This is a genomic window from Billgrantia bachuensis, from assembly GCF_011742165.1.
Classification (GTDB): Bacteria; Pseudomonadota; Gammaproteobacteria; order Pseudomonadales; family Halomonadaceae; genus Halomonas; species Halomonas bachuensis.
The window spans coordinates 162,163-272,598 of the sequence record NZ_JAAQTO010000013.1 but is presented as its reverse complement, the minus strand read 5'-3'; the positions used below and the strand labels follow the sequence as shown (position 1 = coordinate 272,598).

The 110,436-nt window shown below is 64.1% G+C and carries 114 protein-coding genes (2 of these 114 cut by a window edge); 68 read left to right on the top strand and 46 right to left on the bottom strand.

All coding sequences use genetic code 11. From position 1 onward, the window contains the following. Positions 1-311 carry the end of a GlxA family transcriptional regulator gene (locus HBJ55_RS06020; RefSeq protein ID WP_167112043.1) on the top strand. 745 nt of this gene lie to the left of the window's left edge, so the window shows 311 of its 1,056 coding nt (coding positions 746-1,056); its start codon lies off the left edge, out of view; its stop codon occupies positions 309-311. 50 nt (positions 312-361) lie between these two features. On the opposite strand, the gene HBJ55_RS06015 is transcribed toward HBJ55_RS06020, so the two are convergent. The 3 genes from HBJ55_RS06015 to HBJ55_RS06005 all read right to left on the bottom strand — a co-directional run bounded on the left by HBJ55_RS06015 (position 362) and on the right by HBJ55_RS06005 (position 2,642). Next, positions 362-565 carry a cold-shock protein gene (locus HBJ55_RS06015; RefSeq protein WP_167112041.1) on the bottom strand — a complete coding sequence of 68 codons (204 nt, stop codon included), beginning with the start codon at positions 563-565 and terminating at the stop codon, positions 362-364. Positions 566-756: 191 nt separating this feature from the next. Further along, positions 757-1,386, bottom strand: coding sequence for a Vgb family protein (locus tag HBJ55_RS06010; RefSeq protein WP_167112039.1), 630 nt, complete (start codon positions 1,384-1,386; stop codon positions 757-759). Positions 1,387-1,421: 35 nt separating this feature from the next. Beyond that, positions 1,422-2,642: a helix-turn-helix domain-containing protein gene (locus HBJ55_RS06005; protein WP_167112037.1), complete on the bottom strand. Its 1,221-nt coding sequence runs from the start codon at positions 2,640-2,642 to the stop codon at positions 1,422-1,424. 139 nt (positions 2,643-2,781) lie between these two features. Between HBJ55_RS06005 and HBJ55_RS06000 the strand changes: the two genes are divergently transcribed. After that, positions 2,782-3,549 carry a DUF899 domain-containing protein gene (locus HBJ55_RS06000; protein ID WP_240935988.1) on the top strand — a complete coding sequence of 256 codons (768 nt, stop codon included), beginning with the start codon at positions 2,782-2,784 and terminating at the stop codon, positions 3,547-3,549. A 91-nt stretch (positions 3,550-3,640) separates the two neighbouring features. Here HBJ55_RS06000 and HBJ55_RS05995 read toward each other — a convergent pair whose 3' ends face one another. From HBJ55_RS05995 to HBJ55_RS05975, 5 genes are all read right to left on the bottom strand, one after another. Further along, entirely contained in the window at positions 3,641-4,657 is a 1,017-nt protein-coding gene (locus HBJ55_RS05995) for a proline racemase family protein (RefSeq protein WP_167112033.1), read from the bottom strand. 49 nt (positions 4,658-4,706) lie between these two features. Beyond that, positions 4,707-5,987 (bottom strand): TRAP transporter large permease, encoded by a 1,281-nt coding sequence (locus HBJ55_RS05990; protein ID WP_167112031.1) that lies wholly within the window; start codon positions 5,985-5,987, stop codon positions 4,707-4,709. After that, on the bottom strand, positions 5,984-6,481 hold the full coding sequence (locus tag HBJ55_RS05985; RefSeq protein WP_167112029.1) for a TRAP transporter small permease: 498 nt from the start codon (positions 6,479-6,481) through the stop codon (positions 5,984-5,986). Before HBJ55_RS05985 ends, HBJ55_RS05990 begins: the two co-directional genes overlap by 4 nt. 60 nt (positions 6,482-6,541) lie before the next feature. Then, a complete protein-coding gene (locus tag HBJ55_RS05980) occupies positions 6,542-7,525 on the bottom strand; it encodes a TRAP transporter substrate-binding protein (protein WP_167112027.1) in 984 nt (327 codons plus the stop codon). 153 nt (positions 7,526-7,678) lie between these two features. Continuing rightward, positions 7,679-8,686, bottom strand: coding sequence for a GlxA family transcriptional regulator (locus HBJ55_RS05975; protein WP_240935987.1), 1,008 nt, complete (start codon positions 8,684-8,686; stop codon positions 7,679-7,681). A 213-nt stretch (positions 8,687-8,899) separates the two neighbouring features. On the opposite strand from HBJ55_RS05975, the gene HBJ55_RS05970 reads away from it, so the two are divergent. After that, entirely contained in the window at positions 8,900-9,973 is a 1,074-nt protein-coding gene (locus tag HBJ55_RS05970) for a CobW family GTP-binding protein (protein ID WP_167112025.1), read from the top strand. A gap of 102 nt (positions 9,974-10,075) precedes the next feature. After that, positions 10,076-10,978 (top strand): GTP cyclohydrolase FolE2, encoded by a 903-nt coding sequence (gene folE2 / locus HBJ55_RS05965; protein ID WP_167112023.1) that lies wholly within the window; start codon positions 10,076-10,078, stop codon positions 10,976-10,978. A gap of 34 nt (positions 10,979-11,012) precedes the next feature. Here the strand turns inward: folE2 and HBJ55_RS05960 are convergent, their stop codons facing one another. Next, entirely contained in the window at positions 11,013-11,384 is a 372-nt protein-coding gene (locus HBJ55_RS05960) for a winged helix-turn-helix transcriptional regulator (protein ID WP_167112021.1), read from the bottom strand. Positions 11,385-11,532: 148 nt separating this feature from the next. On the opposite strand from HBJ55_RS05960, the gene HBJ55_RS05955 reads away from it, so the two are divergent. Both HBJ55_RS05955 and HBJ55_RS05950 read left to right on the top strand, forming a co-directional pair. Next, complete coding sequence (locus HBJ55_RS05955; protein ID WP_167112019.1) at positions 11,533-12,144, top strand: NAD(P)-dependent oxidoreductase; 612 nt, start codon at positions 11,533-11,535, stop codon at positions 12,142-12,144. Between the two features lie 222 nt (positions 12,145-12,366). Beyond that, a complete protein-coding gene (locus tag HBJ55_RS05950; protein WP_167112017.1) occupies positions 12,367-14,100 on the top strand; it encodes a mechanosensitive ion channel family protein in 1,734 nt (577 codons plus the stop codon). 115 nt (positions 14,101-14,215) lie between these two features. On the opposite strand, the gene HBJ55_RS05945 is transcribed toward HBJ55_RS05950, so the two are convergent. Together HBJ55_RS05945 and HBJ55_RS05940 are read right to left on the bottom strand one after the other, a co-directional pair. Continuing rightward, the gene (locus tag HBJ55_RS05945; protein ID WP_167112015.1) at positions 14,216-14,599 is read right to left on the bottom strand and encodes a hypothetical protein; all 384 of its coding nucleotides are present in this window, start codon (positions 14,597-14,599) and stop codon (positions 14,216-14,218) included. A 247-nt stretch (positions 14,600-14,846) separates the two neighbouring features. Continuing rightward, entirely contained in the window at positions 14,847-15,890 is a 1,044-nt protein-coding gene (locus HBJ55_RS05940; protein ID WP_167112013.1) for an aldo/keto reductase, read from the bottom strand. Between the two features lie 202 nt (positions 15,891-16,092). On the opposite strand from HBJ55_RS05940, the gene HBJ55_RS05935 reads away from it, so the two are divergent. The 4 genes from HBJ55_RS05935 to HBJ55_RS05920 all read left to right on the top strand — a co-directional run bounded on the left by HBJ55_RS05935 (position 16,093) and on the right by HBJ55_RS05920 (position 19,356). Further along, complete coding sequence (locus tag HBJ55_RS05935; protein WP_167112011.1) at positions 16,093-16,956, top strand: MmyB family transcriptional regulator; 864 nt, start codon at positions 16,093-16,095, stop codon at positions 16,954-16,956. A gap of 63 nt (positions 16,957-17,019) precedes the next feature. Beyond that, complete coding sequence (locus HBJ55_RS05930; protein ID WP_167112009.1) at positions 17,020-17,793, top strand: RsiV family protein; 774 nt, start codon at positions 17,020-17,022, stop codon at positions 17,791-17,793. A gap of 24 nt (positions 17,794-17,817) precedes the next feature. Next, complete coding sequence (locus tag HBJ55_RS05925) at positions 17,818-18,303, top strand: 2-thiouracil desulfurase family protein (protein ID WP_167112007.1); 486 nt, start codon at positions 17,818-17,820, stop codon at positions 18,301-18,303. Positions 18,304-18,357: 54 nt separating this feature from the next. Continuing rightward, positions 18,358-19,356, top strand: a complete 999-nt coding sequence (locus HBJ55_RS05920) for a DUF2157 domain-containing protein (RefSeq protein ID WP_167112005.1) — start codon at positions 18,358-18,360, stop codon at positions 19,354-19,356. Here the strand turns inward: HBJ55_RS05920 and HBJ55_RS05915 are convergent. Together HBJ55_RS05915 and HBJ55_RS05910 are read right to left on the bottom strand one after the other, a co-directional pair. Then, positions 19,351-20,031: a DsbA family protein gene (locus tag HBJ55_RS05915; RefSeq protein WP_167112003.1), complete on the bottom strand. Its 681-nt coding sequence runs from the start codon at positions 20,029-20,031 to the stop codon at positions 19,351-19,353. The genes HBJ55_RS05920 and HBJ55_RS05915 overlap by 6 nt on opposite strands. 5 nt (positions 20,032-20,036) lie before the next feature. Continuing rightward, the gene (locus HBJ55_RS05910; RefSeq protein WP_167112001.1) at positions 20,037-20,939 is read right to left on the bottom strand and encodes an MBL fold metallo-hydrolase; all 903 of its coding nucleotides are present in this window, start codon (positions 20,937-20,939) and stop codon (positions 20,037-20,039) included. Positions 20,940-21,056: 117 nt separating this feature from the next. Here HBJ55_RS05910 and HBJ55_RS05905 point away from each other — a divergent pair, with 117 nt between their 5' ends. The 14 genes from HBJ55_RS05905 to HBJ55_RS05840 all read left to right on the top strand — a co-directional run bounded on the left by HBJ55_RS05905 (position 21,057) and on the right by HBJ55_RS05840 (position 32,405). Then, positions 21,057-22,001, top strand: coding sequence for a LysR family transcriptional regulator (locus tag HBJ55_RS05905; RefSeq protein WP_167111999.1), 945 nt, complete (start codon positions 21,057-21,059; stop codon positions 21,999-22,001). After that, entirely contained in the window at positions 21,998-23,074 is a 1,077-nt protein-coding gene (locus HBJ55_RS05900; RefSeq protein WP_167111997.1) for a DUF4401 domain-containing protein, read from the top strand. Before HBJ55_RS05905 ends, HBJ55_RS05900 begins: the two co-directional genes overlap by 4 nt. After that, a complete protein-coding gene (locus HBJ55_RS05895; protein WP_167111995.1) occupies positions 23,071-23,607 on the top strand; it encodes a GDYXXLXY domain-containing protein in 537 nt (178 codons plus the stop codon). Before HBJ55_RS05900 ends, HBJ55_RS05895 begins: the two co-directional genes overlap by 4 nt. Before the next feature lie 40 nt (positions 23,608-23,647). After that, positions 23,648-23,968: an alpha/beta hydrolase family protein gene (locus HBJ55_RS05890; RefSeq protein ID WP_240935985.1), complete on the top strand. Its 321-nt coding sequence runs from the start codon at positions 23,648-23,650 to the stop codon at positions 23,966-23,968. 42 nt (positions 23,969-24,010) lie between these two features. Continuing rightward, positions 24,011-24,451 carry a hypothetical protein gene (locus HBJ55_RS05885; RefSeq protein ID WP_167111992.1) on the top strand — a complete coding sequence of 147 codons (441 nt, stop codon included), beginning with the start codon at positions 24,011-24,013 and terminating at the stop codon, positions 24,449-24,451. 74 nt (positions 24,452-24,525) lie between these two features. After that, on the top strand, positions 24,526-25,158 hold the full coding sequence (locus HBJ55_RS05880) for a LysE family transporter (protein WP_167111990.1): 633 nt from the start codon (positions 24,526-24,528) through the stop codon (positions 25,156-25,158). Positions 25,159-25,296: 138 nt separating this feature from the next. Beyond that, positions 25,297-26,160: a glutathione-dependent disulfide-bond oxidoreductase gene (gene yghU, locus HBJ55_RS05875; protein ID WP_167111988.1), complete on the top strand. Its 864-nt coding sequence runs from the start codon at positions 25,297-25,299 to the stop codon at positions 26,158-26,160. Between the two features lie 23 nt (positions 26,161-26,183). Further along, the gene (locus HBJ55_RS05870) at positions 26,184-26,630 is read left to right on the top strand and encodes a GNAT family N-acetyltransferase (protein ID WP_167111986.1); all 447 of its coding nucleotides are present in this window, start codon (positions 26,184-26,186) and stop codon (positions 26,628-26,630) included. A 71-nt stretch (positions 26,631-26,701) separates the two neighbouring features. Further along, positions 26,702-27,040 (top strand): zinc ribbon domain-containing protein YjdM, encoded by a 339-nt coding sequence (locus HBJ55_RS05865; protein WP_167111984.1) that lies wholly within the window; start codon positions 26,702-26,704, stop codon positions 27,038-27,040. Positions 27,041-27,121: 81 nt separating this feature from the next. Beyond that, positions 27,122-28,108, top strand: coding sequence for an ABC transporter substrate-binding protein (locus tag HBJ55_RS05860; RefSeq protein WP_167111982.1), 987 nt, complete (start codon positions 27,122-27,124; stop codon positions 28,106-28,108). A gap of 2 nt (positions 28,109-28,110) precedes the next feature. Further along, positions 28,111-29,811: an ABC transporter permease gene (locus HBJ55_RS05855; RefSeq protein WP_167111980.1), complete on the top strand. Its 1,701-nt coding sequence runs from the start codon at positions 28,111-28,113 to the stop codon at positions 29,809-29,811. Next, on the top strand, positions 29,799-30,845 hold the full coding sequence (locus tag HBJ55_RS05850) for an ABC transporter ATP-binding protein (protein WP_167111978.1): 1,047 nt from the start codon (positions 29,799-29,801) through the stop codon (positions 30,843-30,845). The genes HBJ55_RS05855 and HBJ55_RS05850 overlap by 13 nt, the downstream gene beginning before the upstream one ends. Then, positions 30,842-31,885: an MBL fold metallo-hydrolase gene (locus tag HBJ55_RS05845; protein ID WP_167111976.1), complete on the top strand. Its 1,044-nt coding sequence runs from the start codon at positions 30,842-30,844 to the stop codon at positions 31,883-31,885. The genes HBJ55_RS05850 and HBJ55_RS05845 overlap by 4 nt, the downstream gene beginning before the upstream one ends. Beyond that, on the top strand, positions 31,872-32,405 hold the full coding sequence (locus HBJ55_RS05840; protein ID WP_167111974.1) for a histidine phosphatase family protein: 534 nt from the start codon (positions 31,872-31,874) through the stop codon (positions 32,403-32,405). The genes HBJ55_RS05845 and HBJ55_RS05840 overlap by 14 nt, the downstream gene beginning before the upstream one ends. Before the next feature lie 58 nt (positions 32,406-32,463). Here the strand turns inward: HBJ55_RS05840 and HBJ55_RS05835 are convergent, their stop codons facing one another. After that, positions 32,464-33,801: a tetratricopeptide repeat protein gene (locus HBJ55_RS05835; RefSeq protein ID WP_167111972.1), complete on the bottom strand. Its 1,338-nt coding sequence runs from the start codon at positions 33,799-33,801 to the stop codon at positions 32,464-32,466. Between the two features lie 156 nt (positions 33,802-33,957). Between HBJ55_RS05835 and HBJ55_RS05830 the strand changes: the two genes are divergently transcribed. Both HBJ55_RS05830 and HBJ55_RS05825 read left to right on the top strand, forming a co-directional pair. Beyond that, a complete protein-coding gene (locus HBJ55_RS05830) occupies positions 33,958-34,968 on the top strand; it encodes an AraC family transcriptional regulator (RefSeq protein ID WP_167111971.1) in 1,011 nt (336 codons plus the stop codon). A gap of 56 nt (positions 34,969-35,024) precedes the next feature. Then, entirely contained in the window at positions 35,025-35,774 is a 750-nt protein-coding gene (locus tag HBJ55_RS05825; protein WP_167111968.1) for a DUF72 domain-containing protein, read from the top strand. 106 nt (positions 35,775-35,880) lie between these two features. On the opposite strand, the gene HBJ55_RS05820 is transcribed toward HBJ55_RS05825, so the two are convergent. The 3 genes from HBJ55_RS05820 to HBJ55_RS05810 all read right to left on the bottom strand — a co-directional run bounded on the left by HBJ55_RS05820 (position 35,881) and on the right by HBJ55_RS05810 (position 37,814). Continuing rightward, on the bottom strand, positions 35,881-36,120 hold the full coding sequence (locus HBJ55_RS05820; RefSeq protein WP_167111966.1) for a hypothetical protein: 240 nt from the start codon (positions 36,118-36,120) through the stop codon (positions 35,881-35,883). Positions 36,121-36,285: 165 nt separating this feature from the next. Then, positions 36,286-36,660 (bottom strand): septal ring lytic transglycosylase RlpA family protein, encoded by a 375-nt coding sequence (locus HBJ55_RS05815; RefSeq protein ID WP_167111964.1) that lies wholly within the window; start codon positions 36,658-36,660, stop codon positions 36,286-36,288. Positions 36,661-36,920: 260 nt separating this feature from the next. Further along, positions 36,921-37,814, bottom strand: coding sequence for a diguanylate cyclase (locus HBJ55_RS05810; RefSeq protein WP_167111962.1), 894 nt, complete (start codon positions 37,812-37,814; stop codon positions 36,921-36,923). Positions 37,815-38,486: 672 nt separating this feature from the next. Between HBJ55_RS05810 and HBJ55_RS05805 the strand changes: the two genes are divergently transcribed. After that, on the top strand, positions 38,487-38,876 hold the full coding sequence (locus HBJ55_RS05805) for an HIT family protein (protein WP_167111960.1): 390 nt from the start codon (positions 38,487-38,489) through the stop codon (positions 38,874-38,876). A gap of 179 nt (positions 38,877-39,055) precedes the next feature. Beyond that, positions 39,056-39,448: a DUF4440 domain-containing protein gene (locus HBJ55_RS05800; RefSeq protein WP_167111937.1), complete on the top strand. Its 393-nt coding sequence runs from the start codon at positions 39,056-39,058 to the stop codon at positions 39,446-39,448. 45 nt (positions 39,449-39,493) lie between these two features. On the opposite strand, the gene HBJ55_RS05795 is transcribed toward HBJ55_RS05800, so the two are convergent. The 7 genes from HBJ55_RS05795 to HBJ55_RS05765 all read right to left on the bottom strand — a co-directional run bounded on the left by HBJ55_RS05795 (position 39,494) and on the right by HBJ55_RS05765 (position 45,466). After that, positions 39,494-40,810, bottom strand: a complete 1,317-nt coding sequence (locus tag HBJ55_RS05795) for a glycerophosphodiester phosphodiesterase family protein (RefSeq protein ID WP_167111934.1) — start codon at positions 40,808-40,810, stop codon at positions 39,494-39,496. 87 nt (positions 40,811-40,897) lie between these two features. Next, positions 40,898-41,506 carry a LysE family translocator gene (locus HBJ55_RS05790; protein WP_167111932.1) on the bottom strand — a complete coding sequence of 203 codons (609 nt, stop codon included), beginning with the start codon at positions 41,504-41,506 and terminating at the stop codon, positions 40,898-40,900. Between the two features lie 37 nt (positions 41,507-41,543). Continuing rightward, complete coding sequence (locus HBJ55_RS05785; protein ID WP_240935984.1) at positions 41,544-42,392, bottom strand: AraC family transcriptional regulator; 849 nt, start codon at positions 42,390-42,392, stop codon at positions 41,544-41,546. Between the two features lie 475 nt (positions 42,393-42,867). Then, positions 42,868-43,179: a hypothetical protein gene (locus tag HBJ55_RS05780; RefSeq protein ID WP_167111930.1), complete on the bottom strand. Its 312-nt coding sequence runs from the start codon at positions 43,177-43,179 to the stop codon at positions 42,868-42,870. 352 nt (positions 43,180-43,531) lie between these two features. Further along, a complete protein-coding gene (locus tag HBJ55_RS05775; RefSeq protein ID WP_167111928.1) occupies positions 43,532-43,957 on the bottom strand; it encodes a DUF2267 domain-containing protein in 426 nt (141 codons plus the stop codon). Positions 43,958-44,118: 161 nt separating this feature from the next. Then, positions 44,119-45,117 carry an NADP-dependent oxidoreductase gene (locus HBJ55_RS05770; RefSeq protein WP_167111926.1) on the bottom strand — a complete coding sequence of 333 codons (999 nt, stop codon included), beginning with the start codon at positions 45,115-45,117 and terminating at the stop codon, positions 44,119-44,121. 37 nt (positions 45,118-45,154) lie between these two features. Beyond that, positions 45,155-45,466, bottom strand: coding sequence for a hypothetical protein (locus tag HBJ55_RS05765; protein ID WP_167111924.1), 312 nt, complete (start codon positions 45,464-45,466; stop codon positions 45,155-45,157). A 302-nt stretch (positions 45,467-45,768) separates the two neighbouring features. On the opposite strand from HBJ55_RS05765, the gene HBJ55_RS05760 reads away from it, so the two are divergent. Continuing rightward, complete coding sequence (locus HBJ55_RS05760) at positions 45,769-49,062, top strand: AsmA family protein (RefSeq protein ID WP_167111922.1); 3,294 nt, start codon at positions 45,769-45,771, stop codon at positions 49,060-49,062. Positions 49,063-49,201: 139 nt separating this feature from the next. Then, a complete protein-coding gene (locus tag HBJ55_RS05755; RefSeq protein WP_167111920.1) occupies positions 49,202-50,389 on the top strand; it encodes a GGDEF domain-containing protein in 1,188 nt (395 codons plus the stop codon). A gap of 19 nt (positions 50,390-50,408) precedes the next feature. Here the strand turns inward: HBJ55_RS05755 and HBJ55_RS05750 are convergent, their stop codons facing one another. Continuing rightward, positions 50,409-51,878, bottom strand: a complete 1,470-nt coding sequence (locus tag HBJ55_RS05750) for a dihydrolipoyl dehydrogenase (RefSeq protein WP_167111917.1) — start codon at positions 51,876-51,878, stop codon at positions 50,409-50,411. Between the two features lie 96 nt (positions 51,879-51,974). Continuing rightward, on the bottom strand, positions 51,975-52,163 hold the full coding sequence (locus HBJ55_RS05745; protein ID WP_159549396.1) for a DUF3008 family protein: 189 nt from the start codon (positions 52,161-52,163) through the stop codon (positions 51,975-51,977). 70 nt (positions 52,164-52,233) lie between these two features. Between HBJ55_RS05745 and HBJ55_RS05740 the strand changes: the two genes are divergently transcribed. The 8 genes from HBJ55_RS05740 (at position 52,234) to HBJ55_RS05705 (ending at position 59,231) form a co-directional block, all read left to right on the top strand. Beyond that, entirely contained in the window at positions 52,234-52,440 is a 207-nt protein-coding gene (locus HBJ55_RS05740) for a hypothetical protein (RefSeq protein ID WP_167111915.1), read from the top strand. A 76-nt stretch (positions 52,441-52,516) separates the two neighbouring features. Further along, entirely contained in the window at positions 52,517-53,824 is a 1,308-nt protein-coding gene (locus tag HBJ55_RS05735) for a putative bifunctional diguanylate cyclase/phosphodiesterase (RefSeq protein ID WP_167111913.1), read from the top strand. Between the two features lie 103 nt (positions 53,825-53,927). Further along, positions 53,928-54,125: a tautomerase family protein gene (locus HBJ55_RS05730; protein WP_167111911.1), complete on the top strand. Its 198-nt coding sequence runs from the start codon at positions 53,928-53,930 to the stop codon at positions 54,123-54,125. Positions 54,126-54,140: 15 nt separating this feature from the next. Continuing rightward, positions 54,141-54,893 (top strand): creatininase family protein, encoded by a 753-nt coding sequence (locus HBJ55_RS05725; RefSeq protein ID WP_167111909.1) that lies wholly within the window; start codon positions 54,141-54,143, stop codon positions 54,891-54,893. Positions 54,894-54,968: 75 nt separating this feature from the next. Beyond that, the gene (gene ftsH, locus HBJ55_RS05720) at positions 54,969-56,903 is read left to right on the top strand and encodes an ATP-dependent zinc metalloprotease FtsH (RefSeq protein WP_167111907.1); all 1,935 of its coding nucleotides are present in this window, start codon (positions 54,969-54,971) and stop codon (positions 56,901-56,903) included. A 227-nt stretch (positions 56,904-57,130) separates the two neighbouring features. After that, positions 57,131-57,595, top strand: coding sequence for a hypothetical protein (locus HBJ55_RS05715; protein ID WP_167111905.1), 465 nt, complete (start codon positions 57,131-57,133; stop codon positions 57,593-57,595). A 62-nt stretch (positions 57,596-57,657) separates the two neighbouring features. After that, on the top strand, positions 57,658-58,095 hold the full coding sequence (locus HBJ55_RS05710; protein ID WP_167111903.1) for a phage holin family protein: 438 nt from the start codon (positions 57,658-57,660) through the stop codon (positions 58,093-58,095). Continuing rightward, positions 58,092-59,231, top strand: coding sequence for a DUF3618 domain-containing protein (locus HBJ55_RS05705; protein ID WP_167111900.1), 1,140 nt, complete (start codon positions 58,092-58,094; stop codon positions 59,229-59,231). Before HBJ55_RS05710 ends, HBJ55_RS05705 begins: the two co-directional genes overlap by 4 nt. A 63-nt stretch (positions 59,232-59,294) precedes the next feature. Here HBJ55_RS05705 and HBJ55_RS05700 read toward each other — a convergent pair whose 3' ends face one another. Further along, complete coding sequence (locus HBJ55_RS05700; RefSeq protein ID WP_167111898.1) at positions 59,295-60,017, bottom strand: YebC/PmpR family DNA-binding transcriptional regulator; 723 nt, start codon at positions 60,015-60,017, stop codon at positions 59,295-59,297. Positions 60,018-60,165: 148 nt separating this feature from the next. Here HBJ55_RS05700 and HBJ55_RS05695 point away from each other — a divergent pair, with 148 nt between their 5' ends. Both HBJ55_RS05695 and HBJ55_RS05690 read left to right on the top strand, forming a co-directional pair. After that, on the top strand, positions 60,166-61,359 hold the full coding sequence (locus HBJ55_RS05695) for a M24 family metallopeptidase (RefSeq protein WP_167111896.1): 1,194 nt from the start codon (positions 60,166-60,168) through the stop codon (positions 61,357-61,359). Between the two features lie 136 nt (positions 61,360-61,495). Then, the gene (locus tag HBJ55_RS05690) at positions 61,496-61,714 is read left to right on the top strand and encodes a hypothetical protein (protein ID WP_167111894.1); all 219 of its coding nucleotides are present in this window, start codon (positions 61,496-61,498) and stop codon (positions 61,712-61,714) included. Positions 61,715-61,762: 48 nt separating this feature from the next. Here the strand turns inward: HBJ55_RS05690 and HBJ55_RS05685 are convergent, their stop codons facing one another. Together HBJ55_RS05685 and soxR are read right to left on the bottom strand one after the other, a co-directional pair. After that, a complete protein-coding gene (locus HBJ55_RS05685; RefSeq protein ID WP_167111892.1) occupies positions 61,763-62,377 on the bottom strand; it encodes a glutathione S-transferase family protein in 615 nt (204 codons plus the stop codon). Between the two features lie 110 nt (positions 62,378-62,487). Then, complete coding sequence (soxR, locus tag HBJ55_RS05680; RefSeq protein WP_167111890.1) at positions 62,488-62,937, bottom strand: redox-sensitive transcriptional activator SoxR; 450 nt, start codon at positions 62,935-62,937, stop codon at positions 62,488-62,490. A 312-nt stretch (positions 62,938-63,249) separates the two neighbouring features. Here soxR and HBJ55_RS05675 point away from each other — a divergent pair, with 312 nt between their 5' ends. Both HBJ55_RS05675 and HBJ55_RS05670 read left to right on the top strand, forming a co-directional pair. Continuing rightward, positions 63,250-65,139, top strand: a complete 1,890-nt coding sequence (locus HBJ55_RS05675) for an ABC transporter ATP-binding protein (protein ID WP_167111888.1) — start codon at positions 63,250-63,252, stop codon at positions 65,137-65,139. Positions 65,140-65,170: 31 nt separating this feature from the next. Then, on the top strand, positions 65,171-65,587 hold the full coding sequence (locus HBJ55_RS05670) for a RidA family protein (protein ID WP_206022248.1): 417 nt from the start codon (positions 65,171-65,173) through the stop codon (positions 65,585-65,587). Positions 65,588-65,621: 34 nt separating this feature from the next. On the opposite strand, the gene HBJ55_RS05665 is transcribed toward HBJ55_RS05670, so the two are convergent. Continuing rightward, entirely contained in the window at positions 65,622-66,599 is a 978-nt protein-coding gene (locus HBJ55_RS05665; protein ID WP_167111886.1) for a LysR family transcriptional regulator, read from the bottom strand. Positions 66,600-66,921: 322 nt separating this feature from the next. On the opposite strand from HBJ55_RS05665, the gene HBJ55_RS05660 reads away from it, so the two are divergent. The 6 genes from HBJ55_RS05660 to aroQ all read left to right on the top strand — a co-directional run bounded on the left by HBJ55_RS05660 (position 66,922) and on the right by aroQ (position 76,133). Next, on the top strand, positions 66,922-68,139 hold the full coding sequence (locus HBJ55_RS05660) for an efflux RND transporter periplasmic adaptor subunit (RefSeq protein ID WP_167111885.1): 1,218 nt from the start codon (positions 66,922-66,924) through the stop codon (positions 68,137-68,139). Positions 68,140-68,240: 101 nt separating this feature from the next. Further along, on the top strand, positions 68,241-71,417 hold the full coding sequence (locus HBJ55_RS05655) for an efflux RND transporter permease subunit (protein WP_167111884.1): 3,177 nt from the start codon (positions 68,241-68,243) through the stop codon (positions 71,415-71,417). After that, complete coding sequence (locus tag HBJ55_RS05650) at positions 71,410-72,903, top strand: efflux transporter outer membrane subunit (RefSeq protein WP_240935983.1); 1,494 nt, start codon at positions 71,410-71,412, stop codon at positions 72,901-72,903. The genes HBJ55_RS05655 and HBJ55_RS05650 overlap by 8 nt, the downstream gene beginning before the upstream one ends. Positions 72,904-73,165: 262 nt before the next feature. Then, positions 73,166-74,566 carry an ATP-dependent RNA helicase DbpA gene (gene dbpA / locus HBJ55_RS05645; RefSeq protein ID WP_167111883.1) on the top strand — a complete coding sequence of 467 codons (1,401 nt, stop codon included), beginning with the start codon at positions 73,166-73,168 and terminating at the stop codon, positions 74,564-74,566. 17 nt (positions 74,567-74,583) lie between these two features. Further along, a complete protein-coding gene (locus tag HBJ55_RS05640; protein ID WP_167111882.1) occupies positions 74,584-75,486 on the top strand; it encodes a PA4780 family RIO1-like protein kinase in 903 nt (300 codons plus the stop codon). A 53-nt stretch (positions 75,487-75,539) separates the two neighbouring features. After that, entirely contained in the window at positions 75,540-76,133 is a 594-nt protein-coding gene (gene aroQ, locus HBJ55_RS05635; protein ID WP_167111881.1) for a gamma subclass chorismate mutase AroQ, read from the top strand. Between the two features lie 51 nt (positions 76,134-76,184). Here aroQ and HBJ55_RS05630 read toward each other — a convergent pair whose 3' ends face one another. Then, positions 76,185-76,979: a helix-turn-helix transcriptional regulator gene (locus tag HBJ55_RS05630; RefSeq protein ID WP_167111880.1), complete on the bottom strand. Its 795-nt coding sequence runs from the start codon at positions 76,977-76,979 to the stop codon at positions 76,185-76,187. Between the two features lie 122 nt (positions 76,980-77,101). Between HBJ55_RS05630 and lhpI the strand changes: the two genes are divergently transcribed. The 4 genes from lhpI (at position 77,102) to putA (ending at position 84,745) form a co-directional block, all read left to right on the top strand. Then, positions 77,102-78,061, top strand: a complete 960-nt coding sequence (lhpI, locus tag HBJ55_RS05625; RefSeq protein ID WP_167111879.1) for a bifunctional Delta(1)-pyrroline-2-carboxylate/Delta(1)-piperideine-2-carboxylate reductase — start codon at positions 77,102-77,104, stop codon at positions 78,059-78,061. Between the two features lie 114 nt (positions 78,062-78,175). Then, positions 78,176-79,642: a Na+/H+ antiporter NhaC gene (gene nhaC / locus HBJ55_RS05620; RefSeq protein ID WP_167111878.1), complete on the top strand. Its 1,467-nt coding sequence runs from the start codon at positions 78,176-78,178 to the stop codon at positions 79,640-79,642. After that, a complete protein-coding gene (locus HBJ55_RS05615) occupies positions 79,639-80,934 on the top strand; it encodes an NAD(P)/FAD-dependent oxidoreductase (RefSeq protein WP_167111877.1) in 1,296 nt (431 codons plus the stop codon). The genes nhaC and HBJ55_RS05615 overlap by 4 nt, the downstream gene beginning before the upstream one ends. Positions 80,935-81,079: 145 nt before the next feature. After that, entirely contained in the window at positions 81,080-84,745 is a 3,666-nt protein-coding gene (gene putA, locus HBJ55_RS05610; RefSeq protein ID WP_167111875.1) for a bifunctional proline dehydrogenase/L-glutamate gamma-semialdehyde dehydrogenase PutA, read from the top strand. Positions 84,746-84,841: 96 nt separating this feature from the next. On the opposite strand, the gene HBJ55_RS05605 is transcribed toward putA, so the two are convergent. Continuing rightward, a complete protein-coding gene (locus tag HBJ55_RS05605) occupies positions 84,842-85,591 on the bottom strand; it encodes an NAD(P)H-dependent oxidoreductase (RefSeq protein WP_167111873.1) in 750 nt (249 codons plus the stop codon). A 130-nt stretch (positions 85,592-85,721) separates the two neighbouring features. Between HBJ55_RS05605 and HBJ55_RS05600 the strand changes: the two genes are divergently transcribed. From HBJ55_RS05600 to HBJ55_RS05585, 4 genes are read left to right on the top strand one after another with little or no spacing between them, the layout of a single operon-like run. Beyond that, entirely contained in the window at positions 85,722-86,762 is a 1,041-nt protein-coding gene (locus HBJ55_RS05600) for a zinc-dependent alcohol dehydrogenase family protein (RefSeq protein ID WP_167111872.1), read from the top strand. 45 nt (positions 86,763-86,807) lie between these two features. Then, a complete protein-coding gene (locus tag HBJ55_RS05595) occupies positions 86,808-87,662 on the top strand; it encodes a LysR substrate-binding domain-containing protein (RefSeq protein ID WP_167111871.1) in 855 nt (284 codons plus the stop codon). A 30-nt stretch (positions 87,663-87,692) separates the two neighbouring features. Then, positions 87,693-88,526: an aminoglycoside adenylyltransferase family protein gene (locus HBJ55_RS05590; RefSeq protein WP_206022246.1), complete on the top strand. Its 834-nt coding sequence runs from the start codon at positions 87,693-87,695 to the stop codon at positions 88,524-88,526. Between the two features lie 55 nt (positions 88,527-88,581). Further along, complete coding sequence (locus HBJ55_RS05585) at positions 88,582-89,589, top strand: zinc-dependent alcohol dehydrogenase family protein (RefSeq protein WP_167111869.1); 1,008 nt, start codon at positions 88,582-88,584, stop codon at positions 89,587-89,589. Here HBJ55_RS05585 and HBJ55_RS05580 read toward each other — a convergent pair. Then, positions 89,586-90,401: a helix-turn-helix domain-containing protein gene (locus tag HBJ55_RS05580; protein ID WP_167111868.1), complete on the bottom strand. Its 816-nt coding sequence runs from the start codon at positions 90,399-90,401 to the stop codon at positions 89,586-89,588. The two genes, HBJ55_RS05585 and HBJ55_RS05580, sit on opposite strands and share 4 nt — an antisense overlap. A 110-nt stretch (positions 90,402-90,511) precedes the next feature. On the opposite strand from HBJ55_RS05580, the gene HBJ55_RS05575 reads away from it, so the two are divergent. Next, entirely contained in the window at positions 90,512-90,832 is a 321-nt protein-coding gene (locus HBJ55_RS05575; RefSeq protein ID WP_167111867.1) for a DUF1330 domain-containing protein, read from the top strand. Positions 90,833-90,997: 165 nt separating this feature from the next. Then, the gene (locus tag HBJ55_RS05570) at positions 90,998-91,432 is read left to right on the top strand and encodes an META domain-containing protein (protein WP_167111866.1); all 435 of its coding nucleotides are present in this window, start codon (positions 90,998-91,000) and stop codon (positions 91,430-91,432) included. A gap of 14 nt (positions 91,433-91,446) precedes the next feature. Here the strand turns inward: HBJ55_RS05570 and HBJ55_RS05565 are convergent, their stop codons facing one another. Continuing rightward, the gene (locus HBJ55_RS05565) at positions 91,447-91,989 is read right to left on the bottom strand and encodes a GrpB family protein (protein ID WP_167111864.1); all 543 of its coding nucleotides are present in this window, start codon (positions 91,987-91,989) and stop codon (positions 91,447-91,449) included. Beyond that, complete coding sequence (locus HBJ55_RS05560) at positions 91,955-92,983, bottom strand: AraC family transcriptional regulator (protein ID WP_167111862.1); 1,029 nt, start codon at positions 92,981-92,983, stop codon at positions 91,955-91,957. The genes HBJ55_RS05565 and HBJ55_RS05560 overlap by 35 nt, the downstream gene beginning before the upstream one ends. A gap of 142 nt (positions 92,984-93,125) precedes the next feature. Between HBJ55_RS05560 and HBJ55_RS05555 the strand changes: the two genes are divergently transcribed. The 8 genes from HBJ55_RS05555 (at position 93,126) to HBJ55_RS05520 (ending at position 102,132) form a co-directional block, all read left to right on the top strand. Beyond that, positions 93,126-94,310, top strand: coding sequence for an MFS transporter (locus HBJ55_RS05555; RefSeq protein WP_167111860.1), 1,185 nt, complete (start codon positions 93,126-93,128; stop codon positions 94,308-94,310). 272 nt (positions 94,311-94,582) lie between these two features. Beyond that, entirely contained in the window at positions 94,583-96,532 is a 1,950-nt protein-coding gene (locus HBJ55_RS05550; RefSeq protein ID WP_167111858.1) for a type VI secretion system Vgr family protein, read from the top strand. A gap of 3 nt (positions 96,533-96,535) precedes the next feature. Beyond that, complete coding sequence (locus HBJ55_RS05545; RefSeq protein ID WP_167111856.1) at positions 96,536-97,906, top strand: DUF4123 domain-containing protein; 1,371 nt, start codon at positions 96,536-96,538, stop codon at positions 97,904-97,906. Next, the gene (locus HBJ55_RS05540) at positions 97,903-99,789 is read left to right on the top strand and encodes a hypothetical protein (protein ID WP_167111854.1); all 1,887 of its coding nucleotides are present in this window, start codon (positions 97,903-97,905) and stop codon (positions 99,787-99,789) included. The genes HBJ55_RS05545 and HBJ55_RS05540 overlap by 4 nt, the downstream gene beginning before the upstream one ends. Before the next feature lie 53 nt (positions 99,790-99,842). Next, on the top strand, positions 99,843-100,691 hold the full coding sequence (locus HBJ55_RS05535; protein ID WP_167111852.1) for a hypothetical protein: 849 nt from the start codon (positions 99,843-99,845) through the stop codon (positions 100,689-100,691). Then, entirely contained in the window at positions 100,688-100,951 is a 264-nt protein-coding gene (locus tag HBJ55_RS05530) for a PAAR domain-containing protein (RefSeq protein ID WP_167111850.1), read from the top strand. The genes HBJ55_RS05535 and HBJ55_RS05530 overlap by 4 nt, the downstream gene beginning before the upstream one ends. A 69-nt stretch (positions 100,952-101,020) precedes the next feature. Continuing rightward, a complete protein-coding gene (locus HBJ55_RS05525; RefSeq protein ID WP_167111848.1) occupies positions 101,021-101,806 on the top strand; it encodes a hypothetical protein in 786 nt (261 codons plus the stop codon). 122 nt (positions 101,807-101,928) lie between these two features. Then, positions 101,929-102,132, top strand: coding sequence for a putative motility protein (locus HBJ55_RS05520; protein WP_167111846.1), 204 nt, complete (start codon positions 101,929-101,931; stop codon positions 102,130-102,132). 30 nt (positions 102,133-102,162) lie between these two features. On the opposite strand, the gene HBJ55_RS05515 is transcribed toward HBJ55_RS05520, so the two are convergent. From HBJ55_RS05515 to HBJ55_RS05495, 5 genes are read right to left on the bottom strand one after another with little or no spacing between them, the layout of a single operon-like run. Further along, complete coding sequence (locus tag HBJ55_RS05515) at positions 102,163-102,855, bottom strand: aspartate/glutamate racemase family protein (protein ID WP_167112206.1); 693 nt, start codon at positions 102,853-102,855, stop codon at positions 102,163-102,165. Between the two features lie 51 nt (positions 102,856-102,906). Further along, on the bottom strand, positions 102,907-103,611 hold the full coding sequence (locus HBJ55_RS05510) for a DUF899 domain-containing protein (RefSeq protein WP_167111843.1): 705 nt from the start codon (positions 103,609-103,611) through the stop codon (positions 102,907-102,909). Further along, positions 103,608-104,036, bottom strand: coding sequence for a VOC family protein (locus HBJ55_RS05505; RefSeq protein WP_167111841.1), 429 nt, complete (start codon positions 104,034-104,036; stop codon positions 103,608-103,610). The genes HBJ55_RS05510 and HBJ55_RS05505 overlap by 4 nt, the downstream gene beginning before the upstream one ends. After that, on the bottom strand, positions 104,009-104,560 hold the full coding sequence (locus HBJ55_RS05500) for an SRPBCC family protein (RefSeq protein WP_167111839.1): 552 nt from the start codon (positions 104,558-104,560) through the stop codon (positions 104,009-104,011). Before HBJ55_RS05500 ends, HBJ55_RS05505 begins: the two co-directional genes overlap by 28 nt. Next, entirely contained in the window at positions 104,547-104,918 is a 372-nt protein-coding gene (locus HBJ55_RS05495) for an ArsR/SmtB family transcription factor (RefSeq protein ID WP_167111837.1), read from the bottom strand. The genes HBJ55_RS05500 and HBJ55_RS05495 overlap by 14 nt, the downstream gene beginning before the upstream one ends. 174 nt (positions 104,919-105,092) lie before the next feature. Between HBJ55_RS05495 and HBJ55_RS05490 the strand changes: the two genes are divergently transcribed. Further along, positions 105,093-105,992 (top strand): arylamine N-acetyltransferase family protein, encoded by a 900-nt coding sequence (locus HBJ55_RS05490; protein ID WP_167111835.1) that lies wholly within the window; start codon positions 105,093-105,095, stop codon positions 105,990-105,992. A gap of 7 nt (positions 105,993-105,999) precedes the next feature. On the opposite strand, the gene HBJ55_RS05485 is transcribed toward HBJ55_RS05490, so the two are convergent. Next, positions 106,000-106,329, bottom strand: a complete 330-nt coding sequence (locus HBJ55_RS05485; protein ID WP_167111833.1) for a hypothetical protein — start codon at positions 106,327-106,329, stop codon at positions 106,000-106,002. A 159-nt stretch (positions 106,330-106,488) separates the two neighbouring features. On the opposite strand from HBJ55_RS05485, the gene HBJ55_RS05480 reads away from it, so the two are divergent. Continuing rightward, positions 106,489-107,403, top strand: coding sequence for a LysR family transcriptional regulator (locus tag HBJ55_RS05480; protein ID WP_167111831.1), 915 nt, complete (start codon positions 106,489-106,491; stop codon positions 107,401-107,403). 55 nt (positions 107,404-107,458) lie between these two features. Here HBJ55_RS05480 and HBJ55_RS05475 read toward each other — a convergent pair whose 3' ends face one another. The 5 genes from HBJ55_RS05475 to HBJ55_RS05455 form a co-directional block, all read right to left on the bottom strand. After that, complete coding sequence (locus tag HBJ55_RS05475) at positions 107,459-107,656, bottom strand: hypothetical protein (RefSeq protein WP_167111829.1); 198 nt, start codon at positions 107,654-107,656, stop codon at positions 107,459-107,461. A gap of 160 nt (positions 107,657-107,816) precedes the next feature. Beyond that, the gene (locus tag HBJ55_RS05470; RefSeq protein ID WP_167111827.1) at positions 107,817-108,428 is read right to left on the bottom strand and encodes a cell wall hydrolase; all 612 of its coding nucleotides are present in this window, start codon (positions 108,426-108,428) and stop codon (positions 107,817-107,819) included. A gap of 132 nt (positions 108,429-108,560) precedes the next feature. Next, positions 108,561-109,523 carry an arsenic resistance protein gene (locus tag HBJ55_RS05465; RefSeq protein WP_206022244.1) on the bottom strand — a complete coding sequence of 321 codons (963 nt, stop codon included), beginning with the start codon at positions 109,521-109,523 and terminating at the stop codon, positions 108,561-108,563. Positions 109,524-109,535: 12 nt separating this feature from the next. Further along, positions 109,536-110,318: a type I methionyl aminopeptidase gene (gene map / locus HBJ55_RS05460; protein WP_167111826.1), complete on the bottom strand. Its 783-nt coding sequence runs from the start codon at positions 110,316-110,318 to the stop codon at positions 109,536-109,538. Then, positions 110,311-110,436: the 3' portion of a ParD-like family protein gene (locus HBJ55_RS05455; RefSeq protein ID WP_167111824.1), read on the bottom strand. 81 nt of this gene lie beyond the right edge of the window; only the last 126 of its 207 coding nucleotides appear in the window; its start codon lies beyond the right edge, outside the window — the gene reads right to left on this strand; it ends in the stop codon at positions 110,311-110,313. Before HBJ55_RS05455 ends, map begins: the two co-directional genes overlap by 8 nt.

Below are 110,436 nucleotides of genomic sequence, written 5' to 3'. Positions count from 1 at the left end.
CCCACCCGGTGGAGGCAATGATCGAGCGTTCGACGCTGGCCGAGCGTACCTTCAAGCGGCGTTTCGCCGCCGCCACCGGCCTGACGCCGATCGCCTACGTGCAGCGCCTGCGTATCGAGGATGCCAAGCGTCGGCTGGAGCGCTCCGAAGCTTCGGTGGAGGAGATCAGCTGGCGGGTCGGTTACGAGGATTCGGCGTTCTTCCGGCGTCTGTTCAAGCGCACCACAGGCCTCGCTCCGAGTGCCTATCGCCGTCGCTTCCGCATTCCCGATTTCGCTCGCCGGCCCCAGAACGCAACAAGGCCCGCCTAAGCGGGCCCTGATTTCGAACCGGAGAGGTCCGACAACTCGTGACCGTTAGGTCAGGCGAGTTTGATGTTCGAAGCCTGAAGGCCTTTCTTGCCCTGGGTCACGTCGAAAGAGACGGTTTGACCTTCCTGCAGGGACTTGAAGCCTTCCGACTGAATCTCGGAGAAGTGGGCAAAGAGATCATCGCCACCATCGGCCGGAGTAATGAAGCCGAAACCTTTGGAGTCGTTGAACCACTTTACGGTGCCAGTTGCCATGTTCTGAATCCTTTCGCGCAATCGCGCCTTGCAATGTTCCTGGTGTTACCCAGATGTGTAGCGGGTAGGACAGGGGTAAATTACAGGCTGCCGAAAGAATCGAACGCTACTGAAACTATGCCACTTGCTTACCAGCTGAACCCACGGTGCCATGGTTTGGCACCGTGGGTCAAAGGCTTTATTTTTTATTTTCAGGGGTGGCGCACGGCCCTTACCTTGCCGCTGCCGCCACCGCCGCAGAAGAAACGGCCGTTGCCATCGGCTTCGAGTCCCGACACCCCCATCCCCGGCGGCATCTCGAGGCTCTCAAGCACCTCGCCCGTGTCGGGATCGATTCGCCGCAGGTCGCTCGCATCGTCTTCCCAGGTGCCGTGCCACAATTCGCCATCCACCCAGGTGACCCCGGTAACGAAGCGGTTGGTCTCGATGGTGCGCAGGACCGCCCCGGTGTCCGGGTCGAGCTGACGGATCTTCCGCTCCCGATATTGCCCCACCCAGAGCGCGCCTTCGGCCCAGGCAAGCCCGGAATGACCGCCGCCGGGAGGCGCCGGGATCGTGGCCAGTACGCGACCGCTGTCGGGGTCGATTCGCTGGATTCGATCATCGGCGATCTGGAACAAGTGTCGGCCATCGAAGGCCGTGCCCGCCTGGGCAGCGATTTCCAGCTTGCGCGGTGTCTCGCCGCTTGCCGGGTCGAGAGCGTTCAGCGTATCGCCGGTGGCGAACCAGACGTGCTGGCCGTCGAACGTGACACCATGCACGTTCTCGACGCCGGGGAACGGGCCATATTCACGCAGAATTTCAGCGGTGGAACGGGTCATTGCGTAGTCCTCATCACTCGGTAGGTGTTGTCAGACTAATCACCCGGCAGAAAAGCGGGGAGTAACAAGGTTGTCGTGAATCCCGGCAAGGGTGGGGTCAGCCAGCGGCGTGACCGCCCGCGCCCGTACGCCTGCACCTTGCCTTCTTCGGCCAGCGAGTCGAGCGCGCGCTGGACGGTGCGCTGGCTGGTGTCGAGTGCCAGCGCCAGGGCCGAACTCGACCACGGCTCGCCGTCCGCCAACAGGGCGAGCACCGCAGCGTGCTTCTCTTCGAACGGCCGCGCCAGCACCACGACCTCGGGGGCGTGTCGTGGTACCAGCGCATAGCCACGTTTCGTCGCACGCACGTCGGCGAGGGGAGTAAGCGCCGAGCGGAGCCGCCCGATTTCGACGCGCAGCCGTGCGCGATGCGACTCGTCGGCGTACACCGTGCGAAATGCCTGAGCGATGAGCTCCTCCCTCGGCACGTCGTCCGGCCAGGCTTCGCCCAGCAGGCGGGCGAGGGCGAACAGAACCGGGCGACCGGACAGCGAGACCGACCGGTCTGCGCTACGTACGCTGTGGCGGCAGGCATCCACGACGAGGGTCTCCGACGCCAGCAGGGCTTCGACCTCGTCGAGCAACAGGAACCGTTCCTCGCCATGTGCCACCAGACGTGCGGCGGGTGTGTCCAGCACCCGACGGGCACTCTCGACTTCCGCCGTCAGTGCGGGGATGTCGGCACTCCGTGCGGCATGTTCGGCCCGGGCGAGTGCAGCGCGCGCCGCCTGGGTGCGCAGGCGGCGCGTCGCGATCCCCATCACCACGAGTTCGTAGGCGATCTTCAACGCGGGCGGAAAGGGGGCTGGGTCGAGTTCGCCGATCGCGAGCTCCGCCTCGTCGAAGCGCCCCATGAGCAGCAGGCGGCGGGCTTCGAGATGGCGTGCATGCGCGGCGTTGATCCGGTCGCCGTGCGCTTCGAGCGTCGCCCGTGCCGCATCGAGGGCCCTGGCGGAGCCGCTCAGGTCGCGCGAGACGAGAGCGATCTCGGCTTCGGCGACAATGCACCTCGCCCGGGCCATGGCGTCCTTCGGGCCGAAGGCGCGCGCCGCCCGGCGCAGGAGCCGCTTGGCGCTGGCGAAGTCGCCGAGCTGCGCCATCGAAATCCCGCGAAGCGCGAGCGCAGGCGCGTCGTCACACAGGGCGACAAGGTTCAAGGCGCCGAGGGGATCCCCCGCCGCAAGGGCACGTGCCGCGGCCGTGATCAGTGAGTCCATCGGAATCCCGCCACACTTGTTACTCCCACCGTTCGGTTTCTGGCACTAAAGGTATCTCATGACCGCGAAGGAGCGCGTCTTATTGGGATGAAACGAACAGTAGCACTGGCGAAGGGAGGGCAAGACGATGACGACACACATGACCGGAACACGTGACGAGTGGCTGGCAGCGCGGCTCGAACTGCTTCAGGCGGAGAAGGAGTTGACACGGCGTAGCGACGAGCTGGCGCGGCGACGGCAGACACTGCCATGGGTACGGATCGACAAGGAATATCGTTTCGAGACCGACGAAGGCAGTGCTTCGTTGGCGGATCTCTTTCGAGGGCGCTCGCAGCTTCTTATTTACCACTTCATGTTCGGGCCCGATTACGCAGCCGGCTGTCCGTCCTGCTCATCGATCGCCGATGGCTTCAACGGCATTGCCGTCCACCTGGCCAACCATGACGTGATGCTGTGGGCGGTGTCGCGGGCGCCGCTCGAGAAATTACAGGCCTATAAACAGCGACTGGGCTGGACCTTTCCCTGGGCGTCCTCGCATGGCAGCGACTTCAACGCCGACTTCAATGTGTGGTTCCCCGAGCAGCAGCAGCGTGAGGGGGGCATCGAATACAACTATCAGCACGAACCGGTAGTGATTGAGTGGCGCGCGGGCCAGGAAGGCAGCGAAGGAGCGGAGGACAAGATCGCCGCCATGTGTGGAACCGATGCGGCCACGTTCCAGCGTGACAGACCGGGCATGAGCGCATTCGTGCTCGAGGACGGCGTCATCTACCATACCTATTCCACTTATGCGCGTGGTCTGGACGGACTATGGGGCATGTACCAGTGGCTCGATCGCGCGCCCAAGGGGCGCAACGAGACGGCGGGCGTCTGGTGGCGCCGCCATGATGAGTACGAGGTGAGGTGAGTCAGGTGGTGGGTGTCTCGACCAGCAGCGCATGACAACGCCGCCCCTGGCGAGCCAGGGGCGGCGTTTTTCGTCGTTGCGAATCGCTCGGTCAGCGGATCACGAAGCCTCGGCCGACCGGGTCACGTGCGTCGATCAGCCACTTGGCGTAGCCGATCAGTTCGGCGGTGCCCTGCACGCTGGGGCGGATGGCCCGGTAGCCGCCGATTTCCGTCTCGCCAAGGATCTCCCCGGTGAAGCGGCCGCTGCCGAGCAGGCCCTCGGAGTGGATGGGGCGGCCCACTTCCAGTTCGTTGCGGGCATGGAACATGGCCATCATCGCACTGGTGCCGGTGCCGCCGGGCGAGCGGTCGAGCTTGCCGTCGGAGAACACATGCACGTTGCGGTAGAGCGAATCCGGCTGTGAGCCCTCGTGCCAGAAGGTGACGAAGTTCAAACCGTTGATGTGCGGATGGGTCGGGTGACGAATCTCCATTCGGGCATTGAGCTCGGCCTTCACGGCCTGGCCGGCGTGGGAGAAGTAGCTCCCGTTTTCCGGACAGATGGGCTGCTTGTCGGCGGGCACCCGGATGATGGCGAAGAAGTTGCCGCCGAAGACCAGATCAGCCTTGAGGATGCCGAGGCCGGGTACGTTGACGGGGATGTCCTGCTCCATGACGAAGGCGGGCACGTTCTCGAAACGGGTCCAGTGCACCTTGTCGGCGTCGGCCTTCACCTCGGAGACCACGGTGCCGGCGGTGGTTTCGAAGCGGATGCGGGTGAGGCCGTTCTCCTGTGGGGGTGGCGCCAGGCGATGGGCGACCATGGCCATGGAGAGTGCGATGGTGCCGTGGCCGCACATGTCGACGAACTGCTCGCCGTCGATCCACAGCATGCCGGCGTCGTGATCGGCATCGGAGGGCGGAGTGAGAAACACGCCGAACATGTGCTGGTGGCCGCGCGGTTCGCGCATCAGGCTGGTCCGCACATGGTCGTGGTGCTGCTGGAGATAACGACGCTTGTCGAGGATGTCGCCGCCGAAGGGATAGGGGATGCCGCCATGGACGATGCAGGTCGGCTCGCCTTCGGTATGGGTGTAGATCACGTCGAGAAACTGCTGGTTGTTCATTGGAACTTCCTGTGGCTATGGCGTTGGGGGTTGGGTACGCAGTGCACGGCTAGAGGCCGAACCAGCGGGGTACGCTCATGACGATGCCTTCCGGCCAGACGATCACGGCGAGCAGCACGAGCAGCATCACGGCGATGAAGGGCAAGTTGGCGTAGGTGATGCGAATCACATCGACCTTGGAGATCACGCTGGTGATGAATAGCGCGGCGCCGACGGGCGGTGTCTGCTGGCCGATGCCCCAGCACAGGATCACCACCATGGCGAACTGCAGCGGATCGATGCCGAGCAGCTGCACGCTGGGCAGGAAAAGCGGTACCACGATGAACATCATGGCGATGCCATCGAGGAAGGTGCCGGCAATGATCAGTACCAGGCTCAGGATCAGCAGGAAGCCGATCGGACCCATGTCGAGGGCCGCGATGGGGCCGAGAATCAACTGGCCCAGGCTCTGGTAGGTGAAGGTATAGCCCAGGGTATGCGCCGCGGCGGTCACGAACATCACCGCCCCGGTGAGCACGGCGCTCTCCACCAGCGCGAGATAGAGGGCGCGAAGCGAAAGCGAGCGGTAGAGCAGCATGCCGGCCAGCACGCCGTAGGCGACCGCTACCGCGGAGGCTTCGGTGGGCGTGAAGATGCCGCCCAGGATGCCGCCCAGGATGATGATCGGCATCATCAGGGCCGGCAGGGCGCCGACGAAGGTACGGCCCAGCTCGCTCAGCGAGAAGGCGGACTCGATGGGATATTCCCGCTTCACCGAGATCCACCAGGCCACCAGGATCAGGCCGAGGGCGGTGAGCGCACCGGCGATCAGACCGGCGGCGAACAGCGCACCGGTCGAGAGGCCCATGTAGGCGCTGAGCAGGACCATGGGCACGCTGGGCGGAATGATGATGCCGATGGTGGAGGATGAGGCCGTGACCGCAGCGGTAAACGAGGCCGAATAGCCGCGCTTGACCATCTGCGGGATCATCACGCCGCCTACCGCCGCGGTATCGGACATCGAAGTACCGCTCATGCCGGCAAAGAACATCGAGGTCAGGATGTTCACCGCGGCCAGGCCGCCGCGAATGGCGCCGACCAGGGCGCGGGCCAGATCGATCAGGCGTCCCGAAATACCGCTGTGGTTCATGATCTGGCCGGCCAGGATGAACAGCGGGACCGCCAGCAATGGAAATGACTCAGTGCCACGGTAGAGGCGCTGCACCAGGACCAGCATGTCGACACCGGAGAAGGCCAGGACGGCGATCGAGACCAGGGTCAGCGCAAAGGCAATGGGCATGGCCAGGCCGATCAGGGCCAGCAGGGCAAGAAGGATGGCAAGCAGGATCATGAGGCACTCTCCTCCAGCGCGGCTTGCCGGGCGGCTTCATAGGGAGGTGCCTCGGCCTTGACGGCGGCAATGCACTGGCGAATCAGTTCCAGCAGCATGCCCACGCCGGAGATGGGCACGGCGGCGTAGAACAGCCACTGGGGGGCGCCCAGCATCAGGGTGGTACGGTGGGAGAAGGTCAGGGTCTGTTCCAGCCCCCACACCACCATGACCACGCAGACCACGCCGATGAGCGCCTGGTTGAGGAAGAACAGAGTCCATTGGCCGCGGGCGGGCAGACAGGCGGCCACCACGTCGATACGCAGATGTGCCCCTTTGCGCAGCGCCAGGTAACCGCAAAAGAAGGTCACGTAGACCAGCAGGCCTATCAGCACTTCGGCGCTCCAGGACAGCGAGGCGTTGAGTATGTAGCGCGCAGCCACGGCCGCCAGGGCGAGCAGGGTGATGGCAGACAACAGCAGTGCCGCGACCGCTTCGAAAAAACGATCAAGCATGGGAGGCTCCTGCAGGGAAGTGGCGGGCCGGGGCGGCCCGCCGGGCTGACACGGTGAGGCTCAGGGATGCTCGGCGATGCGCTGTACCAGCTCGCGCGCTTCGTCCGACATGTCCTGGGTGAAGCGTTCCCACAGCGGCTGGGACGCTTCGATGAAGGCATCGCGATCGACTTCATTGACTTGCATGCCGTTCTGCTCGACCAGCTCGATGACGCTCTGGTCGGCGCGCTCGCCGAAATCGGCGGTGGCGTCGAAGGCCTTCTGTCCGCCTTCCAGCAACGCTTGCTGCACTTCGTCGGGAAGGTCCTGGAAGCGCGCTTCGTTCATCAGCAGAAAGCCCACGGTATAGACGTGACCCGAAAGCGAGAGGTAATCCTGCACTTCGTAGAAGCGGCTGGCCTCGACCTCGACCAGCGGGTTCTCCTGGCCGTCGAAGACGCCGGTCTGCAGCGCCGAGTAAAGTTCCGGGTAGGGCAGCGGCGAAGCGTTGGCGCCGTAGGCGTTGAACATCTCCACACGCTGGCGGCTGCCCGGGGTGCGGATGCGCAGGCCGCTCAGGTCGTCCGGCGTTTCGATGGCGCGGCGGTTGTTGGTGATGTGCCGGAAGCCGCCCTCGTAGAAGCCGATGACCCGGTAACCCTGCTCCTGCAGCCGCTCCTTCAGCGCATCGCCGATCTCGCCACCGAGCACGCTGGCGACATGGTCGCGATCGCGGAACAGGTAGGGCAGCGAGAGAATGCCCATGTCCTCGTCAATGGTGGTGATCGGCGTTTCGATGGTGGCGATATCGAGCGTGCGGGTGTCCAGGGATTCGATGTTGCTGACCTGGTCGCCCAGGGCGCCGGAGTGGAACAGCCGGACTTCGACGCCTTCTGCGGTGGCTTCGGCCACGTGACTGGCGAGCGCGTTGAGGCCGGCCATCTGGATGCCCTGCTGGCTGCCGATCGTGGCGGCGCGCAGCTCAAGCTCGGCGGCCGTCGCGGAACCGGCAATGCCGAGGCCTACTGCCACGGCGGTCAGGAGACGCGGGAGTTTGCACTTCATGGTGACGCTCCATGGGTTGTTGTTTAGAGGGGAGTCGTGTCACTGGGTGAACGAACACGTGCCTCTAAGGTTAGGGCCGTGCAGTGGCCACTTATAGAAGAAAACGGACAAGAAAGGGGAGATATCGGACATGCGACGCTCGGGCCGCCGTGCTCAGGAGGCCTCGGCGCTCGCTTGGCCTGTCTGGCTAAGCAGCCCCTTGCGGCGCGACTGCCTGGGGCTGTAGCGGTAGTGGGCCTGAAAATCACGTGCCAGGTGGGAGGCATCGGAAAAGCCACACTCGGCGGCGATCTCTGCGATCGAGCCGTCGGTATGTTGCAGCAACCATTCGGCGTAGCGCAGGCGCATGGTCTTGAAGTAACGCATGGGCGTGGTGCCCATTTCCTGATGGAACAACCTGTCGAGCTGGCGCGGACTGAGGTTGATGCGCTCGGCCAGGGCCTGGCTGTCCAGGCGTGTATTGAGTGATTGTTCCATCGTCAACACGGCGACCCTGACCCGCTCGTCGCGTATGTCCTGGATAGCCTCGAAGAAGTGGGTCTGCGGCGAGTTGGAGGTGCGCATTCCGTTGAGAATCATGTGGCGAATGGCCTGCTGGGCCTTGTCCGGCCCGCATTCTCGACGAATCAGGTGTAGCGCCATGTCGGTGGCCCCCGATGAGCCGGCGCAGGTGATGACGCGTACCGATTCGAGAAACAGCCGGTCGGGCGTGGCGTCGGTCTGGGGAAATTGACGGCGGAAGTCGTTTATCACGTTCCAGTGAACGCACACCCGCTGGCCCTTGAGCAGTCCGGCACGGGCTATGGCGAAGGTGCCGGTGCAGACCCCGACCAGCTTGACGCCCTGCTTGCAGGCCTCCCTCAGATACTCGCTGAGCGCCTTGTCCTCATGCGGATCGAGGTAGTTGTTGCCACCGCACACGGCGATATGAGTGAAGTGGCTCGGATCGCGATAGGAGGTCTGCGGCGTCGCCTCCAGGCCGCAACTGGACGTCACCGGCCCGGGCCCCATGATCTGCCAACTGCAGTGAATCTGCCGGCTGCGTCCGCCCTTGTCGGCAGCCAGGCGTAGCGAATCGATGAAGCCGGCGAAGGCATTCAGCGTGAACAGGGGCAGCAGGATGAAGCCGACACGCAGCGGCGGTTGTTGGGACTGGGACATTCAGGCCTCGTCTCGATGGAGCGACGATTCGTGCCCACCAGTATGCTCCGCTGCCCGGCGATCTTCGAGCCTCTCGGTGCCGTTCGGCCATGATTCATCCTTCAACTCCTTGACTTGATTTGTTATGTTATAACATTCGCATTCGGGCAATGTGACGCAATCCCATGCAGGCCGGTCTCATTGGTCCGATCCCACCCCGTTACGGTGTTCAACATGAGTTCAGATACCCACGACCAGATACCCGTTACCGTACTGACCGGCTTTCTCGGTAGCGGCAAGACCACGCTGCTCAATCGCCTGGTGCGCCAGCCCGCCATGAAGGATGCGCTGGTGGTGATCAACGAGTTCGGCGATATCGGTCTGGACCACCGGTTGGTCGCCGAGGGCGACGAACAAACGGTGGTGGAAATGAGCAGTGGTTGCCTGTGCTGCACCATTCGCGGCGACTTGAGCCGCACCGTGCAGAAGACCTTCGATGCAATCGAGCGGGCGGGTGGCGAACCCTTCTCCCGAGTGATCATCGAGACGACCGGGCTTGCCGACCCGGCTCCCATCCTACAGACCTTGATGACCGATTACTGGCTGGCCCATCGCCTGCAACTGGATGGAGTGATCTGCCTGGTGGATGCCGCCAGCGGCGTCTCGACGCTGAACGCCCACCGTGAGTCGCAGCGCCAGGCCGCCATCGCCGATCGGCTGCTGATCACCAAGACGGATCTGGTGGACGAGGCACGACTGTCGCGACTGGCCGAGCATCTGAACAGGATCAACCCGGCCGCCGAACAGTTGCAGGTGCGACACGGTGAGGTATCGGCCGAGCAGTTGACCGGCGGGGCCCAACAGCGCCGTGCCGAGCAATGGCTGAGCGCGGCATCCTATGCTCAGGTTTCGACCGCGGTGGGCATGGCGCCCCCCGCTGCGGGTTCCCTGATCTCGATATTGGCGCCGACGTCCGGCCCGTCGCTTACTCGGCATGGCGAACAGATCCGCTCGTTCTGTTTCACCGTAGAGGAGCCTATCGCGCCGGAGGTGCTGGAGGATTGGCTGGACTTGCTGATGTCGCTGATGGGCGAAAAGATCCTGCGGGTGAAGGCCATCGTGAAGATTGCCGGGCGGGAAGAGCCGCTGGCGCTGCATGGCGTGCAGCACATCTTCCACCCGCCGGAGCCGCTGCCGGCCGAGGCCTGCAGCGACGGTATCTCGCGCTTCGTATTCATCACCAACGGGGTGGCGCCCGCAGCGGTCACGCAGCTATTCGACTATTTCCAGCCGGAGCGGGCGATCTGACCGGGCGGCAACGGGTCTAGTGGCATGCCGGATCTGCATCAACACGGCAACTTAGCCATGTCGTACTACTAAACATCATGCACACAGAAAGAGTCCCTTGCGATGAACAGGTTACCGCTGGAAGACATTGCCCTGGCGCCAGCCTCGTGCCTCGGCACCTTGAGCTGGGTCGGCATGGAGCATATCGCCTTGCCGCTGCAAGTGGCCGGTCAGGGAGTGATCGGCTACGCTTCGGCGGGCGTCAGCCTGGACGACCCCACCGCGCGCGGTATCCACATGTCGCGCCTCTACCTGGCCCTGGCCGAACTCGAGGAGCGTGAGCTCTCGCTCTCCCTCGTGGCAGGGGTGCTGAAGAACTTTCTCGACAGCCATGCGGAGCTTTCCAGCAACGCTTTTCTCGATCTCGGTGGCGAGGTGCTGCTCAAGCGCCCGGCGCTGATCAGCCCGTTGGCGGGCTGGAAGGGCTATCCCTTCACCCTTCATTGCCGCCGCGACGACCAGGGCTTCGAGGCCATTCTCGACCTGACGGTGGGCTACTCCTCCACCTGCCCGTGTTCGGCGGCACTGTCACGCCAACTGATCCAACAGGCCTTTGACGAGGATTTCACTGACATGCCGGTCAGCCGTGAGGCAGTGCGGGCCTGGCTGGGCAGCGAGCAGGGCATCCTGGCCACGCCCCATAGCCAGCGCAGCCAGGCTCACCTCTCGGTGCGGTTGGCTGAAGGGCAGGACGAGTTGCCGCTGCTGAGCCTGGTGGATCGCACCGAGCGAGCACTGGGCACTGCGCTGCAAACGGCGGTAAAGCGGATCGACGAGCAGGCCTTCGCCCTGGCCAACGGCCAGAACCTGATGTTCTGCGAGGATGCCGCACGCCGCCTGCACCAAGCCCTGCGTGAGCAGCCCGGCACCGATGGCTTTCGGCTGCGCGTGGTGCATGCCGAAAGCCTGCATGCTCACGACGCCGTGGCACGCAGCGAGTGGAACTGGGGCGAGGGGCGGCCGTGAACAGCTGGCAGCAGCTGGCGAAAGCCAGCCGTTATCACTCTCCTGCCCGATAACGCCTTCGCGACTCGGCAATGGTGCGGTGATTGGCGTCGGCCCAGGCCACCAGGGCCTGCATCGGTTCGAGGAAGGAGTGGCCGAGTTCGGTGAGGTCGTACTCCACGCGGGGCGGCACTTCCGGATAGACCGTACGGGTGATGAATCCATCCTGCTCCAGATGCTTGAGGGTACGCGAGAGCATCTGCTTGGAGATGTCGCCAATCTCGCGCATCAGCTCGTTGAAGCGCCTGGTGCCGGGCTGCAGGGTCAGCAGGACGAGAACGCTCCATTGATCGCCGATGCGGTCGAGTACGTCGCGGATGGGGCAGGGGTGGTCGAATTCGACAATCTTGGATGGTTGTTGAGTCATGGCGGCTCCCTGGGGGCTCATGAGTCATCCCGGTATGACCGGGTCGCACCGCGGTGACTTCTTGCGGATGGATGAGAAGTACCATAGTTTGCCGTATAGGTCTATTTAGTAGACCTAGTCCTGATTTCAAACCAAGGAGAACTTGATCATGGCAAACGTCGCTCTCATCGGTGCTTCCGGCAACGCCGGCTCTCGTATTCTTGCGGAACTCTCCGAGCGCAGTCATATGGTGACCGCCATCGCCCGTCATCCCGAAAGAATCGCCAAGCTGCCTGGGGTCATGACCCGCCAAGGTGATGTCTACGACCGGGCGGGGCTGGCCGAAATGCTGCGCGGCCATGACGCGGTGATCAGCGCGGTGCATTTTACCGCTAGCGATGCCGATACGCTGATCGGCGCGGTGCGCGACTCGGGAGTGAAGCGCTACCTGGTGGTGGGTGGCGCCGGCAGCCTGCAGGTCGCCCCTGGCCAGCGCCTGATCGACCAGCCGGACTTTCCGGCCGAGTACAAGGATGAAGCGAGCTCAGGCGTGGCCTTTCTGGAGCGTCTGAGAACCGTCGAGGATCTCGACTGGACCTTCCTTTCCCCCTCGGCGATGTTCGTGCCCGGCGAGCGTACCGGCGATTTCCGCCTCGGCAAGGATGCGCTGCTGAGCAACGAGCAGGGCTCCAGCATCTCGTTCGAGGACTACGCTATCGCCCTGGTCGACGAACTCGAACGCCCCGCCCATGTACGCCAGCGCTTCACCGTGGGCTACTGATTCCGTCCCCGGCCTGCTGCGAATAACGCGATGTAAGATGTCATCGACCGCTTCGCCATGAAGACCGAGCGCCTGACCGGACTGGACGAAGCGGTAGCCGGTAAGCTGTACTTCGACCAGCCCCTGATCCGGGTAGCCTGGTACCTGGCTTTGATTTGCCAGGTCCGAACGGCGCTGTCAGAAGGAACCGACAGCGGCTTTGCATCGATAGGAACGAGGTATATGAAAGCAAACGGCTCGTGGCTGCTACCGCTAACGTTGGCGGTGGCGCTGCTCTTTTCCGGCCTGTGCATGGCGCAATCGCAGCAGGAAGATAGCGAGGAGAATCAATGGTTCAGCGTCGATTCGTTGAACGAAGGGCTTGGCGAGGTACCCGAAGAGGTCAAGCGGCAGACGCCGCGAGAGGCGGTCCGGAGCTTTCTCGAGCTCGCCGAACAGGGAGAGTTTGCCGCGGCGGCACATGTGCTCAACCTTTCCGATCTGGATCGTTCGGAGCGGCAGGAGAGGGGAGCCCGGTTGGCCAGCCAGTTGGAGACGGTATTCCGGCGCGGCGAGCAGGTCGATGCTTCCAACCTATCGGGCCGTGAAGACGCCGCTATCGAGGACCCCACCGGACAGCACCCACTGACCGGAGAACCGCGCCGGAATCTCGAGCTGGCATCGCTCAAGGTCGATGGCCAGACCTACGAGATTCGTCTGGCCCGGTACCGCGTGGGGGACGAGGAGCCGGTCTGGCTGATCACGCCGGATAGCGTTTCGTATATTCCTCTCCTTTACGAGGAGTACGGCCCTTCGCTGCTGGAAGAGTACATTCCGGATCGCTTCAAGTCCTCGTTAGGAGTGCTTCAGATCTGGGAGTGGATCGCCATTCCGGCCTTCCTGCTACTGATCGGCCTGGTGGGGTGGGGAGTCTACAGTCTAGTCGGCTTGCTGGCACATTGGTTCCCCTCCGGCTGGCCGAGCATCTTCGCCGGCAGGATCGGTATCCCCATGGCGCTGCTCGTCATGGCATTCGTGGCCCAGATACTGCTGGATTATGTGGTTTCCTTCACCGCCATGGCCACCACGTTCATTCGTGTGCTGCTGATCATCATCGTGGCCTGGGGGGTCGGTACGATCGCGCTTCGCTTGGTCGACACCATCCTGCTCAAGGTGACGCGGCGCATCGTGGGGGAGATCGACGACACCAAGCCCAAGGACGAGCGCAAGCTGCTCACCACGCTCTACGCGCTGCGCCGGGTCATCATCCTGATTATGGTGACGGCGGTTTCCGTCTACGTACTGAGCCAGATCCAGCTGTTCGAGACCCTGGGCATGTCGCTGCTGGCCTCGGCCAGCGTGCTGGCGGTGCTGGTGGGTATCGCGGGCCAGGCGGTGCTGGGCAATATCCTCTCCTCGTTCCAGGTGTCGTTGGCCAAGCCCATACGTATCGGCGACCTGGTGATGTTCGAGGGGCAGTGGTGCTATGTGGAAGGCATCTTCTACACCTTCATTCGGCTGAGAAGCTGGGACGAGCGGCGCCTGATCGTGCCGGTGACCTACTTCGTCTCCAAGCCCTTCGAGAACCTCTCGGTCAAGAGCGCCAAGATGTATCGCTACTTCGAGATGAAGCTGCACGTGAGCGCTGATATCGAGGTCATCCGTGAGAAGTTCCTGGAGTTCGCCAAGGAGGAGGATAGTGTCGTCGAGCATCACAAGCTGTGCTGCTACGTGACCGGACAGACCGAGACGGCACAGACGGTCACCTGCTATCTCATGACTACCGACCCTTTCGCCGGCTGGGTCGCGGAAAAGAGCGTGCTCGAGCGGCTGATGGGCTTCGTTCGCGACGAACATCCCAATTGGTGGCCGCGCGAGGTGGTGGTGCTCAGCCAGTACGACATCGCCAAGGGCGAGCGGCAGGGGGCTCGCCCACCCCATCATGAGGCCGCTTCGGGGGGCGACGGGGAAGGCTGACGCCTACGGGGCTGGTTCAGCGGCCGTGTGTGGCTCTCGTCGATACCATTGATGACAGATATGACAGGGCCCGGCATTGCCGGGCCCCTGGAACTGCTGTGCTGATTCCTTCCTATCAGGTTTCATCCTCTTCTACGTCCTGGGTGCTGTCGGTATCGCTCGGGTCGGGTTCCTCGCCTCCCTGCGTGCCTTCACCACCCTCTACGCCAGGGGCACCCGGGTCACTGCTCACTTCGTCGGAGCGGTCACCGGTGCCTTCCGGCGCCATCTCGCCGTCTTTTTCCTCTTCCCACTGAGGCTTTTTCTCGGCATCGGTTCCAGCGGACCCGGAAGCGTCCATCGTGCCGGAGGCGTCATCCGTCATGGTGGAGGTACCGCTTTGCCCGCCGGCGGCGTCCGCTTCCTTGTCACTACCGGCCGACCAGGCGAAGGGGCTGGCAACCAGGCCCATCGTCACTCCTAGCACACCGATTCGCTTGAGAATGTCACGAGACAACATGGTATGACTCCTTGGACATCGTGTCTCTATGCAAGCGGCCCCTGTCGGGCGGCCGCTCCGCTCCTTGTTATGCCGTGGGCTCTGTATAGCAGCGCCACGGCCACTGCCGTCCCGTTCCTGAACTCACCTCGCTTGCTCACAACTGGCAGCCATCGTCAGGGGCGACGGCATTGGAGCGGACGAGGAAGTGGACGGTCCCTTAAGCATAGTTCGCCGACGGAAGTTTTGTGGGATGACACCTTCAATCTCAACGTCTCTGTGCACGGAGTTGCTCATGGCGGAACTCACCCTGGCGCTCCAGCATCCAGCCCGGGTATTCGGGCGGTAACTGGCTGACGCGATCGAGCACGGCGAGTTCTTCATCGCTGAGCGTTACCTGCGCGGCGGCGATGTTGTCGTCGAGCTGGTCGATGCGCTTGGCCCCGACGATAACGCTGGTGACCGCCGGCTGGTGAAGCAGCCAGGCGAGCGCAATCTGGGCGACGCTGACGCCCTTGGCTTCGGCGATGCCGCGCATCGCGTCGACGCAGTCATGGGCGCGATCTTTTTCCACCGGTGGAAAGTCGAAGTTGGCGCGGCGGCCTTCGCCAATGGCCTGGCCGTCGCGCGCGTACTTGCCGCTGAGCAGGCCGCCGGCGAGCGGGCTCCACACCATCAGGCCGAGGCCCTCGCTCTCCAGCATGGGGACGATTTCACGTTCCAGGTCGCGACCGGCAAGGGTGTAGTAGGCCTGCAGCGACTGGAAGCGGTTCAGCCCCTTGCGTTCGGCGATGCCGAGCGCCTTGACGATCTGCCAGGCCGCCCAGTTGGAGACGCCGACATAGCGTACGTGGCCATGCTGGACCAGGGTGTCCAGCGCGCTCAGGGTCTCCTCGATGGGCGTAGCAGGGTCGAAGCCATGTACCTGGTAGAGGTCGATGTGGTCGAGCTGCAGGCGTTGCAGGCTCGCCTTCACGCCTTCCATGATGTGATAGCGAGACAGCCCCCTGGCGTTGACGCCCCGGCCGGTTTCGCCGAAGACCTTGGTGGCGACGACCACCTCGTCGCGCGGCACGCCAAGATTCTTCAGGGCCTGGCCGGTCATGCGCTCCGAGAGCCCCTCGGAATAGACGTCGGCGGTGTCGATGAAGTTGATACCGGCCTCCAGCGCACGGGCGATCAGCCCCTCGGCGTCGCTCTGCTGCAGGTTGCCGATCTTGCTCCAGAGTTCGCCTTCGCCGCCGAAGGTCATGGTGCCCAGGCAGAACTGGGAGACGAAGAGGCCGGTATTGCCGAGTTTGCGATATTGCATGCGGTGCTCCTTCTTTTCTTGCAGGGGTATAGTGTGGCAGTTATCCAGCGCAATAATGGATCGGTTCATCTCCTGTCGAGGATGGTCGATATCGCTGCCGCTCGCGGCTGGCGGCGGTGTACGATGAGACGATACGTGGGCCATGAGACACCATTCAGGAACGCGCTATTCTGGTATTCGTACTTCCCCCCAAGGAAACGTCGTGCTCAGCAATATTCGTCGCAGCGAAATCGCTACCTTCCTCAGAATTCGGCGGGCTCGGTTGCAGCCCGAGCAGGTTGGCCTGCCGCGCGGCACGCGGCGGCGCACGCCCGGCCTGCGTCGTGAAGAGGTGGCCGAATTGGCCGGGATCAGCACCGAGTGGTATGCCTGGCTGGAGCAGGTGCGCGACGTGCACCCGTCGATGGAGACCCTGCAGCGCATTGCCGGCGCGCTGAAGCTGGAGCCTGCCGAGCAGCAGCACTTGCTCACCCTGGGTGGCTATGGCTTGGAGAACGGTGGTGCCGGGCTGGCACGCGAGGCGGTGGTGGGCGCGCAGCTTCAGCGGCTGATGGATCAGCTGCTGTGCTGCCCGGCCTGGATCATGGGAGCCCGCTCGGACATCCTGGCCTGGAACCGGGCGGCAACCGTCATTCATGGTGACCTTCACGGCATGCGCGGGATCGAGCGGAACGGCGTGCATCAACTCTTCCTGAACCCGCGGATGCGCCGCATGCTGGTTGACTGGGAGAAACATGCCCGGGACTGTGTCGCCAAGTTGCGTCTGACCCAGGCCAACTACCTCGATGACCCCTGGTTCAACGAACTCGTCGAACTGTTGCTGTCACGCAGCCCCATATTTTCCGAGTGGTGGAGCGAACATGACGTCTGCCTGCCCCATGACGGCGTGAAGGTCTACGAGCATCCCGACGCGGGCCGGCTCTCCTTCGACTACGCCATCCTGCAGGTGGCCGGTAGTAATGGCGTGCCGCTGCACTTGATCACCTATGTGCCGACCGGCGATACGGATACCGAGGAAAAAATGAAGGGCCTGGTGGAGCGCCCGGAGGAAGCGCTTCACGCTTGAGCCGCGGCCGGACGAGTGGAGCAACGAGGCGACATGGGGTCGCTTGACAGGGAGAAGTGCAGGATGTCGTGTCGCAAAACTGCCGTGCTGGCCGCGGTGCTGATGGTGCTGGCCGGGTGCCAGGCCGAGGAAATACCGCTTCAGGCGAGCGAGATCGCTTACGAGCCCTTCGAGGCGAGTTTCGTGGAAACCGATTGCCCGGAGGAACGCTGCGCGAAGGTGGAAGTGAGTGCGCTGCACTTCCCCGATTCGCCGGAATTGAGTGACCATGTGCGCACGCGGCTGCTCCTCATGGGGCAGGGCATTACCGGTGGCGAGACCGAGTGGCCGACCGATTCCTGGGAGGCCTTCGCCGAGGCCTTCTTCAAAGAGGCCAAGGAAACACGCCAGTATGCCACGCACTCCTCCAGCCGTGTTGGGCTCGAGGCGAAGGCCTTGGCCCGGCATGACGAGCTGTTGATCATCGAGCTGGATGGCTACGTCTACTACGCGGGGCAGGCCCATGGCATGCCGTTGACCGAGTTCATGGTCATCGATGAGCGTATTGGGCAGGTGGTCACCCTCGAGGACATGCTTCTTGAGGATCAGGAAGCTGCATTCCGGGTGGCTCTGGCCCGCGCTCATGAGCGCTGGCTTCAGGAGCTGGGGCAGGATGATACCTTCGCCGCCAACTGGCCACTGAGCGAGAATCGCAACGTGGCGCCGCTGGAGTCGGCCTGGGCGGTCAGGTACAACGTCTACGAGATCGCCCCCTACGCCGTCGGCCAGCCGGAGCTCCACATTCCCCTCGCTGAACTCGAGGGTATCGCCAAGCCGCGCTATCGCGGTCGAGAATGAGGGCTCGGTTGGAAGAGGAAGGGCATGGAGAAGGTACTGGTCAGCGCTTGCCTGCTGGGCAAGCGGGTTCGCTACGATGGCGGCGCCAAGACGCTGTCATCGGAGATACTTGAAAAGTGGCAAGCCGAGGGCCGAGTGGTGTCGGTGTGCCCCGAGGTCGACGCCGGCCTGCCCACACCGCGCGCGCCGGCCGAGATCATCGCCGGCGACGGAGCCGGCGTTCTGGCCGGTTCGGCGCAGATCGTCGATCGTTGCGGTGAGAATCTCACCGAGGCTTTCCTGAAGGGGGCCTCGCTGGCGCTCCAGCTATGCCGACGGCATGGAATCAAGGTGGCGGTCCTGACCGAACACAGCCCCTCCTGCGGCAGTACGCAGATATACGATGGCAGCTTCTCGGGCACCAAGAGACCCGGTGCCGGTGTTACCGCGACGTTGCTTCGCCGACACGACGTGCGGGTGTACGGTCAGCACGAAATCGCCGAGGCGCAGCGGGTCCTGGAGGGATTGTGATGCGTAATGGGAACCGAAGTATCGCGTTACGAGCCACCACATTAGGGAAACGACATGGCCTCCATTCGCCGTGAGCTGGCGGCATTGATCGAGCGCGGGGCAATTCCGCGAGAGCAGGTGGCGCGGGCGGTCGCGCTTTCCGGGCTCCACCCTTCGCGGCGGGCCTGGGCGGTGTTCCTGGATCGGCTGCTGCTGTGGCTGGGCACGCTGGCGCTGGCCGGCGCGTTGATGTTCCTGATCGCCTTCAACTGGACCGAGATGGGGCGCTGGCTGCGCTTCGGACTGGTGCAGGCGGCGCTGGTGGTGGCCATCGGCGTCTACTGGTGGGCGGCAGGGCGCGGCACAGCGAATGACAGCGTAGTGGAGAACATCGTGGCGCGGGCGGCACTCATGGCGGCCTCGCTGCTGCTGGGCGTGCTGCTGGCGCTGTTCGGCCAGGTGTACCAGACCGGCGCCGATCCGTGGCAGCTGTTCTTCTTCTGGGCGCTGTTGATGCTTCCCTGGGTGGTGGTGGCGCGCTTCGATGCGCTCTGGATCCTGTGGCTGGGGCTGCTCAATCTTGCGCTGGCGCTCTACTTCCGCACCTGGGGCGGGGCGTTCGATCTCTTTTTCGATAGCGACACCGCCGCCCTGTGGGGGATGTTCGCACTCAATACCGTGGCGTTGGCACTGTGGGAGCTGGGCGCGCAGCGCTGGCGCTGGCTGGCGGCCGGATGGGCCACGCGCCTGCTGGCGCTGGGCAGCGGCATTCCCCTGACCCTGCTGTTGATTGTCTTGATCTTCGATGAGCGGGCCGATGTCTCGCCTGCCATGCTGATCTATCCGTTCTGGCTGACGGCGCTCTACGCCATCTACCGTCACTGGCGAGCCGACCTGTTCATGCTGGCGGGCGGCTGCCTGTCGGTCATCACGGTCGTTACGCTATTCCTGGCCCGCCACTTGCTGTGGCAGGCCGAGGCGGGTGGTTTCCTGCTGCTGGCCGTGGTGGTGCTGGGGCTGGGGGCCGCGGCGGCGTTCTGGCTCAAGCGGCTGCATGTCGAGATGTCGTCATGAGCCGCTGCGTGACACCTTGGTGAGATGGCTCCGCCAAGCCGACGGCTGGCCGAGATACCCCATGATGTCCACGACCTCGTGGCGGCCTTCGCGCTCGAGTACCAGTGTCGGAAACCCCGCCCCATTCACGCAGGCCAGCAGCTCCCGGCTGGCGCGAATATGCGCCTGGGTCGGCTCGCCCTGCTGTGCGGCATAGGCTGCGTCGAAGGTGGGCCCGTCGAGTCCGATATCACGTGCCAAGATGCGTAGCACCGCTGGGTCGGCGATGCGCCGGCCCTCGACGTAGTGGGCTGTCTGAATGCGCGCCAACAGATCCAGCCCACGGCCGGCGAGCTCATCGGCCGCCAGAATGGCGGTAATCGGCGGCTCGGAGTCGAAGACGGCGCTTTGGTCGCAGAGCAGGCCGTCGCGATAGGCTTCTCCAAACGGCTGGCCGCTGAGCTGGGCAATCCGCCGGTCGTGCGGTTCTACCATCTGGCGCAGCTGTGGCGTCACGGGACGACGGTTGGGGCCGGCCATCATTCCGCCGGCGTGTAGCTGTATCGGCAGCACTTGATGGGCCGCCTGGACCAGCGGTGCAACGGCGTAGCACCAGCCGCACAGCGGGTCGAGAATGTAGTGCAGGGTTACCGCCCCGGAGGTGCCGGGGCGGGAAGAGGTTGTCTGTTCGCTCATGGGAATTACCACTCCATCTCACCCGTGTTGACCTTGGCACCGATCTCCAGCGCGATGCCCAGGCCCGCTTGCGGATAGGCGTCCTGCATCGCCTCGATCAGTGCTGCGCTGTCCTCGGATTGGGCCAATTCCGCCTCGAAGCGCTGCAAGTAGTCCTTGGTGTAAGCCAACTGCGAAGCATCCTGCGGCAGGCCGGGAAGCGAGTGGCCCGGTATCACGATGGCCGGATTCAGCTCGGCGATGTCATCCAGTTTCCCTACCCAGGCTGCGCGCTCCGCCGCTGTTTGGGCATCGGCGGTCCATGCATGCAGACCGGCGTATACGTTCACGCCACCGGCCACCGCTTCGATCGACGGGATCCACACATAGCTCCGGTGCGGCAGGCTGTCGTCCAGGCCGCGGATTTCCAGTACCTGGTCCTCAAGCATGATCGTGTTGCCGGGCAGCACCTCGGGTAGTGGCACCTGCTGCGGTGCGTTGGCACCCATCCGCGGGCCCCACACCTGCAACTTGGTCGACAGGGTGGCCTCGATCTTCTCCACCGTCGGCTCAGTGGCTATCACCTCCGCGTCGGGGAAAAACTGCTTGAGGACGTCGATGCCGAAGTAATAATCCGGGTCGGCCTGGCTGATGTAGATCGTTTGCAGGTTTTTCCCGCTGTCCAACACCATGGCCGCAATGCGCAGTGCGTCGGCACGGGTAAAGCCGGTATCCAGCAGCACGGCGTCGCTCTCGCCGGACACCAGTACGGCATTGACGTGGAAGCTGCCGGCATCGGCGTTATAGACCTGCAGCGTCAGCGGTGCCGTGGTGGTCTCGTCGGTCTGCGCGGCGGCGTTGGCGGACACGAAGCCCAGCGATGTAATGGCGAGGATGAACCAGCGGCTCGGAGAGAGGGAGTTTTTCATCGCATTATCCTGCAAGGTGAGTAAAACGAGTGGTTGGGTCGGCACAGGATATTGGTTCGTAATGGTGGGATATACGCTATTCTTGACGACAGTTTGTCAACCAGATCGAGCAAATAGATGGATCGTTTCACTGCCATGCAGGTGTTCGTTGCGGTGACCGAGCGCGGCAGCGTGACCGCGGCCGCCGAGGCACTGGATATGTCGCGGGCAATGGCCAGCCGCTATCTCGAGAGCCTGGAGCGCTGGCTGGGCGTGCGGCTGCTGCACCGCACGACGCGCCGCATTGCGCTGACCGACGCCGGCCACGAGGCACTGTCACGCTGTCGCCAGATGCTGGATCTGGCGGATGAAGCGCAGGTCGCCGCCGGTGTGCGCAGCATCGAGCCCCGTGGCCGGCTGCGCATCGCCACCAGCCAGTCGTTCGCCCAGGCCTGGCTCGCGGAGGCAGTGGCGGAATTTCTTGACGGTCACCCGCAAGCGCAGGTCGAACTGCTGGTGCTGGAGCGGGCCGTCAACCTGGTAGAGGAACGGGTGGACCTGGCGGTACGCATTACCAATCAGCTTGACGAGTCGTTGGTGGCGAGAAAGCTGTGTTCCTGCCGCTCGGTACTGTGCGCGTCGCCCGACTATGCGAAGCGGCACGGCATGCCGACAACACCCGAGCAACTGGCCGAACACGCCAATGTGGAACACGCCTATGTGAGCCGCAGCAAGATTACCCTGCGCCGGGAAGGCCGCAGCGTGACCGTACCGGTGGCGGGAAGGCTGTCCAGCAATGAGGCTGGCGTGGTGCGCGTGGCTGCGCTGGCCGGCGCCGGCATCGCGCTGCTGCCGACCTATTTCGTCGCCGACGACTTGCGCCAGAGCCGCCTGGTGCCCGTATTGCCGGCCTGGGAGCCCGAGTTGCTGGGGATTCATGCCGTGTACCTGTCGCGCCACTATCAGCCATTGCTGCTGCGGGCGATGATAGACTTTCTGGCCGAACGGCTCGGCGGCGATGTGGCACCCTGGGATCGCGATATCGATACGACTCGGGCCACTCATAGGGAGACATCTTCATGAGCCGTTCCATCACGCCTCTCAAAGAGCGACTTGGCCGGGCCGGCATTCCGGTAACGGAGGGCGATGGCGAGCCGGCACTCGAGACACCCTGGTTTGTGCGTGCGTTGCAGGCGTTCTCGGGCTGGCTGGCGGCCCTGTTCTTGCTGGGCTTCGTTGCCCTGGGGCTATTCACCGTGATCGAGGACAGCATCGCCGCGGGAGGATTTGGGCTGCTGCTGATCGGAGCCGCCTACGGCCTGCTGCAGACGACGCCCGGCGATTTCCGGGAGCACCTGGCGCTGGCCGCTAGCCTGGCGGGGCAGATGCTGGTGGCCTGGGCGGCGGGTAATGCCCTGGGCGACATGAGCGCCAGCTTCTGGTGGTCGTTGCTGTTGCTCCAGGTCATCCTGGCCCTGGCCATGCCGAGCCTGACCCACCGTGGTTTCTCAGCCTTCGCGGCGAGCCTGGCACTCTATCTGGCATTGGCCGAAGGCGTGTCAGCGCCATCCTTGGCCGGCGGCCTGGTGCTGCTGGCGCTGACTGCCCTCTGGCTCAACGAGTTTCGCTGGCCGGCCCGTCTGCGGGCGGTGCAGGCGCTGGGCTATGGCCTCTTGCTGGGATTGCTGGCCATCCAGGCCATGGAGTACTTCGGCCAATCACTGTTGCTTGGGCGCTACTACATGGGAACCGGGCTGGACTGGCTGGAGCCCTGGGCCGGGGATGCCCTGGGCATGCTGGCGCTGTTGCTGCTGCTTCGGTACGTTTTTCAGCACCATGCCGGCGCAGTCGCGCCGTTCGTACGCTTGGCGGCCTATGGCGCCGTGGCAGTCCTGATGCTGCTCTCGCTCCAGGCCCATGGCCTGAGCCATGGCGCCGTGGTGGTCGTACTGGGCTTTGCCATCGGCAATCGCCTGGTCATGGGGTTTGGGGGACTGTTACTGCTGCTCTCGATTTCGAACTACTACTACTGGCTCGAGGCGACCTTGTTGACTAAAGCAATGACGCTGTTTGCCCTTGGTGTAATGATGCTGGCAATACGCTGGGCCATGCGGCACGGCTGGCGGGCCGGTGAGGCGGAGGGCGCGGACCAATGATGGCGACAGCCAAGCTGAACAGGATCGTAGTGGCGGCGACCCTGGTGCTGATCCTGGTGCTGGTCAACTGGAGCATCTGGGCCAAGGAGCGCCACCTGGCCGAAGGCGATGTGGTGTATCTGGAGCTGGCGCCGGTGGACCCGCGCTCGCTGATGCAGGGCGACTACATGGCGCTGAATTTCGATATCGGCAACCGCATTCAGGATGCGCTGCACGAAAGCCGCTTGGAGAACGGCGAGATAGATGCCACCGATGGGCACGTGGTCGTTCGCCTGGACGCGCAGCGCGTGGCGCATTTCCTGCGTCTGGGCACAGGGGAGGAGGCACTGGGCTCCGACGAAATGCGCCTGCGCTACCGGATGCGTAACGGCCGCGTGCGCTTCGCTACCGACGCCTTCTTCTTCCAGGAAGGCCATGCCGAGCGCTACGAGCCCGCTCGTTTTGGCCAGTTCCGTGTCAACGACCGCGGCGAGCCTCTGCTGGTTTCGCTGCATGATGCCGAGCTGGAGTTACTTGGAGAGATGGAGCGGTAAATCGCTGCTTTCAGATTTTTTCTAACGACAGGGAGTCATCATGGACTCCGGCGATCCCGGCTGGCAGGCCTGGGATGGCAATAAGCGTGCTTGGTCGTGGAAAGGCTCCCAAGAAGGGCTCTTGCCGACGACGCTAATAGAGGTGGAGCGCTACCCGGGGCCGCTATTTCTTTCCCATGGGACGAAGGATCGTATCTGGTCGGTGGAGATGACGAGGCGCCTGGAGCAACGACTCCAGGCGCATGGACACCAACCCGAAGTGCACTACTACGAAGGGGAGGATCACATACCCGGTAGCGCCGGCGAGAACCTTCACCATGAGTATCTAATCGATTTCTTTGCGCGACATCTTTGTGATTGAGTTCGGCACCGTATCCGCATGGCCTAAGAAGCAGGAAAGAACATGAACAGGCAGTTGTGCCACAAGATTTTGATCGTTGCCGAGATGCTCTTGCTGGCACTGCCGGTGAGCCTGTTCTGCCTGTTCTCCGGACTGGCCTTGCTGAGCACGGTAGGATTTCCCTGGGGGCCGGAAGAATTGGCGATCATGCTCTTCGTGCTGGTCGGCATGCTGGGTATCGTTGGGCTGTGGTGTGCCGCAATCACGTACCTGGCACGGCGAACGCAGTCCCTCTGGTGGTGGCGAGCCGCCTGCATGGGCGCCGGGTTGGTGAGCGTCTCCTTGATGCTCTTCTGCCTGATCGCCTTCGGCTGGGAGCTGCCGGAGTGGGGAGTCATCATTGCCTTGGGGGTATTTGCCAGCCCGCTGCTGGTGCCCTTCCTTCACCTTGCCTACCTGCTGCGAACGCCCCGGGAGTCCCTGTCGACTCAGGCGCAGCAATAGCCTTTGCGGTAAGCTCGAACTTTGCCGTTGGCCGTATGCAGCAGGCGACATAGTAATTTACAAGGAGATGGCCCGTGGAGTGGTGGACCTGGATAACCTACGTGGGCGTGATTACGGCCCTGATCATCTTTCCGGGGCCGGTGGCGCTGCTATGCACCACGCATGGACTGCGTTTCGGCCGGCACCGGGCCTTCGCCACGGTGCTGGGTGGCGGTATGGCTTCCCTGGTGTTGATGACGCTTTCCGCACTGGGGCTTGGTGCCGTCCTCGCCACGTCGGAAACGGCCTTCTTCGTGTTGAAGCTGCTGGGGGGCGCCTACCTGATCTATCTGGGCTTGCAGGCCTGGTTGGCCAAGCCCCAGTCGCCGCTGGCTGATGCTCCAGCGGCGGTGAAGGGCCAGTCCGTACCCGCCATGTTCCGCCAGGGGTTCCTGGTGGGTATCGGCAACCCGAAGGATTTGCTGTTCTTCGCTGCCCTGTTTCCCAACTTCATCGCCATCGGCGAACCGCAGTTGATTCAGTTCGTCATCCTGGCGCTGACCTGGCTGGTCATCGACACGACCTTGATGACGCTCTACGCCACCCTGGGGTCGGGGCTGGGCCGCTGGTTCGACAGCCCCGGCAGGATGCGGGCGTTTCATCGTACTACCGGTGGGCTTTTCCTGGGCGCGGGAGGCATCCTGATCGTCTCGAGTGCCAATAGGTGAGCCCACGCGCATGCAACCGCAAGCCATTTAAAGGCCGACTCGAAGCTCGAACGTTAACAGGCTATCTTTGTGGCATTGCATGCCTCCCGTTGCCCAGGATTGGGTCGGGACGCTTCGTCACCAGATATTGGAGCTTTCATGAGTCAAGACAATGAGTACGTTCCGCCGAAGGTCTGGAAGTGGGAAAAGGCGAGCGGTGGCCAGTTCGCCAGCATCAACCGGCCCATCGCCGGCCCCACCCACGACAAGCCGCTGCCGGTTGGCAAGCACCCGCTGCAGCTCTACTCGCTGGCCACGCCCAACGGGGTGAAGGCCACCGTCATGCTCGAGGAGTTGTTGGCGCGGGGCCATGCCGGCGCCGAATACGATGCCTGGCTGATTCGCATCGGCGAGGGGGAGCAGTTCGGCAGCGGCTTCGTCGAGGTCAACCCCAACTCGAAGATTCCGGCGCTGATGGACCACAGCACCACGCCGCCCACCCGGGTGTTCGAGTCGGGCTCGATCCTGCTTTACCTGGCCGAGAAATTCGGCGAGCTGTTGCCCCGCGACCCGGCTGGGCGCACCGAGACGCTGAACTGGCTGTTCTGGCAGATGGGCAGCGCGCCCTATCTCGGCGGCGGCTTCGGCCACTTCTACGCCTACGCGCCGACCAAGATCGAGTATGCCATCGATCGCTTCGCCATGGAGGCCAAGCGTCAGCTCGACGTGCTGGACCGTCGCCTGGCCGAGAGCCGCTACCTCGGCGGCGGTGAATATACCGTCGCCGATATCGCCAACTGGTGCTGGTACGGGCAACTGGCGCTCGGCCGCGTCTACGATGCCGGCGAGTTCCTGCAGGTGCAGGAGTACCAGCACGTACAGCGCTGGGCCAGGGAGATCGACGCCCGCCCGGCGGTGCAGCGTGGGCGCATGGTCAACCGCACCTTCGGCCCGCTGGAGCAGCAGCTGCACGAGCGCCACGACGCCAGCGACTTCGAGACGCAGACGCAGGACAAGCGCTAAGCGCCGGCATGGACGAGCCAACCATGCCGACAAAGCGACTGGAGCAGCGTGACCTGGAAGCCTGCGCGGCACTGTTCGCGCAGGTATTCTCCGCGGAGCCCTGGAGCGAACCCTGGGGTGTCGATGGCGCCCTGGCGCGTCTCGAGCACTTTCACGCGTCGCCCGGCTTCGTGGGGATGCTGTCGACAAGCGACAAAGGTGACGTCACGGGCTTCGTGCTGGGCAACCTCGAGCCCTACCTGGATTGCCAGCTGTTCTACCTGAGGGAGATGTGCGTCGCCTCGCATCGGCAGGGCCAGGGCATCGGCTCGCGGCTCTATCAGGCCCTGGAGCGGGAGCTGGTTGAACGAGACGTTCGCGCGGTGTACCTGGCCACGGGGAGGGATATCCCGGCTGCCGGCTTCTACCAAGGGCTGGGTTTTCGCTGCAGCGAGAGCATGGCGTTCTATGCCAAGGGCTTGAAGGGCTAGGAACCTGGTTGGACACCCCCAGGGCGCTCTGGCATGCTTCGCGCTTCGCGAAATCCGCCCACGAGAAGCCCATGAGCGCCTTGCCGAACTGCCCCGCCTGCCAATCCGAGTACACCTACGAAGTTGCCGACATGTATGCCTGCCCCGAGTGTGGCCATGAGTGGTCGGGCCTGGCGGAAGCCGGCGAGGGTGGCGAGAAGGTGGTGCGCGATGCCAATGGCAACGTTCTCGAGGACGGCGACAGCGTCACCGTGATCAAGGACCTCAAGGTCAAGGGCACCTCATCGGTGGTCAAGGTGGGTACCAAGGTGAAGAGCATTCGCTTGGTGGAAGGCGACCATGACATCGACTGCAAGATCGATGGCTTCGGGCCGATGAAGCTGAAGTCGGAGTTCGTCAAGAAGGCATGAACGGCGGGGAAACCTACTGTCACGGAGCTGTAAGCCAATGGCAGTAATGTCGATGGGGCTCACTCATCGGAGGTTTTCCCTATGTCGAAGCACCCCGTATCAGCGGCCCTTTCCGCCGCCGTGGTTCTTGCCGGCCTGGCCCTCCCGGCTTTCGGCGACGAGAAGCTGGTCCTCTATACCAGCCAGCCCAACAGCGACGCCCAGCAGACCGTCGATGCCTTCCAGGCGGCTCATCCCGAGATCGAGGTGGAGTGGGTGCGTGATGGCACCACGCAGTTGATGACCCGGCTGCGCTCCGAACTCTCCGCCGGCGTCAGCAACCCCGACGTGCTGCTGATTGCCGACAGCATGACCCTGGAGTCGCTCAAGCAGGGAGGGCATCTGCAGCCCTACCTGAGTCCGGAACGCGAAGCCTATGCCGCCGAGCTCTATGACCCCGAAGGCTACTACTACGGCACCAAGCTGATCACTACCGGCATCGTCTACAACACCGGGGCCGAGCGTCAGCCGCAGAGTTGGCAGGAGCTCACCCAGCCCGAATATGCCGGGCAAGTGACCATGCCGAGCCCGCTCTACTCCGGTGCCGCGTTGATCCACATGGCGTCGATCGAGGCGAATCCCGAGCTGGGCGAGGGCTATTACGAGGCACTGCACGCCAACCGTGTCGAGGCCCAGGGCGGCAATGGCGGCGTGTTCAACGCCGTGGCGGCAGGCACCAAGCCCTACGGCATCGTGGTCGACTTCCTGCCGATCCGCGAGGCGGCCAAGGGTTCGCCGGTGGAGTTCGTATTCCCCGAGGAGGGCGTGAGCGCCGTGACCGAGCCGGTGGCGATCATGCAGGGGGCCAGGAACCTCGACGCGGCGCAGAAGTTCGTCGACTTCGTTCTCTCGCGCGAAGGCCAGGAACTGGTCAGCGAACAGGGCTATCTCCCGGCGCATCCCGAGGTCGCCCCGCCGGCCGGCTTCCCCGCCCGCGACGGCATTGCCCTGATGCCGCTCGACGTTGAAGGCGCCCTGGCCAGGGAAGCCGAGCTCAAGCAGCGCTTCGGCGACCTGTTCGGAAGCTGACCATGGCACCGGGGCTCACCGACAGCAGCCAGCAACGCTGGCTGCTTACCCTGCTCATGCTGGTCATCTTGGCGCTGAGTCTCGCGCCCAGCCTGCGCCTGCTGATGGAGGCGCTGGGCGACCTGACCCAGGGCAGCGAGTCGCCGCTATGGCGGGTACTGCAGGCCGAGAGCACCTGGCGGGCGCTCACGCGCAGCCTGTACACCTCGGGGCTGGGCATGCTGATCGCGCTGATACTGGGCAGCCTGTTCGCCTTCGTGATCACCCTCACCGACATTCGCGGCAAGGCCTGTCTGGTGTTCTGCTTCATGTTGCCGATGATGATCCCGCCCCAGGTCACCGCGCTGAGCTGGCTGCAGCTGTTCGGCCCCGCCAGCCCGCTGCTGAAGAGCATCGGCATGGCACCGCCCCTGGGTAGCCCGCAGCCGCTCTATTCCGCCGAAGGCATTGCGCTGCTGCTGGGTATTCAGAGCGCGCCGCTGGTGTTCCTGGCGCTGCGCACTTCGCTGCTTTCTCTTCCTCGCGAGCTGATCGAGGCGGCGCGCATCAGCGGCGCCCGCCAAGTCGAGGTATGGGGGCAGATCATTCTGCCGGTGACCCGCAGCGGCCTGATCGCCGGCGCCGCCATGGCGTTCATCTCAAGCCTGGGTAACTTCGGCATTCCCGCCATGCTGGGCATTCCCGCCGGCTACTACGTATTACCGACCTTGATCTATCAGCGCATGGCCAGTTTCGGCACCGGCGTGCTGGCCGAGATGGCATCGCTGTCGCTGCTGATCGGCGTGCTGGCGCTGGCCGGGGTAGCGCTGCAGCAGGCGTGGATGAAGCGCAGTCGCTTCGGCCTGGTGGGCCACAGTGGTCGCGCCCACGACTTCTCGCTGGAGCGCTGGCGGGGCGGGGTGACCGCGCTGTTGGTGGCACTGTTGCTGGTCATTCTCGTTGCACCACTGGCGGCGCTGGTAGTCAGTTCGCTGGTGCCCGCCATGGGCGTGCCGCTGAGCTGGGAAACCGCCACCCTGAACGCCTATCACGAGGTGATAGGCCGCCAGGGGGCAACCTGGCGCGCAGTGAGTAACAGCCTGTGGCTGGCGGGCTGTGCCGCCGTGGTGCTGATGCTGTGCAGCCTGCCGCTGGCCTACCGCCTGCAGCGCCTGCCCCGGCGTTGGCAGAACCTGGCACTGAGTGCCATCGAGCTGCCCTATGCGCTGCCCGGCGTGGTGCTGGCGGTGGCCTGCATTCTGCTCTTCGTACGCCCCATTCCGCTGGTGAACGTGGCGCTCTACGGCACCTTGGGGTTGATCTTCGTCGCTTACCTGGCGCGTTTTCTGGTGGTGTGCCTCAAGCCGGTGGCCGCCGGCCTTGCCCAGCTCGACCCCTCGCTCGAGGAGGCGGCCCAACTGGCCGGCGCCGGCCCTTGGCGACGCCTGGGCGGAATCGTGCTGCCGCTGGTGGCCCCGGCGCTGTTCGCTGGCGGGCTGCTGGTGTTCCTGCTGGCGGTGAACGAGTTGACCGTCTCGGCGCTGCTGTGGAGTGCAGGCAACGAGACCCTGGGCGTGCTGATCTTCAACCTCGACGAAGGCGGCGAGAGCGTACTGGCCTCGGCGGTTGCCGTACTGGTGGTGCTGATGGTTGCCGCGCTGATGCTGTGCCTGAGCCTGCTGGCGCCGCGCCTGCCCAAGGGGGTCGTGCCATGGCAGGGTTGACGATCGAGCGCGTCACCAAGCGCTTCGGCGAGCAGAGTGCCGTCGACTCCCTCTCCCTGGACATCGCCCCGGGAGAGTTCGTCGCCCTGCTCGGCCCCAGTGGCTGCGGCAAGACCACCATGCTGCGCATGCTGGCCGGCTTCGAGTCGCTCAGCGAAGGGGAGATTCGCCTGGGCGGGCGCACCCTGGCCAGCCGCGAGCATCACATGCCGCCGGAGCAGCGCAACATGGCGATGGTGTTCCAGTCCTACGCCCTGTGGCCGCACATGAGCGTGGCCGACAACGTCGGCTACCCGCTCAAGCTGCGCCGCCTGGATGGCGAGACGTACCGGCGTCGGGTGGCCCAGGCGCTGGCGCTGGTGGGCCTCGCGACATACGCTGAGCGCCCGCCGCAGGAGCTCAGCGGTGGCCAGCGTCAGCGCGTGGCGCTGGCGCGCTGTCTGGTCACCGACCCCGACGTCGTGCTGCTCGACGAGCCGCTGGCCAACCTCGACCGCCACCTGCGCGCAGCCATGGAGGAGAGCTTCCGCGACTTCCACCGCCGCACCCAGGCCACCCTGGTCTACGTCACCCACGATCAGAGCGAGGCCATGGCGCTGGCAGACCGCATCGCGGTCATGCGCGAGGGCAGGCTGGCGCAGTGGGCCACTCCCGAAACGCTCTATCGCCAGCCACGAACTGCCTGGGTGGCCAGCTTCATCGGCCAGGGCAGCCTGTTGGACGTGGCGGCCGGGCGGCCGGGTCAACGGCTGGAGGAGGCCACGCTGATGCATGGGCTTGCCGCCGCTCCTGCCGAGCGTACCCAGCCAGTATTGGTGCGGCCGGAGCACGTAACGGTGCATCCCGATGCTCTTTCCCCGCAGAGCCTGCGTGGACGAGTGGAGAGCGTGACCTTCCGCGGCGAGCGCTACGAGCTGCACCTGCGCCTCGAAAGCGGCGAAGCGCTACTGGCCTACCACCACACGGCACTTGGCGAAGGGCAGCAGGTGGCGCTAATCCTGCGCGAGGGCTGGTGCCTGGAGCCCGAGACATGAGCCTGCGCATCGAGGTGCTCAGCGGTCTGGGGGAGAAGGCGCCCGCCGCCATCCTGGTCGAGGCCGGGGGCAGGCGCCTGCTGCTCGACGCCGGCGGCGCCCTGCATCCGGGCCAGTCGATGGCATGGGCCGAAGGGCTGGACGTCGACGCCGTGCTGATCAGCCACGATCATTTCGATCACATCGGCGGGGTTTCGGCGCTGCCCGCCGAGCTGCCGCTCTACTGCACGCCTTCGGTGGCGGCGGCGCTGCCCAGCGGCCGCGAGTGGCGAGCGCTGCCCGAGCGTGGCCAGTGCCGGATTGCAGGCATCCCGGTCACCACCGGTCAGGCGGGGCACTCGCTGGGTGGCGTATGGCTGCATCTCGGCGTCGATGGCGGCGTGTTCTACAGCGGCGACGCCTGCTTCGAGTCGCTGCTCTTCCCCTTCGACGAGCCGCCGCCGGCGCGTGCCGTGCTGCTGGACGCCTCCTATGGCCGCTACGACACGCCCCAGACGCAGTGTCGCGAGGCCATTGCGCAGCGGCTGAGCGAGCCCCGGGTGCTACCGGTGTCCGTGTCGGGCCGCGCCCTGGAAATGGCGCTGTGGCTCGACGCCGAGGCCGGGCGGCTGGGGGTGAGCTGGAACCTGGATCACGCTTGCCGCGCTGGGCTCGAGGCGCTGCTGCGTTTGCCGCGTACGCTGCGCCGGGAGGGGCATGACGCTGCCATCCGCCGGCTGCTCGACGCTTCCCGTACGGATTCGCCCCTGCTATGGCTGGTGGAGGACCGCGACGACGACCCGCAGGAGTGGCCGGAGCACCGGCTGCTGCATACGGGCTATCTCACGCCCCGGCGGCAGCGCCAGAGGGCCGCCGGTGAGGTCGACTGGTGGCGCTGGAACGTCCATCTGCGGCTTGCCCATATGCGGGCGCTGATGCGGCAACTGGGGGCCGGGCAGGTGATTCCTTTGTTCACCACCGAGGCACGTGAAGTGAGCGAGTCACTGATGGTGGCCACACTGCCAGCCCTGTCGGAGGTGGGCAGCGATGCTGCTGGCTAGGCCTTTCGTCTTCATTCGCCACGGTGAAACGTGGCTCAACCGCGAGCATCGCATCGGTGGGCGCAGCGACGTGCCGCTGACGGCGCTGGGCGAGGCCCAGGCGCGGCAGGCCGCTGCGTGGCTCGATCGGCCATGGAGCCTGGTCGTGACCAGCTCGCTGCAGCGCGCCTGGCGCACCGCGGAGCTGGCGGCTCCCGGTCATGAGGCGAGGCGCCTGAACGGGCTCGATGAGCGCGACTGGGGGCGGTTGGACCAGCTGTCGCTCGTGCAGCAGCCGTGCTATGAGGACACCCCGCCCGGCGGCGAGAGCTGGGCGAGCTTTCAGGCCCGCGTGCTGGCGGCGCTGAACGGCGTGCTGGAAAGCGCGGAGATGCCGCTGGTGGTGGCTCACTCCGGCATCTTTCGTGTCATTCGCACTCAGCTGATCGGCACACCCAACGGTCCCCGGCTGGCCAATGCCACGCCGTACCTGGTTCGCCCCGGGCTGCTGGGCTGGCAGGTGCGGCGCTACGAGGGGTGAACTTGCGGAAGCGGGATGAAACCGATGCATCGCGGTTCCGCGAGGCATCGGTCTTCGTTCAGGCGACCTGCCGCGGTTTGTCGCCAAGGGCAGTCGCTCGGTTCAGGAAGGAGCGGCTCAAGGGGCTGAACGGCTTGGTGGCCAGGCGTTCATGCGCCAAGCCCTCGGCCACGTCGCGATAACCGCCGCGCAGGGCAGCTTCGGTCAGCGTCCAGTCGATGATGTCGCGCTGGGCGTGGCTGCCGCCGAAGCCGTTGGCGATGAAGCGCGCCGGATGCAGGCGCTCGACGGCAGTGCCGTAGTCGCCCCGCCAGAACGCGATGAATCCTTCCACCAGTGGCAGGCCAATCCGCCTGGCCCAGACGCTCGCCTCCCGGCTTGTGTCGTTGTCTCGAAGCGCCGACAGCAGCCGGTCGATACGATCGCTACGGCCGGCGCCCAGATAGGCCATTACGGCATGCCAGTCGTTGAACGGGTAGAGCTTGCCATCGGCATGACTGTCCCAGGCGTGTGCCAGTTCCTGCCAGCGGTCGCCGACGTCGTGGCCGGTGAGGTGTAGCCGCCAGAGCAGGGCGGAGGCATCGACCATGTCGAGTACCACGGGACTGCGCTCCTGGCGGATCGGGCCGTCATACAGCGCCAGTGCCCGCTCGGTCTGGCCCAGGTCGAGGTGGCAGAGGGCCAGGTGCCACCAGTTGTGCACCTTGAACAGGTTGTCCTCGCCCGCCCAGTGGGGTTCACGCACCGTCATCCAGCCGATGCCATCCTCGGCGCGGCCCTGCATCTCCATCACGTGGGCAACGGCATGGTGCGCCCAGCAGTCGAGCGGCTGCCTGTCCAGGGCGTCTCGGCCGGTCGCCTCGGCCCGGGCGTAGGCACCGGTCTCCTCCAGCCCGAAGGCGTAAAGGCCGAGTACGATCGAGTAGCCCGGAATGTCGGGTGTCCACTTGGGCAGCACTCGGGCGATGCGGTCTCTCAAGTCGCGGGCATTGGCGCGGTAGAAGTCGGTCAGGTGACCGGCCTGCAGTGCCAGCAGGTCGTGCGGGTAGCGCATGTTGTGCCGGTCCAGAGCGCAGGCGCCCGCGCTCCACTCCCCGGCCAGCAGATGCTCGAGGGCGACGACGTGGGAGGCTTCGCGGTCATTCAGGCGGTACGTTTTCACGACCGCCACGTCGGCTCTGGCCGCCTCGGCGGCGTCGGGCTCGGTGGCCAGCGCGAACAGATAGGCGCGGAGGATTCGTGCCATGGCGAAGTCGGGGGCGGCCTCGATAGCCTGGTCCAGCGGCGTCACGGGGTCGCCGAGATAGAGGTTGAAGGCCTCGGCAGAGCGAGAATAGAGGTCCAGAGCTTCTGCGGTGGCACCGGACAGGATGTTTCCTTGAAGGTCGGTCAGCATTGTCGTTGTTGCTCCACATTCCATCGTTTCGTCGGGGAAAATGGCGTCGGCCTCGCCTGGCGCCATGCTGCTAAACTACTCGCAGGCGCGGCGGGCAATAATGGGTAAGACGCCGGACTTCTTGTCCGAGCCGCCGCCATCAAGGAGCGATGCTCGATGGAGGCTTCTCTCGATGTGCTGCGCACCATCCGCCTGACCGGAGGCATCTTCCTCGATGCGGAATTTACGGCACCCTGGTGCGTGGCCGCACAGGTCGCTCCGGAGGACTGCCACCCGTTCACCCCACTGCCCAAGGGCATCATTGCCTATCATTACGTCAGCGTGGGTCGGCTGCTGTTGCGCGTAGGCGAGGGTGAGCCGATGGTGGTCCCGGCAGGACACCTCGTGGTACTGCCGCGCAACGATCCACACGTGCTCGGCAGCGATCTGGATTGTCCGCCCGTGAGTGCCGAAGGGCTCATGCAGGCCACCGTCGAGAGCGGTATCGCACGGATCGCTCATGGCGGCAGTGGAGAGGCGACACGGATCTGGTGTGGCTTTCTGCTCAGCGATACGACGACCGATCCGCTGGTTGGCATGCTACCGAGCGTGATGATGCTGGACGTGACACAGGGCGTCGCGGGGCCATGGATCGAAAGCTCCTTTCGTTTGGCAGCCAGCGAGTTCGCGACGGGAGAGGTGCGCTCGCCGGTGCTGCTCTCGCGGCTGGCGGAGCTGCTCTTCATCGAAGCCGTGCAGTACTACTTTGCAGGACTGCCGCCGGAGCAGCGCAACTGGCTGGGCGGACTGCGCAATCCCTTCGTCAGCCGTGCCCTGGCCCTGTTGCATGACCGACCGTCCCGCCACTGGACGACCGAAGCACTGGCGCGGGAAGTAGGGCTCTCACGCTCCGCTTTCGCCGAACGCTTTACCGAGCTGGTGGGTGCACCGCCAATGCGTTACCTCGCGGGGCTGCGCATGCAGGTGGCGGCACGCCGGCTGAGGGAGTCGCGGGCCTCCATTGCACTGATTGCCGAGGAGGTCGGATACGAGTCGGAAGTCTCCTTTACCAAGGCGTTCAAGCGCGCCTTCGGAACGCCCCCGGCAACGTGGCGACGAGAGCAGGAGGCAGCAATGGGCAATACCGATGCAGCTCGGGTAGCAAGCGGCGCTACAAAAGCGGAATGAGTGCAGAACAACTGCCACACTGAAAGGACACTCATCCGCGCCGCATGGAGGGATCCATGAGCGAGGCTACACAGCGCAAGCGCCAGGGACGGCTGCGCATCGGTACGTCCGGTTACCAGTATCGTCACTGGAAGGGACGCTTCTATCCGGACGAGCTGACCCAGAATGAGTGGTTCGGCCATTACGCCGAGCAGTTCGACACGGTGGAGATCAACAACACCTTCTATAGCCTGCCCCAGGCCGATACCTTCGAAAAATGGAAGAAGGCGGCCCCAGCCGGCTTCGAGTACGCATTGAAATTCAGTCGCTACGGCAGCCACATGAAGCGTCTCAAGGATCCCGAACAGAGCCTTGGCGCCTTCCTCGAGGTGGCGCAGCGGCTCGGCGATTGCCTGGGCCCGATCCTGGTGCAGCTGCCCCCAAACTGGAAGGCACGGCCGGAGCGGCTGGATGCCTTTCTCGCCGAGGCACCGAAGCAGTATCGCTGGACCGTCGAGCTGCGCGACCCCGACTGGCTGAACGACGAGGTGTATGACGTGCTGCGCCGCCACGGTGCGGCGCTATGCCTGCATGACATGCTGGAGCGTCACCCTCGAGTGTTTACCGCCGACTGGACCTACCTGCGTTTTCATGGCAAGCAGTATGCCGGTAGCTATTCACGTCAATATCTCGTGGCCGAGGCAAAGCGTATCGCCGAACTGTTGCACGAGGGTCGTGACGTCTATGCCTATTTCAACAACGACCAAAAAGCTCATGCGCCACACAATGCACTCGACTTGAGACGCTTCGTGAACGACAAGCAGTGAGGGGGGCTCCAGCGTGCTGCTGAAGCCTTGCCATCGAGAGGCCACAGGGTGGAGCAAGGCCGGGAGGGGTGCCGCCCGGCCCTGCGTCTCTCTATGGGCTATGGGGTCAGCTGAAGCTACATGCTTCCGAGGCTTCCTGGGCGATCAAGGCATCGGCCAGTGACCGCGAGGCAAGGGCGAATTCTATGCGTGCCGCGCTGAGGGCGCTCAAATCCTTGCAGGAATCGTCACGCTCCAGGCGATCGAGCTGTATCTTGGCCATGACCAGACGCTTGCACAGCGCCTCGTTGGCGCTTGGTGCTTTCACCTCGTCGGGGGAGTCCCCCGGCATACTCAGCATGTTCATCGTCCCGCCCCCCTAGCGTCGTTCGAACCGAAAAAGCGTCGCGATGTCCCTCGCTGAACGCTTAATAGCATTATCGGTCAAGGCGGGAGAAACTGTAGCCCCTGACGCAGGCGAAATGCGTGACCTGTAGCTCGCCACGTCACGAGGCGATGCAAGACGAGCGGCTTAGCGCACGGTGACCATGACCGGTGCCGTGCCACGCCTCAGCATGCCGAGCTCGCGTGCCGCACGCTTGGAGAGATCGATGATGCGACCCTCGACGAAAGGGCCGCGGTCATTGATCAGCACTTCCACTTCCTGACCCGTGTCTGCCCGTGTAACGAGCACCTTGGTGCCGAGGGGAAGGCTGGGATGGGCGGCCGTCAGAGCCTGCTGATCGAAGGAGTCGCCGCTGGCGGTGGTGGCGCCCTGGAATCGGTCGCTGTAGAAGGAGGCGATGCCTTCTTCCTGGTTGGCCTCATGGGCCAGAGCATTGGCGGCGGATACCGCGAACAATCCTGCCAGGCAACAAGCGAGCAATTTTCTGGGTAGAGCTCCCATGGTATTACCTCAGGTTATCGTTTGGCGGTTATCGCTTTCATCGATGAGGTGCCGGTGAGCGTTATGGATAGTACCCGGCATGGCCGCATTGGGCAACCCAGGGCCGATGATTCGAATCGTATTCGCGGAAGAAGCCGGCGCGTTGGGCGCCGTTGGGCGCTGATCATGAAGGAGAGACTACGGCCATGCCATGGGGGCTCAATCCGGTTTCGCGGATTCCAAATTAATGTGGGAATGGCCGAAACGGGGGAATATCGCTGCTACGCTTGGGCGCGATGGGAGCCGAGGCTCGGCTCCTCTTCAGGCGCGATGAGTCGCAGGTTCGGCATGGTCGCCGTACGGTTGCGTCCACTCTCCTTTGCCGTATAGAGGCCTTCGTCGGCTTGTTGTACCAGGACCGAGCGGTTGGCGTTGCGTACCGGCAGCATCGAGGATACGCCAATGCTGACGGTGACGTGCTGCGCCACGGGGGAGGCGGAGAAAGAGAGGGCTCGCTCCGCCAGCATGGCATGGATACGCTCGGCCATGCGCATGGCACCTTCCACGCTGGTATGCGGCATCAGTACTACCATTTCCTCACCGCCATAGCGGGCCACCATGTCGCCCGGACGCGCGGCGGCGGTACGCAGCACGTCGGCCACGCCACGCAGGCAGGTGTCGCCGGCTTGGTGGCCGTAGGTGTCGTTGAAGAGCTTGAAGCAGTCGATGTCGATCATCAGGAGGCTGAGTGGCTGGCGCTCGCGTGCCGCCCGGCGCCACTCCAGTTTCAGCACGCGTTCGAATTCGCGGCGGTTGGCGATGCCCAGCAGGCCGTCGCTGGCGGCTTGGTGAACGAGTCTTGCATTCTGGGCTGCGAGACGCTCGCGCTCTTGCAGCAGCCGAGCTTCGCGGGAGCGATAGACATGATGCATGGGTAGCATGATCACGGTGAGAGCGAGAGCGATCCCACTAACGAAGCCGGCTAGAGCAATACCCGGGGGCAGCACGTCCGATGCCCGGGACTCCAGGGCAGCTACTGCGTTGGGAAAGAGAGCGGCTTGCTCTGGTACCAGGCCGTTGAGGGAGAGTGCGGCGTCGAGCAGCAGAGTAACGGCCAGTACGCAACCGGTAAGAGAGGTCCAACTGCTCAGCGGAGACTTGGGCTTCGTATGCATGGCGTTCGTCTCGTTCCTGGGCCGTTCGACAGTGGCCGTGACAGGGTGCGACTCTGGCCAGCTAGCGCTCGCGGCATCCTTGCGCTTCGCTGTGAAACTTTTGGCTAAAAAAAGGGCCGCAGAGCGGCCCAAGTACGCAGGGAACTAAAGGATAGTGCTAACTCATCGCATGTGCGTGCCTTTGGCCGGTGGAAGCAGCTAAGGCTTGCTTTCCGGGCTACAGCCCGCATTGCGCCAGCCCGTGACGCTACAAGCGCCTGTGACGAGCGGTGGCCTTTCGCAATGCTGGCTCGTCGTACTTTGCCATTGCCTTGGTTAAGCGAGAATGGTGCCATGTTTGCATGATTCATTTAAAAAACAGCGTTTTGGAAGATCTCTCATGCGATGAGCAGTACATAATCCATGCCGACAGCTTAGTTTGACGTGGGAAAGTGTTGCCAAATGGAGACGCTAATCGGGCTGTTTTCATAAAATCTTAAAAAAACAATAAGTTAAATGTCGCCTGGTGGAGACGGATGAGGGCTGGATCACTAGCTTTGGTGCCTGAGCCAGACAGAATCCCTGGGGAGCCCCCCAAGTGAAGCCCCTTGGCAGGAAGGAGAGTGGACCGAAGGCGTCTCTCAGGCGAGACTGCCCCCGTAACCCATCGATAGCCTGACAGGGAGAAGCGAAATGGCGAGTATCTTCAGCCGTATCATCCACGGCGAGCTACCCGGTGAATTCGTCTGGTCCGACGAGCAGTGCGTGGCCATCATGACCCTCAACCCCATGAAGCCCGGCCACCTGTTGGTGATTCCGCGGCAGGAGATCGACCATTGGGATGACATGCCGTTGGAGTTGAGCGCTCATCTCATGGCAGTGTCGCAAAGGCTGGCCAAGGCACTCAAGCAGGCCTTCCCCTGCGAGCGTGTGGGAATGATGATCGTTGGCCTCGAAGTTCCCCATGTGCACCTGCACCTGGTGCCGATCGATGCGATGCAGGACATTCGCCTCGAAGGGTTGCCCCAGGCTCGGCCGGAGGAGCTGGCCGAGAATGCCGATCGTATTCGCGGGGCGCTCTAAGCGGCGATCCGGGCTCTGGCACGACATTCGTCTGCTTTGATGTACGCCATGGCTTACACACTTTAGCGCTGATGTCTGATGGTACTTCCGTGGCGCTGGTCTAGTATGGGTATCTTCCTAAGCCTGCTGAGTTAACGGCGGGCGATACCTGTCCAAGAGCTGGGCTTTGGAGGACACCGGTGCACGAAAAACTGCTGGAGACACGGCGGCAGTGGTACGCCGCCTATATCGATGGAAACGTCGGCCGGTTGGATCATATCGAGTTGGATGAGTTCGTCCTTATCGATGAAACGGGGCTGCAGGGCAAGCTGGATCAGCTCGGCGGCATTGCCGACGCCGTAGCGGCGGACCAATGGTTTGCCCGGGGTAGCCAGGCTGAAGATCTCGTCCTGAAGCTAGTACCACTGGGCGATATCGTCTCGGTCTATGGCCAGGGGCGGATCGTCGATGACGATCGGACTCGTTACAGCCTTAATTTCAGCGAGCTGTGGCAGAAGGAGAGCGGGGAGTGGCGGGTGTTGTCGTTGCACTTCTCGAAGGCCACCACCCCGCCGGATCGACAGCGCAACTGACCGAAAGGCCAGCCGGCAGATTGAGCTGCCTGCTGGCCATGGCGTTCAGCCACGCTGGGCGATGCAATTGGCGTAGAAGCTCACGGTGGCTGGCCAGTCACTGAACACGCCGATGACGCCGACATCCTGCACCAGCGCGTCGAGGGTGATCAGCTTATCGCCTTCGCGTCGAATCACGTCCTCTGTCGTCTGGTGATACCATTGGCCACCTTCGGCCAATGGGCCGGAGCGCTCCAGGGTCCAGGTTATCAGCTCAAGCCCCGCCTCGCTGGCGCGCTTGGCGTACTCGGAAGGCACGATGCGGCTGTCGCCCTCACCGAATTCGGGGTTGGCAGCCAGCAGCATCCAGGTCGGTGGCGCGAGGATTTGCACCCCCCGTTCGGCCAGCTCTTCCATGCTTGGCGACCAGGTGTCGGGATTGGCATGGTCGAAGTTCTCGTCATCGTAGCGCCCATCCAGATAGACTGCCTGCGCGCCGAACTCGGGTTCGTTCTCGATCCAGTAGAGGACGTCATCGAGATTGAACGACTGGGCGAAGACATCGCCCGGCGGCACGTCGGCCTCCTTGTACTCATCGACGAGTTTCTGCGCGTAATCCTCCTGACTCATGCCGTTGAAAGGCATCTCTACCTCGGGCGCCTTGAGCTCGGGCGTCATTTTCACGCCCAGTTCCTTGAACAGGGCGACGGTTTCGGCATGGCTCATCAGGGTCCCGCGCGTGGCGTAGAGGTCGGTGCGCCAGCCGGGCGTTCCGGGCAGGTACTCCTCGATGCTGCGCGCTTCCAGATTGGCGCCTTCCATGGTGCCGCGCAGCGTGCGGAATTCGGCCAGTGAGATATCGCTGGTGCAGCAGCGAATCTCGGCGGCATTGCGCAGCTCGCCGCTCTCGGGGTCGATTTCCGGCGGTACGCTGCACTTCTGGGCCAGTTCGGTCTCCACGATGTTGGTGGTGTAGTGCAGGTCACACTGGGAATGGCGACACACCAGCTCGTTGTCACTGGTAAAGGTCACGTCGCATTCCAAGATCCCTGCGCCCCCCTGAACGCCGGCCAGGTAGGACTCCAGGGTATGTTCGGGGAACTGCAGTGCCGCGCCGCGATGGGCGATGGAGAGCTCCGTTGGCTGCCAGTCGGTATTCTGGGCGGCACATTCAAGTAGTTCGGCCTTCAACTCGCGCTCGCGCTCGGTTTCCTCACTCATGTCGTTGACGAGAAACAGTGGGCGTGGGCCGAGCGTGACCTGGCTTGCCGCTTTCAGCAGGGCATCGTTCCACGCGGGGGTGTTTTCGGTCGCCTCCTGAGCCAATGCCGAGCCGGCGGCCAGCAGGCCCAGGCAGGCCAGGGTGGGGAGTGTCTTGTTCATGGCGTGTCTCGCATTCTTCCTTGTTGGCGTGGGCCGCAGTTGTCGCCTGCGGCCAGACTTGAGCGTAGCCATGCGCAGCGGTACGGGCTAGCGCTCCGTTATTGCCAGGCGCGCCGCCAGGGCGAGGAAACCCGCCGCGAAGGAGCGTCGCAGCCAGGCGAGAACCTGCGGGCGTGCCAGGACTCGCTGGCGTGCGGCCGCCGCGCTGACGCCATACACGATAAACACCGCAAATGTCATCAGCATGAAGGCGAGACTCAATTCGAGCATGGGCATCAGCGGGGGCTCACTGGCATCGACGAACTGCGGCAGGAAGGCAAAAAAGAACAGGGTGAGCTTGGGATTGAGCAGATTGAGCAGCACACCGCTGCCTATCAGTTGCCTGGCCGGCAGGGGAGACTGGTCGGTAGTGGGGAGTGCGGTATCACGCGATCTCAGCACGCTCCAGGCAATGTAGAGCAGGTAGGCGACGCCCAGCAGCTTGAGCAGTTGGAACGCCGTGGCGCTGGCATGCAGGAGGGAGGCTAGCCCGGTGACGGCGGCGAGCATGTGCGGCACAATGCCGAGGGTACAGCCGAAGGCCGCTAGAACACCGGCGCGCATGCCCCGTGCTAGACCGGTGGCAAGCGTGTAGAGCACTCCGGTGCCGGGTGAGGCGACGACAACCAGCGAAGTCAGGAGATATTCGAGGGTCATGGGCAGGCTCCGATAACGAAACCACGCTAGCGTGGCGCTACCGGTCGGCGGAGTCTTGAAGGAAATTGCAGGCCTCAGGGGGGCAGAGCGCGCGGCGATAGCGTCCTGGGGAGAGCCCGAACTGACGGCTAAAGGCCCGGCTCATGTGGCTCTGGTCGGAGAATCCCGCCTCCAGAGCCGCGTGGCTCAGCGAATGACCGCTGGCGATCAGGTGCCTGACCATCAGTACCCGCCGCTGCAGCAGGTAGGCGTGTGGCGTAATGCCCAGCGCTCGCGAGAAGCTGCGCAGCAGCTGATAGCGGCTAAGGCCCGCCATGTCGGCAAGCTCGCCCAGGGTGACGGCCTGCTGCGGGGCGTCGTCGAGGCGCTGACGCACCCTGGCGATATTGCCCGGGAAGCAGGGCGTAAGATCGAGGCGCCTCGAGCCATGGCGAGAGAACGCCGCCCCGAGCAGTTGGCAGCAACGTTCCTCCAGATCGAGGTTATTCCCGGGCGCTGCTGCAAGGCGATGGAACAGTTGGCGCATGAGCCCGAGGAGCAGAGGGTCGTTGAGCGCAGGGCGGGCCATCTCGATAGGCGCATCGGGGCCGTCGATATACTGTCGAACCAGAACCGGGTCGAAGTAGAGCATGTGCCAGGCCCGCCGTGTTCCCCTAAGGGGGGCGCCATCGTGCACTTCACCCGGGTTCACCGTGATGATGTCGCCGGCCACGGCATCCACCTGGCCGATACCGCTCCAGGAGCGCTGCCCACCGGCGGCGATGAGCCCGATGCCGTACTGATCATGAGAGTGACGCGGAAAAGCCCGATCCGAAGCCAGACTCATAGCCACCACGCCACCGATGCCCGTGGTGTGTGTGGCTACCTGATGATGCTCTTCTTGCATGCGCTCATCCCGGATTTACACTGCCCCGCGAACCAGCCAAGGGCACGCCAGAGAAGAAGCCTCCTTGGCAAAGCTTGCGTCCCTGCAGTCGACAGGGTTGTTTTCGTACTTGGATAATCGACTTGAAGGGGGGCGAAGACAAGAAATCGTGATCAGTCCGGCTCGCGCTGACCCCATGGAGAGGAAGTGGAGATCGGATTTTCGAGATAGCTCCAAAGTGCCTCTTGAGCGGCCTGCAGTTGATTGGCTTGGAGTGCCCAGAAGCGGAGCACTTCATCGCTATGGTATGTGGAAGAGGGGTGGGTCTGAGTCATGGAGCGATCCTCCGGTAGGACTACAAACACCAGCGTAGACGCAATTTGCTGCGACGCAGCATGAAAATTGTAACCGAGCGCGCCTTGCCCCTGCTTCCCCTGACGCAAGACACCCCCACCCGGCGATGCCGAATGGGGGCGTTATGGCAGTAACGTAAATTTCAGCGCTGCGGATGCTGCTCGAACAGTTCGGCCTTGGCCTCGCGCATGACATCTTCGCAAGCGGCCTGATGCGCGAGCTGGGTCAGCAAGCTTTGGGTCACGGCGAAGCCCTTGCCGAGACAGGTATCTACATCCTCGCGACTCAAGTGTGGAATCACGTTGTAGTCGATCTTGATCGTTCTGCCACTACCGTCCAGCTTGTCGGCGAAACTACGGATGAACCAGGCGAGGCGCTCGCGCCAGCCGCTTGTCTCCTCCTTGCCTTCGTTCACGCTGAACGTGCATCGCCATTCAGGTTTGTAGACTCGCATGAGGACCTCCTGCACTGGCTAGAGTTATGAATGATCGATCGTGATGTTGGGCTCCGCTTCTTCGACAAAATTACACTTTCAACATAACAAACTTGTACCGAACTTTCACGGATTGTGCAGCTTCGCTACGCTTGCCAGATTGACAGTTTTCATGCCCGCCGCGCAAGAAGTATGAGAGACCTGGCTTGTTGGAAGGGCATTCACCTCTTGTATCGGCGCGAGCGGAGAGAACCTGAGTGGTGGCTCGGGAAAATTCGCCGAATTGTGGTCGAGGAGGGCGCTTGAAGGCTCGATGAGCCCTCGGCTTCTCCGGGCGCCGAGGGCCGTGTAGAGCGTGGGCTCTGCTTGCTGACTAGGCAGCCCAGAGTGAACGAGTCTCTCCCGACAGGGCCTGACGCAGCTTGTCGGTCAGGCCAGGATCGACCTGACGCGACACCACACGCAGCACAGCGGTAACCGCTTCGGCATTGACCTGCTCGGTCATGCCAGGTGTCGATTGTACTTGGTGGAGGAAGTCCTCCTGGCTGCGTAGTGGCAAGGGTTGCCGGGAGGGGTCGTACTGCTCGTAGAAGGCGCCGCGAAGCAACAGCGGCAATTGGGCCGCGAAGTGGGCCGCCAGGTCGGCCGGCAGCTTGTCGCGAAGCGTACGCAGGGTGGCGCTAAGCGTGTGCCAGGCTGCCTGCCTGCTGGTACCCGGGCGTTCCTCCATCAGCTCGTCGAGCCATATGTGAGTTTTTTGCAGCGTCTTGTCGAACACATCGAGGCCGGTATCACTCATCCTTCACCTCCCTATGCGTTGGCTGGTAAACCGGGGTCAGGCTTATGCAGCCTAGAAAGAAGGCAAAGGGAAAGCCAAGCGGGTAAAGGTAACCATTGGCCAGCTTTTGGTAACGGCAGGAGCGCAATGTCGCCGAGCTTTTCCGCCCGCTGCCGCCAACTTCATAGCCGTACCAACATCTTGCCCCGATTGGCTCCCTCGAAGAGCTTGAGGAAGGCGTCGGGAGTGCATTCCAGCCCCTCCTCGATGGTTTCCTCGTAGTCGATCTCACCCTGGGCGACGCGCGGCCCGACCTCTTCGAGAAAGTGAGGGTACTCGGTCCAGTGGTCGAAGATGATGAAGCCCTGCATGCGGGCGCGTTGAACCAACAGGTTCGCCAGGTTGCTCGGACCCTGCGCCGGCGCCTCTTCGTTGTAGCTCGAAATGAATCCACATATGGCGATGCGCGCGCCGACCTTGAGATTGTTCAACGCCGCTTCGAGGCAGTCGCCACCTACGTTCTCGTAGTACACATCGAAGCCTTCGGGGCAGGCCTCCTTGAGGTCGGCGCTCAACTGCCGGGCATCCTTGCCCTTGTAGCTCACGGCGCGAATATCGTGCTGCTCCAACCATTCGAGCTTGTCCGCCGCACCAGCGATGCCGACCACGGTACCGCCCCTGGCCTTGGCCAGTTGCACGGCAAGCGAGCCCACGGCGCCGCTGGCGGCGCTGACCAGCACGTTGTCGCCTTCACGCAGGTTGGCAATACGATTGAGCCCTGTCCAGGCGGTCATGCCCGGCATGCCGAGCACGCCCAGAAAAGCCTGTTCGGGGATCTGCATGTCGGGCAGAGGTTCCAACACATCGCCCTTGAGCTGGGCAATGTCCCGCCAACCCGCCATGTGGCGCACCTTGTCGCCGGCCTTGAAATGGGCATGGCGTGACTCGATCACCTCGCCGATGGCGGCGCCTTCCAGCGGGGCGTCCAGCTCGAACGGTGCGACATAGGTTTTGACCCCGCTCATGCGGCCCCGCATGTAGGGATCGACCGAGAGCCAGGTATTACGTATGCGTACCTCCCCATCGTCCAGCCCCGGCAACTCCAGGCTGCGCAGCTCGAACAGCTCTCTCGACGGCGTACCTTTCGGGTAGTCGCGAAGGGTGAAATAACGTGACTGCATGTCGGCTCCTTGACTTGCTTGCTGCCTGGTTTAAACGTCAGCGTGGCGGTCCCTGTTCGAACAGTTCGGCCTTGGCATCCCGCATTACGTCTTCGCAGGCCGCCTGTTGAGCCAACTGGTTGAGCAGGGAGTGGGTGACCTCGAATCCCTTGACCAGGCAGGTATCGATCTCTTCGGCTGTCACTGTGGGCTCGACGTTGCACTCGATCGTCACCGTGCGGCCCTTGCCATCGAGCCTGTCGGCCCAGTGACGAAGACGCCATGCAAGCCTCGTACGCCAGCTGGCCGCCGCTCCGGCAGCTTCATTCACTGTGAAAGTACAGTGCCATTCCGGCTTGTAGATTTTCATACGAACCTCCCGTTCCGGCTGGGAACATCCCGCTGCCTCTCCTTGTTTACCGTGGGTAACGGTCGAGACGTCCATAATTCCAGCATAGAAGCTTTATCGGCTTGGGGCAGGTTAGCGAATGTGAAGCCTTGCTAAGGAAACGCTGCGCAGATGCGCGGCGGGCCGAATCGTTGCCGCAAGCCCTCGAAGCGGATTCGCTGCCAGGCGGGGAGCACATACGTCGCAAGTGGAGGCGGTATTGGACCGATTCCACGTCTCTGTCCATGGTTAGGGTATTGGTCAATTCACAACCCATGGATGGCATGTTGAACAAGGTCGCTCGTCGAATCGCCATGACGCTGGGGGCTGTGCTGCTGGTACTGGTGGCGGCGGCGCTGTTCCTGGAATCCTCCTGGTTTCGTGGCTGGCTGGAAGATCAGGCCAGCGAACAGCTGGGGCGCGAAGTGGCGATCGCTGATCACGGTATCGATTGGGGTTTGCCGTTGACCCTGCGGCTCAACGAGGTGCGTGTCGCCAATGCGAGCTGGGCCGATGATCCCATGGCCCGTCTCGATGAGCTGTCGGTGACCCTGGACGTCGGCGCCCTGCTTCAGGGCAAGATCGAGCTGGAGCGGGTCGAGATTAACCGGCCGGAGATGCTCCTGCTGCGCCGGGAGGATGGCACCACCAATATCGATGACCTGCTGAAGGACGAGGAACCGACCGAGGAGCAGGATATTCCCCTCTGGCCCCAAGAGTTCAACATCGACCGCGGACGGCTGGTTGTTCGCGATGCGGGCCGGGATGTCGAACTCGACATGGCGTTCTCCACTCCCGGCGAGAGTGTCGAAGAGCTGAGCGTGGACATCCGCGGGGAAGGCCACGCTCAGGGCGATGCCGTGGCGTTCCAGGGCCTGCTGCATCTGGAGATCGAGGAGCGCCGTGGTGCCATCGAGGCGTTCCAGGGACGCCTCGGGGAGAGTCGTCTCTACGGCAGTCTCGCACTGGATCTCGGACGTGACGTAGCGCGAATTCAGGCCGACCTCGAAGCCGACGTGCTCGATCTGGACCGCTGGAGCGAACTCTTTGCGCAGGACGAACGCCAGACTTCCACGCAGGAGCGCCCCCTCATGGAGAGGCTGGAGGTGCTGCGCTCCTTCGAGGCCGAAGTCGACCTGTCCATCGGCCTGCTGCGTGCCGCCGAGCGGACCTTGCATGACGTCGTGGTGCAAGGAGCGCTGCGAGAAGGCGAGCTAGCGCTCGAGCGGCTGCAGGCCAGGGAACCGTTGGGCGAGGGCGAGGAGCGGTCGCTCCAGTTGCAGGGGCGGCTGGACGCGTCGCCTTCGGAGAGCGAGGCCGCCAGCGTCGAGCAGGGGCGCTTGAGCTACCGTGACACGGCCCGCAAGATCGAGATCGAGGCGAGCTTCGAGGCGCCCGGCGCCGGTGCCAACGGGGCCGCTGGGGGCCAGCGCCTGGCTGTGCAGGGCGAGGGCCGGCTACAGGATGACAGCGTGGCGTTCGAGGGGTTGTTGCGCCTCGACGTGAATGCGTGGCGAGGCGGTATCGATGGACTCGAGGCGAGCATCGGCGAAAGCCGCCTGGAAGGTAGCCTGGAATTCGACCTGGGGCGCGATTCCCCTTGGCTCGCCGCCGAACTCGAGGGAGATGTGCTCGATCTCGACCGCTGGGGGCTGTTCGAGGAAGAGCAGGCGCGCGCCGCGCCGCGGCAGGAAGAAGCGCAGCAGGAATGGGCGTGGGATCGGCACGTGGTCCAGGTGCTGCAGGGCTTGGAGGCGTTCGAAGGCGAGTTCGACCTGGCGCTCGGGCAGTTGCATTATGCCGGCCAGACCCTGCATGACCTGGCCCTCGAGGCGACCCTCGAAGAGGGGCGGCTCTCCATTGCCCGCTTGCAGACGCACCAGCAGCTCGACGAAGAGTCGCCACGCTCGTTGAGCCTTCAGGGCTGGCTCGAGGTCGACGAAGAGCGCCTGGTGGCCGACCTGCAGGCGCAACTTGACCGCATCGACCTGACCGCGGCGCTCTCACCGCTCGGGTTCGGTCCGTTGGGCACGCTTAACGGCAACCTCAACACTCGCGTGGTCGACGGTGGGCTGTTGTTCGAGAACACCGCGCTGGACTATCGCGCCCCGCACTGGGGCTTGGCGCTTTCGTTTACCGCCGACACCCGCACCGAGGGCGTGGAAGGGCAGCGGGTGCACCTGGTCGGTGAGGGTAGCTACGAGCAGGAACCGTTTGCCTTCGATCTGCTGGTAGGACCGTTGCTGGACCTCACCGCTCTTGATAAGCCCTATCCGGTCACCGGCGAACTGGCCAGTGGCGATACCCGGCTATGGATCGATGGTAGCGCTGTGCAGCCCTTCGCCCTCGAATCGCTGGAGGGTAGTGCCCGCCTCGAGGGGCCCAGCCCGGCCGAACTCACCGACCTGACCGGCATCGGCCTGCCCGAGCTGCCGCCTTATCGGGTCAGCGGCTACCTGCGCTACCGGAAGGACCAGCTCGAGATCGACGGCCTCGAAGGTAGTTTCGGCGACAGCGACGTGGCCGGCGACGTGCGCATTCGCTTCGGCGAGCGGCCGACGCTATGGGCGACTCTCAAATCGCAACAGCTCGAGGCGGACGATCTGCTGCCGATGCTGGGCATGTCGCCTGAGACGGGGGCGGGCGAGACGGCTTCGCCCGAGCAACAGCAGTGGGAAACGGAGGAACGGCGTGCAGAGGTATTGTTCCCCGATCGTGAATGGAACTTGGAAGCGCTGCGCAATACCGACATCGTGCTGGACTACGAGGCGGCCGACGTGCAGGCAAAGCACGTGCCGTTCGAGAGCCTGGCACTCTCGCTGGATCTGGAACAGGGCGTGATGACGGTCGATCCGCTGCAGGTGGGGCTCGGCGGCGGCGAGGTACGTGCCAGTTGGCGGCTGGATGCCCGGCAGGCGGCCATCGAAGGCGTCTTGCAGCTGGCCCTCAACCAGATCAATCTCAAGGCACTACTCGACGAGGCCGAGCTACCCGACGTAGCGCGGGATACACTGGGCGTATTCGGCGGCCACGGCGACTTCCGTTATCACGGGAGCTCCATGCACGAGGTCATGGCTGGGCTCGATGGGGAGTTGGAGCTGGCGATGTCCCAGGGTTGGCTGGACATCATCGCCGCCGAGTTGCTGCCGCTCAACGTGGCCAATGCGCTGGTGGCGGCACTCGCTGGGGAGGAACAGGTACAGCTGGAGTGCACCTATGTGCGCTTCGTGGCCGAGGATGGCCTGGCCGACCTGGAGAACTTCTTCATGGCCACCGAGATCGCCCACTTCGAAGGGGCCGGAGCCATCAATCTGGAAACAGAGAAGATGGATATGGCTTTTCAGGGTCACAACCTCGATCCCACCCTGTTCACCGGCAATTCGCCGGTGGAGCTGAAGGGCTCGCTGCGCGATCCGGAAGTGAACGTCGTCACCGAGGAATTGATCGCGCGTGGTGCCCTTTCGTTACTGGGCGCCATCGTGGCACCACCCTTGGCGATTCTGCCGTGGGTCGACCCGGGCGGTGGCGAGCAGGTCGGCATGGGCTGCGAGCGGGCGCTCTCGGCGTTCGAGGAGTGAGCCGGGGTTTCCCTGCTCATGCGATGCCTTGTCAGTCTCATGTTAATTAACCTGTAAACGCTTCATTACGTTACGCTGTGCCTGGCCTCGTCCGTTGGAGCGCAGGCCGGTATGGCAAAACGTGATGGGCGAGGTGTGAATGAACGAGCCAGAGCGGATCCTGGTGGAGAAGCATCTTTCCCCAGCCGATGACGGCCCGCCGAAGGGAGTAAGTGGGCTTCTCAAGCGCATCTGGCGCGACCTGATGACCTCGGGTGGGCGCACTGCCGAAAGCTGTCCCGATTACCTGCGCATCACCTTGCTCAACCTGGTGCAGAGCGCGAGCGTCCTGATCTGGTCGTTGTTTCTGATATTGATCATGCTGGGCGTGCTGGAGTCCTCACCTGGCCGCTTGATCATCGACATCACGGGGTTATTGATAGCGCTCGGCGTCATCGTCGGGCTGCGCATGGGGTTATCGGTCTCCCGGGCGGCGCACGTCACCCATGCATTTCTCTTCGCTTGCCTGATGGGACTCTCGATCGTCAGGGCCGAGAACCCACTAACGATGACGTTGCCCTTGATCTATCCTGCGCTGGCCTTTCTGCTGCTCGACGACATCCGCCGTGGGCTGGCCGGTACGCTCTTGATGACGGCAGGGCTGAACCTCCTGCTGTCCTCGGGCTTCGGTCCCGACCTGGGCGATAACGCCATGCTGCTCGACGGGGCCTTGACCATCACCGTAGTGATGCTGTTCCAGGCGGCGGTCATGGCGCTCTACGTGCACCATCGCAAGCAGGCGATCTCCATGCTGCGTGCCGTCAGCGTGCAGCTCAACGAACTGGCCAGTCACGATCCGCTGACGGGGCTGTACAACCGCCGTACCTTTATCGAGGTGCTCGAGCGCGAACTGTCCCGGCGCGATGACGATAATCGTCCGCTGGCCTTCCTGCTGTTCGACGTCGACCGCTTCAAGGCCTACAACGACCGCTACGGCCATCCCCAGGGGGACGAACTGCTGAAGCGTCTCGCCGACGTCACCATTCAGGTCTTTTCCCGCGGAGAGGATGTGGTGTTCCGTCTCGGAGGCGAGGAGTTCGGCGTGGTGTATCGCACCGATACTTTCGAGCAGGCTGCAGAAATGGCCGACCAATTGCTGGCTGCCATCGAAGCCATGGGCGAGCCGGCGCCCGCCGGGCCTCACGCAAACGTCTCCGTCTCTGCCGGTCTCTGCCTCGTGGACAAGCGGCGTGCAGCCAGCGCCAACCAGATCTACAGCCGCACGGATCAGGCGCTCTACCGTGCCAAGGAGGCAGGGCGAGCCCGCTGGATTTATGCTTCCGGGTGATCCGGAGCAAGAGAGGCGTTCATCCGCCGGGGCCGTATTCCAAGCACCGCTCGGTCATGGCCGGGCCCTGCAGCAGCGCGCTGTTGAGGTCGCGCAGGGCGCTGCGCAGGCCCTCCTCCAGCACCGGGTGGTAGAAAGGCATCTCCAGCATGCGCTCGACCCCCATCTTCTGCTCCAGCGACCAGGCCAGCAGGTGAGCGATATGCTCCACGCGAGGGCCGAACAGTTCGGCACCGAGGAATTGGCCGGAACCGTGCTCGGCATACAGGCGCATCAGGCCGCGGTTTTGACGCATCACCACGGCACGGCCCTGATCCTCGAAGGTGGCCTCCCCCTCGGCGACGCCATCGCAGCCGAAACGCTGTGCCGCTTCGTCGCGACTAAGCCCCACCGTGGCCATCTGCGGGTCGGTGAAGGCAATCGACAACCGCGTGCTGCGATGGCCAGCGCGGCGCTCGGGGTAGCGGCCGGCGTTGTGTCCGGCGATGCGGCCCTGCTGGTTCGCTTCGTGCAGCAGCGGCAACTCCTGGCTGGCGTCTCCGGCGATGAAGATATGGCTGCCTGCGCCTGCATCATCGGCCTGGCGGCACTGCATGGTGAAGCGGTTGTAGTCGGGAACGCCCTTGTCGTCCAGCCGCAGGCCGGCATTCTGTAGATCGAGATGGTCGAGGTTGGGACGGCGCCCGGTAGCAGCCAGCAGGTAGTCGAAGCGCTCGGTCAGGGGCCGGCCGCTGTCGCGCTCGAGGAAACGGACCGCCACCTGGTTTCCGTCGCGCTCGATGGCCTCGACCTGAGCCGCTGGGTCGAGGTAGAACTCGCCATTGAAGGTACGCTCGGCGTAGTCGCGCAGCGACGGGTCCTGGAAGGGGCCGAGTGAACCGCTCTTGCCGAACATGCGCAGGCGCACGCCCAGGCGGGCGAGTGCCTGGCCGAGTTCCAGGCCGACGATACCGGGGCCGAACACGGCCACCGATTCGGGCAGGTCTTCCCATTCGAAGAGGGCGTCGCTGTCGACCAGACGATCACCGGCCGGAGCGAAGGCTTTGGGGGAGTGGGGGCGTGAGCCGGTCGCGAGGACGATAGCCCGGGCGCGCAGGCGCAGATCGTCGCCGACGCGTAGCGTATGGGGATCCTCGAAGCGGGCGTGGCCCAGGATGCGATTGTCGGGCTCGATGCGCTGCATGGAGTCGAGCACGCTCGCGACGAAGGCATCCCGCTGACGCCTGACGCGGGCCATGACGTCCTGCCCGTTTACCTCGATGCTTCCGATCTCGATGCCGAAGCCAGCGGCCTCGTGGGCCTGATGGGCCGATTCGGCAGCAGCGATCAGCAGCTTGGAGGGCATGCAGCCTACCCGGGCACAGGTGGTTCCGGGCTCGCCGCCCTCGATGAGCACTACCTGATCATGGTACTGCCTGGCCGATTGCCAGGCACTCAGGCCGGCCGTGCCGGCCCCGATCACGGCAACATCCACGTCGCGTTCCTGCATCGCAAGTCTCCCTGGCACACTGGCATAGGCTGAATGGCCTGAAACAACTAAAGCCTAGACGCCATTTGCCGGGAGCGGTCAATACAGGCGACGGGCTCACGACTTGCGATTATGGGTAGGCTTGTCCTTCTGGCTGGTGGAAGCCATCTTCTCGAGTTCCTTTTCATCCATCGACTCGTACATCTGCTTCGACGCGCCTTCGAGTTCACTGACCTTTTTCTCTCCGCGCTTGGCGGCAAGGGCGGCTCCGGCTGCCATCTGCTGGGCTTCTGATTTGGCTGGCATGATCTGTCTCCTTCCTTAGACACTGAGCGGTTTCAGCAATATTCAAAACTCCTGTTATTGAAACTAGCCTGTGGAAAAGAAATTCGCCGTTTCAGTATGTTACAGGGCGGCATGGTTGAGTAATGAAGGGAACGCCGTTCTTGAATTACGAATGGCCGATGGCACTGCAGAAATAACTAAAATACGTTCTAAAGAACTTACAAAATCCCTTTTGACTGAAAGCGTTCCGCATGATATCTGGACAGAGCAAGATGATAACGACAACGACCTGGCGTGAGTTCAGAGAGTTAATCGGTATTAGTTGATTCAACCTTTACGAATAAAAGTGTTGCATCCGCGGGGAAGGGAGTCTCATGCGCCAGCTTGCCATCCAGAGCCGATCCCAGGATCCGGTCAGCCAGTCTTGTCATGATGAAGTCACCGGCCTGGCGACACGCCGCCACGCCGAGCAGCTACTGGCGTCTTTGCTCGCACGTGCTGCCGAGCAAGGCACCAAAGTCGCCGTTGTGCACATCGATATCGATCGCTTGAAGGAGATCAACCATTCGCTGGGCAGGTCCATGGGCGATGCTTGCCTGCGCCTGGTGGCGCAACGCGTCATCGGTGTCATCGACCATAAGGGCAGCGTCAGCCGGCTCGACAGCGATGAGGTAATGGCGGTACTGGCCGACGTGACGACCCTGGAGACAGTCATCCCCATCATCGAACGGCTGCTGGAGCGCACCCGCCAGCCCATCGAGCTTTCCGGGAGAACCCTCTTCGCCAGCTGTTGCATCGGGCTTGCGCTGTATCCCGACCATGGCGGCACGGTTACCGAGCTGATGCGTCACGCCAACCTGGCTCGGCGCCGGGCACAGGCCAGGGGGAGCATGCAGTATTGCGTCTTCTCGCAGGACCTGCTCGATGATGGCCCCGACCGCATCGCGCTGCGCTGTGAGCTGAGCGGTGCCCTGGCACGCGGTGAAATGGAGCTTCGCTATCGCCCCTTGCTATGCGCACGCAGTGGGCAGGTCGTGGCGGTGTCGGCCCAGCCCCGCTGGTGCTCGCCTCGCTTCGGTGTGCTGGAGGCAGCGCAGTGGCTGCCTGCTGCCCGCGAGAACGACCAGCTGTGTGAAATCTGCCCTTGGGTGCTGGCCAGCGCATGCCGGCATGCGCGGTCATGGTACGAGGCCGGTTCCGGATTGCGGGTGGTGGTCGGCGTGCCGGCGGAGGGGCTGGTGGGCAACGTGCTGGTCGAAAGTGTTCGCGCCGCGCTCGAGGAGAGCAGCCTGCCGGCGGGGCTGCTCGAGATCGAGCTGACCGAAGGCGGGCTGATGCAGGACCCCGATCACGCCTGTAAGGTGCTCGAACGGCTAAAGGCGATCGGCGTGCGGCTCTCCATCGACGGCTTCGGCAGAGGTCACTCCATCCTTGGCCACCTGAGTCTGTTCCCTATCGATACACTGAAGCTCGATGCGCTGTTCATCGACGATTGTCTCGATAACCCTCGCCGACAGGCCATCATCCGCTCTGTCATCAGCATGGCACACGAGCTGGGCGTGCATGTGGCGGCCAGCGGGGTCTGCTCGCGCCAGCAGGTCGACTTCCTGCGCGAACAAGGCTGCGACCTGCTGCAGGGCAGCCTGTGGTCGCGCATGGAGTACAGCGATCCGTCCACCTAGGTGTAGCGGTGCCGTCGGGCGTGCAGGCGGTCATGTGGTTGCGGGAAAGTCCCGTTGGGTCGACCATGGAGGCTTTCCATGACCCGCCATGACAGGAGCCGACATGCCCATCGTGACCATCCAGCAGTTCCCGCGTGAACTGGCGCAGAAGCGCGAGTTGGCACGCCGTATCACCGAAGCCTTCGTCGAGACCTACGGCGTCTCCGAGCAGAGCGTGCAGGTGTTCTTCAGCGAAGTGGACGGCGAGAGCTGGGCCAAGGCGGGCGTGATGGGCTGCGATCGCAGCGGTGCACAAGGCTGATCTCGAGGAGGCGATATGCGACTGCAGCACGCTACCTGGCAGGAGGTCGAGACCTACCTGCAGCGCGAAACCGGCATCATCGTGCCGATCGGCTCCACCGAGCAGCATGGCCCCAACGGCCTGGTGGGTACCGACGCCATCTGCCCCGAGACGGTCGCCTGGGAAATAGGCGAGCGTCACGGGGTGCTGGTGGCGCCGACCCAGAACCTGGGCATGGCCCAGCACCACCTGGCGTTTCCCGGCACCATCAGCCTGCGCCCCAGCACGCTGATTGCCGTGCTGCGGGATACCGTAACGTCGCTCGCTCGCCACGGTTTCACCCATGTGTTCTTCCTCAACGGTCATGGCGGTAACATCGGTAGCTTGAGCGCGGCTTTCGCCGAGATCTACACCGAGCGCAGCATGCGCTTCGGCCCCCAGCCTGCCGGTGAGCTGCACCTCACCACCAACAACTGGTTCGCTGGCCCAAGGGTGCGCGAGCTGGCCGAATCGCTCTACGGCGATGCCGAGGGTACTCATGCCACCGCCTCGGAGGTGGCGCTCTCCTGGTTCGCCCGCCCCGAGGCGATCAAGCAGGTCGCCATGTCGCCGCGTATCGCTCCTCGCGGCAGCGCCCGGTGCGACGCCGACGAGTTCCGCCGCCGCTTCCCCGACGGCCGCATGGGCTCGGACCCGAGCCTGGCCAGCGTGGAACACGGCGAGCGCCTCTTCGAGGCAAGCGTGGCCGACGTATGGGAGGCCTACCGGGCTTTCACCCGGCCCGACTAGCCCGTCCGCCTGCCCCTTCGGTCGTTTCTGCAGGGGCGACTTGCAGAGTCAGCTCTGGCTTACCATGGTGTGGCTATGACTTCTGACCCACAGAAACCATCGAAGGCCTCGACCGGGGGGCGTTCGCCGCTGGACATGCAGCCCAACCACTCCCCGTCTCACCGGCAACGGCCCCAGTGGCTGTTGTTCCTATGGTTCGCCATCGCCATTTTCCTGGTCTTCAACTATCTGGAGAATACTGAGCAGCGCGCCCAGGTCGAGCTGACCTACAGTGAATTTCTCGAAGCCGTGCAGGAGGGCCACGTCGAGGCGGTCACGCTGCGCGGCCAAGCGGTTGAGGGGCGCTTCAGCGAGGCTGGGCAAGAGGCGCGCGATGACGAGCCGGTCGAAAGCTTCGAGACCACCCGGCCCGACGTCGAGGACTCCCGGCTGCTCGAGCGATTGGAAGCCAACGGTGTACATGTTGCCGCCGAGCCTGTCGATCCGCCTTGGTGGCAGCGCGTGCTGCTGGGGGCGCTGCCGTGGATCCTCATTCTCGGCCTGCTGTTCTGGTTCTGGGGTCGCATGCAGCAGCGCGCCATGTCGGGAGGCGGCGGCCTGTTCAGCATGGGCAAGTCCGGTGCGCGCCAGATCCGCAGCGAGGAGAGCCGGGTACGGCTGACCGACGTGGCGGGCTCCGAAAATGCCAAGCAGGAGATCACCGAGGTGATCGACTTTCTCAAGGAGCCCGACCGCTTTCACGCCCTGGGCGCCCAAATCCCTCGAGGAATACTGATGATGGGCCCGCCGGGCACGGGCAAGACGCTGTTGGCGCGTGCCGTGGCAGGCGAGGCCGAGGTGCCGTTCTTCAGCATCAGCGGCTCCGAGTTCATCGAGATGTTCGTCGGCGTGGGGGCCTCGCGGGTACGCGACCTGTTCAGGCAGGCCAAGGAGCAGGCACCCTCGGTGGTTTTCATCGACGAGCTCGACTCCATCGGCCGTTCGCGCGGGGCCGGCATGGGCGGCGGACATGACGAGCGCGAGCAGACCCTCAACCAGATTCTCGCCGAGATGGACGGTTTCGAGAACGAGGAGTCGGTCGTTGTGCTGGCCGCTACCAATCGGCCCGATGTGCTCGACTCGGCGCTGCTGCGCCCCGGCCGCTTCGACCGCAAGATCACGTTGGAGAATCCGCATCGCGAGGCGCGTCGCCGCATTCTCGAGGTGCATACCCGCAAGATGCCGCTGGCCCACGACGTCGACCTGGCCCGGCTGGCCGAAATCACTATCGGTTTCTCCGGCGCCGATCTTGCCAACCTGGCCAACGAAGCGGCGCTGTTCGCCGGTCGGCGGGACCAGGACGAAGTCGATTGGGCCTGCTTTGCCGATGCGCGTGACCGGCTGCTGCTGGGCGAGACCAAGGACGTGGGGCTGGCCGAGCATGAACGTCACATGGTGGCCTATCACGAATCGGGACATGCCCTGCTGGCCTACTTGCTGCCCAGGGCCGACCCGCTGGAGAAGGTCACCGTGCTGCCTCGCGGCAGGGCGCTTGGAGTAACGGCACAGGTCCCCGATGAAGAGCGCTACAACCTGGGCGAGGCCTACCTGCGTGATCGCATCACAGTGATGTTCGGCGGCCGCCTGGCCGAGTCGATCGTGTTCGGCGAGGTCACTAGTGGCGCCGAGAACGACATCGAGCAGGCGACCCGTCTGGCGCGTCGCATGGTCGGTCGCTGGGGCATGAGCGAGCGGATCGGGCCGGCCATGTTCTCGGAAAGCCATGAGCACGTCTTCCTGGGCAAGGAGATGGCTCAGGCTCGTGAGCATAGCGAGGCCATGGCAGGCCTGGTCGATGAGGAAGTGCGGCGTCTGCTGATCGAGCAAGAAGCGCATGGGCGCAAGCTGCTTGAGACGCATCGCGAGGCGCTGGATACCCTGGCCAGGGCGCTCGAGGAGCGCGAGACCCTGGATGCCGACGAGATCCGTGAATTGCTCGATGGGCTGGTGCCCTCCGAGGGCGAGCAATGATGCCTGCATCACCCTTCGTATGTTGCCGCCTGCGGTAGAAAGGTAACATTTATTGACCGCTCATTGCGCCAGTGTGAAGCCTGGCGTGAGCCGCTCCGATACCAATTGACAGTCCTCCCACGAGTACTATTTTGCGAGTGTCAGCCAAGTTTCGAGTCTCGATTGGACTGGTTGCATGGTGCTCCCTTTCGGAGAAATGGTGACACAGCAATACATGGAGGTGGCGAATGAGCGATACCCAAAGCCGCGCGAGTTCGGAAGCAAGCGCTGGCAACAGCAATGACCGGCATGGCCTCGATCGCGACGAACTCCGCCAGCAGGCGGAGGAGACTCGCAACGAGTTGCGCGATGCCGCACGTCAGCAGGCCGAGAGTCTGCTCGATCGACAGAAGTCGGCAGCGGCCGATCAGGCCGAAAGGGTAACCACGGTGCTGCACAAGATGGCCGACGAGTTCGAGCGTCAGGAGCAGCCTTACTTTTCCGGTTGCGTCAATGAGTTGGCAAAGCGTTCCGATGCCTTTTCACGCAATCTGCGTGAACGCGACCTGGAGGCGCTGATGGAACAGACTCGTCACTACAGTCGCCAGCATCCGGCGCTGTTCATGGGCGGGGCGATTGCCGCTGGTTTCATGTTGTCTCGCTTCATGCGCAGTTCCGGTCAGAGTGACCTACCTAGCAGTCGCAGCATGTGAGACGAAGGCGTTGTCTTCGTTGAGTGATGCTTTGCCAAGAGTTGCAAAGGAGGCGACACCTCATGGAAGCGGAAAACAGAGTACGTACGGGAGAGTCTTCGATAGGTTCTCTCTTCTCCAACCTGGCACGTGAAGTCTCCTCGCTGGTGCGCAAGGAGACCGAGCTTGCCAAAGCCGAGATGGGCGAGAAGACCAGCCAGGCGATGGGTGCACTGGCATCGATCGCCATTGCCGGTGCCGTTCTCCTGAGCGGCTTTCTAGTATTGCTGGCCGCAGCGGTCTTCGGCCTCGATACCGTCCTTCCTCCCGAGACCACTCCCTGGCTCTCTGCCCTCATTGTCGGCGGAGTCGTGGTAGTGATCGGTCTGATCATGCTTCAGGCAGGGCGCAAGAAGCTCAAGCAGGAAAACCTGATGCCGACACGCACCATGGCCAGCCTGCGGCGCGACAAGGCATTGACCCAGGAGCATGAAGAGGTGGTCAAGGAGGAGTTGAGATGAGCCAGCATGGCCGGCGCACCTCGGACGAGATCGAACACGAGATTCATCAGACGCGAGCGCGTCTGGATGAGACCCTTCACGAAATCGAAGAGAGATTCTCTCCCCAAAAGCTTATGAATACTACCTACGATTACCTTCGTCATGGCGGTGCGGAAAATGCCGTGTCCGCGCTGGGCAGAACGATCCGAGAGAACCCGTTGCCTGTCATGGTGACTGGCATTGGCCTGGGCTGGCTGTTGCTGGCACAGCGCCGCTCCAGCCATGACTACGACGATCAGGAGTACCGCGCGGGAGGCTATCCCGGTGCCACGATGCCTGTCACGAGAATGCCTGACGGCGACGATATGCCGGGCAGTGGCAGTACCGTCAGCGGTGCCGGTACCACGACGCTGGGGCACGATCCCGCTGCACTGGGCGCCACGCCGCAGCATGGTTCGGATGAGCGCGGCCGTGGCGGTGGCATGACGCGGAAGGCGCAACAGATGGCCGGCAGCGTGAAGGATCGCGCCCAGCATGCCAGCGAGAAAGTGCGAGAGCGCGCTCAGCACATGGGGGGGCAGATGCGTGATCGCACCTCGCATCTGCGCGATCGCCAGCAGTCCGCCATGCAGTCCGTCACCCATCGCGCACGCGATGCCGGGGCCCAGACCAGCCACTTCGTCCAGGACCACCCGCTGGTGGCTGGCGCCCTCGGGGTAGCAATGGGCGCCGTGCTTGGCAGTCTGTTCTCGCCGACTCGCACCGAGAATCGTCACTTGGGCGAGATGCGTGATCGGGCCATGCAGCGTGCCGAGGAAGCGGGGCGGGAACAGCTCGAGCGAGCCGAGGAAAAGATCCATGAAACTGCGGAGCGGGTGAAGGAGGAGGCCCGTTCGGCACAGTCGTCGAACGCCTCAAGCTACGTGGAGAACCCTTCGAGCGAGGAGCGTTATGCCAAGGCCGGTTCGGCCTCCACCGGGACCGGCGCGAGTACCGGACGTGAATCGGCGGCAAGCAAGGGTGGAACTGGCGTCAGCGGTTCCACCGCCTCGGGCAGTGGCGCTGGAACGGGAACTTCGGGGTCCAGCACCTCACATGCACCGGGTTCCGGCTCGAAGCCTGGCGATAGCGGTTCCACACCGCCACGTGGTGCTTGAAACCCGCCTTGAAGAGACCTGACAGTTGCGCCGCGCCCAATCGGGCCGGCGCGCTGTCGTGTGCTAGGGGTCGATTTCGGCGTTGTGGAAGACGTTCTGCACGTCATCCAAGTCGTTGAGGGCGTCGATCAGCTTCTCGAACATGGCGATATCATCGCCCTCGACAGGGGCCGTGGTCTGAGGCACGAACTGAATCTCGTCGACCTCGAACTCTATCTCGCCGAAGGTATCGATCAGCGCCTGCTTGGTCTTGGCATACTCCGTATGCGGGGCGAAGACGGTGATGCGACCCTCTTCGTTCTCGATGTCGGTGACATCGACATCGGCCTCCATCAGCGTTTCCAGCACGGCTTCTTCATCACTGCCGGCAAAGGAGAGAATGGCGCAGTGATCGAACATGTGACTGACGCTACCCGGGGTGCCGAGCTTGCTCTTGGCCTTGTTGAAGCAGGCGCGAACGTCGCCGAAGGTACGATTGGGGTTGTCGGTCAGACAGTCGACGATAACCATGCAGTTGCCTGGGCCGAAACCTTCGTAGCGGGCCACTGAGTAGTCCTCGCCGCCCACGCCGCTGGCCTTGTCCAGCGCTTTTTCGATCACGTGGCTGGGCACCTGATCCTTCTTGGCACGCTCTATCAGGCCGCGCAGCGTCAGGTTGCCGTTGGGGTCGGTGCCGCCCTGCTTGGCGCAGACATAGATCTCGCGACCGTACTTGCTGTACACCTTGGTCTTGGCGGCGGCCGTCTTGGCCATGGATTCCTTGCGGTTCTGAAAGGCCCTGCCCATAACGTTGTCCTGTTGCATCGGATACGAGGCTGGATTCTACGAAACCGGCCTGTCCTGGAACAGCCCTATTTCGCTTCGATGGCGGCTGACGTGCTGCGAGTCATGACTACACTGCTCAGAGAATTCTCGCCATCGCCGGAGCCGCGCCATGGATCACCACCAGTACCGCCACGCCTTGGCGGCACAGCTCGAGGCCAGTGAGCTGGCCTTTCCCGCAAGCGAATTCGATGCCCGCCTGGCCCGCGTGCGCGGCGCCATGCAATCTGCCGGCCTGGATGCTCTGCTACTGACGGACCCCGCCGACATCTACTATCTGACCGGCTATAACACCTTCGAGGTGTCGGTACACACTTGCCTCGTCTGCTCGACCGAGCGGCTGATATTGCAGGTGCCTTCCATCGAGACCGGGCCAGCCGTGGTCACCGCGCGGGTCGATGAGCTGCTGGGATATCGCTGGGAGGGCATTGGCGAAGTGATCGAGCCCTTGGCCGAGACCCTGGCCCCATTTCGTGCCATCGGCCTGGATCTCTACGGTGCGGGTTTGCGCCACGGCGTGCTGCGCGAATTGCAGGTGCGCCTGGGAGTCGAGCGCTTTCGCGACGATGGCGGCGAGCTGCTCGACCGCATTCGCATCGTCAAGAGTGAGGCGGAGCTTGCCTGCCTGCGCGAGAGCGCCCGGATAGCTTCGCTGGGGCTCAAGGCGGCCACGCGGGTCATCGCCGCCGGTATGACCGACGGCGATGTGGCCGCGGAAGGCGCGCGCGCCATGCTGGCGGCCGGTAGCGAGTTCATGAGCATGCAGCCCATCGTGACGACTGGCCGACGTATCAGCGTCATCCACCTCAATCATCAGCGTTACCGCATTGCCCCGGGCGAGCCGGTATTCCTCGAGTTCGGTGCCGCCTACCGGCGCTATACCGCACCGATGATGAAGACCGTCGTGGCGGGCCGGGCCAGCCCCGAGATGCGGGTCCTGGGCAATGTGTGCCGCGACCTTTTCGATGCCATCGGCACCGCGATGCGGCCCGGCAACAGCTTCGACGAGGCTGCCCGGGCTGCCGAGGCCGTACTCGAGCCGCATGCCGAACGGGTGTTCTTCTCGGGCGTGTTCGGCTACGCCGTCGGCGCTCAGTTCCCGCCCAGTTGGGTCGAGGGCAGTGGCTACATCGCCCGCGGGCAGCAACGACAGTTCGAGGCCGACATGGTCTTTCACCTGCCGCTCTGCCTGCGTATCCCGGGTCAGTGGGGCATTGGGCTCAGCGATACCGTGCGGGTCACGCCCCAGGGTGCCGAGCCGCTTACCGACAATGATTGGGTGCTGGTCGAGACCGATCCCTCCTGAGCGGGAAAGAGCGTGAAAAGACCCCTTGCCGGCTGAAGCTGGACGACGAGAACCATTCACTATACTGAGGGAGGCAAAGGACATCCCGCACGGGGTGCCGTCGTGTTCAGCGAGACGATCAAAGGAAGGAGGACGTATGACCCTGACCGTAACGGCGACCTATCACGACCTCATGAAGGCGACCAATGCCTACGACGAGCTCATCTCGAAGAATTTTCCACGCGAGAAGCTCCACTTTGACAAGGAGGCCCATCAGGTCAAGGTGATCGTGCCGGACGAATCGAAGCCCGAGGCGGAGGAGATATTGAGCCGGCATCAGCCCGACGACTTGTGGGCTAAGCCCTACGAGCAGTGACTTGACCTGAAAGAGCGCGTGCCAGGCGCTGACGCGCCATGCCGAAAGCTAGAGCTGGGCCGCCTGGTCGTCCAGCGCAGTGGCACGCCGATAAGCCTCACGATCGCTGACCCGTGCCCAGTAATCGATAAAGGCGGGGCAGAATTCCAGGCTGCCGAACTGAAGCCCCCAGCCTATATGGGAACCGAGGTAGACGTCGGCTGCGGTAAAGTGGGGGCCGGCAATGAACTCGTGAGCGCTGACGGCGACTTCGAGAGTTTCCAGCACCGCCTCGATGCTACCGTAGCCCACTCTGCCCTGCTGCGTGATGTTGGGTTCCATGCCCAGGTCGCGATCCGTGATGGCAGCCTCTAGCGGACCGGCTGCGAAAAACAGCCATCGATAGTAGGCGCCGCGCTCGGCTGGTGGCGGGGCGAGGGCGGCTCTTGGAAAGGCATCGGCCAGGTAGGCGCAGATGGCGGCACACTCGGTCACGACAGTCTCGCCGTGGCGTATCGCCGGCACCTTGCCCATCGGGTTGATGGCCAGGTAATGGGGCGACTTCATGGTGGGGCCGAACTCGACGATTTCGGTGTGGTAGGGCGCGCCTACCTCCTCCAGTATCCAACGGGCGATGCGCCCGCGTGACATGGGGTTGGTGTAGAGGACGAGTGAATCGTGCATGGTAGCTCTCCTTGGGCTTCCCCCAAGATAGCAGCTCCCAATGAAAACGTATCTGAACGGTTAACGAGCGGTTAAACGGTGCCGAGCCGATGGAGCCGAATAGCGGCCAATCAATCGGGGTCGAGCAAGCGCGGCCCCGAACCCTCGGCGGCTAGTTCGTCTTCGGGATTGCGCAGCGGGCAATCCCCCATCGACAGGCAGCCGCAGCCGATACAGTGGTCCAACTGGTCGCGCAGCTGGACGAGGCGGGCGATCCGTTCGTCCAGGGTGTGCCGCCAGCTCGCCGAGAGACGCTGCCAGTCGGCGGCGGTAGGCGCCCGGAAATCCGGCAGGGTATCGAAGGCGGTACGAATCTCGGCCAGGCTGATGCCGGTACGCTGGGCGACCTTGATGATCGCCACGCGACGCAGTACGTCGCGAGTGAAGCGGCGTTGATTGCCGGCGTTGCGGCGGCTCTTGATCAGCCCCTTGGCTTCGTAGAAGTGAATGGCGGAAACCGCCAGGCCGCTGCGTTTCGCGACTTCGCCGACGCTGAGGTCGCGCTGGAGGTGGGCCGGCATCTTCCGTCTCCTCGACTTCGACTGGGGAGATGTTTTTAGCGCTTCATCAGCAATATGGCAAGGCATGACAAACATCCTTCTGAACCCGAACTTATTTATAAAAATTGCTGATGGTTGAAATCACCAAGTTTGATTTTGCATTCCTCGGGGAGGCTCGTATGGTTTTCAATTCGCTTTTGCCGAAATTTCCCAGCGTCCTTCTTGACCTCAATCTAAGTTTAGGTTTTAGCCTGCATCCTGTCAGTAAGTCTGGAGCAAGTACAAGAGCTCCAGAATACTTGCTTCCTAAGTTTTCTTGACGATGGAGTTGTCATGTTCCGCTACTTCGAGACGCTGGTGGACCCTTACCCCTCGGGGCAGACCGCGACACCGCCGCGCGGCCTCGCCGCTTTCATCCTGCACTTCTCGCGCCCGTTGTTGCCGCTGCTGGCGGCACTGGCCTTGTTCACGGCGCTGGTCTCGGCCGCCGAGGTGGTGTTCTTCAGCTACATGGGCGACCTGGTGGACTGGCTCTCGGATGCCGAGCGCGAGGGGTTCTTCGCCGAGTATGGCTGGCGTCTGGCCGGCATGGCGGCATTGGTGGCGGTCGGCCTGCCGTTGCTGACCCTGTTTCAGTCGTTGGTGATGCACCAGGGCATCTTCGGCAACTATCCCATGATCGGCCGCTGGCTGGCGCACCGCCACATGCTCAGCCAGAGCCTGGCCTTCTATCAGGACGAGTTCGCCGGGCGCGTCTCGCAGAAGGTGATGCAGACGGCCCTGGCGATCCGCGAGACGGTCACCAAGCTGCTCGACTTGATGGTCTACGTGGTGGTCTATTTCGCCGGCGCCATGCTGCTGATGGGCCAGGCCGAACCCTGGCTGATGCTGCCGCTGGTGATGTGGCTGGCCGGCTACGTGGCCATCCTGTGGTACTTCGTGCCGCGCTTGCGGCGGGTCTCCATGCAGCAGGCCGACGCCCGCGCGGTAATGACCGGACGCATCGTCGACAGCTACAGCAACATCCAGACCATCAAGCTGTTTGCCGACACCCGGCGCGAGCAGGCCTACGCCCGCGACGCCATGGAGCAGTTCATGGTCACCGTGCATCGCCAGATGCGCCTGGCCACGGGGCTCACCGTGAGCCTGACCCTGCTCAACTCGTTTCTGTTGGCCGGGGTGGCGGCGGTGGCCATCGGCGCCTGGTACCTGGAAGCCGTGTCGCTCGGCATCATCGCCGTGGCCATCGCCCTGGTGATGCGCATTCGCTTCATGTCCAACTGGATCCTGTGGGAGGTAGCGGGACTGTTCGAGAACATCGGTACGGTGCAGGACGGTATCAATACCATCGCCCGTGAACCGGCGGTCAAGGACATGCCCGGTGCCGGTGAGCTCACGGTACCTCGCGGTGAGATCCGCTTCGAGGCGCTGCGCTTCGGCTATGCCCGCCCCGACGGCGAGATGAAGCGGGTATTCGATGGCCTCACCTTGAACATCGCCCCGGGCGAGAAGGTGGGGCTAATCGGCCGCTCGGGGGCTGGCAAGTCGACCCTGGCCAACCTGCTGCTGCGTTTCTACGATCTCGAGGGCGGGCGCATCCTGATCGATGGCCAGGACATCTCCCGGGTCACCCAGGAGTCACTGCGACAGAAGATCGGCATGGTCACCCAAGACACCTCGCTGTTGCATCGCTCGCTGCGCGACAACATCCGCTATGGCAGCCCCGACGCCAGTGAAGAGGAGATCTGGGAGGCGGTGCGCCGCGCCCACGCCGACACATTCATCGACGAACTGGTGGACCTCGAGGGTCGCCGCGGCCTGGATGCGCATGTCGGCGAGCGTGGCGTCAAGCTCTCCGGCGGCCAGCGCCAGCGCATCGCCATCGCCCGTGTACTGCTCAAGAACGCGCCGATCCTGGTGCTCGACGAGGCCACCTCGGCGCTCGACTCCGAGGTGGAGGCGGCTATTCAGGAGCAACTCTACACCTTGATGGAGGGCAAGTCGGTGATCGCCATCGCCCACCGGCTGTCGACCATCGCCATGCTCGACCGCCTGGTGGTCATCGATGAAGGGGAAATCGTCGAGAGCGGTACCCACCGCGAACTGCTGGCGCAGGATGGCCTCTACGCCTCGCTGTGGCGTCGGCAGTCCGGCGGCTTCCTGGGGCTGGACCTCGACGAGGACGCCGAGCGCAGCGACAGCGCACTGGGCATGGAGTCGTGAGCAAGTACTACCCACAGCAAGAGGAGAGGGTATGAAAGGGGTGGAACGGGAAGTGATCAATCCGCGTGGACTGCCGAATACGCTGCAGTACGGTTTCAGCCAGGCCGTGATGGTGAAGGGGGGCTATCGCGTGCATCTCTCGGGACAGGTTGGCGTCGATGCCCACGAGTGCCTGGTCGGCCCCGACCTCGAGGGCCAGACCTTCGCCGCGCTGGACAACATCGAAGCGATCCTCACCACGCTGGGAGGCGACCTGTCGCACGTGGTGATGATGCGCATCTATATCGCCGAGCCTGCCCGCTACGATCAGGAGGGCGTGGTGCAGGCGCTGCGCATGCGCTTTCCTCAGGCGCCACCGGCAACGTCCTGGGTGATCGTCAGTGGCCTTTCCGAACCGGAGTGGCTGATCGAGATCGAGGCCGAGGCGGTACTGCCCGATATCGCATGACGGAGCAGCGGCAGGCAGCGCGCCGGCAACCGGCTCAAGCCGTCTCGTCGGCGATCTCGGCCGAAGCGCCGGTGTAGACCGGTGGCTGCCACGGTTCGGGCGCCGACAGGCTCTCGATCCGCATGCTCTCGACCACGAAGTCGACGAAGGTGCGCACCTTGGGCGAGACCAGGCTGCCGCCGGGAAACACGGCATTCATTTCGACCATGGGGCCCTCCCAGCCTTCCAGGATGCGCCGTGGCCGCGTGGCTTCCGCACCGAGACAAACGACGAACTCGTTGGCCAACATGATGCCTTGCCCGTCTACGAGCATGCCGCGCAGGGCGAAGGGGTCGTTGGCAATGGCCACCGGGTCGACTTCTACCTCGACGGTTTCCTGGCTCGCGCTGTTGTGCAGTTGCCAGACGTAGCGCTGGCCACGTTGGTCCATGGCTTTGGCCAGGACCGGGTGTGAGGCCAGGTCCGATGGCGTTCGGGGTTCGCCATGACGGGCGAGGTAGGTTTCGCTGGCATAGACGAACGAGCGAAAGCGGGCCAGGGGGCGTGCCACCAGGCTGGAATCCGGCAGCGGGCCGACCCGCAGCGCCACGTCGATCTGATTGGCGACCAGGTCGAGACGCTCGTTGGAGAGCACCAGTTCGATGCGCACCTGGGGATGCAGTTGGCGGAAATCCCGTATCAGCACCGAGGTGAACTCGGTGCACATGGTGAAGGGCGCGGTAACCCTGAGCCAGCCGCGGGGGCTCTCCTCGAGGTGATGCACGGCCTTTTCCGCCTCGCCCAGGTCGCGGACGATGCGGTTGCAGTAGTCGAAGTAGATGGCACCGGCTTCGGTCAGGCTCAGGTTGCGGGTGGTGCGGTTGAGCAATCGGGCACCCAGGCGTCGCTCCAGGTCCTGCACCTTGCGGCTGACCGTCGTCTTGCCGAGACGAAGTTGCTTGGCGGCGGCGCTGAAACTGCCTTGTTCCACGACCTTGGCAAAAATCAGGGCGTCGTTGAGGTCCTGCAGCATGGTTATTGTCCTGTGCCGTGCATGCAATGTCAGGGAACACTGCGTCAGAGATAAGCACTGCGAAATGAAGACGAGAAGGCTGCACGGTGACTGTCCCGCCAATGGGACAGTATTTCCCTGTCGGACCGACTAATCAAGTGCCCGTTAGCACTATATGGTTGCCTTCGGCAAAGTTCGCAGTTGTCGATTTATCACATCGGCAAACGACATTAATAAATGTCAGGGAAAAAGGATCAAGAAAATGAGTCTTGAGGCGAGAGTTACTGGCCGGAACGAATAACGACACTGCTAACTGCTACTTGGTATTGGGAGAGGATAATCCATGAACGTCCACAAGATGTTCGCGAATCGGGATGGCCGGCGAATGCTCATGGTTACCGCCATGGTCGCTGGGCTCATCGTTCTGACGGGGTGCGATAGCCTGGCGGATGGCGCCCAGGAAGAAGGGGCTCAGCAGGGCCCGCCACCGCCGCAGGTCAGCGTCGCTCAGGTGCTGGTCGAGGACGTCGAGCTGTGGGATGCATTCACCGGCCGCATCGAGGCGGTGGAAACGGTCGACCTGCGCCCTCGCGTCTCGGGCTATATCGACAGCATTCACTACACCGAAGGCCAGGAGGTCGAGAAGGGCGACGTGCTGTTCACCATCGACCCGCGCCCCTATCGCGCCGAGCTGGAACGCGCCGAGGCCGAGCTTCAGCGGGCCCAGGCCCGAGCCGAGCTGGCCCGCAGCGAGGCCGCCAGGGCCGAGGCGCTGGCCCAGAGTCGCTCGATCTCCCGCGAGGAGCTGGATCAGCGACGGGCGGCGGCGGCCACGGCCGAGGCCGATATCCTAGCCGCCCGGGCCAGTGCCGAGACGGCTCGGCTCAACATGGAATTCACCGAGGTGCGCGCACCGATCGCCGGACGCACCGGGCGCGCCCTGGTGACGCCTGGCAACCTGGTCTCCGAAGCCACCCCGCTGACCCGGATCGTTGCCCTGGACCAGGTCCACGTGCATTTCCACAGCAATGAGCAGGCCTACCTGCACTACGACGCCATGGCGCGCAGCGGCGAGCGTTCCAGCTTCCGTCTGGGCGGCATACCGGTGCGCGTGGGGCTGGCGACCGATGAGGGCTTTCCCTACCGCGGCGAGGTCGACTTCGTCGACAACCACCTGGATGCCGAGGCCGGCACCATCCTGACCCGCGCCGTGCTCGACAACAGCGAAGGTCGCTTCGCCCCGGGCATGTACGCTCGCGTGCAGTTGCTCGCGGGGGAGGCGGAGGGTTCCCTGCTGATCGACGACAAGGCGGTGCTCACCGACCAGGACCGCAAGTACGTCTACGTGGTCGACGAGGAGGGTCGCGCCATGCGTCGCGACGTGCAACTGGGGCGCATGGCCGATGGGCTGCGTGTCGTTGCTGCCGGTCTCGAACCCGGGGACCAGGTGGTCGTGAATGGCGCTCAGAGGATCTTCTTCCCCGGCATGCCGGTGGCAGCGGAGAGCGTCGACATGCGCGGTCAGGCCGAGGGTGGCAACGAGCTGGCCGCCATGCGCTGACCACCAGGGCTTCACCGCAGGCAGTGACATAACAGCCGCTATAAACCCCTGAACGATCTTCGGCGCGGACTTGGCTGTCCGCGCCGGGAGGGAGTCTTGTCATGGATTTCGCCAAGTTCTTCGTCGACCGGCCGATCTTCGCCGCGGTGCTGTCGATCCTGATATTCATCGCCGGGGCGATCACCATCCCGCTGCTGCCGGTCAGCGAGTACCCCGACGTGGTGCCGCCCACCGTGCAGGTGCGCGCGGTCTATCCCGGCGCCAACCCCAAGGAGATCGCCGAGACGGTGGCCACGCCGCTCGAGGAGGCGATCACCGGGGTCGAGAATCTGATGTACATGAAGTCGGTGGCCGGTTCCGATGGGGTGCTGGCGATGACGCTGACCTTCCGCCCCGGGGCCGATCCGGACGAGGCCCAGGTCCAGGTGCAGAACCGGGTCAGCCAGGCGCTGGCCCGGCTGCCCGAGGCGGTGCGCCGCCAGGGCGTGACCACCGACAAGCAGTCGCCCGACCTGACCATGGTGCCGCAGCTGATCTCGCCCGACGGCCGCTACGACAGCACCTACCTGCGCAACTATGCGGCGCTGCACGTGCGCGACGAGCTGGCACGGCTGCCCGGGGTAGGCCAGGCGATGCTGTTCGGCGCCGGCGACTATGCCATGCGGGTGTGGATCGACCCCGATCGTGCCGCCGCCCTCGGGCTCACCGCGGGCGACATCATCGCCGCGATTCGCGAGCAGAACGTGCAGGTTTCGGCGGGGCAGCTCGGTGCGCCGCCGACGCCGACGACCTCCGACTTCCTGATTTCGATCAATGCCCAGGGGCGCCTGACCACCGAGGAGGAGTTCGGCGATATCGTGGTCAAGGCCGGCGCCGATGGCCAGGTAACCTATCTTTCCGATGTGGCGCGCATTGAGCTCGGCGCGGCCGAGTACTCGCTGCGCTCGCTGCTCGACAACCAGCAGGCGGTGGCCATCGGTATCTTCCAGGCACCGGGCTCCAACGCCATCGCGTTGTCGGATGCGGTACGCGACAAGATGGACGAGCTGGCCGAGCGCTTCCCCGATGGCGTCGAGTACGAGATCGTCTACGACCCCACCGTGTTCGTGCGCGACTCGATCGAGTCGGTGATCAAGACCCTGCTCGAGGCGGTGCTGCTGGTGGTGCTGGTGGTGACGCTGTTCCTGCAGACCTGGCGCGCCTCGGTGATCCCGCTGCTGGCGGTGCCGGTGTCGATCGTGGGGACCTTCGCCGTGCTCTACCTGCTGGGATTCTCGATCAATACGCTGACCCTGTTCGGGCTGGTGCTGGCGATCGGCATCGTGGTCGACGACGCCATCGTGGTGGTGGAGAACGTCGAGCGCAACATCGAGGAGGGGCTCGCCCCGCTGGCGGCGGCCCACCAGGCCATGCGCGAGGTGAGCGGGCCGATCATCGCCATCTCGGTGGTGCTGTGCGCGGTGTTCGTGCCGATGGCCTTTCTCGAGGGCGTCACCGGCCAGTTCTACCGCCAGTTCGCGGTGACCATTGCCATCTCCACGGTGATCTCCGCGATCAACTCGCTGACGCTGTCGCCGGCGCTGGCGGCGATGCTGCTCAAGCCCCACGACGCGCCGAAGGATCGCCTGTCGCGCCTGATCGACTTCCTGTTCGGCTGGCTGTTCCGGCCCTTCAACCGCTTCTTCGGCGCCAGCTCCGAGCGTTACCAGCGCGGCGTGACGCGCAGCCTGCGTCGGCGCGGCGTGGTGTTCGCCGTCTATGCGCTGCTGTTGGTGGGCACCGGGACGATGTTCCAACTGGTACCCGGCGGTTTTATTCCGACCCAGGACAAGATGTACCTGATCGGCGGCGCCAAGCTGCCGGAGGGCGCCTCGCTGGACCGCACCGAGGAGGTGATCCGGCGCATGACCGACCTGGCGCTGGAAACCGACGGCGTGAGTTCGGCGGTGGCCTTCCCCGGGCTCAATCCACTGCAGTTCACCAACACGCCCAACACCGGCACGGTATTCTTCGGGCTCGATCCGTTCGGCGAGCGCTCGCGCAGCGCCGACGAGATCGTCGCCGAACTCAACGGCAAGTTCGGCGGCCTGCAGGAGGCATTCAGCTTCGCCTTCACTCCGCCGGCGATCCTCGGCATCGGCTCGGGGTCGGGCTTCTCGTTGTTCATCCAGGATCGCGCCGGGCTGGGCTACGGCGAACTGCAGCAGGCCGTCGACGGCTTCAGCGGCGCGCTGATGCAGGCGCCCGGCATGGGCTATCCGATCACCTCCTACCAGTCCAACGTGCCGCAGCTCGACCTGCACGTCGACCGAGTCAAGGCCAAGACCCAGGGTGTGGCGCTGACCGACCTGTTCGAGACCCTGCAGGTCTATCTGGGCTCGGTCTACGTCAACGACTTCAACCGCTTCGGTCGCACCTGGCAGGTCATGGCCCAGGCCGACGGCGACTACCGCATGGACGTGGAGAACATTGATCGCCTGCGCACCCGTAACGCCTTCGGCGAAATGGTGCCGATCGGCAGCATGATCCAGGTCGACCAGACCTTCGGCCCCGACCCGGTGATCCGCTACAACGGCTACCCGGCCGCCGACCTGATGGGCGAGGCCGACCCGCGGGTGCTCTCTTCGAGCCAGGCGATCGAGGTGGTCGAGCAGCTCGCCCCGGCGGTACTGCCGGCGGGCATGTCTTTCGAGTGGACCGACCTGAGCTACCAGCAGGTCAACCAGGGTGGGGCCGCGCTGGTGGTGTTCCCGCTCGCCATCCTGCTGGTGTTCCTGGCGCTCGCCGCGCTCTACGAGAGCTGGACGCTGCCGCTGGCAGTGATCCTGATCGTGCCGATGTGCATGCTCTCGGCATTGATCGGCGTGAAGCTCACCGGCGGTGACAACAACATCTTCGTGCAGGTGGGCCTGGTGGTGCTGATCGGCCTGGCGTGCAAGAACGCCATCCTCATCGTCGAGTTCGCCCGCGAGCTGGAAATGCAGGGTCGCGGCATCGTCGAGGCGGCGCTGGAGGCGTGCCGTCTGCGCCTGCGGCCGATCATCATGACCTCGATCACCTTCACCGCGGCGGTGGTGCCGCTGATGCTGGCCGGCGGTGCCGGTGCCGAGGTGCGCCAGGCATTGGGCACGGCGGTGTTCGCCGGCATGCTCGGTGTGACCCTGTTCGGTCTGTTCCTGACCCCGGTGTTCTACGTCGCCCTGCGCAAGCTGGTCACGCGCGGGCAGCCCGAGCAGGCCGAACCCGCGCAGCCCATGGAGGGTTCCTATCATGCATAGACTGGCCATGTATAAACTGGGCATGCATAAACGTGGCATGCGTCACCTGATGCTGTTGCCGCTGACCCTGGCGCTGGCCGCCTGCGCGGTGGGGCCCGACTACCGCGCTCCGGTACTTCCCGAGGCTGCTGCCCTGGTGCGTGCCGAGTCGGAGCTGGTGACCGCAGAGGCCGTCGAGCGCGATTTCTGGCGCAGCTTCGATGACCCGTTGCTGACCGAGCTGGTCGAGGAGGCCTTCGACGCCAACCACGACCTGCGCATCGCCCTGGCCCGCCACGATCGCAGCCTGGCGCTGCTGCGCCAGTCGCGTCGCGACCTGGCGCCCAGCGTTACCGCCGAGGCAGGCGCCGCCCACCAGCGTGTCAGCGCCGACCAGATGCCGCAGGCGACGCGCTCGCAGCGGGATTTCGAAAGTTACGACGCCGGCATTGCTGCGCTGTGGGAGCTCGATTTCTTCGGTCGCGTACGACGCGCCGTAGAAGCTCAGCAGGCCGAGGCGGAGGCCTCAGCCGCCGATCTGCGCGCCATGCAGGTGGTTGTGGTCGGTGAGCTGGTCGACCAGTACGTACGCTTGCGCGGTCTGCAGGAGCAACTGCGCGTGGCCCAGGCCAACGCCGACAACCAGCGCGAGTCGCTGGCCCTGGTGGACGCGCGGCTGGAGGCGGGGCGCGGCACCGAGTTCGACAGCGTGCGCGCCAGGGCGCAGCTCGAGAGCACGCTTGCGCGCATTCCGGCGCTGAAAGGCGAGATTGCCGCCATCACCCATCGCCTGGCGGTGCTGACCGGGCGCGAGCCGGGAGCGCTGATCGCCCGACTGGAGGAGCCGGCACCCCTGCCGGCGCTGCACGAGCAGGTGGCCGCCGGGCTTCCCGGCGAGTTGCTGCGTCGACGGCCCGACGTCGCCGCGGCCGAGCGGCGCCTGCATGCCGCCACCGCCAGCATCGGCGTGGCCACTGCCGACCTCTACCCGCGCTTCACTCTGACCGGCCTGCTGGGTACCCAGGCTGCCAGTACCGGCGATCTGTTCGGCCGCGACAGTGAGACGCGGCTGGTGGCGCTGGGCGTCGACTGGTCATTCCTCGACAGCGGCCTAGTCAGGGCACGCATGGCCGCCGCCGATGCCGACGCCGAGGCCAACCTGGCGCGCTACGAGCAGACCGTGCTGCAGGCTCTGGAGGAGGCCGAGACGGCGCTCGCCCGTTACACCCAGTCGCTGCGCGAGCGTGAGCACCTGGAGGCGGCTGCCGAAGCCAGCGCCGAGGCGGCCCGCCAGGCGCGGGTGCGCTTCGAGGTCGGCGTGGTCGACTTCCTCGAGGTGATCGACGCCGAACGTTCGCGGCTGGAGGCCGAGGACGGCCTGGCCCAGAGCAGCGTACGCGCCGCTACTGCCCTGGTGGGGCTCTACCGTGCGCTGGCCGGTGGCTGGGAGGAGCGCATGGAAGCGCCGCGGCAGGCGACGGCTGAACCCGCGTCGTCGTCCACCTGATCGAGCCTGGCGGGGCCGCTCTCTCTCACCGCCTCGAGCCGGCACGGCGCCATGCGCGGTGCCGGCTCGAGCAGCCGCATACGCGCCGGTAAGCACTTGCTGGCCCGGCTCTGCCGATAGGGCGACATTGGGCGTCGCTTCTGCTATTCTGCCTGCCTTCCTTTCAGACGATGTCTTGCCTAGTCGCGGTTCGTGCCTGCCGGCATTCCCGCTTCGCTTGCTTGCCGTCTCGGCATCGCTCAATTTCTCGCAGGTCCATTTCGTGTCCGACTCCTCCCATGACGGGGCCTTTGCCTCGCTGCCGCTGGCGCCAGAGTTACTGGCCAATCTCGATTCGCTCGGCTATCACGCCATGACACCGATTCAGGCCGAGAGCCTGCCCTTGGTGCTGGCGGGCCGTGACGTGATCGCTCAGGCGAAGACAGGCTCGGGCAAGACCGCGGCCTTCGGCCTGGGGCTGCTGTCACGCCTCCTCGTCGCGCGCTTCTGCGTGCAGGCGCTGGTGCTCTGCCCCACCCGTGAGCTGGCCGACCAGGTGGCTGGCGAAATCCGGCGGCTTGCGCGCACATTACCCAACGTCAAGGTGCTGACCCTGTGCGGCGGGACTCCCCTGGGCCCGCAGCTCGCCTCCCTGGCGCATGGTGCGCATGTGATAGTGGGCACTCCGGGCAGGGTGGAGGAGCATCTGCGCAAGGGCTCGCTCGATCTCGCCTCGCTCGAGACCCTGGTGCTGGACGAGGCCGACCGCATGCTCGACATGGGCTTCCAGGCCGCGATGGAGGCGATCATCGCCGAGACGCCAGCCTGCCGCCAGACTCTGTTGTTCAGCGCGACTTACAGTGACGAGATTCGGCGCATTGCCGAAGAGCTGATGCGTGATCCAGCCGAGGTGGCGATAGCCGAAACCCATGACGAGACCACCATTCGCCAGCGCGTCTACCGCGTGACGGACGAGTCGGAGCGCTTCTCGGCCCTGCGTGGGCTACTGTTGCAGCATCGGCCGCGCGCAAGCGTGGTGTTCTGCAACACCCGGCGCGAGACCCAGGAGGTCGCCGATGCCCTCTGTGAAGCGGGCTTCAGTGCCTTGGCGCTGCATGGCGACCTGGAGCAGCGTGACCGCGACCGCATCCTGATCCTGTTCGCCAACCACAGCGCTTCCATCCTGGTCGCGACCGACGTGGCGGCACGCGGACTGGATATCGAAGCACTGGATGCGGTATTCAACTATCAGATCGCCCGTGAACTCGAGGTGCATGTGCATCGTGTCGGGCGCACCGGCCGTGCCGGCAGCTCCGGCATCGCCTGCACCCTGGTCGCCGAGCGCGAGGCTTATCGCCTCGAACGGCTGGCCGAGTTTCTTGGCGAGCCGCTCGAGGAGGCGCCGCTGCCGCCACGCAACGTGCTGGCGCGGGAGCCTTTCCTGCCGGAGATGGCGACGTTGCAGCTCGACGGCGGCAAGAAGCAGAAGGTGCGCCCCGGCGATATTCTCGGCGCACTGACCGGCGATGGTGGCATCGACGGTGCCCAGGTCGGCAAGATCAAGGTGCTGGAGCGCAGCGCCTACGTGGCCGTGCAGCGCGAGGTCGCCAAGGCGGCGCTTGCCCAGCTCGGTACGGGGAAACTCAAGGGGCGCTCGTTCCGCGCCCGGCGTGTCAGCCGCTGAGAACAGAAGGGGGTTAGGTGAAGGTACCCAAGCGATTGCAGCCACTGATCGACGACGGTCTGATCGAGGCGGTCGAGAGTCAACTGATGAGTGGTAAGGAGGCCCAGGTCTACGTAGTTCGCTCCCATGGGGAGCGTCGCTGCGCCAAGGTCTTCAAGGAGGCGAAGCAACGCAGCTTCAAGCAGGCGGTGCAGTACCAGGAGGGCCGCCGCGAACGCAACAGCCGCCGTTCGCGGGCCATGGCCAAGAAGACCCGCTACGGCCAGAAGGAGCAGGAGCAGGCCTGGCTCAACGCCGAGGTCGATGCCCTCTACCGACTGGCGGCGGCGGATGTCCGGGTGCCGCAGCCCTACGGGTTCATCGACGGTGTGCTGCTGATGGAGATGATCAGCGATGCCGAGGGCCTGACCGCCCCGCGCCTGGACGACGTGACGCTGAGCCCCGAGCAGGCCCGTGAATACTACGCCAAGGTCATTCGCGACGTGGTCAAGATGCTGTGTGCGGGCCTGATCCACGGCGACCTCTCCGAGTTCAATGTATTGCTGGCCGCCGACGGCCCGGTGATCATCGACCTGCCCCAGGCGGTAGACGCCGCCGGCAACAACAGTGCCGAAATGATGTTCGAGCGCGACGTGGACAACATGCGCCGCTACTTTGGTCGCTTTGCCCCCGAGCTGTTGAGTACCGATTACGGCAAGGAGATCTGGGCGCTCTACGAGACCGGTGAGCTGCACCCCGAGAGCCAACTGACGGGCTGCTTCGAGCATGACACCAGCGCCGTGGACGTGAACGAGCTGATGACCGTGATCGACGACGTACGCGAGGAGGAGGCCTACCGCCAGGGGGCGCGTAACCGCGGCGATGAACCCGGCGTGGAGGAGGCCGCCGAAGAGTGGCAGGAATCCCAGCGAGAGCGTTGAGCCGAATTGGAGTACTCTTTCGAAGCATCTCCAATAACCGAGCGAGGATCGCCATGTCGTTGCGTAAGACGTTGCCCATCCATTCCGGCCGCTGGCTTGCCGTTGCCTTGGCCCTGCTGCTGGCAGGCTGCCAGATGCAGCCACCGGAGCCACCCGACGAGGACAAGGCGGCCATCGACCGCATGCTGGGGCTGATCGACGAGCGGCTCGACGTGGCACCGCTGGTGGCCCAGGCCAAGTGGAACAGCGGTGCGCCCATCGAGGCCCCCGAGCGTGAGGCACAGATTCTCGATAAGGTGTCGGAGGATGCCGAAGCGGCCGGTGTCGACGAGGACTTCGCCCGGCGCTTCTTCGAGAAGCAGTTCGAGGCCAGCAAGCAGATCCAGCGGCGCTTGCACCACCAGTGGCTGCAGGAAGGGCGCTCACCTTTCGCCGACCCGCCGGATCTGGCCGAGGAGGTGCGCCCGGTACTCGATCGACTGACCCCGCGGCTGATCGAATCGCTGGCCGACATCGAGCGCATCGCCGAGGTAGAAGGTTCGGGCCGCTATCTCGAGCGGCGTGCGGCGGAGCTGATCCAGGACGACTTCGACGGCGAGCCGCGCGACGTGGCGATCGAGCCATTGGTGGAGCGGCTGGCTCCTTAGCAAACGGGTGAAGGTGGCGCGGATACTGCGCCATATGAGTGAGAGCCGAGTCTATCTCGGCTCTTTGCGTTCCGTACTCGGGGCGTGGCCCATCCGGCGTCGATAGGCCCGCGAGAAACTCGATACGTCCGAGAAGCCGAGATCGTAGGCGATCTCGCTCACCGGGCGGCGTGTCTCGCGCAGCCAGAAGCGCGCCCATAATAGCCTGCGGTTCAGCACGTATTGTTGCGGAGTCACGCCGAATTCACGCAGGCAGAGCAGATGGAGCTGGCTCTGGCAGAGATGGAAGGCGTCGGCGAGCAGGCCGTTGTCGGGAGGCTCTGCCAAGCGTTCGTCGATGAAGGCATCGAGACGCGAGGCGGTGATTCGCTCGTGAGCGACATCGTCCGGGCGCTCCAAGGTGACCAGCTCGCTGAGCTGGCTCACGAACATGATGGCCAATTGATGATTGAGCAGGGCGGATTGCGCCGCCGATTTGGGTGCCTTCAGTTGGCGCGTCGCCAGCTCCACCATGGGGATCAGCGACGGCGGCAGGCTGATCGACCGAGGGGTGGCGAACAGGGATTCGCGCAGGTCCAGCGCACAGCTGCGCTCCAGTGCCGCCAGGCACGGGTCGTTGGCATCCAGGTCGATGACCAGCACCTCGCAGTCGTCGCCTCGCCCCAGGTAGAGGTGGGGCTCGTTCGGCGGAAGGATGGCCGCCTGCCCCAATACCAGATGCTCCCCACCACGGCTGAATTCGTAATCCATGGTGCCGCGCCAGCCCAGCATCAGCTGTGGGTGCGCATGGAGGTGCTCGCCGCTGCGACGCGCGATCGGGTTGCAGCGAGCTAGAGTCTGGTGCATGGCGGTGAGCCTCCTGCAGATCGAGAGCAGAGCCTCGAACAACGATATCGGAGCCAGGGTCAAGCGTTGGAGATGGTGACCTGCCTAGACTGGCGTTTCATCATCGTTGAAACGAGGCTGTCATGATTCTCAACGCCGAGCAAGTGACCAAGGCGCTTCCCTGGAGCGCCTTGGTGGATGCCCTGTCCGACATCTTCACCCGTAGCGTGCAATCGCCGGTGCGCCATCACCACCACATGCACGTTCCCGGCGACCCGGAGGCCACCCTGCTGCTGATGCCGGCGTGGCTCGAGGGCGAGTACCTGGGGGTCAAGCAGGTCAACGTCTTCCCTGGCAACAGCGCTCGTGGCGAGCCCGGCCTGAGCAGCCACTACCTGCTGAGCTGTGCCCGCACCGGGCGACACCTGGCCCAGTTGGAGGGCAATGAGCTCACCGCACGCCGCACGGCCGCGGCCTCGGCCTTGGCGGCACGCTACCTGGCGCGCCAGGATGCCAGCGAACTGCTGATGGTGGGAGCGGGGCGCATGGGACGTCGCCTGATTCCGGCTCATTGCTCGGTCCGCCCCATCGAGCGGGTGCGCATCTGGGACATTCGCGAGGAGTCGGCCCAGGCCTTGGCGGAGGAACTCCGTGCCGAAGGGATCGATGCCCAGGCGGTGCCGGCGGTAGGCCTGGCCGCGGCCGCCGGCCGGGCCGACATCATCAGCTGTGCCACCTTGAGCCGCGACCCGCTGATCCGGGGCGAATGGCTCTCGCCCGGGACGCATCTGGACCTGGTCGGCAGCTTCACGCCTTACATGCGCGAGGCGGATGACGAGGTCATGCGCCGCGGCGCCATCTTCGTCGATACCCGCGAAGGAGCGCTCAGCGAGACCGGCGACCTGATCGACCCCCTGGACAGTGGCGTGATCGACGAAAGCGATATCCTCGCCGATTTTCCCGATCTCTGCGCAGGCCGACACGCGGGACGCCAGGCGCTGCCGGATGCCGACCGGGCCATCACCGTATTCAAGTCGGTGGGTGCCTCGATCGAGGATCTGGCGGCCGCCATTTTGGCCTATGAGCGCACCGCGGAGTTCTGAAAAACGCTAGGCCCGGGTCATGGAACCATGCCCCTGGAACCCGCGCGAGATCTCCCGACCGACTGACACAACGACAACAGGGTGGGTCGATACCTGCCCGGGAAATGTACAAGAATGAAAGATTATTCGGCTCCCGCCATCCCCGTACCGAGTCTGCCGCTGGCGCTGATTCCCATCGTGCTGACCATTGCGCTGCTTGGCGTGCAAATCTTCTATTACGACGACTTCACCCCGCACATTCCGCTGGCCATCGGCTTCGGTATTACCGCCGTGGTGGGATGGCTGCAGGGCTATCGGTGGAAGGACATCGAGAACGGTGCCTTTCGGGTGCTGCACGTGGCGATGCCCTCCATCGCGACCCTGATCATCGTCGGCATGCTGGTCGGCACCTGGATCGCCAGCGGCACCGTGCCGATGTTGATCTATCTGGGCCTCGAGCTGATCAACCCGAGCTGGTTCCTGGCCGCGGCCATGTTGATGTGCTCCATGGTCTCGCTGGCCATCGGCTCCTCCTGGACCACTGTCGGCACAGTGGGCCTGGCCCTGATCGGCATCGGCGATGCCTTCGGCGTGCCCATCTACTGGACCGCCGGTGCGGTGGTTTCCGGGGCCTTCTTCGGCGACAAGATCTCGCCCCTGTCCGATACCACCAATCTGTCGCCGGCGGTGACCGAAACCAATATCTTCGACCACATCCGCTATATGATGCCGACCACCATCCCCGCCATGCTGATCGCTCTGGCGATCTACGCGTTGGCCGGCGGTGCCGAGGCCGGAGCGGGCGATGCCCTGGTGCGCATTGACGCCATCAAGCAGGGGCTGGCGGCAAGCTTCGACATGGGCCTGTGGCAACTGCTGCCGTTGGTGGTGGTCATTGGGCTGGCCTTCTTCAAGGTGGCGCCGATCCCGGCCCTGTTCACCGGGGTGATGCTGGGTGGCGGGGTGGCCATCCTCTCTCAGGGAGCGAGCCTGCACGATGCCCTGACCTACGCGCACAGCGGCTACGTCATCGAGACCGGTACCGCGACACTGGACAGCCTGCTCAACCGTGGTGGCGTGACCTCGATGACCTGGGTCGTGACCCTGATGATGTTCGCCCTGGCCTACGGCGGTGCCCTGGAACGTACCCGCTGCCTGGAGGCCATCGTCGACGCCATCATGAAGCGCCTGAAAAGCTTCCGTGGGCTGCAGACCAGTGCCATCATGACCTCCATCGCCACCAACGTGGTGTCCGGTGACGTCTATCTGTCCATCGCCCTGCCGGGGCGCATGTACAAGCCGGCCTACGACCGCATGGGCTACTCGCGGTTGAACCTGTCCCGCGCCATCGAGGAGGGCGGTACCCTCGTCTCGCCGCTGGTACCCTGGAACGCAGGCGGCGCTTTCGTCATGGGTGCCCTGGGCTTGACGGTGGCCGGCGGCGATTTCAGCCAGCTGCTCTACATCCCGCTGGCCTTCGCCTGCTGGCTTTCACCGATGATCGGGATTCTCTATGCCCAACTGGGATGGTTCTCCAGGCGCGCCGAGCCCGAGACGACGACCGATTTTTCGGCCGAGCCGGCCATGGAGGAGCGTGAATGACCCAAGCTGACGGCACTCGTGTCGCTGTGGTGGGCGCCGGTGTGGTGGGCATGACCGCCGCGCTGGCCCTTCAGCAGCGCGGCCTGTCGGTCACGCTGCTGGACACCCAGGGGCCGGGCGAGGGAACTTCCTCCGGCAATGCCGGTTTCCTGGCCACCGAGTCGATCGACCCGCTGTCGACGCCCGCCATGCTGCGCAAGGCCCCGCGCCTGTGGCTGGATCCTCACGGCGCCGTGGCTCTACCACTGTGCTACCTGCCGCGCCTGCTGCCCTGGCTGGTGCGCTTCGTTGCTGCGGCCCGTCCCGCCCAGGTCACGCAGGGGCGACAGGCGCTTGCAGCCCTGAACGGAGCGGCCGTGGACGCCTGGCGGCGCTGCCTGGCCGGGACGGGCGCCGAGGAGGAACTGGTGGCCTCGGGTTACCTGCAGGTCTGGGAGTCCGGTCGGGGGCGTGCCGAAGCCAGGCGCCACATGGCCCATCTGCAGCATTGGGGGCACGAGGTGGAGTGGCTCGAAGCGGAGCAGATACGCGAACGTGAGCCAGGGCTGTCGGGCCAACTGAGCCATGGCCTCTTTTTCCCCAACGCCCATCAGGTGCGCGACCCGCTCGTGCTGGTGCGTCGGCTGGCGCAGGCCTTCGCGGTCCGGGGAGGCGAAATTCTTCAAGCTCGGGTCGAGCGCCTGGTGCCGACGCCCGATGGCGTGACGCTGGAAACCTCCGAAGGGAACCTGACCTTCGGCCAAGTGGTAGTGGCGGCGGGCGCCTGGAGCCACCATCTGGCCCGAGGTGTCGGCCTCGAGGTGCCGCTGGAGACCGAGCGTGGCTACCATCTGACCCTGCCCGGACGTATGCAGGCGCTGCGGCAGCCGGTCGGTTCCGCCGAGCGCCGCTGCGTGATGACGCCGATGAGTTGCGGCCTGCGGGTGGTCGGCTTCACCGAGCTCGGCGGACTCTCGCTGGCACCGATCGAGCGCCGCTATGCGTCGCTGCGCCGACACACCGGCAGGCTACTGGCGGATGCGGCGGGACTCGAAGCGTCTACGGAGTGGATGGGTTTCCGCCCGACGCTGCCCGATTCGTTGCCGGTCATCGACACCCATCCCGATTACCCGACGGTTCACTTCGCCTTTGGTCACCAGCATCTGGGGCTGACCCAGGCGGCGATCACGGCGGAACTCGTGACGGCGCTGGTGATGAGTGAAAGGCCGCCGTTGGACCTCGAGCCCTATCGGGTGACGCGCTTCCAACGGGCCGTTGGCCAGGAGCGAGGTGAACCTCGCCATGTCTCCTAGACTGTTATTTCAGCGTCGTTGTAACGAGGTTGAATCGTATGTCGGTGCCGACCAGGCCATTCAGCGTTAGATAGCCTTTCGACAAGTACGACAACATCCGATCCAGCGTGCCGATGCCGGGTATCGGGTGACAAGAGGATCGATCATGAGTGAAGTCAGCATGCGCCACCAGAGCGCCGTGAGCGAGTCACGCTCGCGCGTGCGCGCCAACTATGCAGCCGACGAAGCGGAGGTGCTGCACGGGCTTGCCGAGCGCATCAGACTCTCCGAGGAGGAGCGCCGCAAGGTCGCCGCCGCCGGCGCCAACTATGTGGAACGCGTGCGCAAGGAAACGTCGCCCACGATGATGGAGGCGTTCCTGGCCGAATACGGGCTCTCGACTGCCGAGGGGGTCGGTCTCATGTGTCTGGCCGAGGCGCTGTTGCGCGTGCCCGACGCGGAGACCATCGACGACCTCATCCACGACAAGATCGAGCCGTCCGACTGGGGCGCGCACCTGGGCAAGTCCTCCTCGTCGATGGTCAACGCCTCGACCTGGGCCCTGATGCTGACCGGCAAGGTGCTCGATGACGATCCCAAGGGGCCGGTGCGGGCGCTGCGCGGGCTGGTGCGTCGCGTGGGCGAACCGGTGGTACGCACAGCGGTCGGCCAGTCGATGAAGATTCTCGGCCGTCAGTTCGTGCTCGGACAGACCATCGAAGAGGGCATGAAGAATGCCCGCGAACTCGAGAAACAGGGCTACACCTACTCCTACGACATGCTGGGCGAGGCGGCGCGTACCGACGCCGATGCCGTGCGCTATCACCAAGCCTACGCCAAGGCGATCGCCGCGATCGCCGAGCAGGCCAAGGGCGACGTGCGTTCGAGCCCGGGGATCTCGGTGAAACTCTCGGCGCTGCACCCGCGCTATGAATTCACCCACCGCGACACGGTGATGAGTGAACTCGTGCCGCGTGCGCTGGAGCTGGCCCAACAGGCGGCCAAGGCCAATATCGGCTTCAACATCGACGCCGAGGAGCAGGACCGGCTGGAGCTCTCGCTCGACGTGATCGAGGCGCTGCTGTCCGACCCCAGCCTCGCCGGCTGGGACGGCTTCGGTGTCGTGGTACAGGCCTATGGGCGCCGCGCCGCGCCGGTGATCGAGACACTCTACGAGCTGGCCGAACGGCTCGACCGCAAGATCATGGTGCGGCTGGTGAAAGGCGCCTACTGGGACACCGAGATCAAGCTGGCGCAGGAGTTGGGCGTCGAGACCTTCCCGGTCTTTACCCGCAAGGCCAACACCGATGTCAGCTACATGGCCTGCGCGCAGATGCTGCTCGACCGGCGCGACCGGATCTACCCGCAGTTCGCCACCCATAACGCCCATACCTGCGCCGCCGTCGTCGCCATGGCGGGCGACGACAAGGAGAGCTTCGAGTTCCAGCGTCTGCACGGCATGGGCGAGTCGCTGCACCACATCGTCAAGCAGACCGAGGGTACGCGCTGCCGTATCTACGCTCCGGTCGGCGCGCACCGCGACCTGCTGGCCTACCTGGTGCGCCGTCTGCTGGAGAACGGGGCGAACTCCTCGTTCGTGAACCAGGTGGTGGACAGCTCGATACCGCCGAGCGAAGTCGCGCGCGATCCGCTGACCGAGGTGCAGCGGCTGGGCGACGCCATCCCCAGCCCTTTGATCACACCGCCGGGACAGCTCTTCGCCCCCGAGCGCAAGAACTCCCGCGGTTTTCGCATCAACGAACCCGCCTCGATCCTGCCGCTGCTGGCGGCGCGTGAGGAACTGGCCGACAAGACCTGGACCGCGGGGCCGATGCTTGCCGGTAGCCCGGCGCCGCAGGGGCCGGCTCGAGATGCCGTGTCCCCCGCCGACGGTTCGCGCGTGGTCGGCCAGGTGCATGAGGCGACCGCGGCCGAGGTGGCGGCCGCCCTCGACGCCGCGCACGAGGGCTTCCGCGGCTGGTCGGCGCGACCGGTGGCCGAGCGCGCCAAGGTGCTGCGTCGCACCGCCGACCTTTACGAGGAACACATCGCCGAGCTGACCGTGATCGCCACGCGCGAAGCCGGCAAGATGATGTTCGACGGCATCGCCGAGGTGCGCGAGGCGGTGGATTTCCTGCGCTACTACGCCTGCGAGGTCGAGCGGCTGGAGATGGAGGAGCCCGGCGATGCCCGCGGTGTCTTCGTTTGCATCAGCCCGTGGAACTTCCCGCTCGCCATCTTCACCGGCCAGATCGCCGCGGCGCTGGCGGCAGGCAACGCGGTGCTCGCCAAGCCCGCCGAGCAGACGCCGCTGATCGCTGCGCGTGCCGTCGAGCTGATGCGCGAGGCCGGCCTGCCGGAGGCGGCGCTGCAGTTGCTGCCCGGCGACGGGCCGACGGTGGGTGGGCCGCTGACAAGCGACCCACGGATCGCCGGAGTATGCTTCACCGGCTCGACCGAGGTGGCGCAGATCATTCACCAGGCCCTGGCGAAGAATGCGGGGCCGGATGCGGTACTGATCGCCGAGACCGGCGGACTCAACGCCATGATCGTGGACTCGACGGCGCTGACCGAGCAGGCGGTGCGCGACATCCTGATCTCGTCCTTCCAATCGGCCGGCCAGCGCTGTTCCGCGCTCAGGATGCTGTATGTCCAGGAGGAGGCGCGAGAGCGACTGCTGACGATGCTCGACGGCGCAATGGACGCGCTGGTCATCGGTGACCCCTGGAATACCGACACCGATGTCTCGCCAGTGATCGACACCGAGGCGCAGGAGGGCATCGCCGCCTATGTGGCGGCACAGGAGAAGGCCGGCAAGGTGCTGAAGACGCTGCCCGCGCCGCACGGCGGCACCTTCGTCAGCCCGGCCGTGATAGAGGTCGGCGGCATCGAGGACCTCGAGCGCGAGATCTTCGGCCCGATCCTGCACGTGGCCACGTTCAAGGCGCGCGACATCGACAAGGTGGTCGACGCGATCAACGCCAGGGGCTACGGGCTGACCTTCGGCCTGCACACCCGCATCGACGACCGCGTGCAGCAGATCGTCGAACGCATCCATGTCGGCAACATCTACGTCAACCGCAACCAGATCGGCGCCATCGTCGGCTCCCAGCCCTTCGGCGGCGAGGGACTTTCAGGCACCGGACCCAAGGCCGGCGGTCCTCTCTACGTCACTCGCTTCCATCGCACCGGCGTCGCCGAGAGCCACGAGGCGCCGCAGGGCAGCGCCGTGTCGCTCGAGGAGTTGCAGTCGGCCATCGACGGCCTGGATGCGCGCAACTGGGCGGCGCGCCCCGACCGAGTCGAGGTGTTGCGCCGGGCGCTCTCGGGCAAACGCGGCGTGATCCGCAAGGCGCTCGCCGAGACCGCGGCCCTGGACATGACGCCGCATACGCTGCCGGGGCCGACGGGGGAGAGCAACCGGCTATCGTTCTATCCGAAGGGCCCGGTACTCTGCCTCGGTCCGACGCTCGAGATTGCCATTGCCCAGGCGGCGCAGGCGCTCGGCGCGGGCTGTCCGGCGGTGATCGTCGCCCCAGGCGCGGCGCAGGCCGTGCGGGCGCTGATCGATGCCGGGGCGCCCGTCGCCGCGCTCGACGGCACCGTAACGGCCGAGACGTTGACCGCGATCAGAGGCATCGTGGCGGTGGCCGCTGCCGGCGCCAGCGACTGGACCCGTGAACTGCGCATCGCACTCGCCGGGCGCGATGGCCCCATCGTCTCGCTCGAGACCCAGACCATCGCGCCGGAACGCTACGTGGTGGAGCGTCACCTCTGCATCGACACCACCGCCGCGGGCGGCAACGCCAGCCTGCTGGCAACGGCCGAGTAGCCTCGCCGGTGTTGCCGGGCGGCGAGCGAGCCGCCGCCCGGCAACATTGCCCACCGTTGCGGTAGAGCTCGGGACGGCAGGGTAACGCTCAGGCACTCACAGCCGCCAGGTCTCGGGATGCCCCGCCTTCAACACGCCCTGCTCGTTCCAGTCGTCCCAGCCGGCGAAGGGGATCGGCGCTTCATCGTCGAGCCCTTCGAGCCGCTGCACCCACGCTGTCTTTTCTTCCTCCAGACGCTGGCGAAACGCCGCCTCGTCCTGGTAGCTCAGCCCGCCGCCCTGCACGCCGTAGGTGACCTGGGGCGGCAGTACTTTTACCCCCAGGTAGTAGAGCGAGTAGTGGATCGGCCATAGCAGCGTCACGATATGGCCGCTGCGGCCATGCCGGGTGAAGGTCGGCGCCGGGGCACCGGTGGTCACAGAGAGCATCACCCGCTTGTCCGGGAAGCGACCGCGATCGTAGCGCATGCGGCCGGAGTAGAGCCCGCCGTAGACGAACACCCGATCGAACCAGCCCTTGAGCATGGCCGGTTGGGCGTGCCACCACAGCGGAAACTGCAGGATCACCAGATCGGCGCGCTCGAGGCGTTCGATCTCACGCTTCACGTCGGCGGGCAAAAAGCCACCCTCGTAGGCGTGGCGCTGTTCGGTGAGGGGGAAGAATGTCTCGGGCTCGGCCCGTTCGACGTAGTGGCCAGGCCGCTCCAGCGGATCGAAGCCTTCGGCGTAGAGATCCGAGACCTCGACACTGTAGCCTTGCTGCTGAAGGGTCTCGACGGCGACATCCTTGATAGCGCCGTTGAACGAATGCGGTTCGGGGTGGCAGAACACGATCAGGGCACGCATGGGAATCTCCGGTTCGCTGGCCTACACGTTGTGCTTGCCTTCAGGCTAAGCTGTACGCAGACGATCCGACATTCCAAAATAACGACAGTAGACTTTGCATATCTGAACAGCATGCCAGAGAGGACCTTCCATGAAAGCCGTGGTGTATGAGGCCTTTTCCGCTCCACCGCAAATCCAGCACGTTCCCGATCCGACGCCGGAAGCGCATGGCGTCGTCGTCAAGGTGATGGCAACGGGAGTTTGTCGCAGCGATTGGCATGGCTGGGTCGGCCACGATCCCGACATTGAGCTTCCCCACGTTCCTGGGCACGAACTGGCGGGCACCGTCGAGGCGATCGGCAGGGACGTGCGGAAATGGAGGGTCGGTGATCGCGTCACGGTCCCGTTCGTCGGTGGCTGCGGCACCTGCCCCGAGTGCTACTCGGGGAATCATCAAGTCTGCGATAGCCAATTCCAACCTGGCTTCACCCACTGGGGCTCCTTCGCCCAGTATGTCGGTATCCATCATGCCGACATCAACCTGGTGGCCTTGCCGGAGACGCTGGACTTCGCCACGGCGGCCAGCCTGGGGTGCCGCTTCGTGACGTCGTTCCGCGCCGTGGTCGACCAGGGCAAGACATGCGCGGGGCAGTGGGTAGCGGTTCACGGCTGCGGTGGCGTCGGCCTGTCCGCGGTCATGATCGCCAATGCAGTGGGCGCCAACGTCGTGGCCATCGATATTTCCCAGGAAAAGCTCCAACTGGCCCGCGAGCTGGGCGCTATCGCCACCGTGAACTCGGCCGAGGTGGCGAACGTCCCCGAGGCCGTCATCGAAGTGACGCGCGGCGGTGCCCACGTGTCGCTGGATGCGTTGGGGCACCCCAGCACCTGCTTCAACTCGATCAGCAATCTGCGCAAGCGCGGCAAGCACGTCCAGGTCGGGCTCATGCTGGCCGAGAACAGTACGCCTGCCATTCCCATGAGCAAGGTCATTGCCCATGAACTCGAGATACTGGGCAGTCACGGCATGCAGGCCTATCGCTATGGCGCCATGCTCGACATGATCCAGACGGGGAAGCTGGCACCCGAGCAACTGATTGGCAAGACAATCGATCTGGAGCAGTCGATCGATGCACTGATGGGCATGGACAGGTTCAAGGGTGTGGGAGTGACCGTGGTGACCGAATTCTGAGAGGCGAGCAGGGCATGCCATGCAGAGGGTCGATGGAGATCGATCGTGAATGAGCAGATGCTGCACTGGGACGACCTGCGCGTGGTGCAGGCCATCGCCGAGGCGGGCTCGCTATCCGGCGCCGGGCGACGGCTGGGAACCAGCCATGCGACGGTGTTCCGGCGTCTGAACACCATCGAAACTCGCCTTGGCGTGGCGCTGTTCGAGCGTTCGCGCACGGGTTATGCGCCGACGCCGGCGGGGGAGGACCTGGCGGCTACCGCGGCCCGCGTGGCAGCCGAGGTGCACGGCGCCGAGCGGCGCGTGGCGGGGCGCGACCTGCGCCTTTCCGGCATCATTCGCGTGACCACCACCGATACGCTGCTGATGGGTCTGCTGTCGCCGATCTTCGCCGACTTCCAGCACGCCCATCCCGAGATTATCCTCGAGGTGGCGGTCTCCAATCAGCTGTTCAATCTCTCCCAGCGTGATGCCGACGTGGCGGTGCGGCCTTCTCAAGCGCCACCCGAGCACTTGGTGGGGCGGCGGGTCGGCAGCATCGCCCAGGCGGTTTACGCCCGCGCCGATACCATTACCGATGGCTGGATCGGGCCGGACCGCCACCTGGGCTATACCGCACTAGACACCTGGATGGCCGAGAACGGCGCGAACGAGCGCTGCCGCTATCGCGTCGACACCATGCTCGGCATGCTGGCTGCCGCCCGCGACGGTCTGGGCCGCGCCGTGCTGCCCTGTTATCTCGCCGACGCCGAGCCGGCGCTCGAGCGAAACGGCGAGCCAATCCCTGAGCTCGCCACCGACCTGTGGCTGCTGACCCACCCCGACCTGCGCCGGGTAGCACGTATTCGGGCTTTCATGGCTTTCCTGGTCGAAGCGTTGTCTGCCAGCGGTCGGCTGTAGGTCGCGGCGAGGGGCTGACAGGAGGGCATGATGAAACACTTTTCCCGTGCAACCGGGCAGTCATTACCCAAGGAGGCCAAGGCCGCATACGATATCATCGCTCGCGAGCTGGGCGGGAGCGTCGTCGGGGGCTACCTGTTCGGCTCGGCGCTCGTCGGCGGCCTGCGCCCCAATAGCGATGTGGACGTGCTGGCGATCGTCAGCCAGCCGCCCAACGAGCAGGCGCGCCGTCGGTTGGTCGAGGCACTGATGCGGGTCTCCGGTAGCCCTGCAAACGACGGCTCGCCTAGGCCGTTGGAAGTGACGCTGCTCTGTCGGCAGTCGCTGGTGCCGTGGCGCTACCCGCCGAGGAGTGAGCTGGTCTACGGCGAATGGCTGCGTGACGAATTCGCTCGGGGCCGCATTCCGCCGGCGGCAGACGATCCCGACCTGGCCGTGGTGCTGGCCACCGCCAGGCAGGCGAGCTTCGCCCTGCATGGGCCCGAACTCGCGGAACTGATCGAGCCGGTTCCCGAGGCGGATCTGCGGCGGGCGATCGTCGACTCGCTACCCGGCCTGATCGAGGGTCTGCGTGGCGATGAGCGCAATGTACTGCTGACTTTGGCGCGAATGTGGATGACCCTCGAAACGGGAGAGATCACCCCCAAGGATGTGGCTGCAGCCTGGGCCCTGGAGCGCCTGCCCGCGGAGCTCCAGGCTGAAATGGCACTGGCACGGCGCGCTTACCTTGGAGGGAACAGTCTTGAAGGGAACGGTCTCGAAGGGAGCTGCGACGACTGGTCTCAGCGTATGCCCCAGGTGGAAGCATTGGTGGGCTTTCTGCGGCGTGCTATCGCTTGTTCAACCACCGGAGAATTGGGCTAACCTCTTGGCACTTTCAGTGAAAGCTACAGCCAATGAAAGATAGAGGAGTGCCGTGATGAAGGTTGTTACCCTGAAGAGCCCCGGCGGGCTGGATCAGTTGCAAGTCGTCGAGCGCGAGGCGCCCGGCGAGCCGGGGCCGGGCGAGATCCGCGTACGCATCCATGCCAGCTCGCTCAACTTCCACGACTACGGTGTGGTGTCCGGCAGGATGCCGACCGAGGACGGCCGCATCCCCATGTCGGACGGAGCGGGCGTGGTCGAGGCGGTCGGCGAGGGCATCCATGCGTTCTCCGTGGGCGATTCGGTGGTCTCCACCTTCTTTCCCTACTGGCTCGACGGGCCGGCGCGGGTCGGCGATTTCAAGACCACGCCCGGCGACGGTGTCGACGGCTACGCTCGCGAGCAGGTCATTCGCCCGGCTACCTGGTTCACTCATGCGCCGCAGGGGTATAGCCACGAAGAGGCGGCGACCTTGACCACCGCGGGGCTGACCGCCTGGCGTGCGCTGGTGGTGGACGGCAACCTCAAGGCGGGAGATACCGTGCTCACGCTGGGCACCGGCGGCGTCTCGATCTTTGCCCTGCAGTTCGCCAAGGCGATGGGGGCGCGAGTGATCGCCACCTCGTCGTCCGACGCCAAGATCGAGCGCCTGCAGCAGCTCGGCGCCGACCACACCATCAACTACAAGGCCGAGCCGGAGTGGGGCAAGCGAGTTAAGGCGTTGACCGATGGCAAGGGCGTCGACCATGTGATCGAGGTCGGCGGGCCCGGCACGCTGCCGCAGTCGATCGATGCCGTGCGCATCGGCGGGCACATCTCGCTGATCGGCGTGCTGACGGGGCGCGGGGGCGAGGTGCCCACCGCCAAGCTGATGGCCAAGCAGGCGCGCCTGCAGGGGCTGATCGTCGGCAGTCGCATCCACCAGCAGGAGATGGTGCGCGGCATCGAGGCCAGCGGTGTACGCCCGATCATCGACAGCACCTTCGAACTCGAGCAGATCGCTGACGCCTTCCGCCATGAAGAGGCGGGGCGTCACTTCGGCAAGATCTGCCTGTCGTTCTAGCCAGGCGGCGCTGCAGCGGCCAGCTGCTGCAGCGCCGCCTGGGTGGCCGCGTCCGCCGGGAAGAACGACTCGATGGCGAGTTCCTCCAGCGTGATGTCGAGTGGGGTGCCGAACACCGTGGTGGTGCTCAGCAGCGACAGCACGCGGCCATCCGGCATGGCCAGCTCCAGCGGCACGACGATGCCGGCATGGCTCGATCTCGAAGCCAGATGAGGACGAGCCCCGGCCGGCACCGGATAGTCTTTCAGTTCCTCGCTGAGCGAGGCAAGCGCAGGGTCGGCCGTCGTATCGGCCTGGCGGGCCAAGCGTTCGAGAATATGCGCGCGCCATTCGCGGAAATTTCGAATGCGCGATGCAAGCCCTTGGGGATGTAGAGTGAGCCGCAGCACGTTGATCGGCGGCTCCAGCAGTGCGGGCTCGATGCCGCCGAGCAGCCGCTCGAGCGGACGGTTGCTCATCAGCAGGTGCCAATGGCGATCGACGGCCAGCGCCGGGTAGGGGGCGTGGCTCGCGAGCAGCCGCTCGATCACGCCGCGGATCGTTTCGAATTCGGGCGCGTCGATAGGGCGTTCGCCGTAGGCCGGAGCGAAACCGGCGGCGAGCAGCAGCCGGTTTCGTTCGCGCAGGGGAATGCCCAACTGTTCCGTCAGGCGCAGCAACATTTCCCGACTCGGCACGGCGCGTCCGGATTCGACGAAGCTCAGGTGGCGCTGGGAGACGTCGGCCTCGGTGGCGAGCGCGAGCTGGCTCAGCCGCCGCCGCTGGCGCCACATCTTCAGCAGCTGCCCGGGAGTGGGGGAGGTTGTTGTCATGGCCCCAGATTAGCGTCAAGCAATATGGCTGGCTATTACCTCGCAGGTAATCGCCAGGCTCTGTGAGGCGGGCGAAGCTGTCCAGGCAAATCCACGACAGGAGCATTGCCATGACCGCCTACGCCATCGCCCGCCTGCAGGACGTCACCATGGGGCCGGAGATCGTCGAATACCTCGAGAAGATCGATGCCACCCTGGCCCCCTACGGCGGCCGCTACCTGATCCACGGCGGCGCCACCCAGGTACTGGAGGGGAACTGGCAGGGCGACACCATCATGCTCGGCTTCCCTAGCCTGGAGCAGGCCCGAGCCTGGTATCGCTCCGAGGCCTACCAGGCCATCATGCCGCTGCGCACCGCCAATGCCGTAGGCGATGTCATTCTGGTGGAAGGCGTCGAGGAAGGGCACCGGGGCGTAGATATTCTCGCTTAGAATGCCTGGGGCGATGCCCGCCCGTCCTGGCGGGCGAGGGCACGAAATCCCCGGTTTCTGCGTAATTCCGGCTGGCTATTCGCCGTGGCTTCTTCGACAGTAACGGCGCATGGGGCCCGTTTCTCTAGCGGCGGGAATCGAATATCGCTTGTCGAGGGAATGAGCATGAAGAGACGTTTCTCCACGTTGTTGGGGTCGCTGGCCATCGTCCTGGCGGGTTGTGCCAGCATGGAGAGTCCGATGCATGATGAGCCACTGGAGAACACCTACTGGAAGCTGACCCGAGTCGGCAATGTCACTGCCGAGGTTGCGGACAACCAGCGTGAGGCGCACTTCGTGCTGCACGCCGAGGAGAATCGCGTGGCGGGTTCCACCGGCTGCAATCGCCTCGCAGGCAGCTACCAACTGGAGGACGATACCCTGAGCTTCGGCCCGCTGATCACCACGCGCATGGCCTGCCTGCAAGGTGGCGAGACCGAACAGGCCTTCCTCGGCGCACTCGAAGCGGTGGCCACCTGGCAGGTCGAAGGTGAGGCGCTGACCCTGAAGGACGAGACCGGCTCTGCCGTGGCGCACTTCGAGGCGGTGCATCTTTACTGAACGGCTCAGGCTCCTTACCGAAGATCCGATCCGACGATCGAACGCACGAAATCCCCCTTGGCCCGGGTGTAGGCTTCTCGGTCTGTTTGGTGGCTGGAAGCCAGCTCGCGCTTGAGAGTGGCGTAGCGAATGGCCTGGGTCGGATCGGCGCGCAGGGCATTGCGAAAGGCCAGCCGCTGGCGCCACAGGGTGCTATCGTGCACTACTACGTGCAGATGGTGGGTGCGCCGCCCATGGGCGTGACGCATGAACCAACGGCGGTCGGTCAGGCCGGCGTTGAATTCCCTCGAGGTCACGTAGCCGTAACCGAGCAGGGGTTCGAACAGGGTGTCGGCCACAGTCATGGAGGCGACGCCGGCCATGATGTCGATGATGGACTTGGCCGTCATGCCGGGAATGGCGGTGCTGCCGATATGCTGCACGTCGAGTAGCTCGGCCGGGAAGCGCTCCAGCAAGCGGCGGCGCTCGGTGTCGAAGCGTGCCGGCCAGGCGGAGTCGTAGTCCACCATATGCACCGGTTCATCAATGGCCCGCTGCAGCGACTGGGCTTCGTTCATGGGCACTTCCTGTAGTGGTGGTATGCGCGACGCTATCCGTCCCGGGTTCGCGCTGCTGACGCAGAGCGCCGGGCGGGTAGCCGTGGATGCGCTTGAAGGCGCGGCTGAAGGCAGCCGCGCTGCCGTAGCCCAGGCGGTAGGCGACGGTTTCGATCGGCTGCCGCTCCCTGCCGATCCACTGGGCCGCCAAGCGCATGCGCAGCTCGGTCACGTAGCGGTGCGGCGTCATGCCCGTTACCGCCAGAAAGCGCTCGGCGAACACCGAGCGCGAGCTGCCCATTTCGGCGGCAAGCTCCGCCACCGTCCAGTTGCGCCCTGGCTCGCGGTGCAGGGCGGCAATGACGCGCCCCAGGCGCGGGTCGCGCAGCGCCTCGATCCAGCCGGTGGCATCGCCGCACCCACACTCCACCCAGCCGCGCACGATGAAGGCGGCCATGACATCGGCGAGCCGCGCCAGGATGGCGGCGTAGCCCGCCCGTTCGCTTCTCGCCTCGCGCTCCATGGCCTCGAGCATGGGCAGGATTCCGGGCTGGCGCTCCAACAGCGTGCCGACGTACATCACCTCGGGCATCAGCGAGACCAGGGCGTGCATGCTGCCCAGGTCGAATTCCATGCAGCCGCTGAAAGTCAGGGCGCCGTCTTGGGTGCAGCCCTTCGGGCAGGCGCGGATCGAACTGACCGCCTCGCACAGTGTGGCGCTCTCGAAGGCGGCGATGTCCTGGGCCGGCTGATCGGGTGTGGAGAGCAGGGCGTGCAAACCGCCCCGCGGCAGCAGCAGGGCGTCGCCCGTCGAGAGGGTATGAACGCTGCCGCTGGGGCTGCGAAGGTAGACGGGGCCGCGTGCCACGAAGTGGAACTGGGCCCAGCCCTCTATCTTGCCGAACTCGACCCCCAGCGGGGGCGAGAGCTGAATGCGGCGGTAGGCGATGCCGCGCAAGCGCATACCGAGCAGCAGCTCGCTCACCAGGTCGCTGGGCAGTTCCGGCTTTGGCATCTTGTGCTCCTGTTCCTGTATGCATTCATCAGTTTCGGATGAATGATCAAGCATTCGAGAGCTTCTAGCATAGATCGTCCGGGCTGGCCGCTCTAGTCTTCTCGTTCCTGACGAACGCTTCTCTAGGAAAGGAGAACGAACGATGAACGAGTTGGCACAGCGGGCCAGGCCCGCTTGGGGGGCAGTCATCTCGATGGCCCTTGGCGTATTCGGGCTGGTAACGGCGGAGTTCCTGCCCGCCAGCCTGCTCACACCCATGGCGGCGGACCTGGGCGTGACCGAAGGCATGGCGGGCCAGGCGGTAACCGTCACCGCGGCGGTGGCACTGTTGACCAGCCTGCTGATCTCCACCGCTACCCGGCGCATCGACCGGCGCCATGTGCTGCTGGGTTTTTCGACGCTGCTGGTGGCCTCGAATCTGCTGGTGGCTTTCGCCCCTAACTTGGTCGTCCTGCTGCTCGGGCGCGTGCTGCTGGGGCTGGCCCTGGGAGGATTCTGGACCATGTCGATCGCCACCATGATGCGCCTGGTGCCCGAGGATCTGGTACCGCGGGGGCTGTCGATCATGTTCAGCGGGGTCTCCGCGGCGACCATCGCCGCGGCGCCGCTGGGTAGCTACTTCGGCGACCTGCTCGGCTGGCGCGACGTGTTCCACATGGCCGCGCTGCTGGGGGTGTTGGCGCTGGCGGTGCAGTTCATGACCCTGCCGCGCATGGCGCCGACCGGCCTGACCCGCCTGCGTACTCTGTTCGACGTGCTGATGCGGCCGCGAGTCGGTCTGGGCATGCTGGCCGCGGCCCTGGTCTTCACCGGCCACTTCGCCTTCTTTACCTACATTCGGCCGTTCCTCGAAACCGTGACCGGGGTTGGCGTGAACGGCGTGGCCACCATCTTGCTGGGCTTCGGCGTGGCCAACTTCCTCGGTAACTACCTGGGCGGTTGGATGGTCGAACGCAGCCTGCGCCTGACCATGATCGCAATGCCGCTGCTGATGGGCACGCTCGGGGTGTCACTGGTAGTGCTGGAAAGCACACCGGCCACCGATGCCGCGCTGGTAGCGATGTGGGGGCTGGCCTTCGGCGCCATTCCGGTAGCGTGGTCGACCTGGCTCACCCGCACGGTGCCCGACGAGGCCGAAAGCGCCAGCGGCCTGCTGGTGGCGGCCATCAACTTTGCGATCGCCACCGGCGCCGCCGTGGGTGGCCTCATCTTCGACCTGGGTGGAGCCCTCAACGTGTTCGCCGCCAGCGGTGCGGTGCTGCTGCTGGCCGCGCTGATGATCCTGATGGGCGTAAGGACACGGCCACTGGCTACTGCCGGAACCTGAAAACCGTTTCAACAGGAACACTGGCTGGATGAGTGCGGCCCGCTTCGGCGGGCTGCGTTCTGCTTATAGTCAATATCTTCGCCTATTGTCAGCCATGGCTTACAAAACGTTGAGAAAATCGCGACAGACTCTACCGGAGCGCAACGGTATGCTCGATCCATCAAGAAAGAGCTAATACATGCCGTGCTCCACACGGCAGGTTTTTGCATTACCACCAGGCTTCCCGAAACAGAGTTTGGGGAAGCGCCCCGACAAGGAAGTAGGGAGACGTCATGGCCAGCCTGACCGGACTGCAGTTCACCTTGGCCCTGCCCGGCGTCGATGATGTCGCGGTAGTCGATTTCACCCACCGTGAAACGCTCTCCCGGCCCTTCAAGTTGACGGTCAACCTGGCCAGCCGCAACGGCGATCTGGACGCTGCCGAGCTGCTCGACCGCGAGGCCACACTGACCGTGTGGCAGGACGGTGAAGCGCTGCGTCGGGTGCATGGCATCATCAGCGAGTTCGGCCGAGGCGACCGTGGCCACCGCCGCACCTGCTATTCGCTGGTCTTGCGCCCCGCCCTGTGGCACCTCTCGCTGCGCCAGAACTCGCGCATCTTCCAGCAGCGCTCGCCGCTCGCCATCATCGAGACCCTGTGCGAGGAGCGCGGCCTGCGCGATATCGCCTTCGCCGTGACCCGCGAACTCCAGGTTCGAGAGTTCTGCGTGCAATACCGGGAAACCGACCTGGCCTTCATCGAGCGCCTGGCCGCCGAAGAGGGGCTGTTCTACTTCCACGAGTTTCACGAAGGCGGCCACCGCCTGGTGTTCGCCGATGCGCCCCAGGTCCTCACCGATCTCGGGCCGCGCACTTACCACAGCCGCGCCGGCGGCACCGCCCCCAGTCGCCACGTGCGCCAGCTGCGGCAGCTCGCCCGGGTCGCCCCCGACTCGGTCACGCTCAAGGATTACTCCTTCAAGCAGCCTGCCTATGGCCAGTTGCACGAGCACATCGCCCCGGAGGGGGATGAGGCCGGCTACGAACACTACGACTATCCCGGCCGCTACAAGCAGGACGCCTCCGGCCAGCCCTTTACCCGCGTGCGCCTCGAGTCGCTGCGCCGTGACGCCCTCACCGCCGAGGCCGAGAGCGACCTGCCCGAACTCGCACCGGGCGCCCGCTTCGACCTGACCGACCACGACGCCGAGAGCCTCAACCGCAGCTGGCAACTGGTCGCGGTCAAGCACCATGGCCAACAGCCCCAGGCCCTGGAAGAGGACGCCGTCGCGACCGACGGGCAAGCCGGCATGACCAAGTACCACAACGAGCTGGTACTGATTCCCGGCGACAGCGCCTGGCGCCCCACGCCCAACCCCAAGCCGCGCGTCGACGGCCCCCAGGTCGCCTTCGTGGTCGGGCCGGCGGGAGAGGAGATCTACTGTGACGAGCACGGCCGGGTCAAGGTGCAGTTCCCCTGGGACCGCGACGCCGCGCCCGATGAGACCGCCAGTGCCTGGATTCGCGTCAGCCAGGGCTGGGCCGGCGGTGGCTACGGCAGCATCGCGATCCCGCGGATCGGCCACGAGGTGGTCGTCAGCTTCCTCGAGGGCGATCCTGATCAGCCGCTGATCACCGGGCGCACCTACCACGCGGTCAATCGGCCGCCGCATCTGCTGCCTGCCCACAAGACCCGTACCACGATCAAGACCCAGACCCACCAGGGCGAAGGCTACAACGAACTGACCTTCGAAGATCAGGCCGGCGAAGAGTTCATCTATCTGCACGCGCAGAAGAACCTCGACGTGCACGTCGAGAACTCGCGCCAGAAGCGCGTCGAGTACGACGACATCGCCACCATTGGCCACGACTCCCACCTCGCCGTGGCCAACGATCGCATCGAGACGGTCGAGGGCAATCGCGACGTCACGGTCGCGGCCAACCTCAGCGAGAAGATCGACGGCGAGCGCGGGCTGCGCGTCGGCAGCAGCTTCCAGACCCATGCCGGTGGCGACATCACCCTCAAGGCCGACGGCGAGATCGTCCTTGACGCCGCCAAGATCACCCTCGTCGCGGGCGGCGCGGCACTGGTCGTCTCGGGCGGCCGCGTCGACGTCACGCCGCATCTCAACGTCGGATCCGCCTCTCCCGGCTCGGCGGCCCTGCCACCCATTCCCGCCGTACTGGAGGCTGCCGCCGGCGAAGGCAGTCCCTTCGTCTCCCATTGCCCCCTGGCGGGGTGATCCATGTCGTCGCATGACTACTGGACCGGGCGCTGCCATTTGAGCGCCGTCTCGCCGACGGCCAGACGCTGGGAGGCCGATACCGACGAGGCCATGGTTACCGTGGTGGTACGGGCCGAGTCGGAAGCGGACATGCGCGCCCAACTGCAGCAAGCCCTCGACGGCGAAGGGCTCAATCTCATCCGGCTCGACGCGGTACAGACCCTGCTGCAGCGCTTTCGCCGCGAAGGTATGTCGAAAACGCTGACCGACCTGGCGGAGGCGCTCTCACCGCGTACCCCAGTGGCCTTCGGCGAGATGCTTCCGCTGCTGCCGGAATCGACAACGCCAACCGAAGAACCCGCCCCGCCGGCGCCCCCGGTGCGCTACGACGAGATCGCCTGGGCGGACCTCTTCACCCCCGCCTCGCCACCGCTGTGGGCGGTGGTCGACGGCGTCAACTGTCGCGACGTCATGCAGCGGCTCGCCGGCGCCGAGGTCCAGAGCGCCTGCCTCTATGCCACCACCGACGCCGCCACCCGTGCCATCGCCCCCTGGCTGGTTCGGCTCGAACCCGACAGCGAGATCCGCCACTGGCTGGCAGGCCTGCCCCAGGATCAGCACTGGGGCATCCTGCTGCAGTCCCACGCCACCTTGAAGCAGCTGTGCAGCCACCTGCGCAAGTTCACCATGCTGTGGACCCCGGCCAACGACCAGGCCCCGGTCTACTTCCGCTTCTACGACCCGCGCGTGGCGCTGGACATGGCCCAGGCACTGGCGCAGTGGAAACTGGCCGCCTTCATGGCTCCGCTGGAAACGCTCATCGTTGGGCTCACGCCGCTGATGGCCGTGCCCGACAAGGCCAACCTCCGCGATGCGCCCCACTTCGCCGCCACGTCCCAGGAGGTACAGGGGCGCCTGCTGCGGCTGGCGCTGAACGACACATCAACAGAGCGCGACCGCGACACGCTATCGCCGGGTCGCAGCTTCGTCATCGATCAAACCGAGTTCGCCCGCTTCGGCGTCCTGCAGAAGACCCGCGCCCAGCGCAAGCTGGCCAGGGAACTCACGGAGACGTATGCCGTGACGCCGCTGGCAGACCTCCTCGCGGCGGTCGAGGCCAGCGACAGGCTGGGTGCCGTCTATGGACTCGTGTCGAAGAAGCAGGTCAAGACCCTGGCGAAGTGCTGCCTGGAGCTGGGCGACAGCTTCCCCCAGCACTACCCGGAGGCCAGGGAGATCCTCGAACACCCGCGCATGGCCGGCTGGCGAAAGCGTGACCTGCTGGAAGCGTGGCTTCCCCGCGGGCGCGTGAGGAGAAAGCTCCTGGCGCCCTATCGGGATGGTGCGCAGGAAGACAATTTTCGGCCTATCGCTGACAAGGAAACGCCATGAGCTACGTGCCCACGATTGAGGACCTTGCCCACCTGGTGGAAACCGAGCCGGACAAATTCTCGAGCCCGGTACAAACAATGCGGTCCATGCGCGATGCATTACACAACGGAAATGATAACGTTGGCCAAATAATGCAGGAGTTAACCGTACAACCGCACTACCGTGACTACCTGGCGAATGGCGGCCAGCCGCTAACCGGAAGCCCCATTCCACAGGAACCCGCGGACACCGGAGGAAGGCAGGATCCCATCCTGGGCTCGGCCTGTGTCGAATGTGAGTCACAAACCCCTTGTATCGAAAAGGTCGTGGTTGTCTGTCACTCAGGGGAAAACACGCGGGTTACGCTGCAGGGCGAAGGTGAGCTGCATGACACTGAGGGCAAGATCTATTTCGTGGCGGATCGGTTCGTGGCGGGAGAGGCCAGTTTTGAGAACTTCCTGAGCGGCACTCCGCTTAAGGACGAAGGCACCCTCACGGTAACACTCGCCGGTGACTGCTCGCATGGGCAACACACTCTGAGCTGGACCGAAGAACTCAATGGAACGTCCGTCGCGCTAACGGAGACCAGCATCGATTTTACCGTCCAGACCAATCCGCGCCCCACATTGCTCAACACAGATATCTTCGAACCGCCACATCTCGCCTATGAAGTGGTGGCGATCACTCTCGACATTTTGATGAACCGCGCCATCATGGTGAAGGAGGAAACCTTCACGATCAGCCTTGATAGTGCAGGCTGCTTCTCTTTTACCTCGGTGACTGTACCCCAGCTCAAGTTCATTGGCTCAGTCTCCCTTGATCCGCCGCGCCGCGGAGAACGCGCCATTGGACGCAGTGAGGCTCGTGAGCTAAGAAATGAGCATGACATGAACAGTAACCCACGCCAGGAAATCCTCGAAACCGGCTGGGGAGTTGCGGCAGCGCTCAGCGTGGTATGCGGTAATAATACCAAGCGGATAGACATCGGCTCGATCAACAGCGAAACCAGAACCTATGAGAGCGCCCCCTCGCTTCGCAGGCAGGAGCGTGAACGTCGGGAAAGCAACGGCGTGCAACGATTCATGGGCGCCATTACCAATGCCAGCAAAGGGCTCGCCCAGCGACTGTGCAGCGAGCGTGATGAAAGTAAACTGGTAAATCTGTACACCGTGGGCCCAAGGCTAGGGCTCGAGCTTGGAACCGAGCAGGCGGAAGAAAAAGGTGGCCCGGATCTCACTTGGATGCTGACTGCCGGCGTATCGGTTGACTTCGTGTTTGGCGTCAATGTCAATATTTACGAAGCGCTGAAGCGTGCCGCCAGAATGGCCGGTCATCCTGCCGGTCGTGCCCTGGTCGCTTTTCTGGAAGATGCAGAAGGGGGACGCAACTGGGGGGTTGCCGAATACCAGATAAACCCGGCACTTTTCATTGACGTTTCCATCGGCATTGGCTCTCAGTCAACAGAAGACACCACCGGAAATGCCAATCTCTCCGCACGCTATGATTTCATGAAGAATGAAATGGAGGGAGATGGTCACATCACCGGCACACTGAGGGCCGTGGTGGGTGGTGGTGTCAGCGGTTTTTTCGATAGCATTGTCACGGATCGCCGGGTCTTTAAGTATGAGGCAACGGTATCAACATCGGGTCGTATCACCATCAAGGTAGATGACAACAAGCGATGGGGCTATGAGCTGGCTCACGGCGGTGCCATGCTGCGGGTGATAGGCTATAAAAAAGTGAATGTAGAAGAAGCGGGTAAAAGACAAGATAGCGGTGGGGAATCAAGAAGCTCAAGGGTCACTCAAACCTCGCAAACCGTTGAGTGGGTTGAAGACCGAGAAAACATCAACACGTATCGTCTTGCCGAAGGCTATACCGGAGAGTTTGTACCGTTCTCATGAAAAAAATATTTACTCTGCTAACACTCTTTTTTCTAGCAATGGAGACGAAGGCGATGGCGCAGGCGACGGAGTATCACTTTGGGGTGCGCTGGTCAGTGAACGGAATGCCTAGTTCATTACGCATCCACAATATTATGTTGAGCTTTGAAGGTGTGCCGAGGCACTTGGATACCCGTCTGCCTGTTTCTCAGTATATTAAGAACGGCAAGAATGTGTTGAGCTTAAATACCTGGCCGCTTGAGTACGAGTTAGACAGCGAGCTAAGAGTATCACTACTGTATTGGGAGCCTGGCGAAAACCCCAATACCGAGGCAAGAACCGCCTTTGAAGTGGTCATATTGCCGGGTAAAGAAAATGCTGTACCAGAAATTTTATCTCAAGATCCTGCTGCACCCTTGCAGTCACGTCAAGGTGACATCGTTTTCATTCGTGATGATGAGTTCGATACCCTCAAGGTGAGCTTCGACAATCACCAGCCAATGCCCACTTGGTGCTGGGAGCAAGGTGATGAACTACGAGATAACGAGGCGACACGCGATAGCCTGGCGCGTGAGTACCGTCGGCTATACTCCCTATTTGAAGCAAAAGATAACGACGCGTTGATGAATGCTTCGTCGACGATGATTCAAGAACTTGCTCAAGCCTCTGGCGAATCGGAAGAGTACGTACGTCAGCGGGCAAGCTTTAACATGTTCTTCGATAGTCCTGATGTGTTTAGATTAGATGATTTTCCAGATGGCCCAATGGAGCTTAATTTAGGCGCAAATAATCGCATTGCATGGCTTACGCGAGAAGGCGTTGCAGTGCCTATCCGCTTCGAGCACGTTGGAAGCGATGATCGTGTTTCAAATGTAAAGCTCTATTTTATTCATCGCGATGGTCAGTGGGAAATTTGCCGATGAAACCCATCGCACGCAAAGGCGATCTGCATCGCTGCCCCATCCCCGGCCACGGCGTCACGGAAATCGTCTCAGGCTCGCCCTCTGAGGTGGAGGGTCAGCCCGTGGCACGGGTAGGCGACAAGACCGGCTGCGGGGCCACCATCATCGAAGGGGCGAGCAGCTCCACCACCGATGGCAGACCCACCGCCTACCTAGGCTGCAAGACGGATCACGGCGGTGAAATCATCACCGCCTCGGGCAAGGCAAAGGTGCAGCCGTAGTCGCCGCTATACATATCCAACGGCCGCGTGAGGCTGGCAATGGAGATGCCCATAATGGAGGCAACGCGAATGCGCCGACGCAATCGAGGCGCTTTGCGCGAATGGACACAGGCGGAGCACGCTCTGCTTGAGCGGCATTACTTGAACATGACGTGGCGTGAGCTGCAGGCGCGTCACTTTCCTCATCGAACCCCTGCAGCGATCCAGCGCATGGCTCACAAGCTGGGGCTGAAGAAGCGCGAACTTCTGGTCGCGGAAAAGCAGCCTTGGACCAAGGAAGAGTTACATGTGGTAGCCCACTTCTTTCCTGCACTCAAGGCACCGGAGATTCGGCGTCGCTTCCTGCCGCACCGTACCGTCACCGCTATCCGCCACATGGCCAAGAAACTTGACCTTAGGGCTTTTTCGGCAGAGCGCTGGACTGAACAAGAGCTGGCAGTTCTACGACGCGATTTTCCTCAAGGGGGAATCCAGCAGGTCAAACGGACGCTTTCTCATCGTTCTAAGGAAGCCATCAAGCAGCGAGCCCAAGCGGATGGCCTGCGATACGTACCCCAGGGCGACGGCGCAAAAGGAGATGTCTGGAGTGTCGAGGAGCTGAGGCGCCTCGAAGAGCACTGCCACTTGCCCGCCGAGGAACTGGCCAAGCTATTTCCACACCGGCCCAAGCGGGCGGTCATCAACAAACGCTACAAGCTGCAATGGGCACCGGTCCAGCAATGGTCCAAGGCCGAGCTACAGCGTTTGCAAGAGAATCTGGACGCTCCTTTGGAAATCTTGTGCCAGCTATTCCCTGATCGGCCTCGAGAGGGCGTAAGGATCAAGCGGGATCGCTTGGGTCGGGGCGGTCGTTGAGCTGCTTGGCGCTCAAGAAGAGGGTGTTAGGACGAAAGGCGTTTCGAGTGGCGTTTTTTGCCATAGCTCCCATTCGCTGTTAGCTTGGGAGTACAGAAGAACCAAGAACAGGAGAAACGGACATGGATTCAGCCGTCAACGCCATCGTGGGCCAGTCGATGATCATGCAGCAGGCCCAGGCCGCGCAGCAGGTGCAGTTGGAGGTCTACAAGGATGCCCTGGACATGCAGAAGGATCAGGTCGCTGCCCTGATGTCTTCGGCTTCGGTGGCACCGCAGCTGGCCAATGAGGGGATGGTGGGTACGCACATCAACACCTACGCTTGAGCTTCGCCGCGGCTTTTTAGCTCAAGCCTGCTACTGCAATGCCCACTTTACTGCTTCCTCGGCGTGAATGGCCGTGGTGTCGTAGAGCGGCACTGCGGTATGGCTCTGCTGCACCAGCAGGGCGATTTCGGTACAGCCGAGGATCACCGCCTCGGCGCCCCTCTCGCGTAGCGACTCGATGATCTCCAGATAGCGCTGGCGCGACGTCTCCTTTACCTCGCCCAGGCACAGCTCGTGGTAGATCACCTCGTGCACGAGGCTGCGCTGTGTCTCGTCGGGTACCAGTACTTCGATGCCGAAGCCTTCGGCAATACGCCCTTTGTAGAAGTCCTGCTCCATGGTGAAGCGCGTGCCGAGCAGGCCAACGCGGCTAATGCCGTCATCGGCCAGGCGCTGTGCCGTGGCATCGGCGATGTGCAGCAGCGGGATCGAGACCGCTGCGGCCACCTGCGGGGCGACCTTGTGCATGGTGTTGGTGCCGATCAGCAGGAAGTCGGCACCGCCGGCTTCCACGCTGCGGGCGGCTTGGCACAGGATCTCGGCGGTGGCGTCCCAGTCGCCGGCGTGCTGCAGCCGCTCGATTTCGGCGAAGTCGACGCTGTACAGACACAGCTTGGCCGAGTGCAGTCCGCCCAGGGCGGCCTTCACCCCTTCGTTGAGCGCCCGGTAATAGCTGACGGTGGATTCCCAGCTCATGCCGCCGAGCAGGCCGATGGTCTTCATGGTCATGGTTTCCCTCTGTTGTCGTTGTTTCCTGGCTCGCCGTACGCGTGGTCACGTCTCGTACTCGTCGTGACGCCGGTTCCACACGTAGGGCGGCGTTTGCGGCCAACCCGGCGGTGAGTCTTCCCAGTTCTCCTGGCGACCGTAGGGCGTCAGGTCCAGATAGGTCCATAGGCTGCCGAGGTATTCTACGCCGCGCTTGCCGCTGAAATAGGTGCGAAAGACACGCTCACCGTCACGCAAAAAGACGCTGATGCCATGGCGTTCGCCGCGGTCGGTGTCCGGGGCATCGCAGTTGCAGCTCGTCACGCCCATGTCCTGGTTGAAATTGCTTCCTAGTGATGAATACCACGTCGGGTGCTGCCAGCCCATGCGCGCCTGATAGCGTAGCAGTTTCTCCCGCGGCGCCCGAGAGACCAGCACCAGGGTGGTATCGCGGGCGTTCAGGTGGGCGGGGTGGGTCATGGCATCCACCACCCAGGAACAGCCGTCGCAGCCGGCCTCCCAGTCGGGGCCGAACATGAAGTGGTAGACGATCAACTGCCGGCGCCCCTCGAACAGATCGAGCAGAGTGGTGTTTCCCTGCGGCCCGTCGAAGGCGTAATCGGCACGCACCTCGACCATCGGTAGGCGGCGGCGGGCGGCACTGAGCCTGTCGCGCTCCCGCGTGTGGGCCTTCTCGCGGGCGATTTGTTCTTCTTGGGCGGCGCGCCATTCGCTCTCGGAGACGATAGGAGGCAGTGCGGTCGAGGTCATCGTGACTCTCCTTTCAGGTCAGGTTGAGCTGCCCCCAGATTGAGTTGCCAGGAAACGCCGAAGCGGTCATTGAGCCAGGCGAAGCGCGTGCTGAAGCCGTAGTCGTCCGCCGGCATCAGCATCTGGCCCTGTTCCGACAGCGGTTCGAGCAGGCGCTCGAACTCTTCGCGGTTTTCGCACTCGACGAACAGCGATATCGAAGGCGTAAAGCTGAAGGGGTGCGATATATGGCTGTCGATACAGGTATAGCGCCGGCCGGCCAGGGTGAATTCGGCCTGCTTGATGCTGCCTTCCCTACCCGGTTCCTCGGGGCCGTAGCGCTCGAGCCGGATGATGTCGGAATCGTCGAATAGCGAGACGTAGAAGCGCATGGCCTGCTCGGCGTTGCCTTCGAACATCAACTGCGGGGCGACATGATGCGGCATCGGTACTCCTCCTCCAGGCGTTCGAACGTGGGCCAGAAGCTGGCAGGGCGGTGGCCCTGCAGCACGTCCTCGAGAATGGTGAGATGGGTATGCCAGCCGCTAGCCACGGTGACCCGGGTATCGTCATCGGCGAGACGACGGTGCGTCACGACCAGGCGTACCTGATCGCCGGCCTCGCTGAGCTCGAAGGTGACCTCCGACGGGGCTTCGTTGCCTCCGCCCCAGGTCCAGGCAATCAGGTGGGGCGGCTCGCAGCGCAGCACCTGGTGCTGCGTCGTGAAGCTGCGGTCGTAGTGGCGAAACCGCTCGCTTGGTGGTGTTCTGTCGGGCGTCAGCTCGGTGTTTTGGAAGTGCAGGGCGAAGGTAGCACCCTGGCGGGTTTCCATGGCGCCAGGGGCGAGCCACTGGCCACGCTTGTCGGATTCGGTCAGGAAGGCCCAGACCCGCTCGATGGGCCCCGGCAGCAGGCGCTCGAAGCGGATGCTGTCCTCGGCGATTGGCCGGCCGTAATCAGCGTCGTCCATCCGCATTTCCCTCCTCAGGTGGCTGGTCTCCGGGGTCTGCCTTCAGCGCCGCTTCCAGCGCATTCAGGCGCTGGCTCCAGAAACCTTCGTAGAAGCTTAGCCACTGCTCAGCGGCAGCCAGCGGCTCCGGTTGCAGCCGGCAGAAGTGGGCGCGACCTTCGATGCGCCGCTCCACCAGCCCGGCCTGCTCCAGTACGCGCAGGTGCTTGGAAACGGCGGCCAGCGAGATGGGGAACGGCTCGGCCAGCTCGCCGACCTTGCGCTCACCGGCCGCCAGCCGCTCGAGCAGCAGGCGGCGGGTGGGGTCGGCCAGGGCATGGAAGACCCGGTCCAGATGCGTTTCGTTATGTTCAACCATAAGGTTTAGATAGTCGGGGTCTAATCCATTGTCAACCATAAGGTTGAATAAAGGGCCAGAGGCAGCCATTGCGAAGGCTATAAGCCCGATAGAAATTTGTTCTCTTTACCTTAAGTTGGGTTGAGGTATTAGCCTGCGCTTAACGAATACCCTTGAGAGAAAAAGGAGAACGACATGCAGGCTGAAACGATCGCTCAACCCCTTCATGAATCGGCTCGCTGGGAGACGGCGGCGCTCGATCTCGAGGCCTATCTGGCCCGCATCGACTACCAGGGGCCCGTTACACCCAGCCTGGAGACATTGAAAGCCCTGCAGCAGGCGCACCTCACCGGGGTGCCGTTCGAAAACCTTGAAATCATCACCGGCGGCGAGATCCGCATCGACCTGGAAAGCCTTCAGGACAAGCTGGTACGGCGCCGGCGCGGCGGCTACTGCCATGAGCAAAACATACTGTTTGCCACGGTGCTTGATCGGCTTGGCTTCGAGGTCGCCGGGCGCAACGCGAGAATGCTGATGGGCGACGACGAGCGTGTCGTCACCCCGCTTGGCCATACGATGCTGGTGGTAAAGGTGGCGGGCGGTGACTGGCTGGTCGATGTCGGCGTCGGCAATATTGGACCGCGTGAGCCGATCCTGCTCAAGGAAGATAGCGAGGTGAGTCATGGCCCCTGGGAGTATCGCCTGGAGCGAACGCCGCTGGGGTTCTGGCTGCTGCGCCACAAGCGCAACGGTGAGTGGTTCAACATCTACCAGTTCAGTGACGAACCCTGCTACCGCGCCGACTCTGGCGAATACAACTACCTGGCGTCGCATCACCCGGCATCCCCGTTCGTGCGGCGGATCGTGGCTCAGCACAACGGTGCGGAGGTACGGCTTGCGCTCACCGATCTGGAGCTGAAGATCTTCCGCCCAGGCCGGGAGCCGGAGCTGCAGCGGATCGCAGCCGATGAGCTGGCCGGTGTACTACATGAGCGGTTTGGATTGGAACTGACGCCGGAGCAAGAAAGCCTCCTGCTCCGGCGGGCCGAGACGCTTGCCGAGGCCACCTCCGAAGGTGAGCAGCTTGGCACCTGAGCGGGAGCTAACTTTGGCGCCTCAGTCGCATCGCCTTGCGCATCATTCGGCGCTGCTCCAGCGCCTGTTCGGCATCCTTCCTCAGCGGCAGGTGCGAGGCCCACAGAATGTCATCGCGGCGGTGGTTCATGTCCTCGAGCATATGGTCGTCGTGGGCCAGCAGGTGCAGGAAGCGTTGCCGGAACTGCCGCCGGCGCTGGTATTCCCACCACTTGGTCTCGAGTTTATGAATCAACCCCAGCGGGGGCATGGCCGGCATGTAGAAGTCCGGCTGGGGCGGTGGGGTAGGACGCTTGGTGTCCGTGCGTGGCTGACGTAGCGGTTCGTACTGGCTCATGTCGCACCTCCTGGCGGGCATTCGCCCAGGGCGGATGCCGTCATTTCTTTCGGTTAAGGGAGGGTCGCGACCTCTTGACGAAGAGTTTGGCTCGGCCTGATGGATCAATCCAACGAAAAGGTCTACATTGCCAGTTAAAGAAAATTGAAAGGTGGTCCTATGACCGAAGCGACTCTCCCCGAAGCTGCTCTCTCTCAAGCCGCTCTCTCCCAAACCAGCGTGCCGCTGCTCGATAGCGACGTGCTGCGTACCTTCGTCGCCATTGCCGAGTGCGGCAGCTTTACCCGCGCTGCGCGCCAGGTGTTCCGCACGCCCTCGGCGCTCAGCATGCAGATCAAGCGTCTGGAGGAAACGCTCGGACAGGCGCTGTTCGTGCGCGAGGCGCGCCAGGTGCGGCTGACCCCCGAAGGAGAGGTGCTGCTCGGTTACGGGCGGCGTCTGCTCAAGCTCAACGAAGAGGCAGTGACGCAGTTCCTGGCGCCATCAATGGCGGGTCGGTTGGGCTTCGGTACCACCGATGATGTGGGCACGCGCATCCTGCCGGGTGTACTGGCGCAGTTCGCCCGTTCGCATCCGGCGGTGCAGGTCGATGTGGTGGTAGGCAGCAGCCGGGAAATGCTCGCACGGCTGGATGCCGGCGAACTCGATCTGGTACTGGTCACGGCCGGCAATCCCGGCCAGGAGCCGCGCGGCGAAATCGTGCACAGCGAGCCGTTGGTGTGGGCGGGACGGGAAGGTGGGGTAGCCGCCCAGCGCTCACCGCTACCGGTCGCCCTGGCACATCAGGGCTGTGCCTGGCGCGGCATGGCGTTGGAAGCGCTGAATCGGGCCGGTCTGAGCTTTCGCATCGCCTACTCCTGCGAACATTGTGCCGGTCAGGAGGCGGCCATGATCGCCGACCTGGCGGTATCACCGTTCCCGCAAAGCCTGGTACGCCCACCCTTGCGGCGCATCGATCCCGACCTGTTGCCGCCTCTGGGCGAATATCAACTGACGCTGGTCAAGCGCCACGACGTCGGCGAGGCCTGCGAGACACTGGTCGGGCATGTGATGGCGGCCTTTCGTAGCTACTGAGCAAGTGGCGGATCAAGGCGCCGGCAGCGTCAGGCCGCCCCGCTCATCGGCTCGATCAGGCGCGCTCGGCACGTATACGGTTGATCTGGCGCTTGATTTCGGCCCGCTCCAAAATCAACAGGTCGAGCAGTTGGTCCCGCTCTTCCCGGCTCAGGCCTTCATCGCTCATCAAGCCATCGAGCAAGGCCTCGATATCCGTTTCATGCTGGGTCTCGGGAACGGCGGAGTTGCGGGGGATCAGTGAGACGAACATGGGCGCGTACCTCCAATTCGCACTGGCCCTGACGGGCACGTTTTTATAGTTGTCACGGTGATTCTTTGTTGTTGTAACTTCATGGTGGTTCCTTGCGGCACGCCGCGTCAAACTCAATCCGCCCTCAAACCGTGCGCCGACCATATTGTTGCGAAATTCATTACTCCGTGGTGTTGAGGTCGGGGCGGTAGAATAAAAAGGCTTCGGTTTCGGTGGTCAGCAGGAACTCGTTCGCCCAAGGAGGGTGAACGGTGCGGTCATGGAAATAGAGTGCCCCGTCGGTGTGGTCGGGAAGTTGCTGGTTGAGCGCTTTGCGAGCTACTTCTTTGGCCACTTCGTAGGCGTCGTCTTCCACTACTTCGTCGGGGCGGCCGTCGCACCACCAGGAAAATTGACAGGGGCTCTGTTCGGAGCCCTGCTTCACCACCTCGCACACGGTGTTGGGGAACTCCTCGCTGGCCAGACGGTTCATCACCACGTTGGCTACCGATTCCATGTCGAGGCCCGGGACCCCCTTCGCTTCCCAGTAAATGGAACGTGCCAGGCAGGTGATCGGCTCTTCCAGCGGGTCGCTGCCCTCCGGGTCGACGGCCTGAGCCTCCTGCTTGCTGAGCGGAACCGCGGGTTCGCTGACAGCACCGGGGGCCACCACCTGCTCCAGCACTTCGGCCTTGCGCGCAGCTTCGTCTGCTTGTGGCGAGGGATTGACGACTGCGAGCGCCGCCACGGGCAGGGCAAGGAGGAACCAGCCGATAAGCCGAGAAGAGGGCATGGGAAAACCTTTTTTGTATCGTTATGGTTCGGTTCTTTTTTGTATCGGAGCGGTGCGTAGCGTAGCGAGTATAGTTTCTCGTGAGTCCTTGCATGGTACCAATGCGGCAGTGTATTCGACTGCCAGCATGCATCAGACATTTATGGGAAAGAGCCGCTGCGGTACCCACCACAGGAAAATTACCATGCCGATGAGCTCGACCAGCGACTGGAATACGATGGCGACCACTGCCAGCTCGTAGGAAGCGGGAAGAGAAAGCGCCAGAGGCAGCACGACGAATGAGTTGCGCGTGGCCAGACTGAAAGTCAGCACTCGACCCTGGGCAGTGGGGAGTTCGAACAGACGGGCCAGCAAGCGAGCCAGCAGTGCTGCGGCGATAATAAAACAGCTGAAGGCCAGCAGTAGCCCACCGAGCACGGGCAGCGAAGCGCTAACGACACCGACCTGCGTGACGGCGATGCAGAAGACCACCAGGGCCAATAGCGGCACCGGCAGCCAGCCCAGCCGCTCGATGTGCCGCTCTCGGGAGCGGCTGCGCTGCGCCCACTTCTGCGTGACGAAAGCCAGCAGCAAAGGCAGCAGGATCAGTCCCGTAAAGGCCATCAGCAGCTCGCGCTGTACTATGGCGAGCAGCAGGCTCTGATCGAGGAACAGCCATAGGTAGAAGGGCAGTAGTGCGAGTTGGAGCAACAGACTGATCGGCGAAAAGGCAATGGCGTATTGCGCCCTGCCGCCACCCAAGTGGGAAAAGGTAATGAACCAATCCGTGCACGGCACCAGCAGTACCAGCAGCATGCCCAGGCGAACCGCCGGCTCTGCGGCGAAAAGGCTCGCCAGCACCCAGGCGATCAGTGGTAGCAGCAGGAAGTTTCCCACCACCGCGGCCATCATGAACCGCGTATCGCGCCATGCACTGTGCAGCTGCGTCAGCGGTACCTGAGTGAAGGTGGCATAGAGCAGCGCGCCCAACAGCGGCCACAGCAGCGCTTCCAGCACGCCGACCCGCTCCGGCAGGGTCGTACCCAGAGCCAGGCCCATGGCGATGGCGGCCAGATAGACCAGCACTTGATATTTCTCGAGCGCTTGGCGTGTCAAAGCAGTGAACTCTCAGGGACTGGGGGCACGTTCATCTTGACGCAGCGTCAAGACCTCATAGCCATCCGCGGTCACGGCGATCGTATGCTCCCACTGGGCAGATAGCATCTTGTCGCTGGTTGCCACGGTCCAGCCGTCGCGCTTCGTTTTAACCTTGGCCTTGCCCTGATTGATCATCGGCTCGATGGTGAAGGTCATGCCCTCTTGCAGCACCAGGCCTTGCCCAGGCCGACCGTAATGCAGGACCTGGGGTTCCTCGTGCATCTCTCTGCCGATGCCATGCCCGCAGTAGTCGCGGACTACCGAATAGCCATAGGCGGTGGCATGCCGCTGGATCGCATAGCCGACATCGCCGAGAGTCGCACCCGGTTTCACGGTCCTGATGCCCTGCCACATGGCCTCGTAAGTGGCATCAACCAGGCGCTTCGCGGCCGGTGAAACGGCACCGATCATGTACATCTTGCTGGAGTCGGTGATGAAGCCATGCTTCTCGAGGGTGATGTCGACATTGACGATATCGCCGGACTTGAGAAGCTTCGTTGCCGATGGCATGCCATGGCAGACGATGTGATTCAGGGAGGTATTGAGAACGAAGGGGAAGCCGTATTGCCCCTTGCTGGAGGGGCGTGCCTGTAGGGTATGGGTAATGTACTCTTCCGCCCAATCATTGATCTGCATGGTCGATATGCCGGCCCTGATATGCGCATCTAGGTAAGAGAATACCGAGGCGAGTAATTGCCCCGATTGACGCATCAGGTCGAGCTCATCGGACCCCTTGATCACGACCTCACTCATGGATGACCTGCCCCACATTCACCGAGGCTGTTCTCATCTGTTCTTTCATGATGTCGTGGAATGTCATCTCGGGGTGGGTTTCAGCGAGCATGCCAATCTTTATCCAATACTCCGCCTG

Bases quoted from the DNA above. Each gene is read 5' to 3' on its own strand.
- HBJ55_RS05955 (WP_167112019.1), top strand. From the start codon at position 11,533: ATGGCAAACGTCGCTCTCATCGGTGCTTCCGGCAACGCCGGCTCTCGT.
- HBJ55_RS05780 (WP_167111930.1), bottom strand. From the start codon at position 43,179: ATGCGAGTCTACAAACCTGAATGGCGATGCACGTTCAGCGTGAACGAA.
- HBJ55_RS05905 (WP_167111999.1), top strand. From the start codon at position 21,057: ATGGATCGTTTCACTGCCATGCAGGTGTTCGTTGCGGTGACCGAGCGC.
- HBJ55_RS05790 (WP_167111932.1), bottom strand. From the start codon at position 41,506: ATGACCCTCGAATATCTCCTGACTTCGCTGGTTGTCGTCGCCTCACCC.
- HBJ55_RS06005 (WP_167112037.1), bottom strand. From the start codon at position 2,642: ATGGACTCACTGATCACGGCCGCGGCACGTGCCCTTGCGGCGGGGGAT.
- HBJ55_RS05940 (WP_167112013.1), bottom strand. From the start codon at position 15,890: ATGCAATATCGCAAACTCGGCAATACCGGCCTCTTCGTCTCCCAGTTC.
- HBJ55_RS05730 (WP_167111911.1), top strand. From the start codon at position 53,928: ATGCCCATCGTGACCATCCAGCAGTTCCCGCGTGAACTGGCGCAGAAG.
- HBJ55_RS06000 (WP_240935988.1), top strand. From the start codon at position 2,782: ATGACCGGAACACGTGACGAGTGGCTGGCAGCGCGGCTCGAACTGCTT.
- HBJ55_RS05530 (WP_167111850.1), top strand. From the start codon at position 100,688: ATGAAACCCATCGCACGCAAAGGCGATCTGCATCGCTGCCCCATCCCC.
- HBJ55_RS05925 (WP_167112007.1), top strand. From the start codon at position 17,818: ATGGAGAAGGTACTGGTCAGCGCTTGCCTGCTGGGCAAGCGGGTTCGC.
- HBJ55_RS05995 (WP_167112033.1), bottom strand. From the start codon at position 4,657: ATGAACAACCAGCAGTTTCTCGACGTGATCTACACCCATACCGAAGGC.
- HBJ55_RS05525 (WP_167111848.1), top strand. From the start codon at position 101,021: ATGCGCCGACGCAATCGAGGCGCTTTGCGCGAATGGACACAGGCGGAG.
- HBJ55_RS05545 (WP_167111856.1), top strand. From the start codon at position 96,536: ATGTCGTCGCATGACTACTGGACCGGGCGCTGCCATTTGAGCGCCGTC.
- HBJ55_RS05835 (WP_167111972.1), bottom strand. From the start codon at position 33,801: ATGCTGACCGACCTTCAAGGAAACATCCTGTCCGGTGCCACCGCAGAA.
- HBJ55_RS05690 (WP_167111894.1), top strand. From the start codon at position 61,496: ATGACCCTGACCGTAACGGCGACCTATCACGACCTCATGAAGGCGACC.
- HBJ55_RS05885 (WP_167111992.1), top strand. From the start codon at position 24,011: ATGAACAGGCAGTTGTGCCACAAGATTTTGATCGTTGCCGAGATGCTC.
- HBJ55_RS05710 (WP_167111903.1), top strand. From the start codon at position 57,658: ATGGAAGCGGAAAACAGAGTACGTACGGGAGAGTCTTCGATAGGTTCT.
- HBJ55_RS05750 (WP_167111917.1), bottom strand. From the start codon at position 51,878: ATGCAGGAACGCGACGTGGATGTTGCCGTGATCGGGGCCGGCACGGCC.
- HBJ55_RS05560 (WP_167111862.1), bottom strand. From the start codon at position 92,983: ATGCCAAAGCCGGAACTGCCCAGCGACCTGGTGAGCGAGCTGCTGCTC.
- HBJ55_RS05865 (WP_167111984.1), top strand. From the start codon at position 26,702: ATGAGCGCCTTGCCGAACTGCCCCGCCTGCCAATCCGAGTACACCTAC.
- HBJ55_RS05900 (WP_167111997.1), top strand. From the start codon at position 21,998: ATGAGCCGTTCCATCACGCCTCTCAAAGAGCGACTTGGCCGGGCCGGC.
- HBJ55_RS05665 (WP_167111886.1), bottom strand. From the start codon at position 66,599: ATGCTGCAGGACCTCAACGACGCCCTGATTTTTGCCAAGGTCGTGGAA.
- HBJ55_RS05990 (WP_167112031.1), bottom strand. From the start codon at position 5,987: ATGATCCTGCTTGCCATCCTTCTTGCCCTGCTGGCCCTGATCGGCCTG.
- HBJ55_RS05890 (WP_240935985.1), top strand. From the start codon at position 23,648: ATGGACTCCGGCGATCCCGGCTGGCAGGCCTGGGATGGCAATAAGCGT.
- HBJ55_RS05945 (WP_167112015.1), bottom strand. From the start codon at position 14,599: ATGTTGTCTCGTGACATTCTCAAGCGAATCGGTGTGCTAGGAGTGACG.
- HBJ55_RS05930 (WP_167112009.1), top strand. From the start codon at position 17,020: ATGTCGTGTCGCAAAACTGCCGTGCTGGCCGCGGTGCTGATGGTGCTG.
- HBJ55_RS05490 (WP_167111835.1), top strand. From the start codon at position 105,093: ATGCAGGCTGAAACGATCGCTCAACCCCTTCATGAATCGGCTCGCTGG.
- HBJ55_RS05915 (WP_167112003.1), bottom strand. From the start codon at position 20,031: ATGAGCGAACAGACAACCTCTTCCCGCCCCGGCACCTCCGGGGCGGTA.
- HBJ55_RS05540 (WP_167111854.1), top strand. From the start codon at position 97,903: ATGAGCTACGTGCCCACGATTGAGGACCTTGCCCACCTGGTGGAAACC.
- HBJ55_RS05985 (WP_167112029.1), bottom strand. From the start codon at position 6,481: ATGCTTGATCGTTTTTTCGAAGCGGTCGCGGCACTGCTGTTGTCTGCC.
- HBJ55_RS05695 (WP_167111896.1), top strand. From the start codon at position 60,166: ATGGATCACCACCAGTACCGCCACGCCTTGGCGGCACAGCTCGAGGCC.
- HBJ55_RS05830 (WP_167111971.1), top strand. From the start codon at position 33,958: ATGGAGGCTTCTCTCGATGTGCTGCGCACCATCCGCCTGACCGGAGGC.
- HBJ55_RS05590 (WP_206022246.1), top strand. From the start codon at position 87,693: ATGAAACACTTTTCCCGTGCAACCGGGCAGTCATTACCCAAGGAGGCC.
- HBJ55_RS05485 (WP_167111833.1), bottom strand. From the start codon at position 106,329: ATGAGCCAGTACGAACCGCTACGTCAGCCACGCACGGACACCAAGCGT.
- nhaC (WP_167111878.1), top strand. From the start codon at position 78,176: ATGAAAGATTATTCGGCTCCCGCCATCCCCGTACCGAGTCTGCCGCTG.
- HBJ55_RS05980 (WP_167112027.1), bottom strand. From the start codon at position 7,525: ATGAAGTGCAAACTCCCGCGTCTCCTGACCGCCGTGGCAGTAGGCCTC.
- HBJ55_RS05975 (WP_240935987.1), bottom strand. From the start codon at position 8,686: ATGTCCCAGTCCCAACAACCGCCGCTGCGTGTCGGCTTCATCCTGCTG.
- HBJ55_RS05715 (WP_167111905.1), top strand. From the start codon at position 57,131: ATGAGCGATACCCAAAGCCGCGCGAGTTCGGAAGCAAGCGCTGGCAAC.
- HBJ55_RS05725 (WP_167111909.1), top strand. From the start codon at position 54,141: ATGCGACTGCAGCACGCTACCTGGCAGGAGGTCGAGACCTACCTGCAG.
- HBJ55_RS05580 (WP_167111868.1), bottom strand. From the start codon at position 90,401: ATGACAACAACCTCCCCCACTCCCGGGCAGCTGCTGAAGATGTGGCGC.
- HBJ55_RS05735 (WP_167111913.1), top strand. From the start codon at position 52,517: ATGCGCCAGCTTGCCATCCAGAGCCGATCCCAGGATCCGGTCAGCCAG.
- aroQ (WP_167111881.1), top strand. From the start codon at position 75,540: ATGTCGTTGCGTAAGACGTTGCCCATCCATTCCGGCCGCTGGCTTGCC.
- HBJ55_RS05850 (WP_167111978.1), top strand. From the start codon at position 29,799: ATGGCAGGGTTGACGATCGAGCGCGTCACCAAGCGCTTCGGCGAGCAG.
- HBJ55_RS05855 (WP_167111980.1), top strand. From the start codon at position 28,111: ATGGCACCGGGGCTCACCGACAGCAGCCAGCAACGCTGGCTGCTTACC.
- HBJ55_RS05805 (WP_167111960.1), top strand. From the start codon at position 38,487: ATGGCGAGTATCTTCAGCCGTATCATCCACGGCGAGCTACCCGGTGAA.
- HBJ55_RS05660 (WP_167111885.1), top strand. From the start codon at position 66,922: ATGAACGTCCACAAGATGTTCGCGAATCGGGATGGCCGGCGAATGCTC.
- HBJ55_RS05650 (WP_240935983.1), top strand. From the start codon at position 71,410: ATGCATAGACTGGCCATGTATAAACTGGGCATGCATAAACGTGGCATG.
- HBJ55_RS05495 (WP_167111837.1), bottom strand. From the start codon at position 104,918: ATGGTTGAACATAACGAAACGCATCTGGACCGGGTCTTCCATGCCCTG.
- HBJ55_RS05820 (WP_167111966.1), bottom strand. From the start codon at position 36,120: ATGAACATGCTGAGTATGCCGGGGGACTCCCCCGACGAGGTGAAAGCA.
- HBJ55_RS05475 (WP_167111829.1), bottom strand. From the start codon at position 107,656: ATGTTCGTCTCACTGATCCCCCGCAACTCCGCCGTTCCCGAGACCCAG.
- HBJ55_RS05770 (WP_167111926.1), bottom strand. From the start codon at position 45,117: ATGCAGTCACGTTATTTCACCCTTCGCGACTACCCGAAAGGTACGCCG.
- HBJ55_RS05615 (WP_167111877.1), top strand. From the start codon at position 79,639: ATGACCCAAGCTGACGGCACTCGTGTCGCTGTGGTGGGCGCCGGTGTG.
- HBJ55_RS05895 (WP_167111995.1), top strand. From the start codon at position 23,071: ATGATGGCGACAGCCAAGCTGAACAGGATCGTAGTGGCGGCGACCCTG.
- map (WP_167111826.1), bottom strand. From the start codon at position 110,318: ATGAGTGAGGTCGTGATCAAGGGGTCCGATGAGCTCGACCTGATGCGT.
- HBJ55_RS05555 (WP_167111860.1), top strand. From the start codon at position 93,126: ATGAACGAGTTGGCACAGCGGGCCAGGCCCGCTTGGGGGGCAGTCATC.
- HBJ55_RS05960 (WP_167112021.1), bottom strand. From the start codon at position 11,384: ATGACTCAACAACCATCCAAGATTGTCGAATTCGACCACCCCTGCCCC.
- HBJ55_RS05920 (WP_167112005.1), top strand. From the start codon at position 18,358: ATGGCCTCCATTCGCCGTGAGCTGGCGGCATTGATCGAGCGCGGGGCA.
- HBJ55_RS05775 (WP_167111928.1), bottom strand. From the start codon at position 43,957: ATGAGTGATACCGGCCTCGATGTGTTCGACAAGACGCTGCAAAAAACT.
- folE2 (WP_167112023.1), top strand. From the start codon at position 10,076: ATGAACAGGTTACCGCTGGAAGACATTGCCCTGGCGCCAGCCTCGTGC.
- HBJ55_RS05600 (WP_167111872.1), top strand. From the start codon at position 85,722: ATGAAAGCCGTGGTGTATGAGGCCTTTTCCGCTCCACCGCAAATCCAG.
- HBJ55_RS05845 (WP_167111976.1), top strand. From the start codon at position 30,842: ATGAGCCTGCGCATCGAGGTGCTCAGCGGTCTGGGGGAGAAGGCGCCC.
- HBJ55_RS05520 (WP_167111846.1), top strand. From the start codon at position 101,929: ATGGATTCAGCCGTCAACGCCATCGTGGGCCAGTCGATGATCATGCAG.
- HBJ55_RS05675 (WP_167111888.1), top strand. From the start codon at position 63,250: ATGTTCCGCTACTTCGAGACGCTGGTGGACCCTTACCCCTCGGGGCAG.
- soxR (WP_167111890.1), bottom strand. From the start codon at position 62,937: ATGCCGGCCCACCTCCAGCGCGACCTCAGCGTCGGCGAAGTCGCGAAA.
- HBJ55_RS06015 (WP_167112041.1), bottom strand. From the start codon at position 565: ATGGCAACTGGCACCGTAAAGTGGTTCAACGACTCCAAAGGTTTCGGC.
- HBJ55_RS05515 (WP_167112206.1), bottom strand. From the start codon at position 102,855: ATGAAGACCATCGGCCTGCTCGGCGGCATGAGCTGGGAATCCACCGTC.
- HBJ55_RS05585 (WP_167111869.1), top strand. From the start codon at position 88,582: ATGAAGGTTGTTACCCTGAAGAGCCCCGGCGGGCTGGATCAGTTGCAA.
- HBJ55_RS05470 (WP_167111827.1), bottom strand. From the start codon at position 108,428: ATGCCCTCTTCTCGGCTTATCGGCTGGTTCCTCCTTGCCCTGCCCGTG.
- HBJ55_RS05870 (WP_167111986.1), top strand. From the start codon at position 26,184: ATGCCGACAAAGCGACTGGAGCAGCGTGACCTGGAAGCCTGCGCGGCA.
- HBJ55_RS05765 (WP_167111924.1), bottom strand. From the start codon at position 45,466: ATGAAAATCTACAAGCCGGAATGGCACTGTACTTTCACAGTGAATGAA.
- HBJ55_RS05755 (WP_167111920.1), top strand. From the start codon at position 49,202: ATGAACGAGCCAGAGCGGATCCTGGTGGAGAAGCATCTTTCCCCAGCC.
- HBJ55_RS05785 (WP_240935984.1), bottom strand. From the start codon at position 42,392: ATGCAAGAAGAGCATCATCAGGTAGCCACACACACCACGGGCATCGGT.
- HBJ55_RS05700 (WP_167111898.1), bottom strand. From the start codon at position 60,017: ATGGGCAGGGCCTTTCAGAACCGCAAGGAATCCATGGCCAAGACGGCC.
- HBJ55_RS05745 (WP_159549396.1), bottom strand. From the start codon at position 52,163: ATGCCAGCCAAATCAGAAGCCCAGCAGATGGCAGCCGGAGCCGCCCTT.
- ftsH (WP_167111907.1), top strand. From the start codon at position 54,969: ATGACTTCTGACCCACAGAAACCATCGAAGGCCTCGACCGGGGGGCGT.
- HBJ55_RS05760 (WP_167111922.1), top strand. From the start codon at position 45,769: ATGTTGAACAAGGTCGCTCGTCGAATCGCCATGACGCTGGGGGCTGTG.
- HBJ55_RS05480 (WP_167111831.1), top strand. From the start codon at position 106,489: ATGACCGAAGCGACTCTCCCCGAAGCTGCTCTCTCTCAAGCCGCTCTC.
- HBJ55_RS05840 (WP_167111974.1), top strand. From the start codon at position 31,872: ATGCTGCTGGCTAGGCCTTTCGTCTTCATTCGCCACGGTGAAACGTGG.
- HBJ55_RS05815 (WP_167111964.1), bottom strand. From the start codon at position 36,660: ATGGGAGCTCTACCCAGAAAATTGCTCGCTTGTTGCCTGGCAGGATTG.
- HBJ55_RS05670 (WP_206022248.1), top strand. From the start codon at position 65,171: ATGAAAGGGGTGGAACGGGAAGTGATCAATCCGCGTGGACTGCCGAAT.
- HBJ55_RS05950 (WP_167112017.1), top strand. From the start codon at position 12,367: ATGAAAGCAAACGGCTCGTGGCTGCTACCGCTAACGTTGGCGGTGGCG.
- yghU (WP_167111988.1), top strand. From the start codon at position 25,297: ATGAGTCAAGACAATGAGTACGTTCCGCCGAAGGTCTGGAAGTGGGAA.
- HBJ55_RS05565 (WP_167111864.1), bottom strand. From the start codon at position 91,989: ATGAACGAAGCCCAGTCGCTGCAGCGGGCCATTGATGAACCGGTGCAT.
- HBJ55_RS05970 (WP_167112025.1), top strand. From the start codon at position 8,900: ATGAGTTCAGATACCCACGACCAGATACCCGTTACCGTACTGACCGGC.
- HBJ55_RS06010 (WP_167112039.1), bottom strand. From the start codon at position 1,386: ATGACCCGTTCCACCGCTGAAATTCTGCGTGAATATGGCCCGTTCCCC.
- HBJ55_RS05500 (WP_167111839.1), bottom strand. From the start codon at position 104,560: ATGGACGACGCTGATTACGGCCGGCCAATCGCCGAGGACAGCATCCGC.
- HBJ55_RS05795 (WP_167111934.1), bottom strand. From the start codon at position 40,810: ATGAACAAGACACTCCCCACCCTGGCCTGCCTGGGCCTGCTGGCCGCC.
- HBJ55_RS05630 (WP_167111880.1), bottom strand. From the start codon at position 76,979: ATGCACCAGACTCTAGCTCGCTGCAACCCGATCGCGCGTCGCAGCGGC.
- HBJ55_RS05860 (WP_167111982.1), top strand. From the start codon at position 27,122: ATGTCGAAGCACCCCGTATCAGCGGCCCTTTCCGCCGCCGTGGTTCTT.
- HBJ55_RS05910 (WP_167112001.1), bottom strand. From the start codon at position 20,939: ATGAAAAACTCCCTCTCTCCGAGCCGCTGGTTCATCCTCGCCATTACA.
- HBJ55_RS05575 (WP_167111867.1), top strand. From the start codon at position 90,512: ATGACCGCCTACGCCATCGCCCGCCTGCAGGACGTCACCATGGGGCCG.
- HBJ55_RS05570 (WP_167111866.1), top strand. From the start codon at position 90,998: ATGAAGAGACGTTTCTCCACGTTGTTGGGGTCGCTGGCCATCGTCCTG.
- HBJ55_RS05510 (WP_167111843.1), bottom strand. From the start codon at position 103,611: ATGACCTCGACCGCACTGCCTCCTATCGTCTCCGAGAGCGAATGGCGC.
- HBJ55_RS05825 (WP_167111968.1), top strand. From the start codon at position 35,025: ATGAGCGAGGCTACACAGCGCAAGCGCCAGGGACGGCTGCGCATCGGT.
- HBJ55_RS05655 (WP_167111884.1), top strand. From the start codon at position 68,241: ATGGATTTCGCCAAGTTCTTCGTCGACCGGCCGATCTTCGCCGCGGTG.
- HBJ55_RS05810 (WP_167111962.1), bottom strand. From the start codon at position 37,814: ATGCATACGAAGCCCAAGTCTCCGCTGAGCAGTTGGACCTCTCTTACC.
- lhpI (WP_167111879.1), top strand. From the start codon at position 77,102: ATGATTCTCAACGCCGAGCAAGTGACCAAGGCGCTTCCCTGGAGCGCC.
- HBJ55_RS05535 (WP_167111852.1), top strand. From the start codon at position 99,843: ATGGCGCAGGCGACGGAGTATCACTTTGGGGTGCGCTGGTCAGTGAAC.
- putA (WP_167111875.1), top strand. From the start codon at position 81,080: ATGAGTGAAGTCAGCATGCGCCACCAGAGCGCCGTGAGCGAGTCACGC.
- HBJ55_RS05605 (WP_167111873.1), bottom strand. From the start codon at position 85,591: ATGCGTGCCCTGATCGTGTTCTGCCACCCCGAACCGCATTCGTTCAAC.
- HBJ55_RS05705 (WP_167111900.1), top strand. From the start codon at position 58,092: ATGAGCCAGCATGGCCGGCGCACCTCGGACGAGATCGAACACGAGATT.
- HBJ55_RS05685 (WP_167111892.1), bottom strand. From the start codon at position 62,377: ATGCACGATTCACTCGTCCTCTACACCAACCCCATGTCACGCGGGCGC.
- HBJ55_RS05505 (WP_167111841.1), bottom strand. From the start codon at position 104,036: ATGCCGCATCATGTCGCCCCGCAGTTGATGTTCGAAGGCAACGCCGAG.
- HBJ55_RS05550 (WP_167111858.1), top strand. From the start codon at position 94,583: ATGGCCAGCCTGACCGGACTGCAGTTCACCTTGGCCCTGCCCGGCGTC.